Origin of the sequence: Roseococcus suduntuyensis (assembly GCF_014196305.1) — a bacterium.
In the GTDB taxonomy this organism is placed as follows: Bacteria; Pseudomonadota; Alphaproteobacteria; order Acetobacterales; family Acetobacteraceae; genus Roseococcus; species Roseococcus suduntuyensis.
Genome location: NZ_JACIDJ010000005.1, coordinates 217,519 through 308,539, shown reverse-complemented (window position 1 = coordinate 308,539; position 91,021 = coordinate 217,519). Strand labels below are relative to the sequence as shown.

Here is a 91,021-nt window from a genome sequence, read left to right as displayed (position 1 = left end):
CACACCCGCTACGACAAGCTCGCTCGGAACTTCGCCTCCGCCGTCGCCATCGCCGCCGTGATCATCTGCTGGTGCTGAATGAGTCCGGAGCCTAGGCCGGCACCAAAAGCACCTCGCCGCGCTCCGGGTCGGGAATGCGGCGCATGGCAATGCCATAAGCGCGCCGCACCGTCTCGGGCGTGAGCAGTTCCGTGGGCGGACCCTCGGCCACGCGCTGGCCAGAGGCCATCAGCAGCAGCGTCTCGCAATAGCGGGCCGCAAGGTTCAGGTCGTGAAGCACGGCCACCACCGTCGCCCCCGCCCGGGCGCGCGCCGCCGCCACCGCCATGATGGCGTGCTGGTGCGGCAGGTCGAGCGCGGAAGTGGGCTCATCGAGGAACAGCACGCTGTCGGCCGGCGGCACGCCATCCAACTGCGCCAGCACGCGGGCCAGTTGCACGCGCTGCTGCTCGCCGCCCGAGAGGGTGGCGTGGTTGCGGCCTTGCAGATGCGCCACGCCCGCCTCGCGCATCGCGGCGCGGACGCTGTCCTGCGGGCCGGCCCGCCCGGCATGGGGCAGTCGGCCGAGCGCCACCACCTCCTCCGCGCGCAGCGGAAAGCCCAGGGTGGAATGCTGCGGCAGCACGGCGCGGCGCCGCGCGAGATCGCCCGCGCGCCATTGGCCCAGCGGCCGCCCGTCCAACCAGGCCCGGCCGGAATCCGGCGCCATCTCGCCCGCCAGCACGCGCAGCAAGGTGGACTTGCCCGCGCCGTTGGGGCCCAGGATGCCGAAGACGCCGCCCGGCGCGATGGACAGGGCGGGCAGGTCCAGGATGCGCCGTCCGCCGCGCGTGACGATGAGGTTCTCGGCGCGGATCATCGCCCATCCAATGCGAAGCGCTGGCGCAGCAGCAGGGCCAGGAAGAAGGGCCCGCCCAGCAGCGCCGTCAGCAGGCCGATGGGCAGCTCGGCCGGCGCCACCAGCACGCGCGCCGCGGCATCGGCCAGCGGCAGCAGCGCGGCGCCGATCAGCGCCGAGGCCGGCAGCACCCAGCGATGATCCGCGCCCCGCATCAGCCGCGCCAGATGGGGTGCGACGATGCCCACGAAGCCGATCATGCCGCTCGCCGCCACCGCCGCGCCCACGGCCAGCGCCACCAGCAGCACCGCGCCCCATTTGAGGCGCTCGATGGGGATGCCAAGGGTCTGCGCCTCACGCTCGCCCAGGATCAGCGCGTTCAAGCCACGCACCAGGAAGGGGGCCGCGACCATGAGCGGCAGAGCGGCCAACAGTGTGGCCAGCAGCACGGCGGGCGTGGCGCCGGCCACCGAACCCATGGTCCAGAACAGGATATCCCGCAGCTGCATGTCATCGGCCGCGAAGATGAACGCGGAGGTGGCCGCCCCCGCCAGCGCGTTGAAGATGATGCCGGCCAGCAGCATGGAGGCGATCATCACCCGCCCCTCGTGCTGGGCCACGCGCATGACCAGCAGCGTGACCAGCAAGGCACCCAGGAAAGCCGCGCCCGCGGTCGCATAGGGTCGCAGCGGCACGGGCAGCAGCGTGAGCCCCACGACGATCATGAACACCGCCCCCAGCGCGCCGCCGGCCGAGACGCCGAGCAGCCCGGGGTCCGCCAGCGGATTGCGGAACAGCCCCTGCATGATGGCGCCCGCCAGCCCCAGCACGCCGCCCGCCAGCATGGCCAGCAGGGTGCGCGGCACTCGCAGCGTCCAGATGATGGCGCCCTCCGGCCCCGGCGCACTGGTCGCGAGGCCCAGCGGCGCCAGCAACTCGCGCAGCACGCCATCGGGCGGGATGCGGATGGCGCCGATGCCCAGCGCCACCAGCAGGCCGCACAGCGCGGCACCGCCCAGCAGCAGCAGCGCCACGCCATGGCCCATGGCCCGCGCGCGCGGCACGGAGAGCGCCGCCTCGCTCATGCCGCCCCGCGCAGCCAGGGACGGTCGGGCAGCGCCGCGAGGTCGGGCCGCGCGTGCAGGGCGACGGCGAGGTCGCGCGCCGCATGGGCCGTGCGCGGGCCGAAGCCCAGCATGTAGAGGCTGTCGAAGGTGACGAGCCGCCCCGCCCGCGCCGCCGGCAGCAAGGAAAGCTGCGGCTGGGCCAGGAAGGATGCGACGCCGCCGCTGGCGTCCACGGTATGCGAGGGCGCCACCACCCAATCGGGCGCCGCGGCCAGCGCCGCCTCCGCCGTCACGGCGCGATAGCCCTCATAGGACTGGATGGCCGAGCGCGCGCCGGCGAGGCGCAGCATCGCCTCGGCGGAAGTACCGCGGCCCGAGGCCATCGGCGCCCCCGACCCGGCCGCCAGCAGGAACAACGCGCTGGGGGGCGTGGCGGGGCGCGGCAGGCTGGCCGCGAGGGCCGCGAAATCCTCGGCCAGCGCCGCGTTCAGCGCCTGGCCGCGCGCCTCGCGGCTCAGCGCCTCGGCGACCACCGTCACGGCCTGCATCAGCGTCTCGGGCGATTCGATGCGCGGGGCGCGGATGATGTTCACCCCCGCCGCGCGCAGCTGCGCGATCGCGGGCGGCGGCCCCGCCTCATGCGCCAGCAGCAGCAGGCCGGGCTGGAGGGAGAGCACGCCCTCGGCCGAGAGCGCGCGCAGATAGCCGATCTGCGGGAGTTGCCGCAGATCGGTGGGAAACAGGCTGGTGCTGTCCGCGCCCACGATCGCACCCCGGGCACCCAGCGCGCAGACGATCTCGGCGATGCCGCCGCCGGCGACCACAAGGCGCGGCATGCCCTGGGCCAGCGCCGGCGTGGCGAGGCCCAGCGGCAGGGCGAGAAGGGCGCGGCGCCTCACGCGGCGATGCCTTCCGCCAGTTCGCGCCAGTGCATGTCCTCGGCCTGGCCGGGCTTGCGCTTGCCGAACACCATCAGCACCACCTCGCCATCGGCGTCGAAGCCCTCGATGGAGGTGACGACGCCATCCTCGGTCGGCTTGCGGACGAGCCAGGCCTCGGCGAGGCCCGTGGTCCGCAGGTGCAGGTTGAAGCTGGGGTCGAGCACGTTGAACCACTCACCCATCGGCACCAGCCGCTTCACCTCGCCGGTGTGGATCTGGATGCAGCCATGGTTGCCCACGAAGATCATGATGGGCAGCGCGCCGGCGCCGGCGGCGGACAGCGTGCGCTCGATGGCCGAGGATGGCAGGCGCCGCGCCCAGTGGGGGCCGGCCAGGCGCAGCGCCTGCTGCCGCGCCACGTCGAAGCGGCGCAGCATGGGGAAGAAGTCGTGCGTGTCGCGCAGCCCGGCCCAGGCGTCGCGCAGCCCGGCCGTGTCGATCTCGGCATCGGGGCGCGGGGTGGGGCGCGGCGCGCGCGGCACCGTGCGGATGGCCGCCGGCGCCTCGTCGCGCAGCGTGTCGGCCAGGCGGTCCAGCGCGCCTTCGGGCGTCGCTTCGGTGGCGAAGACCTTGTGCACCGCCTCGCCCGCCGCGTCGAAGATTTGCACGCTGCCGCGCGGGCTGCCCGGGTTGCCGCCGGGGACATGCAGCGCATGCACCCAGTTGCGGAGGAAGAGGCGAAGATCAATGTCCTCGCCCAGCACCAGCCCCATGGGACCGCTGACCGAGACCTGTTCGTAGCGGCCATGGCGCTCATGCACGCAATGGTCGTTGCGGGTCAGCGCCATCACCTCACCCGCTTCGTGCAGCGCCTCCAGCAGGGCCAGCCAGTCGGGGCGCAGGCGGGTGGCGCCGGGCAGGCTCGCCACCAGCTCGGCCTCGCTCACGTCGAGGCGCTGCGCCGCGTCGCGCACGCGCAGCCGGGGTTCCTCCTCGCGCAGCCTGGCCCAGCGTGTGGCGAGGTCGTGGTCGTGTTCGAGTGTCGCGGACATGAAGGCCTCTTTGGCTTAGAAGTTGGCGGAGAGGCGGAACTGCACGTTCCGGCCGACGTCGTAGTAGGAAGAACGCTCGCTGCTGCTGTCCCAGGCGAGGCGGCGGTGGCGCACGTCGAAGAGGTTCGACACGCCCACATCCAGGCGCAGCCCCGCGAGCGGACCTTCAGGCGGCGCGTAGGTCACGAAGAGGTCGGTCAGCGCGTAGGCGGGCGTCGCCTGCGGGCGGATGCCGGTCTGCTGGTCCACGGGCTTGCGGCCCTGCTCGGCCACCAGCTGCACGCGGCCGCCCAGCGTCACGCCCTGCTCCTGGAAGCGGCGGCCCAGCGACATGGAGAGCTTGTGCGCCGGGATGAGGGCGAGCGGCCCGCCATCCGTGCGGTTCTCGCCCCGGATGATGGAGGCGCCCAGGCCCGCGAACCAGGGCCCGCTCTCATACTGGCCTTCCAGCTCCAGCCCCTGGATGCGCGCGCGGGTCACGTTGCGCTGCTCGGTGGTGGTGGCGAAGACCAGCGTCTCGATGAAGTCGTCGAGGTCGTTGTGGAAGGCCGAGGCGCGGATGCGGATGCTGTCGCCCGCGGTGATGGTGTCGCGGAAGCGGAAGTTCACGCCCGCTTCGAGGTTGCGCGAGGTCTCGGGCCGCAGGTTCGGGTTCGGCACGAAGTTGTTGAAGCGCGGGAAGGGGAAGAAGCTGATGGGGAAGTGGACGCCCGAGTTGTAGAGCTGGCTCAGCCCCGGGGCGCGATAGGCCTCGGCATAGGAGATGTAGGGCTGCATCCAGTCCGTCACGCGGTAGGCGAAGGAGACGCGCGGCGAGAGGCGGTCATTGGAGGTGCCACGCTGGCCGTCCGCGGATTGCTCGTAGCGGTCATAGCGCAGCCCGCCGGTCAGCGTGGCGCGGCCGAGCGTGATCTCGTCCTGCACGAAGAAGCCGATCACGTCCTGGCTGGCATTCGGGTATTGCGCGCGGGCGGCGCCGTTGCGGCGACCCTCCTGCGTGTCGCGATAGCCGTCAAAGCCCAGCGTCAGCGCGTGGCGTTCCGCACCGAACACCGAGAAGCGCGAGGTGTTCTGCACCGACATGCCCCAGGTCTCGAGGTCCGTCAGGTCGCGTCGGTTGTCGGTCAGGCGCCGCTCGTTGATGTCCACCGTGTTGCGGTAGACCTGCGCGCGCAGGTCGATCCAGGGGTTGTCCGGCGGCGCCCAGTCGAAGTTCAGCGCGAATTGCTGCGCGCGCAGGCGGCGGTCCGTGATGTCGGCGGTGCCCAGCGTGTTCGCCGCCGAGGGGATGATCTGGTCCTCCTCGCGGTGCATGAAGCTCGCGCCGAAGCGCATGCCGGGGGCCGGGTTCCAGCCCAGGCGCGCGAGGAAGGTCTGCGTCGTCGGGTCGGTGTAGGGGATGGTCTGCCCCGCGCCGTCCACGATGTTGTTGCCGGCGTTGCGCGCATAGGCGACCAGGCCGTCCACCTGGCCGGTGCGGAAGGCCGCGGCGGCGGCGCTGCGCCAGCGGCCGCCATTCGTGTCGTAGCCCTGGCTGAGGAAGAAGCCCGTGGCGCGGCCGGGGCGGATGATGTCCTCCGCCTCGATGGTCCGCAGCGCGACGACGCCGCCGATGGCGCCCGAGCCATAGAGCATGGAGGCCGGGCCGCGCAGCACGTCCACCTGGCGCAGCAGCTCCGGCTCGAAGAAGAAGCGGCCGCGGTGGCCGGAGCTGAAGTTCTGCCGCACGCCGTCCAGCGTCGTGATCACGCGGTCACCGCCCAGGCCGCGGATCTGCGGCTGCTGCACGCCGGGGCGGGGAATGCCGTCGGCCTCCACACCCGGCAGGTCGCCCAGGATGTTCTGCAATTGCGTGGGCTGGCGGCGGCGCAGCTCCTCGCGGGGCACCACGCTGATGGGGGCGGCCACGTCACCCGCCACCTGCGGCGTGCGGGTGGCGGTGGTGGTCACCGCGTCCAGCGGCGTCAGCACGAGCGCAGGCGCGGGCGCGTCCTGGGCCATGGCGGGAAGAACCAGGAAGGCGGGGGTGGCCAGGAGCCACAGGCGAAACAGACCCGACACGATGCGTCCTCTCTCGATGCCCCGGCGTGCGGGGCGGATGTGAGGCGCTGGCTGGCTGGCTCGCTTGGCCCGGGGGCCCAGTGGCGTGCGCGCTGGCGCTGTAAAGTGGTTACTTGGTCAGGATGAGCTTGCCGGCGCGGGTGTGGCGCAGCCGGTAGACCTCCTGGCCATGGATGATTTCCACCTCCACCTGGCCGCGCAGCAGGCTCTGGCTGTCGATGCGCGGGGCGGGCGGGGGCGGGGATTGGCTGGGCATGGCGTGGCTATATCGCGACTGCGAATCGTTCGCAATATAGGGATGCGGGTGCCGGGGACGTTCGTTCATCGCAGGCTGAACCGGATGGGGGCGGCGAACATGGCTTCCTCCGCCGGCCAGCTGCCGGGCAAGGGTGGCAGGGGCGAGACGCGGGCGAGCAGCGCCACGGCCTCGTTGTCGAAGGCGCCAACCCCGCTGCTGCGCAGGATGCGGACGCCGCGCACCGCGCCGTCGCGCGCCACGCTGAACTGGACGATCACCTCGCCCTCCAGCCCGCGCTCGCGCGCCAGCATGGGGTAGCGCAGGTGGCGCCGCAGCGCGGCGGAGAGGCCGGCGCGATAATGGTCCGGCAGCAGGGCACCAGGGGCGGCGCGCGGCGTGGGGCTGGCGCCGCCCTGGGGGTTGGGGCTGCCGGGCGCGCCGAGCGCGGGGTCACCAGCGGGGGCCGCGGCCCTGGCCTGGCCGGTGGGTGCGGTCGCGGCAGCGGAACGCGCGGGCGTCGGGCGCGCCTCCGCCTGGCGGGGTGGGGCCGCACGGGTTGGCGTGGGACGCGGTGCAGCGACCGGCCGCGGCGGCGGCGGGGGTGCCACGGCCACCGGCGGGGGTGGTTCCGCAACGGGCTCGGCCTCCGGCACCGGCTCGGGCGGCGGTGCCTCGGCGAGGGTCGGCGCGGGTTCGGGAATGGCCTCAGGCTCCGGGACGGGCTCGGGCGGGGGCAATTCGGCCACCACCGGCGGCGGCTCCGCGACGGGGGGTTCCTCGGCCAGAACCGGCGGCGGGGGGGCCATCACGGGGGCCGTCTCGGGCTGCATCTCGGCCAGCAGCGGGGCGTCATCCTCCACGACGGGCGTGGCTTCGGCGGCCATGGCGGTGCCACCCACCTGCCCACCGCCCTGCCCCATCTCGGCGAAGACCACGCCGAAGCCCGGCGGCGCGCCGCCCAGCCTGGGCTGCGGCCAGAGCGCCATCAGCACCGCGCCATGCAGCGCGAGCGCGAAGCCCCAGGCGGCGGGGTGGGTGCCGGGGGCGGCGTGCGCGGCCATCAGCGGGGCATCTCGGCCAGGAGGGAGACGCGGCTGAACCCCGCGCGCGACAGGGCGCCCAGCACCGTCATCGCCTCGCCGTAGGAAAGGCTGCGGTCGGCGCGCAGCAGCACGGGACGGTCCGGCGCCTCGGCCGCAAGCGGCGCGAGGGTGGAGACCACCTCGCCCGCGCCCATCGCCTGTTCGCCCACGCGCACCACGCCATCGGCCGTCAGCGTCACCACCAGGGGCTCGCGCGGCTCCGCGAGGCGGGGCGCGTCGGTGCGCGGCAGGTTCACAGGCACGCCCGCCACCATCATGGGCGCGGCGACCATGAAGACGATCAGCAGCACGAGCATCACGTCCACGAAGGGGGTGACGTTGATCTCGGAGAGCGGGGCGAGCGCGTCCTCCTCGGGACCGCCGCCGGTGGGGGTCATGGCCATGGGCCTACTCCGCCGCCCGCGGCAGGCGGGACGCCTCCGCCCGCGGCGGGCGGGCGGCGAGGCGCGCGATGCCGGCATTGGCGCGCGCCCGCGTCTCGGCGGCGAGCGCCGCCAGGCGGTTATAGGCCAGCACGGCGGGAATGGCGGCAAAGAGGCCCAGCGCGGTGGCGAAGAGCGCCTCGGCAATGCCGGGGGCGACGGTGGCGAGGCTGCTTTCGCCGCTGCGGGCAATGGCGGTGAAGGCGTTCATGATGCCCCAGACCGTGCCGAACAACCCGATGAAGGGACCGGCCGAGGCCACGCTGGCCAGCAGCGGCAGGCCCGACTGGGCGGGGCGCATGGTGTCCGCGAGCGCGAGACGCATGGCGTCGGCCAGGCGCGCGCGACGGTCGGCCGCACTCTCGCCCGCCCATTCGGGGCTGGTGGCGGCGGCGCCCAGGATGGCGTCGGGCAGGCGCCCATAGGGCACGCGGCCGCCCTCGGCCGCGTGGCGGTCGAGCAGCGCGGCCTCATGAGCCAGGCGGCGCAGGCGCATCCAGCGGTCGATCGCCACGGCCCAAACGGCCAGTGACGCCACCAGGAGCAGGATCATGACGGAACGCACCACCCAGTCGGCCATGAGGAAAAGGCCGAGCGGGCTCAGGTCATGCAGGTTGTCCGGGCTGGGCATGTTGCAAACTAGTCGCAATTGCAGAACGCCCGCAAGGGGGTTGCGGCTGCGAATGAGTTGCAAATTGGTAGGGCTTGGTGATGCGAGGCTGTGGCCAGGAGCAGCGCCTGCGCCCGAGCCCGGGGCGCCAACCGCATGCCAGGCCCAGAAATGGCGAGAAACCCAACGGCGCACAGGCGATGTCGCGCGGCGTGGCCGTGACGCCGGGCGCCTTGCCCTTGATGATCACCCTCGCACGGGCGGGGAGCCAGGCGAGATGGCGAGAGGCGAAGGCGGTGGGCGAGGGAGGAATGGTAGTGGTGGGCGGACTTGAACCGCCGACCCCGGCATTATGAGTGCCGTGCTCTAACCAGCTGAGCTACACCACCACGCGTGCGGCGCGGTTTAGGGCGCGGGCGCCGCGGGGTCAACTCCACTCCGGATGAACCCACCCGCGATCACGCGTTCGCCGTCATACAGCACCGCCGCCTGGCCGGGGGCGGCGATGGCGGGGCTCTCGGGCGTCAGCGTCAGGGTCGCGCCATCCCATTCGGCGGTGACCGGCGCGGGCTGCTCGCGGCCGCGCAGCTTCGCGCGCGCCAGGAACAGACCTGTGGGTGGTTCGATCAGCCAATTCACCTCGCCCACCGCCACACGCGGCACAGGCACCTGACCGCGATGCGCCACCACCAGCCGCCGGCGCGGCGCGTCAATGCGGGCCACGAAGAGGCGTTCGGGCGCCGAGACGCCCAACCCCCTGCCCTGCCCCACCGTGTAGTGCGCGAGGCCACGATGCTGGCCCAGCACCTTGCCGTCCAGGTCCACGATCTCGCCCGGCTCCAGCGCCTCGGGGCGAAGCTTGCCCACGATGTCGGCATGGCTGCCCTCGGGCACGAAGCAGATGTCCTGGCTGTCCGGCTTTTCCGCCACCGGCACGCCCAGGCGCGCGGCATGGGCGCGGACCTCGGCCTTGGAGGGCATGTGGCCCAGCGGAAACAGCACGCGGTCGAGCTGCGCCTGGGTGGTATGCGCCAGGAAATAGCTCTGGTCGCGCACGGGGTCGGCGGCGCGGTGCAGCTCGGCGCCGCGCGGGCCGTCCAGGCGCTGCGCGTAATGGCCGGTGGCCAGCATGTCGCAGCCGAGGTCCTCGGCCAGCTCGGTCAGGTCCTGGAACTTCACCGTCTGGTTGCAGCGGATGCAGGGGATGGGCGTCTCGCCGCGCGCATAGGCGCCGGCGAAATCCTCGATCACGGCCTGGCGGAAGCGCTGCTCGCGGTCCAGCACATAGTGCGGGATGCCAAGGCGCTGCGCGACCTCGCGCGCGTCATGGATGTCCTGGCCGGCGCAGCAGGCGCCCTTCTTCTTCACCGCGGCGCCATGGTCGTAGAGCTGGAGCGTGGCACCCACCACCTCATGCCCCTGCTCATGCAGGAGCGCGGCCACGACGGAGGAATCCACGCCGCCGGACATGGCGACAAGCACTCTCACCCCTTGGCCCTCATCCCGCGTCGAGCCCCTGCTGCCAGAAGCGCTGTTCCAGCCGCGCGGCCTCGGCGAAATCGGCGGAGAGGCGGGCGAAGCGGGCCTCGCCGCCATGGCTCTCGCCCAGGGCATCGATGCGGGCGGCGGCGGCGCGGGCCATGGCCTGGTATCCCTCATCCGCATAGGTATCGATCCAGGACTGGTAGGCGTTGCCCTCCACCTTCCGGGCCGGGTCTGCCAGGATACGCAGCGCCACCTCGCCATATCCGACGGTGCAAGGCGCGAGCGCGATCTCCAGGTCCAGGATGTCGCCGGACAGGCCCCGGTCCAGCACCCAGCGGGTGTAGCTGACGGTCTCGGCCGTCTCGGGCACCTTGACGACCTCGGCCTCGGACAGGCCCCATTCGGCGCAATACTTCAGGTGCAGCTTGGTCTCGTCCAGGATGGCGAGCACGGCGGCCGCCTTCTCGCGCATGGCCGCGAGGCTCTCGCCCTTGACCACCGCCAGCGCCTTGGCGCGTGCGAAATGGATGAGGAAGAGGTAGTCCTGGATGAGGTAATGCCGGAAGGACAGCAGCGGCAGCGTGCCGTCCGAGACGCGCTGCACGAAGGGGTGCCACGTATAGCCCGTCCAGTCGCGGCCGGCGGCATCCCGCAGGCGTCGGAACAGCCCGCCCGGCGCGCCGAATTCCTGGTGGGCCTCGCTCATCTCAGCCGCCCGCGTTGCGGCTGCCGGAGGGCAGCTTCACCACCAACCCGTCCAGCGCCTCGGTCATGATGATCTGGCAGCCCAGGCGGCTCGTCTCCTGCAGGTCGAAGGCGAGGTCGAGCATGTCCTCCTCATCCTCGGTCGGCTTGTCGAGCTGGGTGAACCAGGTCCCATCCACGATGACGTGGCAGGTGGAGCAGGCGAGGCTGCCTTCGCAGGCGCCCTCGATGTCCACGCCATGGCGATGGGCGATTTCGAGCACGGACAGGCCCAGCGGGGCCTCGACCTCGCGTCGCGCACCGTCGCGCTCGATGAAGGTCATCTTGGGCATGGGTCGAGGCTACTCCGCGGCGGCTTCGTGTTGGGACAGGCTTTTCCAGGCCGCGCCGATCATCGCCGCCGCCTGTTGCATCTCTTGCGGCGAGGTAAAGCGCCCCAGCCCAATCCGCAAGGTGCGCGCCGCCTCCTCGGCCCCGATGCCCATAGCGGTCAGCACATGGGAGGGGCTGATCTCGGCCGAGGTACAGGCCGAACCCGTCGAGAGCATGAGGTCCGGCAGCGCCCCCAGCAGGGCGGCGGCGGTCACGCCGGGAAAGGTCAGGTTCAGGTTGCCGGCCACGCGGGGCGCGGCCTCGGCGTTCACGCGCAGGCCCGGGATGGCGGCGCGCAGCCCCTCCAGCAGGATGGCGCGCTGGCCCGCGATGCGCCCGGCATCGAGCAGCCCCTCGCCGCCGGCGATGCGCGCGGCCTCGCCCAGCCCCACCACCAGCGGCGCAGGCAGGGTGCCGGAACGCAGCCCCCGCTCCTGCCCGCCCCCGCTGAACAGGGGGGCGAGGCGGACGCGGGGCCGCCGCCGCACATAGAGCGCGCCGATGCCCTTGGGCCCGTAGATCTTGTGGCCGGAGAGGGAGAGCAGGTCCGCCCTCACCTCCTCCACATCGAGCCCGATACGCCCGGCCGCCTGCGCCGCATCGGTGTGGAAGAGCGCGCCATGTTCCTTCACCAGCGCGCCGATCTCGGCGAGCGGCTGGATCACACCCGTCTCGTTGTTCACCGCCATGACGGAGACCAGCAGGGTCGGCACGGCCAGCGCCTGGCGCAGCGCGTCGAGGTCCAGCACGCCATCGGCGCCCACCGGCAGGATGACCGGCTCGAACCCCTCCGCCGCCAGGTCGCGGACGGATTCCAGGACGCATTTGTGCTCGGTGGCGAGGGTGATGATGCGCCGCGGACCACCTTCTCCGCCCCTTGGGCCCGCCTGCCGGGCGGCGCCCTTGATGGCGAGGTTGTTCGCCTCGGTGGCGCCCGAGGTCAGGATGATCTCGCGCGGGTCCGCCCCCAGCAGTTCGGCGACCCGTTCGCGGGCCTCCTGCACCGCGGCCTCGGCGGCGCGGCCCATGGCGTGTTCGGCGCTGTGGGGGTTGGCGAAATTCTCCTCCCACCAGGGGCGCATGGCGGCGAGCACCCTGGGGTCCAGCGGCGTGGTGGCGTGATGGTCGAGGTAGATGGGGCGGGGAGCGGACATGGCCTAAAGAGTTGGGCCGTCACGGCCCCGCCCGCAAGCGTGTCGGGCAAGGTCACATTTCGAGACTGGACTTGCCGCCGGACGACAAGCGAAGGCAGGGGAATGACGCCCTCGCTGATCGGCCGACGCCACCTCGCCGCCCTCCCCCTCCTGCTGCCGGCCGGATGCGCCGTGGCGCAGGGCGGCGCCGCCGCCACGACCCCGGCGCAGATGCGCGGCCCCTTCTACCCCGTGGACTGGACCGGCGATGCCGATGCCGACCTGGTGCAGGTGACCGGCGAGGCGGCGCGGGCCGAGGGACAGGTGGCGCATCTGCGCGGCAGGCTGATGGCGGTGGACGGCACACCGCTTTCCGGCGCGCGGATCGAGATCTGGCAATGCGACGCGCGCGGCATCTACCGCCACCCCAATGACCGCACCGCCCAGCGCGACCGGGGCTTCCAGGGGCGCGGGCGGCTGCTGACCGGGGCCGATGGCGGCTTCGCCTTCCGCACCATCCGCCCCGTCGTCTATCCCGGCCGAACGCCGCACATCCATGTGCTGGTGGAGGCGCCGGGGCGCCCGCCGCTGATCACGCAGCTCTATGTCGAGGGCGAACCCGGCAATGCCCGCGACGGGCTGTTCAACCGCCTGTCGCCCACCGCGCGGGAGAGAGTGCTGCTGCGTCCCATCCCCGCCGACCGCATCGAGCCGGGCGCGCTGCTGGCGGAGCGCGACATCATCCTGGCCTGAGGCGGGGCCTCAGGCGGGCCAGGACGCCGCCATAGGCGGCGAGGAAGCGCGCCGGCGCGTCATCGGGCGCGTTCCAGGGCAGCGAGACGCGGATGCCGCAGCCGGCCAGCTCGCCGAAACCCATCGCCTCCAGCACATGCGACCGCGCGACCTTGCCCGAGGAACAGGCGGCACCCGCCGAGACGCGCACCCCCGCGAGGTCGAGCGCGATGACCTGCGTCTCCGCCGGCGCGCCGGGCAGGATGACGAGGCTGGTATTGGGCAGGCGGGGCGCGCCCTGGCCGACGATGATCGCCTCGGGCGCGATGTCGCGCAGCCCCGCCTCGATGGCATCGCGCAGCGCCGCGATACGCGCCGCGTCATAGGGGGCGGCGATGGCCGCGCCGAAGCCGGCGATGGCGGGCAGCGCCTCGGTGCCGCCGCGCCGCCCCCGCTCCTGCCCACCACCCGCGATCAAGGGGGACAGTTGCAGGCCAGGCGCCAGCACCAGCGCCCCCGCCCCCGGCGGCCCACCCAGCTTGTGGGCCGAGAGGGCCAGGCTGTCGGCGCGGGGGATGTTCTCCCGCGCGGCCTGCACCGCGTCCACATGCAGCAGCGCGCCATGTTCGGCGCAGAGGGCGCGGATGGCCTCCAGCGGGTGGCGCACCCCCGTCTCGTTGTTGGCGGCCATGGCGCAGACCAGGGCGGACGGGCCGTCGGCCAGCAGGGCGGCCAGCGCGTCGAGGTCGAGCGTCCCGTCATGCCTCACCGGAATGGTCTCGGCGGCCGGGGCGGCCGCGCGGATGGCCGCGTGCTCGGTGGCCCCCACGAGCAGGCGGCGCCCGGTGCCCAGGCCGTGCAACGCCAGCGCATTGGCCTCGGTGCCGCCCGAGGTGAAGACGACCTCCGCGGGGGTGGCACCCGCACGACGCGCCACCTCGGCCCGCGCGGCCTCGATCAGGGCGCGCGCCGCCCGCCCGCCGCCATGAACGGAGGAGGCATTGCCGCCCAGGTCCAGCGCGCGCAGCACCGCTGCCCGCGCCTCGGGGCGCAGGGGTTCGGTGGCATTGGCGTCGAGGTCGAGCGGCGTCATGGGGCGGCGATGTGCCGCGGGCTCAGGCGCCCGTCCAGGCCTTGGGCGCGGCCAGGGCGCAGCCGGGTTCCTGCGCGCGGCCGGTCACCTCGCCACGCACCACATCCTCCAGCGTCACGCCGGCCAGGAAGAGGCGAATCTGCTCGCCCAGCTCGGCCCAGAGGTCATGCGTCAGGCAACGCCTGCCTGCCAGGCAGCCAGGCGCGCCGTCTTCGCAGCGCGTGGCGCGGATGGGCTCGTCCACCGCATCCACGATGGCGGAGATGGCGATCTCGCGCGCCGGGCGGGCCAGGCGATATCCGCCGCCCGGGCCACGCGCGGAAGCCACCAGCCCCGCACGGCGGAGAGGCCCGAAGAGCTGTTCGAGGTAAGCGAGCGACAGCATCTGCGCCGCGGCGATTTCCGCGAGGCTGACGGGCGGGCTGGGCCGACCCGACGCGGCCGGTGGCATCGCATCCTGCCGCGCCGCGAGTTCCACCATCGCCATCACGGCGTAGCGGCCGCGTGTGGAAAGGCGCATCGCCTTGCCCCTCTAACTTGGGGCCGACCACCGAGGCGGCCAGCCCGAACCCGGGTTACGGTTGCTCCGTCACCATCGGGGCATCCCATTATGCGATATTGGGACGCCGCCGTGTTGCAAAACCTTGAACCACGATTGCCATGCGCCGCACGGACGTCAGCCATGCGCGGGAGATGGTGAATCCGTTATGAAACAAGGTTCGTGCTGCGTATAGTGCGCGACGCCGCGCCATCCGGTGGCACGGCGCCCGGATGATTTGAAACTTCGCCAATAGGTTCAAGCCGTTGAAAAACAGTCCTGGCTTGAGCATGTAGGGTGTTACGCTGCGGAAGTCTGGCCAGAACCGGACGCACCAGCCGTAGCCAAGCAATGTGTGCCCAGATCCCGGGCCGGCGCGGCGCAAGGCCGCCTGGCCGCCAGGACGGGCGTCGCTCGGTGTGGCGGTCTCCGTCGCGCCCAAAACAGAGATGGACGCAAGGACACGATGCCTGAAGTCATGTTCGCAGGGCCCGATGGCCGCCTCGAAGGTCGCTACCACCACGCGAAGCGGCCCAACGCGCCCGTCGCCCTCCTGCTCCACCCCCACCCGCTGCATGGCGGGACCATGAACAACCGCGTGGTGCACAGCCTCTATGGTCGGTTCCAGGCCATGGGTTTCTCTGTGCTGCGCTTCAACTTCCGTGGCGTGGGCAAGTCCCAGGGCCGCTACGATGGCGGCATCGGCGAGATCAGCGACGCGGCCGCGGCGCTGGACTTCCTGCAGGCCGTGAACCCCAACGCCTCCATGCTCTGGGTCGCGGGCTATTCCTTCGGCGCCTATGTCGGCATGCAGCTGCTGATGCGCCGGCCGGAAATGGGCGGCTTCGTCTCCATCAGCGCGCCGGCCAGCCACTACGACTTCGGCTTCCTCGCCCCCTGCCCCTGCTCGGGCATGATCATCCATGGCGAGGAAGATGAACTGGTTCCGCTGAACAGCGTGCAGAAGCTGGTGGACAAGCTGAACACCCAGAAGGGTGTCGCCATCGACTTCCGCACCATCGGCGACGCCGGCCACGTCTTCACGCCGCCGCAGGTGGAGACGCTGTCCGACATGGCCGAGGACCATGTCCTCTCGGTGCTGAACCGCAGCCGGATGGCCCTCGCCGCCGACTGAGGCCCACCCCAGACTCTCCTGAAAGGCCGCGTCCCGCCCGGGGCGCGGCCTTTTGCTTGTCCGCTTAACGGGCAGGTAAGCAGCCCTCCGCTACAGCCCCCGCACCACAGGCAGGGGAATGACGGAATCATGCGGAGCACGCTCGAAGGCCTTTCCATTCGCACCCTTCTCGGGGGCGTGCTCGGCCTTCTGGGGCTGCTGACCATCGGACTCGCCGCGGACCAGGCCTTGCGCGCCTGGGTCCGCCATGGCGAGGCCGGCCGCATCGTCCAGATGGCCGAGGCAGGTCGCGAGCTGTTCCGCGCCGCCGCCGCCATGCGGATCGAGCGTGGCGAGACGCTGACCTCTCTTTCCGGCCCCGCGCCCGACCCAGAGATGACCCGCATCCGCCCGCGCCGCGCCGAGACCGAAGCCGCGACGACCGCCGCCATCGCGGCCCTGCGCGCGTCGGGCCTGACCGAGGAGGCCACGCGGCTCGAACGCGGCGCCTCCGCCGTGGCCGGGCTTCGCACCGCCGCCGAGGCCGCGCTGCGCCTGCCGCGCGAGGGCCGCCCGCAGGACCTGCTGGGCCGCTGGGCGGAGGTGAGCATCGCCCTGGTCAACGACCTGCTGGCCATCACCGACGCCGTCGAGGACATGGCCATGCTGCGCGACCCGCGCGTGGACCAGCTGATCTCCATGCGGCGCGATGGCTGGCAGGTCCGCAGTTCCAGCGGCGATGTCACGCTCGCCATGTCCTCCGCCATGAATGCGGGGCGTGGCTGGACGCCCGAGGAAGCGCAGGCCGCCCTGCGTGCCGCGGGGCGCTCCGACGCCGCCTGGGCGCGGCTGCAGGCGGCGGTGGCCACCGCGCCCGCCGCCCTGCGCGACGCCATCAACACCGCGACCCCGATGGCCGCAGGCGCGTTGGCCGAGACGCGCGCGCGCATGATGGCGCCGATGCTGCGGGGCGAGCGGCCGGAGGGCGAACTGGCGGCCTTCCGCAACCCGCAGGTGGCGGCACTGGCCCAGCTGAACGGCGTTCCGGTCGCCGCCTTCGACGCCATGGTGGAACGCGCCCATGCCAACCGGGCCGCCGCCAGCCGGGCGCTGGCGATCTCGGTGGTGCTGATCCTCCTGGCCGGCCTGTTCGCGGTCGGCGGGCTGCTGGCCACGCAGCGCCTGGTGCTGCGCCCCATGGCCCGCGCCACCGCCGCGATGGACCGGCTGGCCGGACGTGACCTCACCGTCGAGATCCCCGACCAGGATCGCCGCAACGAGATCGGCGCCATCGCCCGCGCCGTGCAGAACTTCAAGCAGGGCCTGATCGAGGGCGAGCGCCTGGCCGCGGCCCAGCAGGCGGACCAGGCCACGCGACTCGCGCGGGCCGAGGCGCTCGGCGCCGCCACCTCGAGCTTCGAGGCGCGGGTGAGCGAGTTGATCTCCGCCCTCGCCGCCGCCGCGACGGAGCTGGAGGCCAATGCCGCCGCCATGTCCGGCACCGCGGAACAGGGAGAGGCCCAGGCCGGCTCCATCGCCCGTGCCGCGGAGAGCAGCCAGGCGGGCATCGATTCCGTGGCCGCCGGCGCCGAGGATCTGGCCGGCTCCATTGCCGAGATCGCCCGCCAGATCAGCCAGTCGCGTTCCGTGGTCGAGCAGGCGGTGGCCGAGAGCCGCCGCACCGATGGGGTGGTGCAGGACCTGGCCGCGGGTGCGGCGCGCATCACCGAGGTGGTGACGCTGATCCGCCAGATCGCCTCCCAGACCAACCTGCTGGCGCTGAACGCCACCATTGAGGCCGCCCGCGCCGGGGATGCCGGCAAGGGCTTCGCCGTGGTGGCGGGCGAGGTGAAGACGCTGGCCGAGCAGACCGCCCGCGCCACGGAGGAGATCAGCGCCCAGATCGGCCAGATCCAGGGCTCGACCCAGCACGCGGTGGGCGCCATCCGCGGCATCGCGGAGACGGTGGGCCAGGTGAACGAGATCACCGCCGCCATCGCTTCCTCGGTCGAGCGGCAGGAGCAGGCGACGCGCGCCATCAGCGGCAATGTGCAGGAGGTGGCGACGAGCACCCGCTCGGTCAGCGACAGCATTGCCACCATCAACGAGCTGGCGCGCGCCACGGGCCTCGCCGCAGAACAGGTGCACGAGGCGGCGGGCGAACTGGCGCGCCATGCCTCCTCGACCCGCGCCGAGGTGGGCCGATTCCTGACCGATGTGAAAGCGGCCTGAGGGCCGCGAGCCTCACTCCAGACGCACGACCGATTGAAAGGAATACTTCACCGTGCCGAGGTGCATCCAGCTTATACGGTTCCGTTGCGACATCTCGCGCCCGGGGCTGAGCAGCGACCGCCAGGGATCGATATAGACCGACGCATCGTTCCACTGATCGGGATCGGACGGGTTGGTGGTCCTGTCGCGATTGAGCACGCAAAATGCGTGGTCGCCATTGATGATGGTCATGAATTCCAAGGGTGTTGCCCGGTGCCGCATCAACCAGGCGAAGGCGAGTGAGGCCTGCTCCCCGCAATTCCCGCAACCGGCCTTCTCCGCCATGTCCGCCCGCGCGAGCAGACGACGAAGGGCGGTTGTTTCGGGCGCCCCTGTCGCGGCCAGCCACTCGCTGCGCAAGCTGTTCACGCACATGGTTACGACATTCTGGGTGGGGGAGTTGATGGGTCGGCCGTTTGCATCAACCCATCCCGATGGGTTCAGGATCTTGTTGCTGGCGCCGAGATGGATGCGGGCCTTCACATAATCATAGGCGCCCTGTGCCATGGTCATGGCCCGCGCCTTCGCCATCAGTGCCAAGTCGACGCCCTCCTTTGCTACCGCCAATACTGTTTCTCAGCTTGGCCACGAGCGGAGATGTCGTCTACTAAGGAAATCCATAGTTTGCGGCTTGCCCGCTAGTCAGCCAGGCGCACCAGGCAATGCGGTCCCAGCTCCGCCAGGCTGTTGACGCCGAGCAGCGCCATGTTCCGGTCCAGCTCGCCCTTCACCAGCGAGATGGCCCGGTCCACCCCGGCGCGGCCCGCGACCGCGGCCGCGTGCAGCATGGGCCGGCCGATCAGCACGAAGTCGGCGCCCAGGGCCAAGGCCTTCAGGATGTCGGTGCCGCGGCGGATGCCGCCATCCACGATCAGCGGGAAATCCCCCACCGCCGCGCGCATGGCCGGCAGAAGACGCAGCGGCGAGGTCGTGCCATCCAGCTGCCGCCCACCATGGTTGGAGACGATGACGCCATCGCACCCTTCCTCGCGCGCGCGCACCGCGTCATCGGGGTGGATCACGCCCTTGATCATCAGCCGGCCCGTCCAGCGGCGGCGGATCAGCGCCAGGTGTTCCCAATTCAGATGGTCGCGCGCGGTGAAGTCGCGCTCCACGTTGCGGGCCAGGATGGGTGCGCCGCGCTCGGCGAAGCTGTTCTCGAAATGCGGCATGCCGAACTTCGCCCATGTCCGCAGGAAGGTCATGAAGGACCATTCGGGATGCGTCATCCCGTCCCACAGCAGCCGCAGCGAAGGCTTGAGCGGCGTGGAAAAGCCGTTGCGGACATTGTTCTCGCGGTTGGGCAGCACGGCCGTGTCCACGGTCAGCATCAGCGTGCCGAAGCCCGCCCGCGCCACACGGTCCACCAGCGCCTCCACGCGCCGCGAATCGCCAGGCAGATAGGCCTGGAACCAGGCGTCGGGGTTGGCCGCGATCACCTCCTCCATCCGGATCAGCGAGGAGCCGGAGAGGATGGCGGGCACGTTCGCCGCCCGCGCCGCCTCGGTCAGCACGATGTCGCCGCGATAGGCGGCCAGCGCGCTCATGCCCATCGGCGCCAGGCCGAAGGGCGCGGCCCATTCGCGGCCGAACAGCGTGGCCTTCGGGCTGCGCTTGGACACATCCACCAGCACGCGCGGCTGGAAACCCCATTCGGAATAGGCGCGGGCATTGTCGTCCAGCGCGGCATTGCGCTCGGTCGCACCCGCCACATAGCCGAAGATGGGCCGCGGCAGGTGGCGGCGGGACATCACCTCGAAATCATCGAGGCACAGGGCGCGTTGCGCGCGGCGTTCGCTCATGGGGTGGATTTGTAGCGCAGGGGGCGGGATGCGCCAGATGGGCATGGGATCGGGCGGCTCAAGGCGCGTGCTCCCGGGTCCAGTGGCGTGCGATGTCGGCGCGGCGGCAGACCCAGATTTCGGGCCGCATGGCCACCCAGTCCAGCAGCCGCGCGAGGCCCGCGGCACGCCCGGCATGGCCGATGATGCGGTTATGCAGGCCCACGCTCAGCATGCGGCCGCCTGGTTCGGAGAGCATCATCTCCACCGCGCCCTTGATGTATTCGAAGAACTCCAGACCCGAGGTCATGCCCTGGCGCGCGAAGCGCACGTCATTGTGCGTCAGGTTGTAGGGCAGGACGAGGTGCGGCTTGCCACCCACGTCGCGCCAATAGGGCAGCTCATCGTCATAGGCGTCGCTGTCATAGAGATAGCCGTGTTCGATCAGCAGGCGCCGCGTGTTCTCCGACGGCGCATAGCGCGTGTACCAGCCGAGCGGTGGCGTGCCGATCTCGCGCGTGATGATGGCGGTGGCGTCGGCGATGCGCTGGCGTTCGGTCGCCTCGTCCATGCCGGCATGCATCTCCCATTTCCAGCCATGGGCCGCCACGTCCCAGCCAGCGGCCTTGATGGCGGCCACGCATTGCGGCGTGCGTTCCAGCGCGCGCGCCACGGCGAAGACGGTGCAGGGTAGGTTCCGCTCGGTGAAGAGGCGGTGCAGGCGCCAGAAGCCCACCCGGCTGCCGTATTGGAACATGCTCTCGGCCGCCAGGTCCCGGCCCTTCACGGCCGCCGTGCTGCCCTCGGTGAGGCCGGTCTCGGAACGCGGGTCGCCATCGGGGAAGCTCTCCTCGCCGCCCTCCTCGTGGTTGATGACGAAGTTCAGCGCCAGCCGCGCGCCGCCCGGCCAGCGCGGGTCGGGCGGGGTGGGGCCGTAATGCTCGAAGATGCGGGTCACGGGCATGGGTCAGAGCGCCTCCGATCCGGGAATGGTGCCGGCCGGCAACCCGGCCACGTAGTCCGCGAGTTCGCCGGGCCGCGTCACCCACAGCTGGTTGCGATGCGCCAGCACATGCCGCAGCGCCTGGCGCAAGGGCCGCAACCGGTGCGGCTGGCCCAGGATGAAGGGGTGCAGCACCACGCTCATCACCAGGGGGCGGCGGGCGGATTGCTCCAGCATCTCGTCGAACTGGTCGCGGATCATCTCCGCGAAGTCGCGCCCGGTCTGGTGCCGCATGATCAGGGCGGGGCTGTCGTTCAGCTCCACCGAATAGGGCACGGAGAGGATGGGGCCGGCGCGGGTCGTCATCCAGAAGGGCTGGTCGTCGGCGGGCCAGTCCATGACATAGGTGAAGCCGGCCTCGCGCAGCAGGTCGAGTGTGTTCGCGGATTGCGCGATATAGGGGCCGAGCCAGCCGCGCGGCGCCACACCCGCATGCTGCGCCAGCACGTCGCGGGATTCGTGGATGAGGCGGCGCTCATCCTCCTCCCACATCCCGTCCTGGCGTTCGGAATTGCTGCGGCCATGGCCCACGAACTCATCGCCGCGGGCGCGCAGCGCGGGCGCGATCTCGGGGCAGGCCTCAAGGGCCGCGCTGTTGATGTTGTGCGCGGCGGGGATGTCCAGCGCATCCAGCATGTCCAGCAGGTTCCACAGCCCCACGCGGTTGCCGTAGTCGCGCCAGGCATAGGCGCGCTGGTTCTGCACCGGGCTGCCGCCCGTCACGTCGGAACCGATGCCGGCGCGATACGCGAAATGCTCGATGTTGTTGACCACCAGCAGCGCGAGCCGCTTGCCGCCCGGCCATTCATAGCGGGGGCGTGTCGGGATGGCGCTGTGCGCGTAGCGGTTGTGGGCAGGGAGCTTCATGGGCGACCTCTTGTCCTGAACACTGTGTCGCGTCCCCCACGCCCTGTGAACCGCCCCCGTTGCGCGCGCGCGCCGTCGGTTCGATGCTGCCAACCAACCACAAGGGGAGACGGTTCATGGCGCAGGGTTGGGAATGGTGCGGGGCCGAGGGCGCCACCGCGCGCTGGCAGGCGCTGCTGGACGCCGATGCGACACTGGCGCACCGCCTGCCGGGCGCCGAGGCGCGCTTCGCCCTGGTCCAGCCCGGCCGTGCCATCACGCTGACGCTGGGCGGTGGGCGCATCGCCCTGGCGGAGGGCAGCGACGCCCCCACCCGCTTCACCGCCCCGGCCGCGGTCTGGGAGGAATTTCTCAAGCCCCTCCCCGACCGCCATCACCACAACCTCTTCGCGCTACGGATGCGCGTGCCCGAATTCACCGCCGAGGGCGACGACCTGGCCTGGGCGCAGCACGCGCACATCCTGCGCCGCGCGCTGGACATCGGGCGCTGGGCCGCCTGGGGCAAGGAAGGCCCGGCGCCGGCCTCGCTGCGGCCGCGCCTCGGCACGCCCACCCCCTGCCCGGATGCGAAGGGCCGCTACGTCACGGTCCATGCGCGCGGGCGGGACTACGTCCTCTATGGCGAGACCCATGGCATGGGCCGGCCCATCCTGGGCCTGCACACGGCGGGGTCGGATGCGCGGCAATTCCATCGGCTGGCGGCGGAGGCGCGGCTGCGCGCGGCAGGCTATGCCATCACCGCCTTCGACATGCCGGGCCATGGCCGTTCGCCCGCCCCCGGCCAGCCGGGGGAATGGGCGCTGGACACGGACCTCTACGCCGAACTCATCCTGGGCTTCCGCGAGGCCTGGGGCTTCACCGAGAACCCCGTCCTGCTCGGCGCCTCCATGTCGGGCGAGATCGCGCTGGAAATCGCGCTGCGCGCCCCCACCCGCTTCGCGCGCATCATCTCCTGCGAGGGGTCGGACCACATTCCCGGCCGCCGCACCCCCTTCGCCGACCACCCGCGCGTGAACGCCGCCATCTTCATCCCCGAATGGGTGGAGGGGTTGATGGCGCCCCATTCGCCCGCCGAATGCGCGGCCGAGGTCTGGTGGCACTACAGCCAGGGCGGCTGCGGCACCTTCCCAGGCGATATCCTGTTCTACTCCGGGGGGTGGGATGCGCGGGACCGGGTGCATCGGATTGATACGAAGCTCTGCCCGTTGGTGATGCTGACAGGGGAGTATGACTTCTCCTGCACCATGGAGCTTTCGGCCGCCACCGCCGCCCGCATCCCGGGCGCGCGCTTCGAGGGGATGTCCGCGATGGGCCATTTCCCCTTCGCCGAGAACCCTGCCCGCTTCCTCGATTTCCTGCTGCCGGCGCTGAAGGGATGATGGGTGCTTTACGCGGCGGAGGCTTCGCCATTATGGCGTCTGGGTCCCGTCCCATCCTGGCGGCCAAGGAGAGGCGCATGCGCGTGACCGTCCGGACTGCCCGTCTCGCGGGCGCCCTGCTGCTGGGCGCGGCCGGGCTTGCCGCCTGCGGGCGTGCCAACCCGCCGGCGCCGGCCGTGGTGGAGGAGGTGGGCGGCGGGCTGCTGCGCCTGGCCACCACGGGCCCCAGCGCCTCGGCCGCCGTCGAGGCCGGGCTGAACCAGGCCACCGTCTATTGCGCCACCCAGAACCGCATGATCGCGGTGGAGGGCACGCAGATCGAACCGCGCGGCTACCAGCTGCGCTTCCGCTGCCTGGAGACGGGCACGCCCGGGACCGTCACCGCCGCCGTGGCGCCGCCCGCCGCGCCCGTCGCCGTCTCGGCCGTGACGGGCGCGCCTTTGGTGGCCATGCCCGCAGCGGCGCCGGTTCTGGACACTGCGCCGGCGCGCACCGGCCCCGCGCTGCCTGGCGCCACGCGCGCCCTGCCGCCCATCGCGGCGACCACGCCCGCGGCGCCGCGGCCGGCGCCCGCCAGCGCCCAGCCGCCCTCAGGCTTCTGGCAGATCGGCCGGTAGCGAGGCGGGCTGGCCGGCCGCGAGCCGATCGAAGGCATCGGCCAGGTCCTGGGCCACCTGACGCGCGCGGGGAAGGCCTTCGCCCAGGCCGTCCACCACCTCGGGCAGGGCGTCAATCTGATGCTGCAAGGCGCGCAGCCCGGCGCCGAGTCCATCCGGCGCGGCGAGGCCCGCTGCGTGCAGCCGCAGCCTCAAGGCCTGGGCGCGCAGCAGTAGCGAGGGCCCCTCACGCTGCAGCAAGGCCACGGAATCCGCCAGCACCGCGCGGGTTTCGGTGGCCTGCACCCCGTCAGGATTCACCTGGGACAGGGGCTGGAGCACCGCCTCCAGCGCCTTCAGGCTGCCCCCGAAGGAACGCAATGCACGGGCGCAGCTTTCAGCCAGCGCCGGCAGGGACATGACCTGCGGTGATCCGCGCATTGGTTTGGAAGGAGGGCGCGGCGCCTGGCCGGCGGAATCCAGAAGGGCAAGGCTCATGAGGCAGGAACTCCTCTCCATCGCATGCGGCGGGGGCCGCGCGAGGGCGCCTCTTGCGCCCCCTCTCCTGCCTAAGGTTGCGATGGTTAACGAAAGCTGAGCGCCCCGGGGTGCCGCGGGCCACGGGCCTGGGGCATCATCCTCCGGCACATCAATGAGGGAGGGCGAAATGCTCGAAATCCAGAAGCCCGCGGACATGGCCGAGTGGGTCGGCAAGAAGCTGGGCACCAGCGAATGGATCAAGGTGGACCAGGCCACCATCAACCTCTTCGCCGAAGCAACGGGCGACCACCAGTGGATCCACCTCGACACCGAGCGCGCCGCGCGCGAGATGCCGGGCGGCAAGACCATCGCGCACGGCTTCCTGACGCTGTCGCTGCTGCCGCGCCTTTCGCCGATGGTCTACCGCATCGTGAACCGCAGCCGCTCGATCAACTACGGCAGCAACAAGGTGCGCTTCACCGCCCCGGTGCCGGCCGGCAGCCGGGTGCGCCTGCACCTGACGCTGAAGGCTTGTGAGCCCATCCAGGGCGGCGTGCGCCTGACCATGGAGAACGAGATGGAGGTCGAGGGCAGCTCGCGCCCCGCCCTGGTGGCAGAGACGCTGAGCCAGGTCTACGACTGAAGCCTCCGAAGGGGGCGCTGACGCCCCCTTCGGACAGTGTCAGCGGGCGGCCTTGGTGAGCTTCTCCGCGATCTCGAACATCTCCTCCGGCGCGTAGTCGGGGGTGAAGGCGGAGGGGACGCCCGTGAGCTGGTGGATCTTCCCGCCCTCCGGCATGCCCTCCACCACCATCAGCTCGCCCGGCGGGTCGCCCGGCAGGGCCTGTTCGCCATTGCCCCAGATGCCCGACATCTCGCGGTAATCGGCCGGGCTGAAGGTGTAGAGGCGGCGGTGCGAACCCTCGGCCAGGTATTTCTGGCATTCGGGGATGTTCGAGAGGTTGATGTTGGGCGTGGGCAGCATCTTCTCGATGTCCACGCCCGTGATCTGCTTGATGGCCAGCGCGTAGGCATGCGCGTGGACAGACCCGCGCACCAGCAGATAGCCGCAGACCTCGCGCCCCGTGGGGTCGGTCAGCGTCTCATAGACCCGCAGCTTGTGCAGCCGCGCGCCGCATTCCAGGTGGAAATTGTGCAGCAGGTCGGTGATCACGTTGCCCGTGGTCGTGATCATGTCCGCGTTCCAGGACATGGAGTTGCTGTTCACGGGCATGGCGCCGCCGGCATTCGAGAAGAAGGAGGCCGCGCTGCGGATATCCTTCATCGCCTCGAAGGGCGCGCCGGAGATGTCGCCGCCATCCTCCTCGTCGCCGTCATTGTCGGGGCCGTTGTTGAGCATGGCGACGCCATTGCTCACCAGCTCGACATGGCCCAGCTCCTCGGCGGTGATGCTGGCCACCATGCTGTAGAAGGGGCGCAGCTTGGATTTGCTGCGGAAGTTGAAGCTCTGGAACATGTAGTTCCCGAGCGTGGACATCTCCCCATACTTGCCACCCAGCAATTCCTGCAGGGCGGCACCGGCATTGGGATCAGCCTTCTTCGGCGCGGGAAGTTCGGTTTGCAGCTTGTCGACGCGGAGGAACATGGCGTGCGGCCTTTCGGTGGCGTTTCCGGGACGGCTGCATTCCCTGTCCCGCGCGCACCTTGAGGATGCATCGCGGGCAAGAAATACATGCGGGGTTGAAGGCCAGTTTTCTGGCCTTCACTTGCCCTTGTCCTGAAACGGCCCGCATCGCGTGCCGTTGCTTAAAGTGACCGTGAGGTCACATCTCAATATTCATCCGGCGGAGAACCGGGCCCCAGCGGTCGCTCTCCCGCGTCAGGAAATCGGCGAAGGCCTCGGGGGTGCTGGCCATCAGCGTCTGGCCCTCCGACTCCAGCCGCGATCCGAACCCCTCCTGACGCATGGCGGCGACGGCCGCCTGGCTGAGCCGCGTCACCATGGCGGCCGGCGTGCGCGCCGGCACCAGCAGCCCGAACCAGGTGATGGCGACCGCATCACGCGCGCGTTCGGAGACGGTGGGCACATCGGGCGTGATGGGCATGCGCGCATCGCCCGTCCAGCCCAGGATGCGGCCGCGCCCGTCGCGGTGCATGGGCAGGGCGGTGGAGCCGCCCACCACCAGCATGTCGAGGCGCCCGGCCAGGAAGTCGGCCACCTGCGCCGCATCACCGCGGTAGGAGACCTCCTGCATCCGGATGCCCAGCTGCTCCGTCACCAGCACCCAGGCGATGTTGTTGAAGCTGGAAGGCCCGTTGGTGCCATAGGTCACGCGGCCCGGATTGGCGCGGGCGCGTTCGATCAGGGCGTCCAGCGTGGGCGGGCCATCGGGGCGCACCACGATGGCGAGCGGCAGGGTGGAGATCAGACTGACCGGCGCGAAATCCTCCCGCTTGTAGGGGATGGTGCGTAGGATATGCGGGTTGATGGTCAGCGTGCTGCCCGAACTCACCAGCACCGTGTGCCCATCGGGCTGGCTGCGCGCCACATAATCGGCGCCGACCACGGTGGCCGCGCCCGGACGGTTTTCCACATTCACCGGCCCGCCCAGCAGGGGCGACATGCGCTCGGCCAGCAGCCGCGCCGTCACGTCGGTCGAGCCGCCGGGCGGAAAGGGCACGACGAGGGTGATGGGCCGGCTGGATTGCGCGGCGGCGGCGGCCGGCAGCAGGGCAGCGCCGGCCAAGGCGGCGCGGCGGGTGAACTGGCTCATGGATGTTTTCTCCCGTGGTTGTTGGCCACAGGCTGGCACGCGACGCCCGGTGCGCGCCAGACGCTTCAGCGCCGCAGCAAAGCCGCCGGATGTGGAGGTGCGAGGCGCGGGCCGGCGCCGAACAGCTTTTCTCGGTAGGTGCCGGGGCCATAGGCGGTCTTGTAGGCGCCGCGCGATTGCAGCTCCGGCACCAGCAGTTCCACGACATCTTCGAGGCAGGCGGGCGTCACCGTGCGGGAGAGGTTGAACCCGTCCACGCCCGTGGCCTCCGCATAGGCGATGAGCTCCTCGGCGATGCGCCCGGCGGCGCCAACCATGGGCCGCTGCCGGCTGCCCAGGATGAACTGGTCCATCAGGGTGCGCTTCGTGGCCAGGCCGCCACCCGCGCGCGCCAGTGCAAGCAGATTGGACTGGATGGCGTTGCTCTCTGCGGTGATGGGTTCGTCCAGCCCATACTTGCCGAAATCCACGCCGAGCGAGGCGGAGGCATGGGCGAGCGCGCCCTCCACGCTGGCATGGGCGCGCCAGTCGTCCAGCTTGGCCTGGGCCTCGGCCTCGGTGCGGCCGAGAACCAGGGTGGCGCCCACGAAGACGCGGATCGGGCGTGACGTGGCCGCGCGCAGGGCCGCGACCTGCTGCGCCACCGCGGGCGCCGGCCCGCCATTGAGGAACACGCATTCCGCATGCCGTGCCGCGAAGGCCTGGCCGCGCGCCGAGGCGCCGGCCTGGTAGAGCACGGGCGTGCGCTGCGGCGATGGCTCCACCAGGTGCAGCGCGTCCAGCCGGTGCTGCCGGCCCTCATGCCGGATGCGGCGCACGCGCGCGGGGTCGGCGTAGATTCCGGCCATGCGGTCGGCGCGCACCGCATCCTCGGCCCAGCTTTCCTCCCAGAGCCGATAGACCAGCTCCATGTATTCCTCGGCCGCGTCATATCGGTCGTCATGGGCGCCCTGGGCGGGCAGGCCCATGGCACGGGCCGCGCTGTCGAGATAGCCGGTGACGATGTTCCACCCCACGCGGCCGCCGGTGATGTGGTCCAGGCTGCTCATACGCCGGGCGAAGAGATAGGGCGCCTCGTAGGAGAGGTTGGCGGTGATGCCGAAGCCCAGTTGCGTGGTGACGGCCGCCATGGCCGGCACCAGCACCGCAGGGTCCAGCAGCGGCACCTGGGCCGCGCTGCGAAGGGCCGCGTCCGGGCTGCCATCCAGCACGTCGTAGACGCCCAGGACATCGGCCAGGAACAGCCCGTCGAAGAGACCACGTTCCAGCAGCCGGGCCATGTCCAGCCAGTGGTCGAGGCGCTTGTAGTTCACCGAACGATCGGCCGGGTGGGTCCACATCCCGTGCTGGAGGTGGCCCACACAGGCCATGTCGAAGGCGTTGAGGCGAATCTCTCGGGGCATGGGCGCCATGCTGCGCCCGGCCCCTCAGGCCCGCAACCGCCCCGGTTCCTGCCCCGTCGCCGGGCCATAGACCGCGCGCTCACCCGGCAGGGGAACCAGCGCGCGGGTGACGCCGATGGCGGTCTCCGCCGCCCCCAGGTAGAGCGCGGCATCAGGCGTCATCAGGGCCGCGATCTGCTCCAGCACCCGCGCCTTGGTGGGCACGTCAAAATAGATGAGGACGTTGCGGCAGAAGATGACGTCGAAGCGCCCCAGGCCGCGCAGATCACCCAGCAGGTTCAACTTCTCGAACCGGCAGATGGCGGAAAGCTCCGGCTTGATGCGCCAGCGCCCCTCCTCCTGGGTAAAGCGCTTCATCAGCGTGCGGATGGGCAGGCCGCGCTGCACCTCGAACTGGGTGAAGACGCCGGCCCGCGCGCGGTCGAGCACGGCTGTGGTGATGTCCGTACCGAAGATCTCGAAGGGCCTCGTCTTGAGGCCCGGGTCCGCCTCCGCCAGCTCCGCCAGCAGGATGGAGATGGAATAGGCCTCCTGCCCCGTGGAGCAGGCGGCGGACCAGATGCGGATCTTCTGCCCGGGCGGACGCGCCGCATGCAGCTTGGGGATCAGGCCGCGCAGGTGCTCGAAGGGCTTGCCGTCGCGGAAGAAGCTGCTTTCGTTCGTGGTCAGCAGCTCCGTCATGTCCTGGGCCAGCGCCTCGGTGCGCGGCTGCTTCAGCCGCTCGGCCAGGGCGTCAAGGCTGGGCAGGTTCTCGCGCTTGAGAAGCGGCGTCAGCCGCGTCTCCAGCATGTAGCCCTGGTCGGCGCCGATCACGCCGCCCGAACGCGCGCGGACGATGCCGGTGAGGAAGGTGAAGGTCGCGGGGGTCATGCGGTGCGTCCGATCAGCGTGGACAGCGCTTCGCCCAGCGCCTCCGGCGTTCCTTGTTCCATGGCGAGGCCCGCACGGGCGACGGCGCCCGGCATGCCCCAGACGACCGATGAGGCCTCGTCCTGCGCCCAGACCGTCCCGCCCGCCTCGCTGAGTGCGCGGCAGCCGGCCAGGCCGTCATGGCCCATGCCGGTCAGGATCACGGCGTGCACCCGGCTGCCAAAGGCGGCGATGAGGCTTCGCAACGTGGGGTCCACCGCGGGGCGGCAGAAATTCTCGGGCGGGCCGTCCGAGAGCTGCGCCAGGAAGCGGTCGCCCTCCGCGCGCAGCAGCAAATGGCGGTCACCGGGCGCCACCAGGATTTCCCCCGGCAGCAGCGGCTGGCCCTCCTTCGCTTCGGACACGCGCGGCCCACCCAGCCCGTCGAGGTGCTGCGCCAGCATGGCGGTGAAGCCGGCCGGCATGTGCTGCACGATGACGCAGGGAATGGCCAGCTTGCGCGGCAGACGGCGGATCAGGGCGGCCAGAGCCTGCGGCCCGCCCGTGGAGCTGCCGATGCACAATGCCCGCGCCCCTGGTCCCAGCTTGCCGCGCGGCGCGGCGCGGAGGGTTGGCGCGGGCCGCGGCGCGGCGGTGCTGACCGGCTTCTGGCGCAGCCTGCCCCAGCCCTTCACCTTCGCCAGCAATTCCGCGCGGAAGGCGGGGTCCTGCAGGCCGCCGCCAGCCGCACCCGGCTTGGGCACATAGTCCGAGGCGCCCGCCTTCAGCGCCGCCATGGTGGCCGTGGCGCCGCGCTGCGTCAGCGCCGAGGCGACAATGACGATGGGTCGCGGCTCACGCTGGAGCAGCAGCGGCAGCGCCGTCATCCCGTCCATCTGCGGCATTTCGAGGTCGAGCAGGATGACCTCGGCGCGCTCATGCGGGGGCGCCTTGTCGAGCGCCTCCAGCGCCTGGCGGCCATCTCCCACCCGGGCGACCACGCGCAGCCCGGGGTCGGTCTCCAGCACGCGGGCGAGCGCGCCGCGCGCGGTCGCGCTGTCGTCGCACAGCATCACGCGCACCGGCGCGCCGGTTGGGGCGGTGCTCATGCCGGCAGCAATCCTGCCTGGGTCAGCTTGTCCAGCAGGATCTCCTCGTCGAAAGGCTTCATCACATATTCCTGCGCGCCCGCTTCGATCCCTTCGATGATGCGTTCCGCCGCGGCCTCGGTCGTGCACATGACCACCACGGGATCATCGGGGCCGAACTCGGCGCGCAGGGCCTTGAGGAAGCCGATGCCATCCAGCACCGGCATGTTGCGGTCCAGCAGCACGGCGCGCGGCATCTCGGCGCGGCAGGCGTCCAACGCCTTCTGCCCGTCCTCGGCCTCGCGCACGGTGAAGCCGTGCTTCTCGAGGATGCGACGTGCGACCTTGCGGACGACCATGCTGTCATCCACCACGAGGCAGGTCCCGGCGCTCATGCGGAAAGCGCCAGCAGCTTGTCCACGTCGAAGATGACGAGGAGGCTACCGCCCTGGCGATGCACGCCGAGCGAGACGTCGCGCCACAGATTGTCGAGCGTGGGCGGGTTGGCCGCACGGTCCTCGGAGGAAAGCGAGAGCACCTCGCCCACCTCGTCGGCCAGCAGGGAGTAGAGCTCACCGCCCACCTCCACCACCACGCTCATGGCGCCCTTGCCCGTCTCCCGGGCCGGCAGGCCCAGGCGTGCGCGCAGGTCCACCGCCGTCACGATGCGTCCGCGCAGGTTCAGGCTGCCGGCGACCTCGCGCGGGGCCAGCGGGATGGGGGTGATGACCTGCACCCCCAGCACGTCGCGCACGGAGAGCACGGGCACCCCGCACTGCTGGCCCGCCACGGCGAGGGTGAGAACCATATGGGCGGCGTCCACGCCCAATGCGGCGCGCGAGGGCGGGCCGCCTGTGTTCAAGGTCTGGGGCTGCTGCATGTCTGTGTCCCTTCAGAATGGCGGATCACGACGCGACGGCGGGCTGCAGGCAGTCCTGCAGACTGGCCAGGAGGGCGTCGCGGTCATACTTGCCGATGTAGTCGCTGAACCCGGCGCCGCGGCCGCGGGCCACGTCCTCGGGCTCGCACCGGCCGGAGAGGGCGATCATGGGCAGATCCGCCCAGATGCCGCCTTCGCGCACGGCGCTGACCAGTCCAAAGCCGTCAAGCTCGGGCATCTCGATGTCGGAGACGATCACGTCGAACATCTCGTCCGCGTCGCGCAGCGCCAGCGCCTCGCGGCCATTGGACACCGTCGTTACCTCGTAGCCCCCGGCCGTGACGGCCGGCACCACCAGGTTCCGGAAGAAGGCGCTGTCCTCCACGATCAGCACGCGGGGGCGGACGATCTCGGCGCGGCGGTTGCCGAACCAGTCCTCCTTGGCCTGCTGCAGCCAATGCGCGGTGTCCAGGATTTCCGTCACGCGGCCATTGACCACGCAGGAGCCGAGGAAGCCCGGGCGTTGGCCGGCCTGGTCGATGTCCAGCACCGCGTCCACCACGTCGAGAATTTCGTCCACCATCAGGCCCAGCGCGCGGTCACCATCGCCGAAGACCAGCACGGGCTGGTCGCCACCGCCGGTGGGCGGCGCGCCATAGCCCGCGATGGGCAGCAGCGGCATCAGGCTGCCGCGGTACTGCACCACCATGCTGTCGCCCGCCTGCTCGACGCGTTCGGCCGGCAGGTGTTCCAGCCGCGCGACCAGGGCGAGCGGCACGGCCTTGGGCGCGCCCTCGCCGGCGCGGAAGAGCAGCAGCGCCGTCTGGCGTGGACCGCGCGCCACGGCCGAGGTCTGGGTGGCCCGCGTCGCCGAATCCCCCGCGATCTCGGAGCCGAGGCCCGTCGCCCGCGCGATCCCATTGGGGTCCAGGATCATGATGACGCTGCCATCGCCCAGGATGGTGTTGCCGGAGAACATGGTGATGTGGCGCAGGATGGGCGCCACCGGCTTCACCACGATCTCCTCCGTGTCGAAGACGCGGTCCACGACGATGCCGAAGAGCTGCGCGCCGACCTGCGTGACGACGACGAAGCTCTCGCCCGAATCGGCCGGAGGTGTGTCTTCGGAGAGGCTGAGGATGCGGCGCAGCGGCACCAGCGGCAGCAGCCGGTCGCGCAGGCGCAGCACCTGGGCGTCCTTGATGCGCTCCACCTTGGGGCCGTCGCCATCGCCGACGCGCACCAGCTCCAGCACGCCGTTCTGCGGGATGGCGAAGCGCTCGCCGCCCGCCTCCACGATGAGGGCGGCGACGATGGCCAGCGTCAGCGGGATCTTGATGATGAAGGTGCTGCCATGGCCCTCGCGCGAGCGCAGGTCCACCGCGCCGCCGATGCGCTCGATGTTGGTCTTCACCACATCCATGCCCACGCCGCGGCCCGAGACGGAGGTGACGGCAGCCGCCGTCGAGAAGCCCGCGCGGAAGATGAAGCGGTGGATCTCGCGCTCGTTCATGGTGGCGAGCTCGGCCTCGGTGGTCAGGCCCTGGGCCAGCACCTTGGCCTTGATGCGCTCGGTGTTCAGGCCGCGCCCGTCATCGCCGATCTCGAGCACGATATGCCCGCCCTCATGGAAGGCGTTGAGCATGATGCGGCCCGTCTCGCTCTTGCCGGCGGCGCGGCGCTGCTCGGGGCTTTCAAGGCCGTGGTCCGCGCTGTTGCGGACCATGTGCGTCAGCGGGTCCTTGATGAGTTCGAGCACCTGGCGATCGAGCTCGGTCTCGGCGCCGCGCATGTCGAGCACGATGCGCTTGCCCAGTTCCTGGCTGAGGTCGCGCACCAGGCGCGGCAGCTTCTGCCAGGCATTGCCGATGGGCTGCATGCGCGTCTTCATCACGCCGTCCTGCAGGTCGGAGGTGATCTGCGACAGGCGCTGAAGCGGCACGGAGAAGGCCGCGTTCTCCTCGGAGCGGGCGAGCTGGAGAAGCTGGTTGCGCGTCAGCACCAGCTCGCTCACCAGGACCATCAGATCCTCGAGCACATCCACCGCGACGCGGATGGTCTGGGGCGCGCTGCCGCCCACCACCTCCGCCACCGGCTCGGCGGGGGCGCGGATCTCGGGCACGGGGGGCGCGGCCTCGATGGCGGGGGCCGCCTCGGCCAGGGCGGCCTGGGGCGCCGGGGCCTCGGGGGCGCGGGGCGCGGGCTCGGTCGGCAGCTGCCCGGCGGCCACGGCGTCCAGCTCCGCCTTCAGCGCGGTGTCATCGCCGCTGGGCTCCTGGCCCGAGGCCTCCAGACCGGCCACGATCTGCTTGATGCGGTCCACCGCGTTCAGGATCAGGGAGATGCCGGCGGGTGTGACGGTCAGCGTGCCGTCGCGCCACAGGCCCAGCACGTTCTCCGCGGCATGCGCGACGGATTCGAGGCGCGACAGGCCCAGGAACCCGCAGGTGCCCTTGATGGTGTGGACGGTGCGGAACACCTCCGACAGCAGCGGGCCGTTCGCAGGTTCGCGTTCGAGCTGCAGCAGCGCGCCGTCGAGGTTTTGCAACCCCTCATTGGTTTCTGTCAGGAAGTCGGCGAGCAAGTCATCCATGGGCAGCCCTTCTCCTCCGGCATCACGGGGAATTGAGAGGGCAGAATGCGCGGGCCGACCGAAGAAAAGGTTAAGCGGAAGCGGGATGCCGACCCGGTGCGCGCGGGCCGGTGAACCCTTTACATCTCGGGTTGCAACAGCAGCATGGGCTCGCCCTCGCCGGCCGGCATGGCCAGGGACAGGGCGTGCCGTTCCCGTGCCGCCAGCAGGAAGACCCAGGGGGCGAGCAGCCGGCGCGGTCCTTCCTCCAGCGCCGCCTCCACGCTGCCGCCGGCCAGCAGGTCGAGCAGCGTGGGCGACCATTCGGTCTGCCGGCCCTCCAGGCGCAGCGCGAGTGCGCCGGCGCCGGATTCGGTCACATGGACCACGCCGCCACGCGGCAGCGCCTCCGCCGCCAGCAGCACGGCGGCGAGATAGAGGCGCGCGCGGCCCGGGGCGAAGGGGCCGCCCCGCAGCGGCAGGGCGAATCGCACCCGGTGGGCCATGGGCGCGCCGCGCACCAGCCCGTCCAGCTCGGGCCAGCCCAATTCATCGGCCAGGCCGAACATGGCGCCGAACAGGCGCATGCGCGCCCGCAATTCGCCCGCCGTCTCCGTCACCACAGCATGCGCCGCGGGGTCCGCGGCCTGGGGCATCAGGGCCGAGATGCTGGCCATGGGCGACCCCAGGTCATGGCAGATGCGCGCCGCCACCAGCTCCGCCAGGCGGATGGTGATACGGCCCTCGGAGGATTGGTCCAGCATGTTCGAGTTCCACTTCGCTGCAAGATGGGGCGCCGTGATCGCGGCGGCCCCATGGAATCCGCATGGCAGGGCAGCATGCCACCCCGCCAGTATCGGACGCGGAGCATCAACCTCCAACGATACGCGTCGAGAAGGCAGGCCATTCGTCGCGCGGGCCTGCGCGTGTGCCGCGGGGCAGTCATTGGCGGGAAGCATAGACGGGGGATGGTTGCCGCATCCTTTAGGCGGGATGGTGGAAAAAGCGGGGGCAAGCTGTGACGCGCCGCGCCGTGGAGCAAGAACGTCGAGCGAAGAAGAGGGGATGGGGTGAGCGAAATCGAGCCAGGCATGCGCGTGCGCCACCCCGAGCGTCCCGATTGGGGGGTGGGCCAGGTGCAATCGGTGGTGGGGGACCGCGTGACGGTGAATTTCGAACATGCGGGCAAGCTTCTGCTCAACCTCGCCCTGGTGCGGCTCGAACAGGTGCATGGGTGATGGAGCTGCTGCTGAACGAACTGGCGGCCTGGCAGACCTGGGCCGCCATCCTCGCCACCGCCATCGCGGGGCTCATGCGCGGCTATGCGGGCTTTGGCACGGCCATCATCCTCGCCCCCATCTATTCGGTGCTCTGGGGGCCGCTGGCCGGGGTGCCGGTGATGCTGCTGATGGAGCTGCTGGTCTCCCTGCAACTCCTGCCGCGCGCTTTCCGCGATGCGGACAAGAGGGTCATCATCCCCATCGGCGGCGCGGCCGCGCTGGCGACGCCGCTCGGCGCCTATGTGCTGCTGGCGGCGGACCCCGAGACGCTGCGCCGGGCCATCGGCGGGCTGGTGCTGGTCTTCGGCTTCCTGATGCTGTCGGGCTGGCGCTACCACGGGGCGCGGCCCTTCGGGCTGAACGTGGCGGTGGGCACGGCGGCCGGATTGCTGAAGGGCGCCACGGGCATGAGCGGCCCGCCCGTGATCCTTTATCTGCTGGCGGGGCCGGAGGAGGCGAAGCGCCACCGGGCCAACCTCATCCTCTTCTTCGGGCTGATCGCGGTGATCTCGGTGGTGGTGCCGCTCTTCGTGGGGTTGATCGACGGGCCGGTGCTGCTGCGCTTCCTCATCATGCTGCCGGTGCTGATGGTCTTCGTCCGGGTGGGGGCGGCGCTGTTCGGGGTGGTGCCGGTGCGCTTCTACAAGCCCTTCGCCCTGGCGCTGCTGACCACGGCGGGCAGCATCGCCCTCTTCGCCTAGCGTCTGATCGCCTTTGGTGGAATCACCAAAGGCGTGAATCAGCCGCGCGGCAGCGCCGCGGGGCGGCGGGGGTTGCACCGAGGCGGGCGGCGGCCCCAAATACCGGGGCCAGCCGCCCGACATCCGGAACACCCCGCCCGCCATGATCGACCCCTTCGGCCGCAGCATCAGCTACCTTCGCGTCTCCGTGACGGACCGGTGCGACCTGCGCTGCGTCTACTGCATGGCCGAGGACATGACCTTCCTGCCGAAGTCCGAGGTGCTGACGCTGGAGGAGCTGGACCGCCTTTGCGGCACCTTCATCGGCCTGGGCGTGCGCAAGCTCCGCCTGACGGGCGGCGAGCCGCTGGTGCGCCGCAACGTCATGAGCCTGGTGCGCAGCCTCGGCGCGCGCATCGGCGCGGGGGGCCTGGAGGAGCTGACGCTCACCACCAACGGCACGCAGTTGACGAAGCACGCCGAGGGTCTGGCCGCGGCCGGGGTTCGGCGCATCAACGTCTCGCTCGACACGCTGGACGCCGCCGCCTTCAAGGCCGCGACGCGCTGGGGTGAGCTGGACAAGGTGCTGGACGGCATCTTCGCCGCCAAGTCCGCAGGCCTGCACGTCAAGATCAACGCCGTGGCGCTGCGCGGCGTGAACGAGGACGAGTTCGACCGCATGCTCGCCTGGTGCGGGGAGCATGGCTTCGACCTCTGCCTGATCGAGACCATGCCGCTGGGCGAGATCAACGAAGACCGCACCGACCAGTTCCTGCCGCTCAGCCTCGTCCGCGCCCGGCTGCGCCAGCGCTGGACGCTGAACGAGACCGACTACAGCACGGGCGGGCCCGCCCGCTATTTCGACGTGGCGGAGACGGGCACGCGCCTCGGTTTCATCACGCCCATGACCCACAACTTCTGCGAGAGCTGCAACCGCGTGCGTCTGACCTGCACCGGCACCCTCTACATGTGCCTGGGCCAGGAGGATGCGGCCGACCTGCGCGCGCCCCTGCGCGACCCCGAACTCGGCGAGGAAGGGCTGCGCCAGGCCATCCGCGACGCCATCGCCCGCAAGCCCAAGGGACATGACTTCGTGATAGACCGCCGCCGCCGCGCGCCCGCCGTGGCCCGCCACATGAGCGTGACGGGGGGCTGATGCTGGAGGTCTGGGCGCAACGCCTCACCATTCCCGGCCTGCCCGAATGGAGCGGGCTGGCCGTGCTGCTGGTGCTCATCCTGTTGGTGCTGTGCGTGCTGGTCATGCCCTTCTCGGTGTTCGGGGTGAAGGGGCGGCTCGATTCCATCGAGGCGCAGCTCGATGACCTCCGCGCCGACATCCGGGCGCTGGCCGCGCGCGGCATTCCCCTGGCCACGCGGGACGAGGCGCCGCCGCCGAGTGTCGCGGCCGCCCCGCCCGAAACCCATGGGCGCCGGGCCGAGCCGCGGATCAATTGGCCGCAGGGGCGCTGAAAACTCGCCTGCCCTTTTGCGGCGCGGCCGCGACTGTGGCTTGATGCTGCCCATGCGCGTCTCCGTCCTCCAGATGAACCAGGGCTCCGACAAGCCCGCCAATATCGCCCAGGCCCGCCGCCTCATCGAAGGCGCGCTGGAGGCCGACCGTCCACAGATGGTCAGCCTGCCCGAGACCTGGACCAACCTGGGCGGCGGGCGTGAGGCCCGCGCGGCGGCGGCCGAGGTGCTGCCCGAGCCCGGCGGCGCCGGCGGCGCGGCCTATGAATTCCTGCGCGAGGTGGCGCGCGGCGCCGGCATCCATGTCCATGGCGGCTCCATCATCGAGCAGGGCGAGGGCCGCTTCTTCAACACCACGCTCGTCTTCGACCCCACGGGGCGTGAGATCGCGCGCTACCGCAAGATCCACCTCTTCGACATCACGGGGCCGGACGGCACGGGCTATCGCGAAAGCGCCCTTTATGGCGGCGGCGAGAGCCTGGTCACCTTCGAGGCCGGCGGCGTCACCTTCGGCTGCACCATCTGCTACGACATGCGCTTCCCCGAGCAATACCTGGCCCTGCGCCGACGCGGGGCCGAGGCTATCCTGGTGCCCTCCAACTTCACGCTGATGACCGGCAAGGACCATTGGGAGGTGCTGCTGCGGGCGCGGGCCATCGAGAGCCAGTGCTGGATCATCGCCGCCGCCTCCCATGGCAGCTATGAGGAGCGCGGCGCGATGCGCCAGGTCTATGGCCATTCGCTCGTGGCGGACCCCTGGGGCCATGTCGTCGCCAAATGCTCGGACGGCATCGGCTGGGCCACGGCGCGGCTGGACCGGGCCCTGACCGCCCGGGTGCGGCGCGACATGCCCGTGCTCGAACACCGGCGCCTCGCGTGAACATCGCCTTCCTCGCCGCGCAGACCGAGGCGGCGCAGGAAGCCCGGGAACGCCTGGTCGCGCGCTATGGCGACGCCCCGCCCGAGACGGCGGACTACATCGTGGCCCTCGGCGGCGATGGCATGATGCTGGAGACGCAGCACCGCTTCCTGGGCCGCAACCGGCCCATCTACGGCATGAACCGCGGCAGCGTGGGCTTCATGATGAACGCCTACACCGAGGAGGACGTGCCCGAGCGCCTCGCCGCCGCCCAGGCCGCCCTGCTGCACCCGCTCCGGATGCGGGCGCATGGCCCGGACCGCACCCATGCCTCGCTCGCCATCAACGAGGTCTCGCTGCTGCGGGAGACGCGCCAGGCGGCCAAGCTGCGGATCCTGGTGGATGGCAAGGAACGCCTGCCGGAGCTGATCTGCGACGGCATCCTGGTCAGCACGCCCGCGGGGTCCACCGCCTACAACCTCTCGGCCCATGGCCCCATCGTGCCGCTGGACGCCAATTTGCTGCCCATGACGCCCATCTCGGCCTTCCGGCCGCGGCGCTGGCGGGGCGCGCTGCTGCCCTCCACCGCGCGGGTGGTGTTCGAGGTGCTGGAAGCCGACAAGCGCCCCGTCTCCGCCACCGCCGACTACACCGAGGTGCGCGACGTGCGCCGGGTGGAGGTGCGCGAGGACCGGGGCGTGTCCATGACCATGCTCTTCGACCCGGCGCACAGCCTGAGCGAGCGCATCATCGCCGAACAGTTCACCGTCTGATGGCCGAGCGCGTCCCTCCGGCTATTGAAGAAATCGGCGGGCGCGGCGACATCAGCGGCGTGCACAGCCGGACCCGCCGCCCCCAGTTCTTCTACACGACGACCCCCCTGCCCTGCCCCTATCTGCCGGGCCGGACGGAGCGGAAGATCGTGACCGAACTCTCGGGCAATGAGAGCGAGGCGCTGCATGACCGCCTTTCCCGCGCGGGGTTCCGGCGCAGCCACAACATCGCCTATTCGCCCGTCTGCCCCGGCTGCGCGGCCTGCATCCCCATCCGCGTGCGCGCCCAGGATTTCGAGCCCAACCGCACCCAGCGCAAGCTCTGGGCGCGCAATGCCGACCTGGACGTGCGGGTGACGCCGGCCCGCGCCACGGCGGAGCAATTCGCGCTGTTCCAGGCCTACCAGCAGCAGCGCCACACCGGCGGCGACATGGCGGCCATGGGCTTCTACGACTACCGCGCCATGGTGGAGGACACGCCCATCACCACGGGCCTCGTGGAGTTCCGCGCGCAGGACGGCAGGCTGCTGGGCGCCTGCCTGACCGACTGGCTGAGCGACGGGCTTTCCGCCGTCTATTCCTTCTACGCCCCGGAGGAGGAGCGCCGCAGCCTGGGCGCCTATGCCGTCATGTGGCTGCTGGCCGAGGCGCGGCGCAGCGCCCTGCCCTACGTCTACCTGGGCTATTGGGTGCCGGAGAGCCGGAAAATGGCCTACAAATCCAGCTACCGTCCCGCCGAGGTGCTGCTGCGCGGGCAGTGGCGGCCGCTGGAGGATGACGGCAAGGGTTAACCCCCGAACCGGTTGTTCTTCGGGAACCCGTTGGGCGGCATCTTCCCCGCCCCCGCGCGGTTGCCGCGCCAGGGGGTGATGTCCGCCTCCACCCGCACCCGTTCGCCCAGGCGCCAGGTGAGGCCCTCGGCCAGGGTGAACAGCCGGGCGTCGGCCAGCTCGGCGTCCTTGTAGGATTGCAGCTGCACACCGCGGCCGCGCGTCATCACGGGGATCTGGTCGGCGGGGAAGATCAGCAGCTTCCGGTTGGTGCCGATGGCCGCCACCATGTCGCCTGCGGCCGGCTTGCACAGCAGGGCCTGCGCCTTGCCCTCCAGCACCATCACCTGCTTGCCGGTGCGCTTCTCGGCCAGGAGCTCGGCGCCCTCCACCAGGAAGCCCTTGCCGTCGGTGGCGGCCAGCAGGAAGCGCTGGCCCTCGGCGGCCACGAACATCGCGATGGGCTCATCCTCATTGGGCAGTTCCACGATGAGGCGCAGCGGCTGGCCATCGCCCCGCCCGCGCGGCAGGGTCTCGGCCTTGAGCGTGTAGGCCTTGCCATTGGTGGCGAAGACCACGATGCGGTCCGTGCTTTGCGCGTGCAGGCGGAAGCGCAGGGCGTCGCCTTCCTTGAAGCGCAGCTCGGTCTCCTCGGCCAGATGGCCCTTCAGCGCGCGGATCCAGCCCTTTTCGGAGAGGATGATGGTCAGCGCCTCGCGCTCGATGAAGGCGGTCTCATCCACCACCACGGCGGCCTGGGCGCCATCCACCCGGGTGCGGCGGGCGCCGAGGGCGTTCTGGCGTTCCGCCGCCTCGCGCCCCTTGCCCTCGGGGAGTTCGGTGGCGCCGAATTTTTTCCGCGTTTCCTCGATCTCGCGCGCGATGGCGGACCAGCGCTTGGCCTCGCTGCCCATCAGGGTCTGCAGGCCCTTCTGATCCTTGGACAGCTTGTCGTGCTCGCGGCGGATTTCCATCTCCTCCAGGCGGCGCAGGCTGCGCAGGCGCATGTTCAGGATGGCTTCGGCCTGCACCTCGCTCAGCCCGAAGGCGGCCATCAGCTTGGGCCGCGGCTCCTCCTCCGTGCGGATGATGCGGATGACCTCGTCCAGGTTCAGATAGACGATGAGGTAGCCGTCCAGCACCTCCAGCCGCCGCGCGATCTCCCCCAGGCGATGCGCGGTGCGGCGTTGCAGCACCACATGCCGATGGTCCAGCCAGGCGCGCAGCACGTCCCGCAGCCCCATCACGCGCGGCGTGCGGCTCGCGTCCAGCACGTTCATGTTCAGGCTGAAGCGGGATTCGAGCTGGGTGGCGCGGAACAGCGTCTCCATCAGCACCGCCGGGTCCACGCTGCGCGTCTTGGGCTCGATGACGATCCGCACCAGGTCGGTGCTTTCGTCGCGAATGTCGCCGAGCAGGGGAAGTTTCTTCTCGTCCAGCAGCAGCGCGATCTGCTCGATCAGTTTGGATTTCTGCACCTGGTAGGGAATTTCGGTGATGACCAGGTTCCAGGCGCCGGCCTTGCCGCGCTCCACCTCCCACTTGGCGCGCAGGCGGAAGCCGCCGCGGCCCGTCTCATAGGCGTCGAGGATGCTCTCGCGGCTTTCCACCAGCACGCCGCCCGTCGGGAAATCGGGGCCGGGCACATGGGCCATGAGTTCGGCCGTGGTCGCCTTGGGGTGTTCGATCAGGTGAAGCGCCGCCGAACACAGCTCGCCCGCATTGTGCGGCGGGATGGAGGTGGCCATGCCCACCGCGATGCCGCTCGCGCCATTGGCCAGCAAATTCGGGAAGGCGGCGGGCAACACCGCGGGCTCACGGTCCTCGCCATCATAGGTGGCGCGGAAATCGACGGTGTCCTCGTCGATCTGCGAGAGCAGCGCCTGCGCCACCTCGGTCAGCCGCGCCTCGGTGTAGCGCATGGCGGCCGCGTTATCGCCGTCGATATTGCCGAAATTCCCCTGGCCCTCGACCAGCGGGTAGCGGGCGGCGAATTCCTGCGCCTGGCGGACCAGCGCCTCGTAGATGGAGCTGTCACCGTGCGGGTGATACTTGCCCATCACATCGCCCACGATGCGCGCGCATTTCTTGAAGCCCGAGGCGGGGTCCAGCTTGAGCTGGTGCATGGCCCAGAGCAGGCGCCGGTGCACGGGCTTCAGCCCGTCCCGCACATCGGGCAGGGACCGCGCCATGATGGTGGACATGGCATAGGCGAGGTAACGCTCGCTCAGCGCCACCTGCAGGCTGGTTTCACGGATGGCGCCGCCCTCGGGCGTGATCACGTCATCGGGCATCTGGGGAACCTTGGTGCGTCGGGGGGTGTGTCACGGAAAGCTGGTCCGCCAGCCGCGACTCCAGCGCCTGGCGCGCGGGGGGCAGCGGCCGGTGCTGGAGGCCGAAGGCGTCGCGGGCGAGAAAAAACCCGGTCAGGCGGAGTCCCGCAAGCCAATCCCCCGCCGTGGAGGGGGCGTCGGGCTCGCGCAGGAAGGCGGGCAGGCGCAGCAGGCGGTCGGCATAGGGGGCGCCGGCCTCGGCGCTGACCGCCCGGCCGGAGCGGGGGGAGACCCATTCCAGCCCTTCCCGCGCGCCGGTGGCGGCGCAGCTTTCGAGGTCCAGCCCATAGCCGAGATCGGCCAACAGCAGCGCCTCCCACCGCACCAGCAGCGGGAGCGCGGTGTCCGTGCCGCGCGCCAGCCCCGCGATGACCGAGACCAGCCCATGGAACACGGCGGGATGAGCCTCGCGCTCCGGCAGGGCGCCCTCGGCCACGGCGCAAGCGCCGGCCAGCGTGGCGAGCGAGAGCGCATCCTCCATGGCGAGCGCCGCGGCGGCATGGACCATCTCGCCCGAGAGCGCGCCCAGCTGGTCCGCCAGCCGCGCCACCCATCGCGCCTCGATCAAATTGCCGGTCTGCCAGAGCGCCGCCTGCCCGCGCGAGGCACCGCCGCGCACCAGGCCAGGATGGCGCCCCTGCGCCTCGGTCAGCACGGTGGCCACCACGCCGCCCTCGCCATAGGGACGGGCGGACAGCACCACGGCGGGCGCTGCCCACTCCACGCTCATCCCTCATCCTCCAGGCCCAGCGCCCGGATGCGGCCGCGCTCCTCATCCCAACCCGGCCGGTCTTTCACGTTCAGGAACAGATGGATGGGCCGTTCCAGAAGCTGCGTCAGCTCCAGCCGCGCGCGCTTGCCGATCTCGCGGATGCGCGCACCTCCATCGCCGATGAGAATGGCCTTCTGCGTGGCGCGGGTGACGTAGATGGTGCACTCCACCCGCGCGCCGCCATCAGGGCGTTCGAGCCATTGCTCGGTCTCGACCGTGGCATGGTGGGGCACTTCCTCATGGGTCTGGCGCAGGATCTGCTCGCGCACCACCTCGGCGGCCAGCATGCGGTTGGGCAGGTCGCTGAGTTCGTCCTCGGGAAAGTGCCAGGGGCCCTCGGGCATGGCCTCGGCGAGCTTGGCCTTCAGCCGGTCCAGGCCCTGCGACTTCTCCGCGCTGATCATGAAGGTCTCGGCGAAGGGCAGCAGGGTGTGGAGTTCGGCGGAGAGCGGCAAAAGCTTCTCGCGCGGGATCAGGTCCACCTTGTTCAGCGCGAGCCACACCGGCCGCGACTGCTGCGCCAGCTTCTCCAGGATGGCGCGCACCGGTTCCGTCAGGCCGGATTTCGCATCCACCACCATCAGGGCGAAGTCGGCGTCCTTGGCCCCACCCCAGGCGGCGGAGACCATGGCGCGGTCCAGCCGTCGGCGGGGCGCGAAGATGCCCGGCGTGTCCACCAGCACGATCTGCGCCGGGCCTTCCATCACCACCGCGCGGATGCGGAAGCGCGTGGTCTGCGGCTTGGGCGAGACGATCGTGACCTTGGTGCCCGCCAGCGCGTTCACCAGGGTGGATTTTCCGGCGTTCGGCGCGCCGAGGATGGCGACGAAGCCGCAGCGGGTGGGGGCTTCGGTGGTCATGCCTTCACCACCCCGAGCCAGGCCTCGGCCGCCGCCTGTTCGGCCGCGCGCTTGTTGGGGCCTGTGCCCTCGGCCTCACGGCCCGCGGCCGCGACGCGCGCATGGAACATGGTGTTCTCGCCCTCGCCACCGATGGAGGTCGTCACATAATCCGGCAAGCCGAGCCCTCGCTTCAACGTCCATTCCTGCAGCCGCGTCTTGGGCGAACGCGGCGGCCGTGCCTGGCCCTGCACGGCTTCCGCCCATTCGCGCCGCACCAGATCCCGCGCCACGCCCAGCCCCGCTTCGAGGAAAAGGGCCGCCAGCAGCGCCTCCAGCGCATCGCCCAGCACCGTGGCGCTCTGCCGCAGCGGCGCGTGGCGGTGCGAGGCCGCGATCCGCAGCGCCGCCGGCACGCCCAGCCGCTCCGCGATGGGCGCCAGCGTGTCGCGCGCCACCAGCACGGCGATGCGCTTGCCCAAATCGCCCTCGCGCTCGGCGGGGTAGAGCTCGCACAGCCATTCGGCCATGCACAGGCCCAGCACGCGGTCGCCCAGGAATTCCAGGCGCTCGTTGCTGGGTGCCCCCCGGTTCTCGCCGGCGTGGGAGGAATGGGTCAGCGCGCGTTCCAGCAAGGCGCGGTCCTGGAACACATAGCCCAGGCGCGCCTCCAGCGCGGCGATGGCGTCCGTCATCGCACCGCGGAGAAAATACGGGCGTAGCGGATGGCGAAGGGCCAGCCCCACACCTGCCACCAGCGCGCGCTGCCATCCACCGAAAAGAAGATGAATTCCGCGCGGCCCACCAGGTTGTCGAGCGGGATCACCCCCACCGCGCCGGGCACCCGGCTGTCCAGGCTGTTGTCGCGGTTGTCGCCCATGGCGAAGACATGGCCCGCGGGGACCACGAATTCCGGGGTGTTGTCGAGCGGCCCGTCATCGGATTGCTCGACGATCAGGTGGTTGTTCCCGCCGGGCAGGAATTCGCGGAACAGGCGCACCGTCATGCGCGGGCCATCGCCCTCGGCCACGAAATCGCCCAGTGGCTCACGCCGCGCCGGCTCGCCATTCACGTGCAGCACGCCGCGGATCACCTGGATGCGGTCACCGGGCAGGCCCACGATGCGCTTGATGTAGTCCTGCCGCGTGTCGCGGGGCAGCTTGAACACCGCCACGTCGCCACGCTCGGGCATGCGGGCCCAGATGCGGCCTTCAAACAGGCTGGGACTGAAGGGGATGGAGTGCCGCGAATAGCCGTAGGAATACTTGGAGACGAAAAGGTAGTCGCCCACCAGCAGTGTCGGGATCATGGAGCCCGAGGGAATGTTGAACGGCTCGAAGGCCACGGTCCGGATGCCGATGGCAATCAGCGCCGCGTAGAGGATGGTCTTGATGCTCTCAAGCCAGCCGCCCGATTTCTTTTTCGCCATCGAGGATGCGCTTTTCACCATGGGTCCGTTCGTTCAGGGGCGGGCGTGCCACCCGCGGGATCAAGCCCGGCCTTCAGGGTGTGTCAAGCAATCTGCGGTGCGCCGGGCGGGATGGGCACGGCCGTGATGATGACCTGCGCCTGGGCGTAGGGGTATTCGTCGGTCATCGTCAGCGCGATCTCGGCGCGGTGGCCGGGGGGCGTGATGGCGGCCAGCCGCCGCGCGGCCCCCCCGGTCAGGCGCAGGGTGGGCTGGCCGGAGGGCAGGTTCACCACCCCCAGGTCCTTCATGAAGACGCCCTGGCTGAAGCCCGTGCCCAGCGCCTTGCTCGCCGCCTCCTTGGCCGCGAAGCGCTTGGCATAGGTGCCGGCGCGGATTCGCTCCGCCCGGCGCTCGGCCTTGGCGCGTTCGATGTCGGTGAAGACGCGGGCCAGGAATTTCTCGCCATGGCGCGCCAGGACGGTTTCGATGCGCCGGATGTCGCAGAGGTCCGAGCCCAGGCCGATGATCATGGCGCCACCCTGCCCGGTAGAGACACCTTCCGGCCGCGATGCGGCCGGCGCGCCCAAACCGACCGCTGGGCCGGGACGACCGCCGCGGCGCGGAAGCCCAGCGCGCAGAGCGCGCGCCCGGCGCCTGAGGGCGGAAAGCATCCAACCTCAGCCATCAACCGCGCGCCCGATCAACCCTAACCACCCCCTCGCAGGCCCGCAGCACGCCCATGACCTCGGCCAGGTGGCGGGTGTCGCGGACCTCCACGTCGAGGAAGAGGTCGCACTCATCATCCTCGCGTCGGCCGAGACGCATATTGGTCAGCCCCGCCTTCTGCCGGATCACGGAATTGGCCACGTTGGAGAGAAGCTGCGGCCCGTTGATGGCCGAGACGGTCAGCCGCGCCACATAGGCCGCCGCGCCCAGGCCCGATTGCTCCCACTCCACATCGAGCAGGCGTTCCGGGGTGGCCGCGAAGTTCTCCAGCATGTGGCAGTCATTGCGATGGACCGTGACACCCTTGCCGGTGGTCACGACGCCCACGATGCGGTCGCCCGGCACCGGGTGGCAGCAATGGGCGAAGTTCAGCTGCATGCCGGCCACGATGCCGGTGATGGGCGCCAGCGGCACGGCGACGCGACGCTTGTCCCCCGTCCCGGCCCGTCCGGGCGGCAGGCCCAGCCGCCCGCGCGGCGACACCAGCGCGATGGGCTCCACCGGGCGCGGGCCGCCGCCGCGCAATTCCGGATAGGCGGCATGGACCACGTCCCGCGCCGTCAGGCTGCCGGAAGCGACGGCGTGGAACATCTCCTCGATGCCCGACTGGCGCAGCGTCTTGGCCGCGGGCTCCAGCGCCTTCTCGGTGAACTCCAGCCCGTTGGCACGGAAGGCCTTCACGATGGCGGTGCGGCCTTCCTCGCGCGCGCGGGCCTTTTCCTCGGCCACGGCGTAGCGGCGGATGCGCGCCTGCGCCTTGCCCGACTTCACGAACTTCATCCAGGCCGGGTTGGGCTTGCCGCCCTTGGCCGTGATGATCTCGACCTGGTCGCCATTGTCGAGCTTGTGGTCGAGCTTGACGATGCGCCCGTTCACCTTGGCGCCCACGCAGGTGTCACCCACCTGGGAATGGACGTGGTAGGCGAAGTCCACCGGCGTGGCACCCTGCGGCAGCTCGATCAGGTCGCCCTTGGGCGAGAAGCAGAAGACCAGGTCGCGGTGGAGTTCGAGTTTCGTCGCCTCCATCGCGTCATTGGCCTCGGGCTCCGTCTCCAGGATGTCGATCAGGTGGCGGACCCAGGGGTAGCTGCGCGCGGGGGAGGCCGTCTCGCCCTGCTTGTACACCCAGTGCGCGGCGACACCGTATTCGGCGACGCGGTGCATCTCGCGCGTGCGGATCTGCACCTCGATCTTGGCCTCGGCGCGGCGGCCGGGCAGCAGCACGCCCGTGTGCAGCGACTGGTAGCCGTTGGTCTTGGGCGTGGAGATGTAATCCTTGAAGCGTCCCGCGATCACCTTGAAGGCGTCGTGGATGGCGCCCAGCGCCAGGTAGCAGTGCGCGCGCTCGGGCACGATGATGCGAAAGGCCATGACATCCGAGAGGCCCTCGAAGGTCACGTTCTTGGCCTGCATCTTGCGCCAGATGGAGTAGGAGGATTTCTCCCGGCCCGAGACCTCCTCGACAGGCACCTCGTGCATTTCCAGCACTTCGCGCAGTTCCTGCTCGATCTCGGTGATCATGTCGCCGGAGCGGCCGCGCAGCCAGGTCAGGCGCTGGGCAATGGTGGCCCAGCCATCGGGGTTCAGCTCGCGGAAGGCCAGCGTCTCCAGCTCGGTCTTGAGCTGCTCCATGCCGATGCGCTCGGCGAGCGGGGCATAGATGTCGAGCGTCTCGCGCGCCGTGCGCTGCCGCTTCTCGGGCTTGGGCACGAAGGCCAGCGTGCGCATGTTGTGCAGCCGGTCCGCGAGCTTGACCAGCAGGACGCGCAGATCCTCCGACAGCGCCAGCAGCAGCTTGCGGAGGTTCTCGGCCTGCTTGGTGCGCTCGCTCTGCACCTCGATGCGGGAGAGCTTGGTGACGCCATCCACAAGGCGCGCGATCTCGGGGCCGAATTGCCGCTCGATGTCGGCGAGACTGTGCTCGGTGTCCTCCACCACATCGTGCAGCAGGGCGGTGGCGATGGTGGCCGTGTCCATCCGGAAACCCGCGAGGATCTCCGCCACCGCGATGGGGTGGATGATGTAGGGCTCGCCATTCTTGCGCGCCTGGGAGGCATGGGCCTCGGCGGCGAGGCGGCCGGCGCGGCGCAGCAGTTCCGCGTCCAACCGGGGGTCGGCGGCGCTGGCGCGGGTGCAGAATTCGAGGACGGCGTCGAGGCCGGGAGGGGCGGCATCCCCGCGGGAGACGCCGTCAGGCGCGCGCGCCGCCTCGGACTGTCCCGGGGTGGCGCGCGAGGTCATGTCGGGGCGGGGGCCGGTGGCGGCTCAGTCCCGCCCGCCGCCCAGCTCGGCCGCGAGCTGGGCTTCGAGGTCGTCGGGGCTGAACTCCTCCACGCCCATGTCGGCGGGAAGTTCCTCGTTCACGTCCATGACGCCGAAGATGTTCTCGTTGGTGTCGATGAGATCCATCACCTCGTCCTCGACGGGCTCCGGCTCCGGCGCGCGGCTCAGGGACTTGATGAGGTCCTGCTCCAGCCCGTCCAGGGGCACGGTCTGCTCCGCGATTTCGCGCAGGGCCACGACCGGGTTCTTGTCATTGTCGCGGTCCACAGTCAGGGTTTCGCCCCGGCTGATGTTGCGCGCGCGCTGGGCCGCGAGGAGCACGAGCTCGAAGCGGTTCGGAACCTGGACGATGCAGTCTTCGACGGTAACGCGTGCCATGAAATACCTCGGCCAAGGGTGTGCGGGCGCAGACGTGCTGCACCACGGCGAAACCTTCAGATAAGCGAAGCGCCCCGCCGGTGCAAGCGATCAGGCCGCCATCGGCCGGATCTCCTGCGGGGGCAGGGTTGCGATCAGCGCCGCCACCCCCTCCCCCGTCACCGGATGGGTCCAGCCCGGCGCCACCTCCGCGAGCGGCAGCAGCACGAAGGCGCGGCCTGCCATGCGGGGGTGCGGCAGGGTCAGGCGGGGCGTGTCCAGCACGCGGCCGTCATGGTCCAGCAGGTCCAGGTCCAGCGTGCGCGGGGCGTTGGGAAAGGGGCGCTGCCGGCCGAAGCGGGCCTCGATGGCCTGGAGATGGCCCAGCAGCGCCTCGGGTTCCATCGCGCCCTCCAGCCGCCCCACCCCGTTCACGAACCAGGGTGCGCCGGGCATGGGGGGGACCGGGGCGCTCTCCCACCAGCGCGACAACGCCGCGAGGCGCAGCCCCGGCAACTCGCCCAGCAATTGGGCGGCCGCCTCGCAGGTGGCGCGGGGCGCGCCGCCATTGGGGGCCGGCAGGCTGGCCCCGAGACCGACCAGAATCACGCGGTGGCCGAGAGCTTCGTGTGGAGCAGGCGCAGCACCTCAGGCGCGTCGGGCGGGATATGGGAGGTGAAACCCGCCACATGCATCCCGTCCCGAGCAACCAGATACTTATGAAAATTCCAGCGCACCGGACCGGCGCGACGCGCGGCCCAGGCGAAGAAGGGGTGCGCCCCCGGCCCCCGCACATGGGTGAGGCCGGCCATGGGGAAGGTGATGCCGAACATGGTGTCGCAGAATTCCCGGACGCGGCGGGCGTCGCCGCTCTCCTGGTTGAAATCCTCGGAGGGGACGCCCACCACCACCAGGCCACGCTCGGTGTAGCGGTCATGCAGGCGCTGCAAGGCGGCGTATTGGGGGGTGAAGCCGCAGAAACTCGCGGTATTCACCACCAGCAGCACACGGCCGCGGAATTCCGACAGCGGCAGCGCGCCGCCCTCCAGCGCCTCGAAGCCGAAGTCGAAGGCGGTGGGGTCCGCCACGGCCGGCGCGGCGGCAAGGCTGCCCAGCAGGCCCCCCGCGACCATCCGCCGTCGTAACTCAGGCATAGCGCTCCTCCAGCCAGGGATCGGCGTTGTTGTGGTAGCCGCGCACCTCCCAGAAGCCGGGCCGGTCCTCGGCCAGGAGTTCGATGCGCGTCACCCATTTGGCGCTTTTCCAGAAATAGTAACGGGGGATGACGATGCGCGCGGGGCCGCCGTGCACGCGGTCCAGGGGGGCGCCGTTCCAGGTATGGGCGACCATCGCCTCCTCGGCGGCGAAGACCTCCAGCGGCACATTGGTCGTGTAGCCGTCATAGGAGTGGAAGACGACGAAACGCGCCTCGGGCTTCGGGCGGGCCAGCATCAGGATGTCGCGTGCCGCCACCCCCTTCCAGCGGTTGTCGTAGCGCGACCAGGCGGTGACGCAATGGATGTCGTTCACCCACTCCTGCTGCGGCAGGGATTGGAAGGCGTCCCAGTCCAGCGCCACCTTCTCCTCCACCAGGCCCTCCACGCGCAGGCGCCAGCGTTCCGGCTTCACCTCGGGCTGCACGCCGAGGTCCAGCACCGGGAAGTCCTGTACCAGGCGCTGGCCGGGCGGCAGGCGCTGGGCCTGGGGGGTGCTGGTCTCGCCCGTGAGAAGCCGTCCCTCGCGGGCCCATTGCTCCTTGGCGCGGACCAGTTTCTCGCGGAGCGCGCCGTGCAGCACGGCGTCATCGGTCATGGGGTGGTCGGCCATGGCAATTCCTTCGTGGGCGTCCTTCGCCCGCCCCTCGCAGGGACGGGCGGGGCGCAATCATGGGTAGCAGAAAACACCGCCGCCACAATTCATTCCGTGGCATGCCGTCTCATCTGGATGATGGGGAGGCCCGCGTGATCGCGCCAGCCCCCCAAAAACCGCAGGAAAATCGCGCTGGGTTGCAGCCAAAGCCGCCCATCCGCATTTCCTGTTCATGGGCACCAGAACCGAAGACCGCCTCCTCACCGGGGCGGAGCGTGACGCGGTGCGGCAGAGCCGCCACCCCGACATTCAATCCCTGGACCGGGACGCCGTCCTGGCCCTGGCCCGCCGGCTGCGGGAATACCGCGACAAGGCGCGCGACATCGCGCGGGATCGCAGGCGCAGCCAGCGCGGCAAGGCCGAGCCGCGCGGCGCCGGCCCCGCCCCGGCCGAGGATGGCGTCCTGTTGAAGAAGCAGGTCTTCGCCGCGGCCATGAAGCGGGTGAACAGCCGCATCGCCGCCCTGCAATCGGGCGACAAGCGCGCGCAGACCACGGAATTCCTGCGCGAGGCCCTGGCCCGCAAGAAGGCCGCCCCGCGCCACCACCCCAACCCCGGCGCCACCGCACGCGAAGGCATGAACCCGCTGGACGAGAAGCGCCAGATGACGGACGTGGACCCTCGACAGGTGGGCAGCGTCTCGCAACAGGTGAAGAACAACCAGGCCAGCCGCGACACGCGCTGAGACCTATAAGGGGGCGGGGGCTACTCCCCGCCCTTGTTGCGCATCAGCCGCGCCTTGTCGCGCTGCCAGTCGCGCTTGGCGATGTCGGCGCGCTTGTCGTGCAGCTTCTTGCCGGTGGCGAGGCCGATCAGCACCTTGGCCCGTCCCTTGTCGTTGAAGCGGATTTCCAGCGGCACGATGGTGGCGCCTTCGCGCGTCGTGGCGCCCGTCAGCTCCCGCACCTGCTTCTTGTGCAGCAGCAGCTTGCGCGGACGGACGGGGTCCATCTTCGCCATGAAGCTGCCGGCCTGCCATTCGCCGATGTGGCAGCCGAAGAGGAACATCTCCCCGTCACGCTCGCCGGCCCAGGCCTCGCTCAGGCTGGCACGGCCGGCGCGCAGGCTCTTCACCTCGGGCCCGAGCAGCACGAGGCCCGCCTCGATCACCTCGCCGATCTTGTAGTCGAAGCGCGCGCGACGGTTCAGCGCCGCGGTGCCGTGGCTGATCAGCGGTTTCTTGCGGGCCTCTACGGTGGCCATCAGTTCAGCAGCCCCGCGCCCCGCATGGCCGCCTCGACGCGCGTGGCCGTGCTCTCCGCGATGGGCGCCATGGGCAGCCGGCAATGGGCGGTGCCGCGGCCCAGCAGGCTAGCGGCATATTTCACCGGCCCGGGCGAGGTTTCGCAGAACAGCGCGTCATGCACCGGCAGCAGCCGGTCCTGGATGGCCATGGCCTCGCAGACCTTCCCCTCGCGCCAGGCCTTCTGCATCTCGGCGCAGAGGCGCGGCGCGATGTTGCTGGTGACGCTGATGCAGCCATGGCCGCCGGCGGCATTGAAGGACAGCGCCGTGTGGTCCTCGCCCGAGAGCTGGACGAAATCCGCCCCGCAGGTCGCGCGCTGGTGCAGCGGGCGCGCGAGGTTCGCCGTCGCGTCCTTCACGCCCACGATGTTGGGGTGCTTCGCCAGCCGCCCCATCGTCTCCGGCGTCATGTCCACCACCGAGCGACCGGGGATGTTGTAGATGAACAGCGGGATGTCCACCGCATCGGCGATGGTGGTGAAGTGCTGGAACATCCCCTCCTGCGTCGGCTTGTTGTAGTAGGGGGTGACCACGAGGATCGCGTCCGCGCCCGCGCCCTTGGCGTGCTGCGCGAAATCCAGCGCCTCGGCCGTGCTGTTGCTGCCCGCGCCCGCCATCACCGGCACGCGGCCACGCGCGGCCTCGATGCAGAGTTCCACCACGCGTTTGTGCTCGGCATGCGACAGGGTCGGGCTCTCGCCCGTGGTGCCCACGGGGACGAGTCCTTCCGTGCCCTCCGCGATCTGCCATTCGACGAGCTCGCCGAAGGCGCGCTCATCCAGGCTGCCATCGGCGTGCATGGGGGTGATCAGGGCGGTGAATGAACCGGTGAAGCGCATGTGGCGTTCCTCTCAGCCTCACACCTAATCCCGCGCGGCGCGCGTAACAAGGTTGGCCGCGGCCATCGGCGGTGGAAGCGGGGGGCACTTCGGGGGTAGAAAGGGCCATGCGAAGGAATTTCCTGCTTCTCGGCCTGCTTCTTCCCACCATTCCCGGCCCGCTCTCCGCGCAGACGCGCGCCGAGACCGGACGCCAGGCCATCGCCGCCGCCCAGGTGCAGCGCTGGGTGCAGGCCGAAGGCCTGGCAGCCCAGGCCGATCCGCTGGTGGCCAAGCTGGTGCGCTGGATGCGGCTGACCACGCGCGGCGCGCCGGCCAATTCGCGCGAGGTGGTGGAATTCATCGCGACCTCCCCCGACTGGCCCATGCCGCTGACCCTGCGCCGCCGCGCCGAGGAACTGCTCGCCACCGACCCCGATGACGCGCTGGCCCTGCGCCATTTCGAGAACAACCCCGCCCTGACGCTGGACGGCGCCACGCGCCACGTCACCGCCCTGCTCAACGCCGGCCGGCGCGACGCCGCCCTGGATGCCGCGACCCTGGCCTGGGCCGAGGACACCGATGGCGATGCGGCCGCCGAGCCCGCCTTCCTGGCCCGCGCCACCCCCCTGCTGGACGAACTCGCCCATGCGCGCCGCGCCGACCGGCTGGCCTTCGCGCGCGACTTCGCCGGGGTGCAGCGGCTGCTGCCCCTGCTCGATGCGCGGCACCGGGCGATCAACGAACTGCGCCTCGCCTATTCCAATGGCCGAGACGCCGACCCGGCGGCCGCCGCGCGCGACGGCGCCGCCACGCTGGAACGCGCGCGCATGCTGCGCCAGCGCGACGAGGATGCCGCCGCGGCACAGGCCTGGGCGGCGGGTGCCGCGGCCCAGCGCGGGCTGGACCCGGACGCGCAGCGCGCCAGCTGGAACGAGCGGCACATCCTGGTCCGCAAGCTGTTGCGGCTGGGCGAGCCGGCGCTGGCCTACCAGGTGGCCGCGCAGCATGGGCAGACCGAACCCGGCATCGCCCGGCAGGAGGCGGAGTTCATGGCGGGCTTCGCCGCGCTCCGCTTCCTGAACGACCCCGCGCGGGCCCTGCCCCATTTCCAGCGGCTGCGCGCGGGCAGCCAGAGCCCCATCACCCAGTCGCGCAGCCTCTACTGGGAGGGGCGGGCCGAGCGCGACCAGGGCCGGGCCCGCGCCCGCTTCGCCGAGGCCGCCGCCTTTCCCGTCACCTTCTACGGGCAGATGGCCTCGCTCGCCCTGGGCGAGACGCCGCAGCAGCTTTCGGCGCGGATCAACGGCGTCGCGGCGCCCCAGGCCAGCGCGGCGCAAACCCGCGCCTTCCAGGGCAATGAGCTGGTGCGGCTGATCTCGCTGCTGGGCGAGATGGGCGAAGGCCGCCGCACCCGCCCCTTCCTGCTGCGCCTGGTGGACCTGCAATCCAGCCCGGCAGAATACGCCCTGACCGCGCGGCTGGCCGTGGCGATCGGCCAGCCCGACCACGGCGTCTGGGTCACGCGCCGGGCCAGTTCCCAGGGTGCCATGCTGGTGCAGGAGGGCTGGCCCCGCCCCTTCCGCGCGCCGCCCAACCTGGCCGAACCGGCGCTGGTCTATGCCATCACCCGGCAGGAGAGCAATTTCGAGACGACCGCCGTCTCGCGCTCCAATGCACGCGGCCTCATGCAGCTTCTGCCGGCCACGGCGCGCGACGTGGCGCGGCGGCAGGGCATTCCGCACCAGCTCTCGCAACTCATCAACGACCCGGAGCACAATCTCCGCCTGGGCTCGGCCTATATCCAGGAGCGGCTGGAACGCTTCGGCGGCGTCATGGTCTACGCCGCGGCCGGCTACAATGCGGGCTCGGGCCGGGTGGACCAGTGGCTGGCCACCTATGGCGACCCCCGGCAGGGCGGCATCCGCATGCTGGACTGGATGGAGATGATCCCCTTCGCGGAGACCCGGAACTACGTGCAGCGCGTGGTGGAGAATGTCGCCGTCTATCGCGCCATGGACCCGGCCACCCGCGCCCTGCCCCACCCGATGGCCGAATGGCAGGCATGAACCCTTGGCCGAGGCACGTCGCGTCGCTGGGCGGCGTCGGCTTCCTGCGGCCCGGGCCCGGCACCTGGGGCTCGGCCGTGGTGCTGCCGCTGGTCCTGCTGCCGGGCTGGGTGGCGCTGGTCGCCTGCGCGGCCTTCACCGTGGCCGGCTTCTGGGCACTGGCGCGGCTGCCCGAGGCACGGGAAGACCCCTCCTGGGTGGTGGTGGACGAGGCGGCGGGCATGTCGCTCGCGCTGGTCTTCGCCGACGGGCTGCTGGGCGTGGTGCTGGCCTTCGCCCTGTTCCGCGCCTTCGACATCGGCAAGCCCGGCCCCGTGGGCTGGGCCGACCGCCAGCACGGCCCCTTCGGCGTGATGGCCGATGACCTGGTGGCCGGCGCCATGGCGGCCGTGATCCTCTTGCTTCTCAACCTTCTGGTGATGGGCTGATGCTGGACCAGGACACGCTGGACGATGCGGCGCGGCTGCTGTCGGAACTCCAGGCCCAGGGCCTGACGCTCGCAACGGCGGAAAGCTGCACGGGGGGGCTGATCGCGGCGGCGCTGACCTCGGTGGCGGGGTCCTCGGCCACGCTGCTCTGCGGCTTCGTCACCTATTCCAACGCGTCCAAGGCCGCGATGCTGGGCGTGGACCCGGGCGTGATCTCCACCGAGGGCGCGGTCAGCGAGAGTGTGGCCCGCGCCATGGCCGCCGGCGCGCAGTCACGCTCCGGCGCGGACATGGCCGTGGCCTGCACGGGTGTCGCGGGCCCGGGGGGCGGCAGCGCCACCAAGCCCGTGGGCCTCGTTCACCTCGCCGCCGCGCGGGCGGGGGGCCAGGTGCTGCATCGCCGCTGCATCTTTCCAGGCGACCGCCAAGAGGTGCGCGCGGCGACGGTGCGCGAGGCCTTCGCCCTTGTCCGGGCCTTGCGGGACTGAGGCCAATCCTTCGTATCCGTCCAGCCCGAGGCGTGAAGCGTATGGGCGTGGCGTCGCGGCTTTGCTAAGCTCGCGCGATGCAGTCGCACTCCAACGCCCGATGCCCCGATGCCGGACGATGACGATGAGTGGGAGGTGCCCGACGCCTTCCAGCCCGACCCTGCCGAATTCGCCTTCCCGCTGCAGGAACGCTTCGACAGCATCGTGACCGTCAAGGCCCAGGTGCCACCCGACGCCACCTCCGCCGCCGCGCTGGGCGTGGAGCGCGAGGGCTCGGGCGTCTGGATCGACCAGGGCGGGCTGGTGCTGACCATGGGCTACCTGGTCATGGAGGCCGAGACCATCTGGCTGACGGCCCATGATGGCCGCGTGGTCCAGGCCACCCCCATCGCCACCGATTTCGAGAGCGGCTTTGGCCTGGTGCAGGCGCTGGGCCGGCTGCCGGGGATGCCGGTGGCGCCACTGGGCGATTCCGACAGCCTGAAATTCGGCACGAGCTGCGTACTGGCCGCGGCCGGCGGACGCGAACATGCGGTGGCCTGCACCATCGCCGCGCGCCAGCCCTTCGCCGGCTATTGGGAATACATGCTGGACAACGCCATCTTCACCGCGCCGGCGCACCCGCATTGGGGCGGGGCGGGGCTGTTCGGGCCGGATGGGCGGCTGGCCGGCATCGGCAGCCTGATCCTCCAGCAGGGGCAGCCGGGGGGGAAGCGGCTCGACCTCAACATGGTCGTGCCCATCAACGAGTTGCTGCCCATCCTGGAGACGCTGCGCCGCACGGGCCATTCGGGCCGCCCGGCGCGCCCCTGGCTCGGCCTCTACGCCACCGAGGACGAGGAGACGGTGGGGGTGGGCAGCCTCGCCAAGGGCGGCCCGGCCGAGCGCGCGGGTCTCCGCCCGCGCGACCGCATCCTGGCCGTGGACGGGCAGGCGGTGAATGACCTGGTCTCGCTCTGGACCGCGGTGCGGGCGGCGGGGCCGGCAGGGGCCGCGGTGAAACTCACGGTGTCGCGCGGGCAGAAGCAGATGGACCTGTCCATCACCAGCAGCGACCGCGCCCGGCATCTGAAGGCGCCCCGCCTGCATTGACGAAGCCCGCCAGCCGGCGCGGAATGGCCCCCAACGGAAAAGGGGAAACGCCATGGCCCGCATCGCGCTGGTGGTGGAATTCACGCTCAAGCCCGGGGCGCATGCCGCCTTCGACGCCGTCATCCGCGACCACGCCGCCGGCACGCTGGCCGACGAGCCGGGCTGCGAACGCTTCGACGTGCTGCAGCCGCGCGGCGCGGACGGACAGCCCGACCTCTCCCGCGTGCTGCTGTACGAGGTCTATGCCGATAATGCGGCCTTCCAGGCGCACACGCAGAACCCGCGCCTGGCCCGCACCCGCGCCGCCTATGCCGAGCTGATCGAGGGGCGGCGCATCCAGGTCTGCGCGCTGTGACGGCCCTTCCCCCGGGCGCGGTGGATGTGGACCTGCATCCCATGGTGCCGGGCCTCGCCGCGCTGGAACCCTTCCTGGACCCGCTCTGGCGCGACCAGATCGCACAGCGCGGGATGGAGGGGTTCGACACGCAATCGTACCCGCCCAACGCCCCCAAGACCGTCCGCGCCGACTGGCGCCCGGCGGATGGATCGAAGCCCGCCAGCACCATCGCGCAGCTTCGCGCGCAGGTGCTGGAGCCCTGGGGGATTTCGCGTGGCATCGTCACACCCCTCTACGGCGTGCAGCTCGTCTTCAACGAGGACATGGCGGCGGGCTTCACCCGCGCGCTGAACGACTGGACGCGGGCGCGATTCCTCGATGAGGACCAGCGCCTCGCCGCCTCCATCATCCTGCCCATGTTCAATGCCGAGCACGCGGTGGCCGAGATCGAGCGCCTGGCCCCCGACGGCCGCTTCGTGCAGGCCATGGTGCTGGTGATGGGCGAGACGCCGCTCGGCCGCCGGCACAACTGGCCCATCTTCGAGGCGCTGGTGAAGCATGACCTGCCGCTGGCGATCCATGCGGGGTCGTCCTGGCGCAACCCGGTGACGTCGCTCGGCTGGGCGTCCTGGTACATGGAGGACTATGCCGCCAACCAGCAGGCCTTCCAGTCCACGCTGGCCTCGCTCATCACCGAGGGCGTCTTCGCCAAGTTCCCCACGCTGAAGGTCGTGCTGCTGGAATCCGGCGTCTCCTGGCTGCCGGCCTTCCTCTGGCGCCTGTCCAAGACCTGGAAGGGCGTGCGCTTCGAGGTGCCCTGGGTGGATCGCTCACCCATCGAGATCGTGCGCGAGAATGTGCGGATGTCGGTGCAGCCCTTCGACGCACCGGAGGATGCGGAAACGGTGGACCGGCTGATGAACCACCTCGGCTCCGACGAAATGCTGCTATGGTCCAGCGACTGGCCGCATTGGCAGTTCGACGGGCCGCCTCGCCTGCCGCCCGGCATCGGGCCGGAGCTGATGCGGAAGATCTGCGTGGACAATGCCCGCGCCACCTACAAGCGCCTCGCCTGGGAGACCGTGCCATGAACGTGATCCGCCCCGAAGCCGCCCCTGGACGCCCCCTCGCCGCCACCCAGGGCCTGGTGGATGTGGACATCCACCCCCGCGTGCGCTCGCTGCACGACTACGACCCCTATCTCTCGGCCGAGATGCGCCACCGGCTGCACACTTATGGCATCCGCCCGCGCCATGGCTTCGTGAAGGGCACGCCCTATTTCAAGTCGCAGCCGCTGGCCTCGCGCCGCGATGCCTGGACGCCCGAGGGCGGCACCCCCGCCAGCGACCCGGCCTTCACCGCCGCGCAGCACCTGGATTTCCACGGGGTGGATGTGGGGGTGCTGAACCCGTTGCAGCCCTCGGGCCAGGGGGACATGAACAACCCGTTCTCCGTCGCCATGGCCCATGCGGTAAATGAGTGGCAGCTCGACCAATGGGTGGCCGTGGACGGGCGGCTGCGCGCCAGCGTGGTCGTGCCCTATGAGGACCCCGAAGCAAGTGCGGCGGAAATCCGCAAGCGAGCCGGCGACCCCCGCTTCTGCCAGGTGCTGCTGATGAGCCGCACCAGCCACCCGCTCGGCAACCCGAAATACTGGCCGATCTTCGAGGCGGCGCAGGAGGCGAACCTGCCCATCGGCATCCACGCCTTCGGCTACAGTGGCTGGCCCATGACCAATGGCGGCTGGCCCAGCTTCTACATCGAGGAGGTGAGCGAGCACGCCACCTCCTGCCAGTCGCTGGTCAACTCCTTGGTGATCGAGGGCGTGTTCGAGCGTTACCGCCAGCTGCGCGTGGTGCTGATCGAATGCGGCTTCGGCTGGCTGCCCTCCGTCGCCTGGCGGCTGGACAAGCTCTGGCCCACTCTGCGCGACGAGGTGCCGCACATGAAGCGCGCGCCGTCCGAGCAGATCCGCGAGCACATCTGGGTCAGCACCCAGCCGGTCGAGGAACCGCCCCGCCCCGAGCAATTGCTGGACTGCATGGGCTGGATCGGCTGGGACAAGATTCTCTACGCCTCCGACTACCCGCATTGGGACTTCGACGACCCGCGCCACGCCATCCCCTCCTACATCCCGGAGGCGCAGCGCGCCGCGATCTATGGCGGCAATGCCCGCCGGGTCTACGGCTTCTGATGCCGCGCCACATCGTGGGCCCGGTGGAGGACATCCCGCCCGGCGCCCGCAAGCTGGTCGAGGCGGAAGGCAAGCGCGTCGTCGTCTTCAACCTGGATGGCGAGTTCTTCGCGTTGAGTGACCGCTGCCCGCACCAGGGCGGCCCGCTGCACAAGGGCCCCGTCATGGGCCTGGTGGAAAGCCCCTGCCCCGGCGAATACCGCTATGGCCGCGCGGGCGAGATCGTGCGCTGCCCCTGGCATGCCTGGGAGTTCGACATCCGCACCGGGCGTTCCCGCTTCGACCCGCGGCGCATGAAGGTGCGCGCCTTCCCCGCCTGCGTGGAGGATGGCGCGACCCTCCAGGCCGAGACCTTCCCCGTGCGGGTCGAGCAGGCCTATGTGGTGGTGGACTTGTAGAGCGTGATCGCAGCAGGGCGTAACGCCCGGAGGCGTGAACCACGCGATACGGGGCCCCGCCTCAGGAATCCTGCGGCACGCCGGCCGCGAGATACATCCGCACCGCCTCCGGCAGGCTTCGCACGCCCAGCTTCTCCATCAAATGCGCGCGGTGCACCTCCACCGTGCGCGGGCTGATGCCAAGCTTGGCCGCCGTGCCCTTGTTCGACTGGCCGGAGACGAGGGCCGCCAGCACCTCGCCCTCGCGCGGGGTGAGTGTGGCGATGCGCGCCTGGGCCTCGGCCGCGCGCGCCTTCTCGTCCACCGCGGCGCGGGCGGCCTCCAGCGCCTCCTCCACCGCGCCCAGGATGCGCTCCTCCGGATAGGGCTTCTCGATGAAGTCGTGCGCGCCGGCGCGCATGGCGCGCACCGCCAGCGGTATGTCGCCATGGCCGGTCACGATGATGACCGGCAGGGCGAGCGGGCGGCGGGCCAGCAATTCCATCACGGCCAGCCCGTCACGTCCGGGCATGCGCACGTCGAGGATGATGCAGCCCGGCTGCAGCCCCGCATCGGCGGCTTCGAGCAGCGCATCTCCGCTTTCGTGCAGCACCACCTCATGCCCCGCCGCCTGGAGCAGCAGCGCAAGCGAACGGCGGATGGCCGCGTGGTCATCCACCACATGCACCACCTGCCTCATGCAAGGGCCATGTGCAGCGGCAGGTCCAGCACGAACTCGGTGCCACCCCCGGGCCGGGCCCGCGCGGTGATGCGCCCGCCATGGGATTCGATGATGGTGCGCGCGATGGACAGGCCGATGCCCATGCCCTCGGCACGGGTGGAGACGAAGGGTTCGAACATGCGTTCCGTCACCTCCTCCGGCAGGCCGGGGCCGCGATCGGCCAGGATGACCCGCGCCATGCCGCCCTCTGCCTTCAGCGAGACGGCGAGGCCGCGCTCCGTCTGACCTTCCGTCGCCTCGATGGCGTTGCGCAGCAGGTTCACGAAGACCTGCTGCAGCTGCACCCGGTCCCCCATCACGGCATGGCCGCCCTCGGGGACGTCCAGCTCCACGGGCAGCTTCTCCTCCGCGCGGGCGGCGCGGAACAGGGCCATCGTGTCGGCCAGCAGGGGGCCGAGCTCGACCGTGGTGCGCTCGGTCTGGCCACGATCAATGAAGTCGCGCATTTGGCGCAGGATGGCGGCGGCGCGGAGCGTCTCGGCCGAGGCCTCCTCGATCGCGGAACGGGCCGCGGCCAGGCGCCCGGGGTCGGAGGCCGCCTGGTCGAGCCAGCGCAGCGATGCCCGCTGGAAGTTGGAGGCCGCGGTCAGCGGCTGGTTCAGCTCATGCGCGATGCCGAGGCTCATCACCGTCAGGCTGTCCGCGCGGGCGATGCGGCGCATGGCGGCCTCGGCCGCGCGCAGGCGTTCCTCCGCCGCGCGGCGGCGCGTCACGTCGCGCGCCACGCCCACCACGCCCAGCACGCGGCCCGCGCTGTCGCGCCAGGGCGCCTTGATGGTGCGGTAGCAGCGCGTGACGCCGCGTTCCAGCACGATCTGGTCCTCGAATTCCATGGTGCGGCCGGCCGCCAGCACGGTGCGGTCCTGGGTGTCGAAGCGTTCTACCACGTCGGGCCGCGTCATCTCGGCGGCGGTGCGGCCGATGCAGTCGCGTTCATTCCAGCCCATGGAGCGCGCGGCGGCGTCGTTGATGAGCACATAGCGCAGGTCCCGGTCCTTCACGAAGATGGGTTCGGGTACCGAGCGCACGACGGATTCCAGCAGCAGCCGGTCGTCCTCGGCGGTTCGGGCGAGATGGGTGGTGCGGGCGGCCGCGCGCTCGGCCCGCGCGGCTTCCTGCCGCAGGGCGCCCTCGGTGGCCGCGATGGTCGCGCCCAGCGCCTCGAATTCCGCGACACGCAGCCCCCCAGGGCGGGGGGCCCGGATGGCCGCCAGCGCCGCCAGCAGGCGGCGGGCGAACTGGCCGGCCAGCAGCAGCCCCAGCGCGATCATGGCCAGCCCTCCACCCCATTGCAGCAAGGCGGGGCCGGTCCAGCCGGCGGAGAAGCGGGATTCCGCCTGCCCCGCCACCACGACCCAGCCCGCCAGCGGCAATGGCGCGGCGAAAAGCACGGCCGAGACGCCCTCCGGCCCTGGCGCGCGCAGGGTGGTCGCGCCGCCAGGCGCGCGCAGAGTGGCAGCGCCGCCAGGCGCGCGTTGGGTGGCAGCGCCCCCTGCCGCCAGCGCCGCGCGCAGGGAGGGCGGTGCCGTCCAGTCGGCGTCATCGGGCGCCAAGCCGTGCGCGGCCACCACGGCGCCGTCCGGGTCCAGGAGCATCAGGAAGGCCCCGGGCGGCCGGGTGGCGCGGGACAGCGCCTCCAGCAGCACCGTCTGCGTGACCGGGCTGGCAAGCGCACCCAGCACCACCCGGTCGCGCAGCACAGGCACGACCAGGAGGAGCTGATCCCGCCGCCCCGCTCCCTCTTCGCCATGGCGGTCCACCACCGCCACGCCATCACGCATCACCTGTGCGAGCGCGGCCGCGGGCAAGGGGGGCGGCCCCTCGGCCTCGCCCCGGGTGTGGAGCGGGGGGCGGTCCGGCGCGGCGGTGGAGACCAGCGTGATCCAGGGTCCGCGGCCGCCCAGGGCACGGCGCGCCTGCTGGCGGAAATCCTCCTCCGCCGCCGGCCCCGCATCGATCAGCGGCGAGGCGGCCAGCGCCTCCAGCAGCACGGCGCGCGTCTCCACCTGGTCAGCGACGGCCAGCGCCCCCGCGGCGGCGGCGGCGGCGAAGCTGGCTTCCATGCCCGCGCGCAGCCGCGAGGCCAGGTTGAAGGAGGTGATGAGGCCAAGCGCCAGCGCCGGCATCAGCAGCAGCAGCGCGAGCAGGGTGATGTGCCGGGCCAGGCCCGGGGCGGGTTGCGCGTGCCCGCCCGCCTCCGCGGGCAGGTCCCCCGGCTGGAGCGAAGCGGCTGCCGTGCTGTGGCCCAACATGCCGGCAGAATGCCCGAAACCATGGCAGGGAACCAGGGCGCAGAGGGCCATGTTCCGGCCCGTGGCGGCGGCATGCTACCCTTCCCCCTCAGGGCTGAGCACAACCTTCGCGGACCCTACCGCATGCGGCCGGAGGCCAGAGCATTTTGGAAGCACGGATGAAGACGGCGCTGATCACCGGCATCACGGGGCAGGATGGCGCCTACCTGGCGCGCTTCCTGCTGGGCCGAGGCTACCGGGTGTATGGGCTGCTGCGGCGCTCGGCCTCGGCCGACGTCATCGGTGAGCGGCTGCGCTGGCTCGGCATCGAGCGCGAGGTCGAGATGGTGGATGCGGACCTCGTGGACCTCTCCTCCATCCTCCGCGCCGTGCAGGCGACGCAGCCGGACGAGGTCTACAACCTCGCTGCCCAGTCCTTCGTGAAGACCAGCTGGACCCAGCCGCTGCTGACAGGGCAAGTGACGGGTATCGGGGCGGTGAACATGCTGGAGGCGGTGCGGCTCGCGGCACCACAGGCGCGCTTCTACCAGGCTAGCAGCAGCGAGATGTACGGGCTGATCCAGGCGCCCATCCAGAACGAGACCACGCCCTTCTACCCGCGCAGCCCCTATGCCGCCGCCAAGCTCTACGCCCACTGGATGACGGTGAACTACCGCGAGAGCTTCGGCATGCACGCCAGCAGCGGCATCCTGTTCAACCACGAGAGCCCGCTGCGCGGCATCGAGTTCGTCACGCGCAAGATCACGGACGGGGTGGCGCGCATCAAGCTCGGCCTCACGCAAACGCTGTCCCTGGGGAACCTGGATGCCCGGCGCGACTGGGGCCATGCGGCCGACTATGTGCGCGCCATGTGGCTGATGATGCAGCAGGAGACGCCGACTGATTATGTGGTGGCGACCGGCCGCACCACCAGCGTGCGCGAGTTCTGCCGCCTGGCCTTCGCCCATGCCGGCCTGGACTGGGAGGCGCATGTGACGGTGGACCCCGCCTTCCTGCGCCCGGCCGAGGTGGATGTGCTGCAGGGCGACGCCAGCCGCGCGCGGGAGCGCCTGGGCTGGGAGCCCGAGATCACGCTGGAGCGGATGGTGGCGGAGATGGTGGACGCCGACCTGGAGCGGCTGCGGCGTCGAGGGAACTGAGGGAGAAGGAACTGGGGCGACCAACGGGACTCGAACCCGCGACATCCAAGACCACAACCTGGCGCTCTACCACCTGAGCTATGGCCGCCGCAGTGGGGCGCTGCATAGGCCGCGCCCGGCCCGCCCGTCAACCCGGGCGGGGAGTGTTCAGGCGCTGGCGCGGGCCGTCCCCGCCCCGCGCGCCGCGACCCAGGCGCCGAGCCGGGCCAACGCCTCCTCCAGCACCGCCGCGTTCTTGCAGAAGGCGAAGCGGGCATAGTGGCTGGGCGGGTTGGGTCCCGCATAGAAGGCGGTGACGGGAATGGCCGTGACCTTCGCCTCCTCGGTGATGGCGCGGCAGAAGGCCACGTCGTCGCCGGTGAAGCCGATGGAGCGGATGTCGGCCGTCACGAAATAGCTGCCCATGACGGGCAGGGTCTCGAAGCCCAGCGCCTGCAGGCCGCGCGTCAGCAGGTCCCGCCGCTCGGCCAGTTCGCCCGAGAGGCCGTCGAAATAGGCGTCGTCCTTGGCGAGACCCACGGCGACCGCGCGCTGCAGGTTGGGCGGCGTGGTGAAGGTCAGGTTCTGGTGCGCCTTGGCGACATTGGGCTGGAGTGCCGCATCGCAGGTGACATAGCCCACCTTCCAGCCCGTCAGGCTGAAGGTCTTGCCCGCGCTGCCGATCCGCATGCAGCGGCCGCGCATGCCGGGCAGCGTCATCAGCGGGATGTGCTTCCAGCCATCATAGGTCAGGTGTTCATAGACCTCGTCGCAGATGGCGTAGCAGTCGTGGCGCTCGATCAGGTCGGCGAGGAAAGCCAGTTCGGCGGCGGTGAAGACCTTGCCCGTGGGGTTCATGGGCGTGTTGAACAGCACGGCCTTGGTCTTGGGGCCGAAGGCGGCGGCCAGCTCGGCGCGCGGCAGCTCCCACTTGGGCGGGGAGAGGCGCACCAGCTTGGGCACCGCGCCCAGCAGCTTCACCACCGGCAGGTAGGTGTCATAAAGCGGCTCGATCAGCACGCACTCGTCGCCGGGATTCAGCACGGCCATGAGGCAGGCGGTGATGGCCTCGGTGGCGCCCGAGGTGACGACCACCTCGCGGTCCGGGTCCACCTCCAGGCCGTAGAAGCGGCGGTTGGCCTCGGCGACCGCGCGACGCAGTTCCGGCACGCCGGTCATGGGGGGGTATTGGTTGCGGCCATCCTTGAGTGCGGCGGCGGCGGCCTCGATCACGTCCTCCGGCCCGTCATAGTCGGGGAAGCCCTGGCCCAGGTTGATGGCCCCGTGCTGCACGGCCAGGGCCGACATCACCGTGAAGATCGTGGTGCCGGTGGCGGAGAGGAGGTGGTTCATCGGCTGCATGGGCATGTCCTGGCGCGGAGGCGGAACGGTAAGCCTCCCAGAATGGCCCCGGCCTGCCGGATGTGCAATGCGGGCGCCGCCACGGTTTGCCTGCCTGCTGTGCATCCTGCCTCCGATGCAGGCTGCGGAGCGGCCGCAAGGGGGGCCAAACCGCCCCTTCGCCCGATTGCGCCGTGGCATGGCGCGTGCAAAACACGGCGTGCCTGGATCGAGCGCGGCGCGTATCGCGCCTTCGACGGGCGCCGGGGAAACGCCGTGGGCCGCCCATCCAGCCCGCGCCATGCGACGACGGATGCGATGAAAAAGATCGAGGCGATCATCAAGCCCTTCAAGCTCGACGAGGTGAAGGACGCGCTGCACGAGATCGGCCTGCAGGGCCTGACGGTGGTGGAAGCCAAGGGCTTCGGCCGCCAGAAGGGCCATACCGAGCTGTACCGTGGCGCCGAATACGTCGTGGACTTCCTGCCCAAGGTGAAGATCGAGGTGATCTGCGCCGATGACATGCTGGACCGCGCCGTGGAGGCCATCCAGGCCGCCGCCCGCACCGGCCGCATCGGCGACGGCAAGATCTTCATCTCGGACATCCAGGAGGTGATCCGCATCCGCACCGGCGAACGGGGCGAGGAAGCGGTGTGAGTTTCCCGCCGCCCGGCGCATCCGGGCGGCGGGCAAGGCTTATCGCAGCACGCCGGCCCTGGGCGCGTCCCTGGTCGGTGGTGTGGCGGCTGCGGGGGCGGAACACCCCCCCGCGGGAACGTGAACAGGGACGCAGGAACAGGACAGAGACGACATGTCGATGAATTCCCCCGAGGCCGTCTCCAAGGTCATGGAAATGATCAAGGAGAACAGCGTGGAGTATGTGGACTTCCGGTTCACCGACCCCCGCGGCAAGTGGCAGCACACCGCCCAGCACGTCTCCACCGTCGAGCCGGACACCTTCGAGGACGGCATCATGTTCGACGGCTCGTCCATCGCCGGCTGGAAGGCGATCAACGAGTCCGACATGATCCTGATGCCGGACGCGGCCAGCGCCTGCATGGACCCCTTCTCGGCCAAGCCGCAGCTGATCCTGTTCTGCGACATCTATGAGCCCTCGACCGGCCAGCGCTACACGCGCGACCCGCGCTCGACCGCCAAGAAGGCCGAAGAGTACCTGAAGTCCACGGGCCTGGGCGACACCGCCTTCTTCGGCCCCGAGGCCGAGTTCTTCATCTTCGACAATGTGAAGTTCGGCACGGGCGGCAACTACGGCATCTACCAGCTCGACAGCATCGAGGGCCCGCAGGCCAGCCTGAAGGACTTCCCCGAGGGCAACATGGGCCACCGCCCGGGCGTGAAGGGCGGCTACTTCCCCGTTCCCCCCGTGGACAGCGAGCAGGACCTGCGCGCCGAGATGCTCTCGACCATGATCGAGATGGGCGTCGAGGGCGAGAAGCACCACCACGAGGTGGCGCAGTCCCAGCATGAGCTCGGCACCAAGTTCGGCACGCTGGTGAAGCAGGCCGACATGATGCAGATCTACAAGTACTGCATCCACAACGTCGCCCACAGCTACGGCAAGTCGGCCACGTTCATGCCGAAGCCGATCTATGGCGACAACGGCTCGGGCATGCACGTCCACCAGTCCATCTGGAAGGATGGCAAGCCGATGTTCGCGGGTAATGGCTACGCGGACCTGAGCGAGATGGCGCTGTACTACATCGGCGGCATCATCAAGCACGCCAAGGCGCTGAACGCCTTCACCAACCCAAGCACGAACAGCTACAAGCGGCTGATCCCGGGCTTCGAGGCCCCCGTGCTGCTGGCCTATTCGGCCCGCAACCGCTCGGCCTCCTGCCGCATCCCCTACGCGACGAGCCCCAAGGCCAAGCGCGTGGAAGTGCGCTTCCCCGACCCGACGGCGAACCCCTACCTCGCCTTCGCCGCCATGATGATGGCGGGCCTGGACGGCATCAAGAACAAGATCCACCCCGGCGACGCCATGGACAAGGATCTGTACGACCTGCCGCCCGAGGAGCTGAAGGGCATCCCGACCGTCTGCGGCTCGCTGCGCGAAGCCCTGGGCGCGCTCGCCGCCGACCATGAGTTCCTGCTGGCGGGCGACGTGTTCTCGAAGGACCAGATCGAGAGCTACATCGAGCTGAAGTGGGGCGAGGTGTACCGCTTCGAGCACACCCCGCACCCGGTCGAGTTCGAGATGTACTACTCGGTCTGACAGCCGGAGACGGCCGTCTGAAATGGCCCGTCGCCCGAAAGGGCGGCGGGTTTTTCTTTGTCTGCGCCTCAGCGCCCGGACAGCATCCGCCGCAGCACCGCGCCCATGGCCAGCATCCGTTCCCGCTCGGCAAGGCCCGGCTCCGAGGCCAGCCTCGCATGGAAGCCATCCGCCATCAGGCCCACCACCACCGCCAGCACCGCGGGGTCCAGCGCCGGGTCCACCTGGCCCTGGCGCTGCGCGGCCGCCAGCACCTTGCCGAGCCGCGCTTCCAGCCGGCCATGGAAGCGGGTCAGGATGGCGGCGATGCGCGGGTTGTGGCTGGCCTCGGCGGCGATCTCGGCGCGCAGCGCGCCGCCCAGCCCCCCGCTCGTCGCGTGGTCGCGCGTCTCCACGCCGAAGGTGATCAGCGCGTCGAGGACATCGGGCGCGGCCGCCGCGCGCTCCACCTCGGCCAGGCGCCGGGCGAGGTCATCCTCGGCGATGGCCTCGATGATGGCCTCCTTGCCCGCGAAGTAGTGGTAGAGGTGGCCGGGGCTCATCCGGGCCGCCTGGCAGATGTCGGCCATGCTGGCGCCGCGGAACCCCTCCCTGCGGAAGCATTCCAACGCGGCATCCAGCACCTGGCGCCGCCGCTCCTCCCGCAGGGCCTCGTCGAGCGGCCGGCGCGTCATGTGGCGACGGCCGGTGCTCGCCCAGGCGCAGGCGCGGCGAAGAGGATCGCGTAGAGCGCCGGCACGGCGAACAGCGTCAGCAGGGAGGCGAAGGCGAGCCCCGCCATGATGGTCACCGCCATGCTGGCGAAGAAGGCGTCGCCCAGCAGCGGCACCATGCCCAGGATGGTCGTCGCCGCCGCCAGGAAGACCGGCCGGAGGCGGCTGACCGCGCCGTCCGTGATGGCGTCCGACAGCGCCTCCCCCTCCGCGATGCGCGTGTCGATCTCGTCCACCAGCACGATCGCGTTCTTCATCAGCATCCCCGACAGGCTGAGCAGCCCCAGCAGCGCCGTGAAGGTGAAGGGCATGCCGGTGGCGAGCAAGCCCAGCGCCACGCCGCAGATGGCCATGGGCACCACCGCCCAGACGATCAGCGGCTGGCGCAGCCGGCCAAACAACAGGATGGAGATGACCAGCATCGGGATGAAGCTGAAGGGCAGCTGCGCGCCCAGCGCCTCCTGCGCGCGCTGGGAGTTCTCGAACTCGCCGCCCCATTCCAGCATGTAGCCGGGCGGCAGCGGGATGTCCTCGATGCCGCCCCGTATGCGCGCGAAGGCATCGGCCGCCGTCTCACCCGGGCCCGGGTTGGCCTGCACCGTCAGTGTCCGCACGCGGTTCCGCCGCTGGATCAGCGTGTCCTCCTGCACCGTCTCCAGCCGGGTCATGAGCTGGGAGAGCGGCACATGCGCCTGTTCGGCCTGGCTCCAGACCAGGCGGTCCTGCAGCCGGCCCATGTCGCCGCGCTCGGCCTCCGGCGCGCGGGTCAGGATGGGGATGATGGTGTCGCCCTCGCGGTATTCACCCGCCCGCACGCCCGAGGTGGCGAAGAGCAGTGTCTGCGCGATGTCGGTGCGGGCCACACCCGCCACGCGCATGCGTTCCTCCTCCAGGCGGGGCACGGCCACCAGCTCCCGCGCGTGCCAGTCGTGTCGCAGGTCGGTGATGCGGTCATCGGCCTCCAGCCGCGCGATGGCCTCGGCGGCCAGGGCGCGCAGCACATCGGCGTCGGGGCCCGAGAAGCGCGCGGCGATGCGCGCCTCCGCGCCAGGCCCGAAGACCAGACGCTGCACCCGCACCTGCGCGTCGGGGTGGGTGGCGGCGATGCGGCGCGCGAGGTCGCTTTCCATGCGCGTGATGGCCTCCAGGCTCTCGGCCCGGATGATGAACTGCCCATAGCCCGGATTCGCGCGCTCGCCCTGGTAGGTCAGCATGAAGCGTGAGGCCCCCTGCCCCACGAAGCGCGCGACCGAGACCACGCCCTCCGTCTCCAGGATCATGCGGTCGAGGGGCGCCATGGCCGCGTCGGTGGCCCGGATGTCGGTGCCCTGGGGCAGCTGGAAATCCACCAGGAAGATGGGCGTGTTGGAATCCGGAAAAAAGCCCTGGCGCACCATGCCGAAGGCCCAGAGCGAGGCGCCGGTCAGCGCCACCAGCAACAACATGGTCAGCCAGCGCAGGCGCAGCGTCGTGACCAGCAGGCCGCGATAGGCACGGTAGGTCCGGCCGGCATAGGGATCGGTCGCGTCCTCCTTCCCTGCCTTCAGCAGGTAATGGCCGAAGAGCGGCGTCACGGTCACGGCCAGCAGCCAGCTCAGCAGCAGCGACATGGCGATGACGGCAAACAGGGAGAACAGGAACTCCCCCGTCTGGTCCGGCGAGAGCCCGATGCCGGCGAAGGCCAGGATGCCGATGACGGTGGCGCCCAGCAGCGGCATCTGCGTGCGCCCTGCCGCGTCGGCCGCCGCGTCACGCGCGGTGCGGCCGCGCTGCATGTTGATCAGCATGCCCTCGGCCACCACCACCGCATTGTCCACCAGCATGCCCATGGCGATGATCAGCGCGCCCAGCGAGATGCGCTCCATCTCCAGGCCCATGATCCGCATGCCGAAGACCGTCCCCGCCACGGTCAGGAACAGCGTGCCCCCCACCACCAGCCCGACCCGCCAGCCCATGAACAAGCACAGCACGCCCACCACGATGGCGACCGAGACGGCGAGGTTGAGGATGAAGTCGTTGATGGCCTCGTCCACCACCTCATGCTGCTGGTAGATCGGGTGCAGCTCGACGCCCAGCGGGATGTAGGGCGCCATGGCCTCCAGCCGCGCGGCCACCGCCTGCCCCACATCCACGATATTCGTGTCCGCAATGGCCGAGACGCCCAAGGTGAAGGCGGGCTGGCCATTGAAGGCCACGATGCGGGGCGGGTGGCGCACCGGCTGGCGCGAGACGGTGGCGAGGTCGAGCAGCGCGATCTGCTCCGTGGTGCCGGCGCGGCCGATGCGGATGCGCTGCAAGGCCGCCACCGTGTCCAGGCTGGGGCGCAGCGCGAGGCGCAGGTCACGCTCGCCCACCTGGGTCCGGCCCGCGGAGGCGACGGCATTCTCGTTCTGGATGGCCTGCACCACGGCATCCAGCGGAATGCCGAGCCGCGCCAGGCGCTCCTGCGTCACCTCGACCAGGATTTCCTCGGCCACCAGCCCGGCCACCTCGACATCGGCGACGCCGGGCACGGTCAGCAATTCGCGCCGCATGAGGCGGGCGATCTCGCGCTGCTCGCGCTCATCGAAGCCAGGCGCGGTGACGGCGTAGTAGACGCCGAAGACATCCCCGAAGTCATCATTCACCGAAGGCCGCCCCGCGCCGGAAGGCAGCTGGGGTTGGGCGTCGGCCACACGGCTGCGCAACTCGTTCCACGCCTGGGCGATGGCGGTGGAGGGCAGCGTCGTACGCAGCTCCACATCAATCTCCGACACGCCCGGGCGCGAGCGGGAGCGGACGATGTCGAGCTGGGGCATCTGCTGGATGGCGGATTCCAGCACCTCCGTCACCTCGCGCTCCACCTCCTCGGCGGTGGCGCCGGGGTACTGCGTGGCCACGACGGCGATGCGGATGGTGAAGGCGGGGTCCTCCAGCCGACCGATGGTGGAAATCCCCCACCATCCGCCCAACAGGCAGGCCAGCACCAGCAACCAGGTGTGGATGGGGGTGTCGATGGCGCGGCGCGCGATGTCCATGCGCATGGGCTATTGCGCGTCCATGGGGCGCACGCGCATGCCCTCGCGCAGCCGCGCGGCGCCGGCGGCGACGATCACCTGGCCGGGCTGGAGCCCCTCGGCCACCACCACGCGCTCGCCGGTCACCGCCCCCAAGGCCACTTCCTGGCGGCGCACCGTTCCGCCCCCTGGACCGCTCTCCGGCTCCAGCAGCCAGACATGCGGCGGCGTGCCGGTGACGATGGCGGCGATGGGCACCGTCAATTCGGTGGCCGGCGCGGCGCGGCCCGTGTAGCGGGCCCGGACGGCGACGGTCATGCCCGGCAGCACGGCCACACCCTCCGGGTGCGGCATGCCGAAGCTCACCTGGTAGGTCTGCGCCACGGCGTCGGGCTGGGTGCGGTGTTCGCGATAGGTCAGCGGAAAGCGCAGGTCGGGGCGCGAGGGCAGGATGGCCTCCACCTCCAGCAGATCCTCCTGGCCGACCACGGCCACGAGGTCCTCTGGCACCGAGATGGCCACCCGCAGCTCGGTCACGTCCTGCACGCGCAGCACCGCCGTCCCGGCCGCCACCACGGTGTAGGGGTCCACCAGCCGCTGCGTCACCAGCGCGTCGAAGGGCGCGTGCAGGGTGGCGTGTTCCAGGTTGCGCCGCGCCTGGCGCAGGGCCACGTCGCGCAGGTTGAACTGCGCCTCGGCCTCGTCGATCACCGCACGCGCCACGGTGCCGGGCGAGAGGCCGCGGTTGCGCTGCCAGGTGCGCTCGGCGAGGCTGCGCTGCACCTCGGCCTCCTGCACCGCGAGGCGCAGATCCTCGGGGTCGAGCGCGGCCAGCAGGCTGCCCTGCGGCAGGCGCTCACCCTCACGCACCGGCATCTCCGTGATGCGACCGCCCACCTGGAAGGCCACCTCCACCGTCCGCACCGCGCCCACGCGGCCCACGAATGTGCGGGTGCGGATGCCCGCGGCGGGTTCCAGCCTTTCGAGCTTCACGGTCCGCACAGGCTCGGGCGCGGGCGCCGCCTCCTCGGCGTCGTCGCAGGCCGCCAGCGGCAGCAGCGCGCCGCCCAGCAGAAGGCCCCGCCGGGGCAGGGAAAAGCGCCGGCTCATGCGCCTTCTCCCGGCACGGCGGCGCCCAGCGCCTTGTGCAGCCCGACCACGGCCAGGGCCTCGGCCTCGCGCGCGGCGGTGAGTTCGATGCGGACCTGCAGCAGGTCCTGCTCGGCCTGGAGCCGGTCCAGGAAGCCCACCAGCCCCTGTGCGTAGAGCCGCTCGGCCCCACGCAGGGCGCGCAGAGCGGCCGCCTCCGCCGCCTCCAGCCTTTCGCTGCGGGCGCGCTGGGCGGTGAGGTTGGTGAGCGTGCCCTCCACTTCCTCCACCGCGCCGAGCACGGATTGTCGGTAGGCCAGGGTGGCCTCGGCCAGGGCGGCGCCGCGCGCCTCGATGTTCGCGCGCCGCACGCCCCAGTCGAAGAGCGGCATGGAGAGCGAAGGCCCGCCCGCCAGGAAGGTTAGCGGCCCTGCGGGGTTGAGGAAGGAGGCGCCGACCGCGGTGGCCGTCACCTGCAACCCCCCGGTCAGCGTCAGGCGCGGCCACATCTCGGAGCGCGCCACGCCGAGTTCGGCGGCGGCGCGCAGCACGGCCAGCTCGGCGGCGCGCACATCGGGGCGCGCGCGCAGCAAATCCGCCGGCACGCCGGCCTCGACCAGGCCGCGCGCGGCGGGCTGGCGGGGCTCGGCGGTGCCGGGGTCCAGCGCCGGGTCGGGCAAGGGATCGGCCGCGAGCGTGGCCAGGCGCCGCGCGGCGCGCGTGGCCGCCGCCCGCGCCTGCGGGATTTGCGCCTCCACCTGCCGCAGGGAGCTGGTGGAGCGGTCCACGTCGAGGTCGCTGGCCAGGCCAGCCCCCCGGCGCTCGGTCGTCAGCCGCACCAGGCTGCGCTGGGCGCGGGCGGAGGCCTCCAGCAGCCAGGCGCGGCGCTGGGCGGCGCGGAGTTCGAGATAGGTCTGCGCCACCTCAGCCGCGAGGGAGAGGCGGGCCGCCTCGGCCTGCCGCTCGGCGATGGCGGCGGCGGCACGGGCCGCCTGGGTGGTGGCGGTCGCCCGGCCGAAGAGGCTGACCTCCCAGCTCGCATCCAGCCCGCCGCCCCAGGTGACGGTGCCGCGCGGCTGGGACAAGCCCGCGCCCAGGTCACCGCCGAGGCTGGGCAGTTCGCCCGCGATGCGCCGCTCGCCCCGAACCTGCGCGCCAAGGCCGAGGCCAGGAAGGAACTGGGCCTCGGCGGGCACCAGCTGCGCGCGCGCCTGGGCCACGCGCTGCGCCGCCTGGGCGAGGTCCAGATTGTCAGAAAGCGCGCGCGCCACCGCGCGGTCCAGCAAGGGGTCGTCGAAGCGCGCCCACCAGGCGGCGGGGTCCACGCGGGGGCCGGGGCGGGTGGCCTCGACCTCGCCCACCCATTGCGCGGGCAGGGGCCGGGCGGGGGCCAGGGTGGGAAGCTGTGGCATGGCGCAGGCGCCAACGGAAAGCCCGAGGCAGGCCGCCGCGAGCCGCGCGGGGCGCGAGCGGGCGGGGCCGCGCGGCCAGGTCAGGGAGGGGTGCAACATGCGGGCCTTCGCTGTGCGCGCCCCCAGGGGATACCGGGGCGACAGAAATTAGAATGATCATTCTAATTAACGACCGGGCACCAAAACAGCAAGGCCCGCCACCGGAACGGTGACGGGCCTGCAAGGTTGCCGGAATTGCTAAGCTTCAGTTGGCCGGCGAGGTGCCCGGCATCTCACCCAGGTCGAACCACATCCCCGCGAAGGCGATCAGCCCCTCGCGCGCCGGGCCGGGGAGCAAATGCTCATCCGGCCCATGCTGCTGGCAGCCGCCATAGCTGTGCGGCACCCAGGCCAGCGGCACGCCCAGGTGGTCCACGAAGACATCGCCCGGCAGCCCGCCCGAGGAGTTGGGGATGATCTGCACGCGCTTGCCCAGCGAACGCTCCATGCTCTCCGCCGCCCAGCGTACCCAGGGGTGGTTCGGTGGCGTGCGGGAGGCGCGCATGCCCACCCCGGCGTTCTCGATCCGCACCTCGGGAAAGCCTTGGGCGTCGAGGTGGCGGCGAATGGCAGCCTCGAATGTGTGCGGGTCCGTGTCCACGGTGTAGCGGATGTGCAGAGCCGCGCGGGCATCGGGGGCCACGGCGTTGACCGGATTTTCCGGCCGGCCGCTGACCATCGCCAGCACGATCAGGCTGTTCCAGCCATAGATCTTCTCGGCCGCCGTCAGGCCCGGCTCGCCCCAGTTCGCGTCGATGGTGGCGGCATCGCCGCCGGCCTCCACCTCGCAGCCATCTAGCACGCCGCGCACCTCGGCCGGCACGCCGTTGAGCGGCAGCAGGTCGCGCACCAGGATCTTGCCGTTGCGGTCCACCATGCTGCCGATGGCATGGGCCAGCACCACGGCGGGGTCGGTGGTCAGCCCGCCCCAATGGCCCGAATGCACGCCCCCCGCGCGCAGCTTCAAGGCGAGGTCGAAGCGGAAGATGCCGCGCGTGCCGGTCGCGATGGTGGGCACGGCGGGCGCCACGCGCGGGCCGTCGCTCGCGATCAGCGCGTCGGCCTTCAGTTCCGCGGCGTGCGCCGCCACGAATTCCCGCAGGCCGGCCGAGCCGCGTTCCTCGGCCATCTCCAGCACCAGCTTCACGTTGAAGCCGAGGCGGCCGGCGCGCGCCGCCAGAACCGCCTCCAGCGCCAGCAGGTTGATGAGGTGCTGGCCCTTGTTGTCGGCGGTGCCGCGGCCATACCAGCGGCCCTCGCGCTCGGTCAGGCGCCAGGGGGCCAGGCCCTCGCTCCATTGCTCGTCGAGGCCGCGCACCGTGTCGCCATGGCCGTAGAGCAGGATGGTGGGCCGCGCCGCATCCTCGATGCGGGTCGCGATCATGATGGGGCCGAAGCCTTCCATCGGGTTGGGATGGATGGCGCAGGTGAAGCCCATCCCCTCCAGCCAGGGCTGGATGCCCTGTTCGAGGTAGCGCGTCAGATGCGCCTCGAAGCCCGGCTCCTGCGCGGTGGAGGGGATTTCCACCAGGGCGCCGAGGCGCGCCTTCAGCGTCCCGTCGTCGAACAGGGCGGCGGCGCGGGCCAGAGCCTCGCGGCGGCGATCGGGGGCGGTGTCCATGCTGTGGTCCTCGTGTTCAGCGGGGGGCTTCGGCGCGCCACCGCAGGAAGGGGGTGATGTCCGGCCGGCGGTCCGGCACACGGCTTTGCCCCAGGATGTCGAGCCCCGCGGCCGGTGCCCCGTCGGGGACGGGCAGTTCCAGCCGCAGCGCCAGCCCATCTTCGGCCAGGCCGAAATGCCCGCCAACCCCCAGATGGAGGCCGGCATCCCCGCGCAGCTCCCCATCCGTGATCCAGGCCGTGCCCTGGTCCACCCGCATCCGCAGCAAGCCGCGCTCGACCGGGGTGGAGCCGCCGCCCAGCGCCCGGCGCAGCGCGGCCTCGGCGGCGGCGACATCCTCCCAGCCCAAGGCCGCCACCGCGACAGGGGCGTCGAAGCCGCCCACCACACCGTCGCGCAACGTGATCTCAGCCGAACCACCCAGGCTGCGAAGGGCCGAGGCCGCATCCATGCCTTCGGCGGTCAGGCGGAAGCTCCCGGCCATGCGCCCGGCGGTGACGTCCAGCGGCCGTCCGAAGACGGGGCCGCCCAGCGACACGCCTTCGAACCCGCCATCGAGCCGCAGGCGGCGGGTGTCCCCGGCGGGCTCGATGCGGGCTTCGAGCTGCGCCTCGCCGGCCAGCAAAGTCGCGCGGCCATCGCTCAGACGCAGCCCGGCCACATCGCCGCGCAGCGCGGCGGAGGCGGCGGTCAGCGCGGGCAGCCCCGGCACTGCAACCTGCTCGGCCGTCAGGTCCAGCGCGAGGTCGAGCGCCCCCGCCGCGCCGAAGCGCCAACGCTCCGGCGCCGGCAGCGGCAGGCGCTCGAAGGCCAGGCGGCCCGTGGCGGCGGGGCGGCCTTCCCGACCGGGGGCGATGCCAAGCTGCCCGCGCGCCCGCGCCGCGCCCGCCACGAATTCCAGGTTCTCGACATTCCATTGCCCGGGCCGGTGGGCCAGGGCGGCAACAACCGACAGCGACCCCTCGCCCAGCCAATCCAGCGCGGCGCCCTCGGTGAAACGCCCCAGCAGCCGCGCGGCGCCGGGGTGGCGCAAGGTGAAGCTGCCCTGGCCGGTGCGGGCGCCGAAGTCGAGGGTGGTCTGCCATTCCAGCCGGGCCTCGGCCAGCTCCGCCTCGGCGCGCAGGGCCAGCGCCTCCAGCGGCCCGGCCCCGGAGGCGCGCAGCCGCAGGGGTTCCCCCGAAAGCCGGGGGTGGTCGAGCCCCAGCAGCCCCAGCACAGGGCCGGCCGCGCCCTCGGCTTCGAGCGACATCTCGTGAAGCCGGGCATCGTCCAGCGCGCCCGTCAGGGTGAAGTCGAGGCCCAGATGCCGCGCCGTCAGCCGCCGGAGCAGAAGACGCCCGCCTTCGGCCGCGCCATCCAGCGCCAGGCGCTCGAACACCACATCGCCCAGCGCCAGCCGCCCGAAGCCCAGGCGCAGCTGCACATCGGTGCCGCGACCTGCGGCGCGCATGGCTTCCATCACCGCCGGCAGGGCGGGGCCGGATTCCAGCGCGTCGAAGTCGAGGCCGAGAGCGAGGCGCGGCCGCGCGCCGGCACGCCAGACGAAGCCGCCCGTGACCGTGGCCGCCCCCCAGCGCGCCTGCAGTTCCGAGACGGAATATTGCGGCCCTTCCACCGCCAGGCGGAACCTTCCCTCGGCGCTGCCCGGCCCGGGGTGGAGCGCGGAAGGCCAGCCGATGGCGCCCGCCAGCGCGGCCGGCTGTTCCGAACGGAAGGACAAGGCGAGGTCCAGCATCGGCCCCTGCCCCGTCCCGGCCAGACGCACCTCCGTCCCGCCCGGCAATTCGGCCGCGACGTCGGAGAGCGCGAGCCGCTCCCCTTCCAGCCGCGCGGAGGCGCGCAACCTCCGCAGCGGCAGCGGGCCCAGGCGCGACTGCTCGGCCGCGATGTCCAGCACGACGGGGATGGCCGGGGGCGTGGTGCCGCGCAGCGCGGCGAGCCAGGGCTCGACATCGAGGCTGGGCGCCGCCAGCGCGGCCCGGAATTCCGAACCGGGCCCGAGGGTGAGGGTGGCGGAACCGCGCACCCGCTGCTCCCCGAATTGCAGCGACATGTTGCGCGCGACGATGCGCTCGACCCCCGCCTCCAGCTCGGCCGTGGCGCGGAAGGCGCCGGGGGGCGCGGGCAGGAGGGCGGCGAGGCGCGGCCCCTCGGCCTCCAGCCGTCCCTCGAAGCCGCCCTCGGCCAGCAGGGCACCACGGGCGCGCAGGCTGGCCCCCTGCACCTCGCCCAGAAAGTCGAGTGCCGCCACCCCGTCATCGGAGGCCGGGCGCAGCAGGGCCTGGAAGCGCATGGGCCGGCCGCGCCAGGCGAGGCTGCCCTCGGCCGTCATCGCCTCATGGGGCGCGCCGGCACGCAGCCGGGCGGTGACGCCCTCGACCACGGCGCCGCCCAGGATGACCTGGCTGTCCTCGATCTCGGCGTCGAAGCCGGCGGGAAAGGCGGGCTGGAAGACCCCCGGCAACGAGGTCAGTGGCCAGGGCAGATGGATGACGGCACCCAGCAGCGCCATCTCCCGCACCTCGATGCGGCCGAGCAGCAGGGCCGGCAGCGCGAGGCGCAGGCGGATGCCCCGTGCCGTCATGCGGATGTCGTCCTCATCCCAGCCGATCAGCAGCCCCTGCGCCTCCATCCGCGGCTGGGGCAGCAGCTCGACCGAGATGGGCCCGGTGATGGCGACGGCGCGGCCCAGCCGTTCGGAGGCGATGGCGGCCAGCGTGCCGCGGTGGCGGTCCCAGTCCAGCGTGCGCGGGACGGCATAGATGGCGACCGCGCCCAGCGCGGCCGCGAAGGCGAGGATCAGCGCGAGGAGGCGCGCGCCCCTCACCTGCCCCAGCCGCCGCCGCCCGGCGTCTCCAGCACCAGCACATCATCCACGCCGAGATCGGCCTTGCCGGCATTGCCGGGAATGGGCGTGGTGGTGCCGTCCGCGCGCTCCACCCATTGCCGGCCGGGCGCGCCATCGGCGCCGCCATGCAGGCCATGGGGTGCGATATTGCGGCGCGAGGCGACGACCACCGCCTGCATGGGGCGCAGGAAGCGGATGCGCCGGCGCGATCCGTCACCGCCCTGCCATTGCCCCGCCCCGCCCGAACCGCGGCGGATGGAGAACTCCTCCAGCCGCACCGGGTAGCGCATCTCCAGGATCTCGGGGTCGGTCATGCGGGTGTTGGTCATGTGGGTCTGCACTGCGCTGGCGCCGTCGAACCCCGGCCCCGCGCCCACCCCGCCGCAGACCGTCTCGTAATACTGGTACTGCGCGTCCCCGAAGAGGAGGTTGTTCATGGTGGCCTGGGCGCTGGCGCAGGCGTCGAGGGCCGCCAGCAGCGCGTTGCAGGTCATCTGGCTGACCTCGGTGTTGCCGGCCACGACGGCGCGGCCCGGCTCGGGGCTGAGGAAGCTGGCCGGCGGCACGATGATTTCCAGCGGCTTCAGGCAGCCATCGTTCAGCGGGATGTCCTCGCCCACCAGGGTGCGAAAGCAGTAGAGCACCACGGCACGGCACACGGCGGGCGGCGCGTTGAAATTGTCCGGCCGCTGCGGGCCCGTGCCGGTGAAGTCGATGATGGCGCGGCGGTTCCGCTGGTCCACGCGGACTTCCACCACCAGCGGCGTGCCGTCATCGGTGCGCGTCTCGAAGCGGCCATCCTTCAGCTTCGCCAGCACGCGGCGGACGCTTTCCTCGGCGTTGTCCATGACGTGGCGCATGTAGGCGCGCACCGTCTCCAGCCCGAAGGAGGTCACGGCGGCGCGAAGTTCCTGCACGCCGGTCTCGTTCGCCGCCACCTGTGCCTTGATGTCGGCGATGTTCACGTCCGGCGCGCGGGCGGGGTAGCGGGCGCCTTCCAGCAGGGCGCGGAACTCGGCCTCGCGGAAGCGGCCCTGTTCCACCAGCAGGAAGTCGTCAATGACGACGCCCTCCTCCTCCAGCGTGGCGGATCCGGGGGGGGTGGAGCCCGGCGTCAGGCCGCCGATATCGGCGTGGTGACCACGGCTGCCCACGAAGAACAGGATCTCCGTGCCGGCGTCGTCGAAGACGGGCGTGATGACCGTCACATCCGGCAGGTGCGTGCCGCCATTGTAGGGGTTGTTCAGCGCGACCACGTCGCCCGGGCGCAGGGTGGCGCCACGGCTGTTGATGACGGTCCGCACGCTTTCGCCCATGGCGCCCAGATGCACCGGCACATGCGGCGCATTGGCCACGAGCGCGCCCGTCGCGTCGAAGATGGCGCAGGAGAAGTCCAGCCTCTCCTTGATGTTCACGCTCTGGCTCGTGTTCTGCAGCACCGTGCCGGTCTGCTCGGCGATGGCCATGAAGAGGTTGTTGAACAGCTCCAGCATCACAGGGTCGGGGCGCGAGGCATCGGCCTCCCGCGCCGCCGCCCGCGCCTCGACGCGGTGCAGGACGAGGTGGTTGAGCGGCGTGACGCGCGCCTCCCAGCCGGGTTCGACCACCGTGGTCGCGATGGCCTCGCGGATCAGCACGGGGCCGCGGATGGCATCGCCCGCGCGCAGGGCGTCGCGGTCATGCACCGGTGCGTCGTGATGGGCACCCGCCATGAAGACCCGCACGCGATCGAGAAGCGGAATGGCCTCGCCTGCGGGGCGGGACGCGAGCGGCGTCTCGGCCACCGCCTCGCCGGGCAGGGTCACCTCCACCACGGCGGCCTCGATGACCACGGGGCGTTCGGGGGTGGCGAAGCCGAAGCGGGCGCGGTGGGCGGCGGTGAAGCGTTCCAGCAGTTCACGCGCCTCGCCCATGGGGACGGGCAGGAAACTGTCGGTGCCGGCATAGCGCAGATGCACACGGTGCTGGGCCGTGAGGGCCGTGGCGTCAGCCCCCTGGCGCGCCAGTTCCTCGCGGCCTGCTTCCTCCAGCGCGGCCAGCCGCTCGCGCAGGGGGGCGATGGCGGCGGCGTCCAGCGGGGCCTCGATGGCGGCCTCGCGGATCACGGACTGGTCGGCCAGCCCCATCCCATAGGCGCTGAGCACGCCGGCGAAGGGGTGCAGGAACACCGTCTCCATGCCCAGCTCATCGGCCACCAGGCAGGCATGCTGCCCGCCCGCGCCGCCGAAGCAGGCGAGCGTGTAGCGCGTCACGTCATGGCCGCGCTGCAGCGACACCTGCCGGATGGCATGCGCCATGTTGGCCACCGCGATGCGGAGAAAACCCTCCGCCACCTCTTCCGGCGACTGGCCGATGCGGGCCGCGAGTTCGGTGAACTTCGCGCGCACCGTCTCGGAATCCAGGGGCTGGTCGCCATCGGGCCCGAAGATGGCCGGGAAGTGCGCGGGCTGGATCTTGCCCGTCATGACGTTCGCATCGGTCACGGTCAGCGGCCCGCCACGGCGATAGGCGGCGGGGCCTGGCACGGCGCCCGCGCTGTCCGGCCCCACGCGGAAGCGCGCGCCGTCATAGTGCAGGATGGAGCCGCCGCCGGCCGCCACCGTGTTGATGGCCATCATCGGCGCGCGCATCCGCACGCCGGCCACCACGGTTTCGAAGGCGCGCTCATACTGGCCGGCATAGAGCGCCACATCGGTGCTGGTGCCGCCCATGTCGAAGCCGATGATGCGCTCGAACCCCGCCATGGCGGCGGTGCGCGCCGCGCCCACGATGCCGCCCGCGGGGCCGGAGAGGATGGCGTCCTTGCCCTGGAAGGCTCCGGCTTCCGCGAGCCCGCCGGAGGATTGCATGAAGAAGAGCCTGGGGGGATTGCTTCCGGCCGATTCACGCCCGGCTTCGCCGGACGATCGGACGGGGTTCCCCAACTCATCGGCCACCTGCGCCACATAGCGCCGCAGGATGGGCGAGAGATAGGCATCCACCACCGCCGTATCCCCGCGCGGCACGATGCGCGGCAGCGGGCTCGCTTCATGCGAGAGGCTGATCTGGGTGAAGCCCTCCTCCGCCGCGATCTCGCCCAGGCGGATTTCATGCGCCGGATGCGCCCAGGCGTGCATCAACACGATGGCGACCGCGCGGATGCCCTCCGCATGGGCCTCGCGCAGGGCGACGCGGGCGACGCCCTCGTCCAGCTTCGTGATCTCGGTGCCGTCCACCGCCACGCGGCCAGGGATTTCGGCCACACGCGCGTGCAGCAGCTCGGGCAGCTTCACATGCAGGTCGAAAAGCCGCGGCCGCGCCTGGTTGCCGATGCGCGCCATGTCGGCGAAGCCCTGGTTCACCAGAAGCAGGACGGGCTCGCCCTTGCGCTCCAGCAGGGCGTTGGTGGCCACCGTGGTGCCCATCTTCACCGCCTCGACGGCGCCTTCGGGCAGCGGCGCACCGACGGGCAGGCCCAGCATCTGGCGGATGCCGGCCACCGCGGCATCGCGATAGCGTTCAGGATTTTCGGACAGCAGCTTGGCGGTGGAGAGTGTGCCATCCGGGTGCCGGGCCACGATGTCGGTGAAGGTGCCGCCCCGATCCACCCAGAATTGCCAGCGCCCCGCCACCATTCGCCAACCCCCTGCCTGCCCGCCCGGTTTGAAGCGAGCGGGCGCGGCGCGCAAGGGGGAAGCGCGCCGCGATCACATCCGGTTCAGCTGCTCATGCGGATGCCGGTGAGTTCGGCCATCTCGCGCCAGCGCTGCACCTCGCTCTGGTGGAAGGCGGTGAACTCCAGCGGCGTCAGCGGGGCGCTGTTCAGCCCGGCGCGGACCGCGCGCTCGGCCACCGCCGGTTCGCCCAGGGCGGCGATGAAGGCGGCGCCCAGTTGCGCCACGCGCGCCTCCGCCGTGCCGCGCGGCGCGAAGAGGCCGAACCAGGCGTCCACCGCCATGAAGGGCACGCCGGCTTCCTCGGTGGTGGGGATGTTCGGGAATTCCGGCAGGCGCATGGGCGCGCCGACCGAGAGTGCCCGCACCCGCCCGTCGCGCACGAAGGTCACGATCTGCGGCCAGGTCGAGACGAAGAAATCCACCACACCGGCGATGGTGTCCGTCGCCGCCGGCGCGCCGCCGCGATAGGGGACATGCGTCGCCTCCATCTGCATCCGGCGCACGAAGGTCTCGGCGATGACGTGGCTCGCACTGCCCGCCTGGGAGGAGGCGTAGTTCACCCGCCCGCCATTGCGCCCCATGGCCACCAGCCCCGCCATGTCCTGCGCGCGGGAATTGGCGGGCACGACGGTGGCGTGGTGGACGGTGGCGAGCCGCGCGACGGGCACGAAGCTTTCCACGACGTGATAGGGCAGGCTGGGCGCCATCCATTGGTTGGAGGCATGGGTCTGGTTGTGGCCCAGCACCAGCGTGTTGCCATCGGGTGCGGCGCGGGCCGCCGCCTCGGTGCCGATGATGCCGCCCGCGCCGCCTCGGTTGTCCACCACGACGGGCTGGTTGAGCAGTTGCCCCGCGCGCTCGCCCACCACACGGGCCAGGATGTCGGTGGAGCCGCCGGCCGGGGCGGGCACGATGAGGCGCAGCGGCGCCCCCTGGGCGCGCGCGACGCCCGGGGCGGCCAATGGGGCGGCCGCCAGGGCGGCCATGGTGGCGCCAAGGCTGGCGCGACGGGTCAGCATGGAAAAACCTCCCTCGGGGTGCGGCCGGGTTCAGCCCGGCAGGGTGTTGATGAAGTCGAGCAGCAATCGCGTCGTGGCCTCGGGCTGTTCCTGCTGCACCCAGTGGCCCGCGCCGTCCACCAGGTGGACGCCGCGCATGTCGGTGCAGGCGGTGCCGTTCATCCGCGCCAGCGCGCCAGGCGACTGGTGGATGCCCCAGTCCGAGGCGCCGGCGATGAACAGGCTGGGAACATCAATGGTCCGGCCGGTGAAGGCCTCCATATCCGCGTCGAAGCGCCTGGAGGTGCGGATGCGATACCAGTTCAGCCCGCCCTGGAAGCCGGTGCGGGCGTATTCGCCGGCGTAGAAGCCCACATCCTCCTCGGTCAGCCAGGGGCTGTATTGCGGGGGGGTGTGGGGGGCCACGGTCTGCGCCATGTCCTCGTGCAGGTTCATGACATAGTAGGTGGGCAGCTTCGCCAGTTCCGCGGCACTCCAGGCCGTCAGGGGAACGGGCCTGTTCTCCGCCCAGTCGGCGCTCTTGTGGTGGTAGTAGCCGCGAATGAACGCGGGCAGGCCCTGCGGCGCGCCGGTCATGTCCGTATCCGCCTCGGGCGTCGAGTAATACCAGTGGTAGTGCTTGCGCCCGATGGCCGCGAGTTCCGCCACGATGTCCTGCGCGGGCGGGGGCGTGCCGTCGCGCAGCGCGGGCGGGCCGCTGAAGGGCGCGCTCATCAATGCCACGGCCGGGAAGATGTCGGGGCGCACCAGCGTGGCGTGCGCCGCCACGGGCGAGCCGAAATCATGTCCCACCACCGCATGCACGCGCTTGTGGCCCAGCGCGTGGACCAGCCCCACCACGTCGCGCGTCAGGTTCATCTGGCGGAACTGCGCGAGGTCCCCGTCATAGCGCGTGTCGGCCCCCGTGGTGCGGCCATAGCCGCGCAGGTCGGGGGCCACGACATGGAAGCCCGAGGCCGCCAGCGGCCGCATCACATGGCGCCAGGAATAGGCCAGCTCCGGAAAACCGTGCAGCAGCAGCAGCAGCGGGCGGCCCGGTGTCTCGTGGCCCGCTTCCAGAACATGCATGGTCAGGCCGTTCACATGCGGCACCATGCGGCTCTGGATGCCGTGCGGCAGGGGGATGGGCGAAAGGCTCATGGTCGGCGCTCCAGCAGGACGAGGCCATCCACCTTCGGCGTTCCCCCCCAGTCGAAAACTTCATGCGCGATGCAGGGCATGTCCAGACGGTCGGCCACATGCCGCACCACGTCCACGCTGCCGAAATTCCGCCAGCGGTCGTTCTGCTGGTAGAAGCCACCCGGGTTCTGCATGTTGTTCGAGACGTGCAGCAAGGCGAGGCCGCCCGGCACCAGCACGCGGTGCATCTCGCGGATATAGTCGAAGACGTCCAGCAGCTCGAAATGCACCATGGCGTCGTAGCAGTAGAGCGAGGTGTGGGCGCCCGTGTCGCAGTCCGCCAAATCGTGGCCGTTGTTGACCACGTAGCGCACGCGCGCATCGCCCGCGAAGCGCTGGCGGCAATGGGCGATGTTGCTCTCGTTCACGTCCACCAGCGTGATCTCGCCCACGCGGTCCAGGCATTGCGCGGCGTGGCGGCCATGACCGCAAGCCAGCTCGATGGTGCGCGAGAGATCCAGCCGCTTGAAGTATTTCAGCACCGGCTTCTCGGGTGACCAGAAGAAGCCCAGCCAGGCCTCGGCCTGGGCGTAATAGGGCGCACCATCCCAGTCGCGGTTGATGCGGGCGCGGATGCTGTCCTGGCGGTTCACGCTGCCTCCAGGGATTCGCTGAGTTCCAGCCACTCCTCCTCCAGCGCGGCCACCTCCTTGGCGATGGCGGCGCGGCGGGCAGTGGCGCGGGCGATCAGGTCGGGCTTGTTGCGGTCATAGAGGCGCGGGTCGGCCAAGGCATCGTCAATCACGCGCGCCTCGGCGTTCAGCTTTTCCATGGCGGCCTCCACCTCGCGCAGGCGCTGGCGCAGGGGGGCCAGGTTCTGGCGCTGCTCGGCGCGGCCGCGGCGTTCGTCGCGGCGGACGGGGGGCGCCTCGCTGGCCTTGGCGCCGCCGCGGGCGCGCTGCGCCAGATGCGCGCGGTAATCGTCCAGGTCGCCCTCGAAGGGGGTGACGGCGCCATCGGCCACCAGCCAGAGACGGTCCGCCACCAGCTCCACCAGATGCGGGTCGTGGCTGATAAGCAGCACGGCGCCCTGGTAGTCGGCCAGGGCCCGCACCAGCGCCTCGCGCGCGTCGATGTCGAGGTGGTTGGTGGGCTCGTCCAGGATGAGCATGTGCGGCGCCTCGCGCGTCGTGAGCGCCAGCAGCAGCCGGGCCTTCTCGCCGCCCGAAAGGGCCGTGACACGCGTCTCCGCCCGATCCGCGTCCAGCCCGAAGCGCGCGAGTTGCGACCGGCATTGCGCGGGGGTGGCGCGCGGCAGGGCCTCCTGCATATGGGACAGCGGCGTGCCGTCCGGGTTCAGCTCATCGGCCTGGTGCTGCGCGAAATAACCCACGCGGATGCGCCGGTCGCGGTGGATGTCCCCGCCCATCAGGCCCAGCCGCCCGGCCAGCAGCTTGGCCAGCGTGGACTTGCCATTGCCGTTCGCGCCCAGCAGGGCGATCCGGTCCTCCTGGTCAATGCGCATGTCGAGGCCGCGCAGCACCGCGCGCTCGCCATAGCCCACCACGCCGCGCGCCACGCTGAGGATGGGCGGCGAAAGCTGCTCCGGCTCGGGGAAGGCGAAATGGGTTTCGCTGTCCTCCACGATGGCCTCGATGGGCGGCAGGCGTTCCAGCGCCTTGAGGCGGGATTGCGCCTGGCGCGCCTTGGTGGCCTGGGCGCGGAAGCGGTCTACGAAGGCCTGCATATGCGCCCGTTGCGCGGTAATGCGGGCGTTCTGCGCCGCCTGCTGGGCCGCGCGCTCGGTGCGGATGCGCACGAAGCTCTCGAAATTGCCGGGGTAGAGGGTGATCTTGCGCTGATCCAGGTGCGCGATGGAATCCACGCAGCGGTCCAGCATGCCCCGGTCATGGCTGATGACGATGGCCGCCCCCGAGAAGCGCTGCAGCCACCCCTCCAGCCAGAGCGCCGCCTCCAGGTCCAGGTGGTTGGTGGGCTCGTCCAGCAGCAGCAGGTCGGGCTCCAGGAAGAGGGCGCGCGCCAGGCTCACGCGCATGCGCCAGCCGCCCGAGAATTCCGAGGAGGGCCGCGCCTGCGCCGCCGCGTCGAAGCCGAGGCCCGCGAGGATGGTGGCGGCGCGCGACGGCGCGCTGTCCGCCTGGATGGCGATGAGGCGTTCCTGGATTTCCGCCGCGCGGGCGGGTTCGGGGCCGGCCTCGGCTTCGGCCAGCAGGGCGGCGCGCTCGGTGTCGGCGGAGAGGACGATGTCCAGCAGGCTCTCGGACCCCGCCGGCGCCTCCTGCGCCACATGCCCCATGCGGGCGCGGGCGGCGAGGCGGATGTCCCCGCCATCCAGCCCCACCTCGCCCAGGATGGCGCGGATCAAGGTGGACTTTCCGGCGCCGTTGCGGCCCACCAGGCCGATCTTGCGGCCCGTGTCCACCTGCAGCGAGGCGCCCTCCAGCAGCGGGCGGCCGGCCATGCGCAGGGTCAGGTCGCGGAGGGTCAGGACGGTCATGCGCGGGGTTATAGCGCGGGGTGCCCCCCGCCGTCAGCGCGTCCGCGCGGGGAATAAAGGGCTGAGGGCTTGCGCGCGGGGCGGCCTGCCCCTATCCGCCCGGCCAGCGCCACATCCCAACGGCAGGAATAACCCCATGGCCATTGAACGTACCTTCAGCATCCTCAAGCCCGACGCCACGCGCCGGAACCTCACCGGCAAGATCAACGCCGTGTTCGAGGAGAACGGCCTGCGCATCGTGGCGCAGAAGCGCATCCACATGACGGAGACGCAGGCCAAGAAGTTCTACGAAGTCCACGCCGCCCGCCCCTTCTATGGCGAGCTGGTGTCCTTCATGACCTCGGGCCCCGTCGTCGTGCAGGTGCTGGAAGGCGAGAACGCCGTGGCCAAGAACCGCGAGCTGATGGGCGCCACCAACCCGGCCAACGCCGACGCCGGCACCATCCGCAAGATGTTCGCCGAGAGCATCGAGGCCAACAGCGTCCATGGCAGCGACAGCGCCGAGAACGCGGCCATCGAGATCGCCTACTTCTTCGCCGGCAGCGAAATCGTCGGCTGAATGTGTTGGGGGGCGGGCGACCGCCCCCCTTACGCTTCGGGGCTCAGCCCCAGATCAGGTAGATCAGCACCAGGATCGCCACGGTCGCGCCCACGGCCCAGGGGATGGACGCCATGAAGGCGTCATAGAGGCCCTGGCGCTCGGACATGATGTCCTCGGCCTTCACTTCGACGAACTCGATCTCATGGTGCTGCTGGGCCATCTCAGGGCTCTCCTCAATCCTTGGCGCGATGTGTAGGAAGCGGCGCGTATCCGGGCAAGGGGTTGATCAAGGCGCCCGTCGCGGCCGGCAGCGTTCCCACCACGCGCCCTTCCTCCAGCCGCACCCGTCCTGAGGCCAGCCAGGCCAGCGCCGCCGGGTAGAGCCGATGTTCCTCGGCCAGGACCCGGGCGGCCAGTTCCGCTTCGGTATCCTCGGGCAGCACCGGCACGGCGGCCTGGGCGATAATGGGCCCCTCATCCACCCCGGGCGTCACCAGGTGAACGGTGCACCCATGCAGCCGCACGCCCGCGGCGAGCGCGCGCGCATGGGTGTCCAGTCCCGGAAAGGACGGCAGCAGCGAGGGATGGATGTTCACCATCCGCCCCTCCCAGGCGCGGACGAAGCCTTCGGTCAGCACCCGCATGAAGCCCGCCAGCGCGACCAGCTCGATGTCATGGGCGGCCAGTTCGGCCTGGAGGGCGGCCTCGAAGGCCTCGCGCGGCCGGCCGCGGCTTTCGACGACGGCGGTGGGCACGCCGCGCCCGGCCGCATGGGCCAGGCCGGCCGCATCGGCGCGGTTGGACAGGACGAGGGCGATCTCGGCCGGATAATCAGGCGCGGCCGCCGCCTCCAGCAGCGCCGCCATGTTCGACCCGCGGCCCGAAATCAGGACCGCGACCCTGGGCCCCTCGCCCTTGGGCCGCGTCATGGAAACAGGCGGCCCCGCATCACCACCTCGGCCTCCTCGCCGCCGCCGGCCTCGATGGTGCCGATGCGCTGGGCCGTCTCGCCCGCGGCGTTGAGCTGCGCCACGGCCGCTTCAGCATGCTCGGCCGCGACCACGACCACCATGCCGAGGCCGCAATTGAAGACGCGCAGCATCTCGGCCTCGGCCACGCCGCCGGCGCGGGCCAGCCAGGGGAAGACGGGCGGCGGCGTCCAGGCGCCGGCATCCACCACGGCCCGCACGCCCTCGGGCAGCACGCGGGGCAGGTTGCCCGGCAGGCCCCCGCCCGTGATGTGGGCGGCGGCCTTGAGCATCCCCGCCCGGTGCAGCGCCAGCAGCGGCTTCACATAGATGCGGGTGGGGGCCAGCAGCGCCTCGGCCAGGGTCTTGCCGGGGGCGAAGGGCGCCTCGGCGTCCAGCCGCGCGCCGCTCGCCTCCAGGATGCGCCGCACCAGGGAGAAGCCGTTGGAATGCACGCCCGAGCTCAACAGGCCAACCAGCACATCGCCCGGGCCCACCTCGCGCGGCAGCAGCGCGCCGCGCTCGGCGGCACCGACGGCGAAGCCGGCCAGGTCATAGTCGCCGCCGTGATACATGCCCGGCATCTCGGCCGTCTCGCCGCCCACCAGGGCACAGCCGGCCTGGCGGCAGCCCTCGGCGATGCCCGCGACCACCTCGGCCGCGTGCGCCACCTCCAGCTTGCCGGTGGCAAAATAATCCAGAAAGAACAGCGGCTCCGCGCCCTGCACCACCAGGTCGTTCACGCACATGGCGACGAGGTCCACCCCCACCTCGCCATGCCGCCCCGCCTCGATGGCCAGGCGCAGCTTGGTGCCCACCCCATCGGTGGCGCTGACCAGCACGGGGTCGGTGAAGCCCGCGGCCTTCAGGTCGAACAGGGCGCCGAAGCCGCCCAGGCCACCCATGGTTCCTGCACGATCCGTGGAACGCGCGAGGGGTTTGATGCGTTCCACCAGCGCGTCGCCGGCTTCGATATCCACGCCGGCCTGCGCATAGGTCAGCCCATTGGGGGTCGGGTCTTTGTCGTGCGAACTGTTCAGGGTCGCCTCCGATGGGCTAAGTCAAACGGTGCGATGCACCCCGGTCAGGAGGACAGCCGCCTTGGATGCAGGATACAGGACGATCGCGCGGGCCGCGACCATGCCCGCCCGGATGAGGGCAGCGCTGCGGCGCGGCCTGCTCGGCCTCATGCTCACGGGCGTCTTTTGCCTCCCCCTGGCGGCGCAGGACAACCCCCTGGTGCAACGCGGCGTGCCGGCCGAGGCCACGGCGGCCAATGCGGTGGCGGCGCGGGAGCTGGCGCAGGCCTCCGCCGCGCGCATCGCCTTCCAGCGCATGGCCGAAGCGCTGGGCGAATCGCGCTCGGCGCCCCCGGCCTCCCAGCTGGACTCCATGGTGGCCGCGATCATCATCGAGGAGGAGCGCACCACCGCCACCCGCTATATCGGGCGCGTGACGGTGCAGTTCTCGCCAGGTGCCGTCAGCGCGGCGCTGGGCAGGTCCGTGGGCGGCGGCATGGCGGGAGGCCCCGCGCCTGGCACCGGCGGCCTCGCCCTCAACATTCCGATGGCGGCGACCTCCACCATCGAGGCCGAGGCGGTGCTGGGCTCCCTGCCCGCCTGGCTCGAACTGCGGCGGCGCATGATGCAGTCGGGCAGCGTGGTCAGTGTCGAGGTGCTGGCCATGAACATGGACACGGCGAGGGTGCGCCTCGGGCTGCGCAGCCTGCCCGTCGAGGCCGCTTCCAGCCTCTCGGCCATGGGCCTCTTCGTGGACAGCGGCGGGCCGGTCTGGCAGGTGGGCCTTGGCGGCAGGTGAGCCTGACCCCGGCTCGACCCCACCCGGCGCGCCCGCGCCGGGCCCCACGCATGACCTGCTGACGCTTCCCAACATCATCACCTTCGTGCGGCTGCTGGCCGTGCCGGCCACCATCTGGCTGATCCTGCAGAAACGGCTCGACCTCGCCTTCCTCGTTTTCGTGGCGGCGGGGCTGTCGGATGCGCTGGATGGCTGGCTCGCGCGGGTGCTGAACGCGCGTTCGCAGATCGGCGCGCTGCTCGACCCCATGGCGGACAAGGCGCTGCTGGTCTCGGTCTATGTGACGCTGGCCGCCATCCAGGTGCTGCCCGACTGGCTGGCCATCCTGGTGGTGTTCCGCGACGTGCTGATCGTGGGCGGGCTGCTGCTGCTCTGGATGGTGGGGCAACGGCCCGTGATACAGCCTATCCTGGTCTCCAAGGTGAACACCGCGCTGCAGATCGGCCTCGCGGCGCTGGCGCTGTTCACCGCGGGCTTCGGCCCCCCGATGCCGGTGGCGCTTGAAGCGCTGATCTGGCTGGTCGCGGCCACGACGCTGGCCTCCGGCATCGCCTACGTGATCGGCGCCGCGCGGCGCCTGAAGGGCCTCGGCTGATGCCGCCCGACATGGTGACGCGCGTGCCGCCCCTTCCCGCCCCGCCCCCCGGACGGGGCCGCGTGCCGCCCACGGGCCCGAGCCGCCGCCAGCGCCTGGCGCTGCTGGCGGGGGTGGGCCTCGCGCTACTGCTGGGGCTGTGGATGTTCTCGGCCATCCTCACGCCCTTCGTGCTGGCCGCCTGCATCGCCTATTTCCTCGACCCGCTGGCCAGCCGCATGGCGCGGCTCGGCTCGCCGCGCTGGCTTTCGGCCATCCTGCTGGTCACGTTGCTGCTGCTGCTGGGGCTGCTGGCGGTGCTGCTGCTCTACCCCCTCATCCTGGCGCAGATCGGCGTGCTGCTGACGCGCCTGCCCGGCTACATCGCCACCATCAACGCCGCCCTGCGCGACTTCCTGCTGACGCTGGAAGAGGCCGCCGGGCCCGAGATGGTGGATGCGCGGCTGCGCGAACTCATCATCGGGCAGGCGGGGACCATGGTGGGCTGGCTCGGCACCTCGGCCACGCGGCTGCTGGGCCAGGGCATGGCACTGTTCCACGTCTTTACCCTGGCGGTGGTGACGCCGGTGGTCAGCTTCTATCTGCTGCGCGACTGGCCGGGCATCATGGGGCGGCTGGAACGCTGGCTGCCCCGGCGCTCCGCCCCCACCGTGCTGCAACTGGCGCGCGACGTGGACCGGGTGCTGTCCGCCTGGCTGCGCGGCCAGCTTCTGTGCTGCCTGGCGCTGGGGGCCTTCTACGCCATCACCCTCTCGGCCGTGGGGCTGGAGCTGGGGCTGATGGTGGGCCTCGTCTCCGGCCTTCTGTCCTTCATTCCCTATGTGGGGTCGCTCACCGGCTTCGCCCTTTCCGTGCTGCTGGCCATCGGCCAATGGGGCGACTGGAACGGCGTGATCCTGGTGGTGGGCATCTTCGTGCTGGGCCAGGTGCTGGAAGGCTATGTCATCTACCCGCGCCTGCTGGGCGACAGGGTGGAGCTGCACGCCGTCTGGGTCATCTTCGCCCTGTTCGCAGGCGGCGTCGCCTTCGGCTTCCTGGGCGTGCTGCTGGCCGTGCCCATCGCCGCCGCGGTGGGCGTGCTGGCCCGCTACTGGCTGCGCCGCTACCTCGACAGCCCGGTCTATCTCGACCCGCCGCGGCCGGGGGACGGGCCGTGATCCAGCTCGCCCTTCCGCTGGAACTCGCCCCCTCCTTCGCCGCCGCCGACTTCATCGCCGATGCCAGCAACGAGGAGGCGCTGCGCTGGCTGTCCGAGCCCGATCGCTGGCCGCATGGGCGCCTGCTGCTGGCCGGCCCGCCCGGCACCGGCAAGACCCACCTGCTGCACATGATGGCGGCCGCCCATGGCTGGGAGCTGCGCGAGGGTCCCGCCCTGCGCGGCCTGCCCGAGGCGCCCACCCGCGGCATCGCGCTGGACATGGCCGATGCCCCAGGCGAGGAGGCGTCCCTGTTCCACCTGATCAATGCCTGCGCCGAGGCCCGCCTGCCCCTGCTGATGGCCGGCCGCGCCGCGCCCTCGCGCTGGGGGGTGGCCCTGCCCGATTTGCGCTCCCGCCTCGCCG

Annotated in this window: 89 protein-coding genes and 2 tRNA genes (1 of these 91 cut by a window edge); 30 read left to right on the top strand and 61 right to left on the bottom strand. The window is 71.2% G+C overall.

Translation table 11 applies throughout. The annotated features are described in order from the left end of the window. Positions 1-91: 91 nt before the first annotated feature. The 14 genes from GGQ83_RS15315 to GGQ83_RS15250 form a co-directional block, all read right to left on the bottom strand. Positions 92-859 carry a heme ABC transporter ATP-binding protein gene (locus tag GGQ83_RS15315; RefSeq protein ID WP_184385523.1) on the bottom strand — a complete coding sequence of 256 codons (768 nt, stop codon included), beginning with the start codon at positions 857-859 and terminating at the stop codon, positions 92-94. Next, positions 856-1,923, bottom strand: a complete 1,068-nt coding sequence (locus GGQ83_RS15310) for a FecCD family ABC transporter permease (RefSeq protein ID WP_184385520.1) — start codon at positions 1,921-1,923, stop codon at positions 856-858. The genes GGQ83_RS15315 and GGQ83_RS15310 overlap by 4 nt, the downstream gene beginning before the upstream one ends. Continuing rightward, complete coding sequence (locus GGQ83_RS15305) at positions 1,920-2,804, bottom strand: heme/hemin ABC transporter substrate-binding protein (protein ID WP_184385518.1); 885 nt, start codon at positions 2,802-2,804, stop codon at positions 1,920-1,922. The genes GGQ83_RS15310 and GGQ83_RS15305 overlap by 4 nt, the downstream gene beginning before the upstream one ends. Beyond that, positions 2,801-3,838 carry a hemin-degrading factor gene (locus GGQ83_RS15300; RefSeq protein WP_184385516.1) on the bottom strand — a complete coding sequence of 346 codons (1,038 nt, stop codon included), beginning with the start codon at positions 3,836-3,838 and terminating at the stop codon, positions 2,801-2,803. Before GGQ83_RS15300 ends, GGQ83_RS15305 begins: the two co-directional genes overlap by 4 nt. 15 nt (positions 3,839-3,853) lie before the next feature. Next, on the bottom strand, positions 3,854-5,899 hold the full coding sequence (locus GGQ83_RS15295) for a TonB-dependent hemoglobin/transferrin/lactoferrin family receptor (RefSeq protein ID WP_184385514.1): 2,046 nt from the start codon (positions 5,897-5,899) through the stop codon (positions 3,854-3,856). Between the two features lie 109 nt (positions 5,900-6,008). Continuing rightward, on the bottom strand, positions 6,009-6,155 hold the full coding sequence (gene hemP, locus GGQ83_RS15290; RefSeq protein ID WP_184385512.1) for a hemin uptake protein HemP: 147 nt from the start codon (positions 6,153-6,155) through the stop codon (positions 6,009-6,011). A 65-nt stretch (positions 6,156-6,220) separates the two neighbouring features. Then, entirely contained in the window at positions 6,221-7,198 is a 978-nt protein-coding gene (locus GGQ83_RS20335) for an energy transducer TonB (RefSeq protein WP_184385510.1), read from the bottom strand. Continuing rightward, positions 7,198-7,623, bottom strand: a complete 426-nt coding sequence (locus GGQ83_RS15280; protein WP_184385508.1) for an ExbD/TolR family protein — start codon at positions 7,621-7,623, stop codon at positions 7,198-7,200. Before GGQ83_RS15280 ends, GGQ83_RS20335 begins: the two co-directional genes overlap by 1 nt. Before the next feature lie 4 nt (positions 7,624-7,627). Beyond that, complete coding sequence (locus GGQ83_RS15275; protein ID WP_184385506.1) at positions 7,628-8,293, bottom strand: MotA/TolQ/ExbB proton channel family protein; 666 nt, start codon at positions 8,291-8,293, stop codon at positions 7,628-7,630. 291 nt (positions 8,294-8,584) lie between these two features. Then, a tRNA-Met gene (locus GGQ83_RS15270) sits at positions 8,585-8,661 on the bottom strand. A 16-nt stretch (positions 8,662-8,677) separates the two neighbouring features. Then, complete coding sequence (gene mnmA, locus GGQ83_RS15265; RefSeq protein WP_184385504.1) at positions 8,678-9,760, bottom strand: tRNA 2-thiouridine(34) synthase MnmA; 1,083 nt, start codon at positions 9,758-9,760, stop codon at positions 8,678-8,680. A gap of 10 nt (positions 9,761-9,770) precedes the next feature. After that, a complete protein-coding gene (gene tenA, locus GGQ83_RS15260; protein ID WP_184385502.1) occupies positions 9,771-10,463 on the bottom strand; it encodes a thiaminase II in 693 nt (230 codons plus the stop codon). Between the two features lies 1 nt (position 10,464). Then, positions 10,465-10,794 carry a ferredoxin family 2Fe-2S iron-sulfur cluster binding protein gene (locus GGQ83_RS15255; protein WP_184385500.1) on the bottom strand — a complete coding sequence of 110 codons (330 nt, stop codon included), beginning with the start codon at positions 10,792-10,794 and terminating at the stop codon, positions 10,465-10,467. Positions 10,795-10,803: 9 nt separating this feature from the next. Further along, on the bottom strand, positions 10,804-11,988 hold the full coding sequence (locus tag GGQ83_RS15250) for a cysteine desulfurase family protein (RefSeq protein ID WP_184385498.1): 1,185 nt from the start codon (positions 11,986-11,988) through the stop codon (positions 10,804-10,806). Between the two features lie 102 nt (positions 11,989-12,090). Between GGQ83_RS15250 and GGQ83_RS15245 the strand changes: the two genes are divergently transcribed. Further along, positions 12,091-12,720: a dioxygenase family protein gene (locus GGQ83_RS15245; protein ID WP_184385496.1), complete on the top strand. Its 630-nt coding sequence runs from the start codon at positions 12,091-12,093 to the stop codon at positions 12,718-12,720. Here GGQ83_RS15245 and GGQ83_RS15240 read toward each other — a convergent pair. Together GGQ83_RS15240 and GGQ83_RS15235 are read right to left on the bottom strand one after the other, a co-directional pair. Further along, a complete protein-coding gene (locus GGQ83_RS15240; protein ID WP_184385495.1) occupies positions 12,707-13,792 on the bottom strand; it encodes a cysteine desulfurase family protein in 1,086 nt (361 codons plus the stop codon). The genes GGQ83_RS15245 and GGQ83_RS15240 overlap by 14 nt on opposite strands. 22 nt (positions 13,793-13,814) lie before the next feature. Then, positions 13,815-14,312, bottom strand: a complete 498-nt coding sequence (locus tag GGQ83_RS15235; protein WP_184385493.1) for an Rrf2 family transcriptional regulator — start codon at positions 14,310-14,312, stop codon at positions 13,815-13,817. Positions 14,313-14,796: 484 nt separating this feature from the next. On the opposite strand from GGQ83_RS15235, the gene GGQ83_RS15230 reads away from it, so the two are divergent. Both GGQ83_RS15230 and GGQ83_RS15225 read left to right on the top strand, forming a co-directional pair. Next, positions 14,797-15,465: an alpha/beta hydrolase gene (locus tag GGQ83_RS15230; RefSeq protein ID WP_184385491.1), complete on the top strand. Its 669-nt coding sequence runs from the start codon at positions 14,797-14,799 to the stop codon at positions 15,463-15,465. A 129-nt stretch (positions 15,466-15,594) separates the two neighbouring features. Then, positions 15,595-17,676: a methyl-accepting chemotaxis protein gene (locus GGQ83_RS15225; protein WP_184385490.1), complete on the top strand. Its 2,082-nt coding sequence runs from the start codon at positions 15,595-15,597 to the stop codon at positions 17,674-17,676. Between the two features lie 12 nt (positions 17,677-17,688). Here the strand turns inward: GGQ83_RS15225 and GGQ83_RS15220 are convergent, their stop codons facing one another. From GGQ83_RS15220 to GGQ83_RS15205, 4 genes are all read right to left on the bottom strand, one after another. Further along, positions 17,689-18,255 (bottom strand): hypothetical protein, encoded by a 567-nt coding sequence (locus GGQ83_RS15220; RefSeq protein ID WP_184385488.1) that lies wholly within the window; start codon positions 18,253-18,255, stop codon positions 17,689-17,691. A gap of 98 nt (positions 18,256-18,353) precedes the next feature. After that, positions 18,354-19,517 carry an alpha-hydroxy acid oxidase gene (locus GGQ83_RS15215; RefSeq protein ID WP_184385486.1) on the bottom strand — a complete coding sequence of 388 codons (1,164 nt, stop codon included), beginning with the start codon at positions 19,515-19,517 and terminating at the stop codon, positions 18,354-18,356. 58 nt (positions 19,518-19,575) lie between these two features. Next, positions 19,576-20,460 (bottom strand): polysaccharide deacetylase family protein, encoded by an 885-nt coding sequence (locus GGQ83_RS15210; RefSeq protein ID WP_184385484.1) that lies wholly within the window; start codon positions 20,458-20,460, stop codon positions 19,576-19,578. 3 nt (positions 20,461-20,463) lie between these two features. Beyond that, on the bottom strand, positions 20,464-21,366 hold the full coding sequence (locus GGQ83_RS15205; RefSeq protein WP_184385482.1) for a polysaccharide deacetylase family protein: 903 nt from the start codon (positions 21,364-21,366) through the stop codon (positions 20,464-20,466). 116 nt (positions 21,367-21,482) lie between these two features. Between GGQ83_RS15205 and GGQ83_RS15200 the strand changes: the two genes are divergently transcribed. Together GGQ83_RS15200 and GGQ83_RS15195 are read left to right on the top strand one after the other, a co-directional pair. After that, positions 21,483-22,745, top strand: coding sequence for an alpha/beta fold hydrolase (locus GGQ83_RS15200; RefSeq protein WP_184385480.1), 1,263 nt, complete (start codon positions 21,483-21,485; stop codon positions 22,743-22,745). A 77-nt stretch (positions 22,746-22,822) separates the two neighbouring features. Beyond that, a complete protein-coding gene (locus GGQ83_RS15195; protein ID WP_184385478.1) occupies positions 22,823-23,362 on the top strand; it encodes a hypothetical protein in 540 nt (179 codons plus the stop codon). Here GGQ83_RS15195 and GGQ83_RS15190 read toward each other — a convergent pair. Then, complete coding sequence (locus tag GGQ83_RS15190) at positions 23,336-23,761, bottom strand: hypothetical protein (RefSeq protein ID WP_184385476.1); 426 nt, start codon at positions 23,759-23,761, stop codon at positions 23,336-23,338. The genes GGQ83_RS15195 and GGQ83_RS15190 overlap by 27 nt on opposite strands. Before the next feature lie 247 nt (positions 23,762-24,008). Here GGQ83_RS15190 and GGQ83_RS15185 point away from each other — a divergent pair, with 247 nt between their 5' ends. Next, a complete protein-coding gene (locus tag GGQ83_RS15185) occupies positions 24,009-24,464 on the top strand; it encodes a MaoC family dehydratase (protein WP_184385474.1) in 456 nt (151 codons plus the stop codon). Positions 24,465-24,503: 39 nt separating this feature from the next. On the opposite strand, the gene GGQ83_RS15180 is transcribed toward GGQ83_RS15185, so the two are convergent. The 9 genes from GGQ83_RS15180 to GGQ83_RS15140 form a co-directional block, all read right to left on the bottom strand. Continuing rightward, complete coding sequence (locus tag GGQ83_RS15180) at positions 24,504-25,427, bottom strand: manganese catalase family protein (RefSeq protein WP_184385472.1); 924 nt, start codon at positions 25,425-25,427, stop codon at positions 24,504-24,506. A gap of 178 nt (positions 25,428-25,605) precedes the next feature. Next, positions 25,606-26,556, bottom strand: coding sequence for a tripartite tricarboxylate transporter substrate binding protein (locus GGQ83_RS15175; protein WP_184385470.1), 951 nt, complete (start codon positions 26,554-26,556; stop codon positions 25,606-25,608). 65 nt (positions 26,557-26,621) lie between these two features. After that, entirely contained in the window at positions 26,622-27,959 is a 1,338-nt protein-coding gene (locus GGQ83_RS15170; protein WP_184385468.1) for an LLM class flavin-dependent oxidoreductase, read from the bottom strand. 24 nt (positions 27,960-27,983) lie between these two features. Beyond that, positions 27,984-28,829, bottom strand: a complete 846-nt coding sequence (locus tag GGQ83_RS15165) for a CheR family methyltransferase (protein WP_184385466.1) — start codon at positions 28,827-28,829, stop codon at positions 27,984-27,986. Next, positions 28,826-29,917, bottom strand: coding sequence for a protein-glutamate methylesterase/protein-glutamine glutaminase (locus tag GGQ83_RS15160; protein WP_242535118.1), 1,092 nt, complete (start codon positions 29,915-29,917; stop codon positions 28,826-28,828). Before GGQ83_RS15160 ends, GGQ83_RS15165 begins: the two co-directional genes overlap by 4 nt. After that, the gene (locus tag GGQ83_RS15155) at positions 29,914-30,291 is read right to left on the bottom strand and encodes a response regulator (RefSeq protein ID WP_184385464.1); all 378 of its coding nucleotides are present in this window, start codon (positions 30,289-30,291) and stop codon (positions 29,914-29,916) included. The genes GGQ83_RS15160 and GGQ83_RS15155 overlap by 4 nt, the downstream gene beginning before the upstream one ends. Then, complete coding sequence (locus GGQ83_RS15150) at positions 30,288-30,776, bottom strand: chemotaxis protein CheW (RefSeq protein ID WP_184385462.1); 489 nt, start codon at positions 30,774-30,776, stop codon at positions 30,288-30,290. Before GGQ83_RS15150 ends, GGQ83_RS15155 begins: the two co-directional genes overlap by 4 nt. A gap of 25 nt (positions 30,777-30,801) precedes the next feature. Continuing rightward, positions 30,802-33,369: a hybrid sensor histidine kinase/response regulator gene (locus tag GGQ83_RS15145; RefSeq protein ID WP_184385460.1), complete on the bottom strand. Its 2,568-nt coding sequence runs from the start codon at positions 33,367-33,369 to the stop codon at positions 30,802-30,804. 119 nt (positions 33,370-33,488) lie between these two features. Further along, positions 33,489-34,112 carry a histidine phosphotransferase family protein gene (locus GGQ83_RS15140; protein ID WP_184385458.1) on the bottom strand — a complete coding sequence of 208 codons (624 nt, stop codon included), beginning with the start codon at positions 34,110-34,112 and terminating at the stop codon, positions 33,489-33,491. Between the two features lie 306 nt (positions 34,113-34,418). Here GGQ83_RS15140 and GGQ83_RS15135 point away from each other — a divergent pair, with 306 nt between their 5' ends. From GGQ83_RS15135 to GGQ83_RS15105, 7 genes are all read left to right on the top strand, one after another. Next, positions 34,419-34,586, top strand: a complete 168-nt coding sequence (locus GGQ83_RS15135) for a DUF3553 domain-containing protein (protein WP_223880677.1) — start codon at positions 34,419-34,421, stop codon at positions 34,584-34,586. Beyond that, a complete protein-coding gene (locus GGQ83_RS15130; protein WP_184385456.1) occupies positions 34,586-35,329 on the top strand; it encodes a sulfite exporter TauE/SafE family protein in 744 nt (247 codons plus the stop codon). The genes GGQ83_RS15135 and GGQ83_RS15130 overlap by 1 nt, the downstream gene beginning before the upstream one ends. A 142-nt stretch (positions 35,330-35,471) precedes the next feature. Next, positions 35,472-36,464 carry a GTP 3',8-cyclase MoaA gene (gene moaA / locus GGQ83_RS15125; protein ID WP_184385454.1) on the top strand — a complete coding sequence of 331 codons (993 nt, stop codon included), beginning with the start codon at positions 35,472-35,474 and terminating at the stop codon, positions 36,462-36,464. Further along, positions 36,464-36,778 (top strand): hypothetical protein, encoded by a 315-nt coding sequence (locus GGQ83_RS15120; RefSeq protein WP_184385452.1) that lies wholly within the window; start codon positions 36,464-36,466, stop codon positions 36,776-36,778. Before moaA ends, GGQ83_RS15120 begins: the two co-directional genes overlap by 1 nt. Before the next feature lie 52 nt (positions 36,779-36,830). Next, positions 36,831-37,658 carry a carbon-nitrogen hydrolase family protein gene (locus tag GGQ83_RS15115; RefSeq protein ID WP_184385450.1) on the top strand — a complete coding sequence of 276 codons (828 nt, stop codon included), beginning with the start codon at positions 36,831-36,833 and terminating at the stop codon, positions 37,656-37,658. Then, positions 37,655-38,410 (top strand): NAD kinase, encoded by a 756-nt coding sequence (locus GGQ83_RS15110; protein ID WP_311728335.1) that lies wholly within the window; start codon positions 37,655-37,657, stop codon positions 38,408-38,410. Before GGQ83_RS15115 ends, GGQ83_RS15110 begins: the two co-directional genes overlap by 4 nt. Before the next feature lie 50 nt (positions 38,411-38,460). Beyond that, positions 38,461-39,201 (top strand): arginyltransferase, encoded by a 741-nt coding sequence (locus tag GGQ83_RS15105; protein WP_375781533.1) that lies wholly within the window; start codon positions 38,461-38,463, stop codon positions 39,199-39,201. On the opposite strand, the gene parC is transcribed toward GGQ83_RS15105, so the two are convergent. The 11 genes from parC to GGQ83_RS15050 form a co-directional block, all read right to left on the bottom strand. Next, positions 39,198-41,474, bottom strand: coding sequence for a DNA topoisomerase IV subunit A (gene parC, locus GGQ83_RS15100; protein WP_184385444.1), 2,277 nt, complete (start codon positions 41,472-41,474; stop codon positions 39,198-39,200). The two genes, GGQ83_RS15105 and parC, sit on opposite strands and share 4 nt — an antisense overlap. Beyond that, complete coding sequence (gene recO, locus GGQ83_RS15095; protein WP_184385574.1) at positions 41,464-42,237, bottom strand: DNA repair protein RecO; 774 nt, start codon at positions 42,235-42,237, stop codon at positions 41,464-41,466. The genes parC and recO overlap by 11 nt, the downstream gene beginning before the upstream one ends. 2 nt (positions 42,238-42,239) lie before the next feature. Then, positions 42,240-43,145 (bottom strand): GTPase Era, encoded by a 906-nt coding sequence (era, locus tag GGQ83_RS15090; RefSeq protein ID WP_184385442.1) that lies wholly within the window; start codon positions 43,143-43,145, stop codon positions 42,240-42,242. Beyond that, on the bottom strand, positions 43,142-43,819 hold the full coding sequence (rnc, locus tag GGQ83_RS15085; protein WP_184385440.1) for a ribonuclease III: 678 nt from the start codon (positions 43,817-43,819) through the stop codon (positions 43,142-43,144). Before rnc ends, era begins: the two co-directional genes overlap by 4 nt. Continuing rightward, positions 43,816-44,553, bottom strand: a complete 738-nt coding sequence (lepB, locus tag GGQ83_RS15080) for a signal peptidase I (RefSeq protein WP_184385438.1) — start codon at positions 44,551-44,553, stop codon at positions 43,816-43,818. The genes rnc and lepB overlap by 4 nt, the downstream gene beginning before the upstream one ends. Before the next feature lie 83 nt (positions 44,554-44,636). Then, the gene (gene acpS, locus GGQ83_RS15075) at positions 44,637-45,065 is read right to left on the bottom strand and encodes a holo-ACP synthase (protein ID WP_184385436.1); all 429 of its coding nucleotides are present in this window, start codon (positions 45,063-45,065) and stop codon (positions 44,637-44,639) included. 154 nt (positions 45,066-45,219) lie between these two features. Further along, complete coding sequence (locus tag GGQ83_RS15070; RefSeq protein WP_184385434.1) at positions 45,220-47,502, bottom strand: RelA/SpoT family protein; 2,283 nt, start codon at positions 47,500-47,502, stop codon at positions 45,220-45,222. 24 nt (positions 47,503-47,526) lie between these two features. Further along, positions 47,527-47,922 carry a DNA-directed RNA polymerase subunit omega gene (rpoZ, locus tag GGQ83_RS15065; RefSeq protein WP_184385432.1) on the bottom strand — a complete coding sequence of 132 codons (396 nt, stop codon included), beginning with the start codon at positions 47,920-47,922 and terminating at the stop codon, positions 47,527-47,529. A gap of 90 nt (positions 47,923-48,012) precedes the next feature. Continuing rightward, entirely contained in the window at positions 48,013-48,510 is a 498-nt protein-coding gene (folK, locus tag GGQ83_RS15060; protein WP_184385430.1) for a 2-amino-4-hydroxy-6-hydroxymethyldihydropteridine diphosphokinase, read from the bottom strand. Then, the gene (locus tag GGQ83_RS15055) at positions 48,507-49,055 is read right to left on the bottom strand and encodes a glutathione peroxidase (protein WP_184385428.1); all 549 of its coding nucleotides are present in this window, start codon (positions 49,053-49,055) and stop codon (positions 48,507-48,509) included. The genes folK and GGQ83_RS15055 overlap by 4 nt, the downstream gene beginning before the upstream one ends. After that, entirely contained in the window at positions 49,048-49,728 is a 681-nt protein-coding gene (locus tag GGQ83_RS15050; protein ID WP_242535117.1) for a sulfite oxidase-like oxidoreductase, read from the bottom strand. The genes GGQ83_RS15055 and GGQ83_RS15050 overlap by 8 nt, the downstream gene beginning before the upstream one ends. A gap of 214 nt (positions 49,729-49,942) precedes the next feature. On the opposite strand from GGQ83_RS15050, the gene GGQ83_RS15045 reads away from it, so the two are divergent. Next, positions 49,943-50,455 carry a hypothetical protein gene (locus tag GGQ83_RS15045; protein WP_184385425.1) on the top strand — a complete coding sequence of 171 codons (513 nt, stop codon included), beginning with the start codon at positions 49,943-49,945 and terminating at the stop codon, positions 50,453-50,455. Positions 50,456-50,475: 20 nt separating this feature from the next. Here GGQ83_RS15045 and smpB read toward each other — a convergent pair whose 3' ends face one another. Next, positions 50,476-50,973 (bottom strand): SsrA-binding protein SmpB, encoded by a 498-nt coding sequence (gene smpB, locus GGQ83_RS15040; protein WP_184385424.1) that lies wholly within the window; start codon positions 50,971-50,973, stop codon positions 50,476-50,478. Further along, complete coding sequence (dapA, locus tag GGQ83_RS15035; RefSeq protein WP_184385422.1) at positions 50,973-51,854, bottom strand: 4-hydroxy-tetrahydrodipicolinate synthase; 882 nt, start codon at positions 51,852-51,854, stop codon at positions 50,973-50,975. Before dapA ends, smpB begins: the two co-directional genes overlap by 1 nt. 107 nt (positions 51,855-51,961) lie before the next feature. Between dapA and GGQ83_RS15030 the strand changes: the two genes are divergently transcribed. From GGQ83_RS15030 to GGQ83_RS14995, 8 genes are all read left to right on the top strand, one after another. Continuing rightward, positions 51,962-53,902 carry a lytic transglycosylase domain-containing protein gene (locus tag GGQ83_RS15030; RefSeq protein WP_184385420.1) on the top strand — a complete coding sequence of 647 codons (1,941 nt, stop codon included), beginning with the start codon at positions 51,962-51,964 and terminating at the stop codon, positions 53,900-53,902. Then, on the top strand, positions 53,899-54,330 hold the full coding sequence (locus GGQ83_RS15025) for a phosphatidylglycerophosphatase A family protein (protein ID WP_207018186.1): 432 nt from the start codon (positions 53,899-53,901) through the stop codon (positions 54,328-54,330). The genes GGQ83_RS15030 and GGQ83_RS15025 overlap by 4 nt, the downstream gene beginning before the upstream one ends. Then, positions 54,330-54,818, top strand: coding sequence for a CinA family protein (locus tag GGQ83_RS15020; protein WP_184385417.1), 489 nt, complete (start codon positions 54,330-54,332; stop codon positions 54,816-54,818). The genes GGQ83_RS15025 and GGQ83_RS15020 overlap by 1 nt, the downstream gene beginning before the upstream one ends. Positions 54,819-54,926: 108 nt before the next feature. Then, entirely contained in the window at positions 54,927-55,910 is a 984-nt protein-coding gene (locus GGQ83_RS15015) for a S1C family serine protease (RefSeq protein ID WP_184385415.1), read from the top strand. A 52-nt stretch (positions 55,911-55,962) separates the two neighbouring features. Then, the gene (locus tag GGQ83_RS15010) at positions 55,963-56,265 is read left to right on the top strand and encodes a putative quinol monooxygenase (protein ID WP_184385413.1); all 303 of its coding nucleotides are present in this window, start codon (positions 55,963-55,965) and stop codon (positions 56,263-56,265) included. Then, positions 56,262-57,338: an amidohydrolase family protein gene (locus GGQ83_RS15005; RefSeq protein WP_184385411.1), complete on the top strand. Its 1,077-nt coding sequence runs from the start codon at positions 56,262-56,264 to the stop codon at positions 57,336-57,338. The genes GGQ83_RS15010 and GGQ83_RS15005 overlap by 4 nt, the downstream gene beginning before the upstream one ends. Further along, positions 57,335-58,441 carry an amidohydrolase family protein gene (locus GGQ83_RS15000; protein WP_184385409.1) on the top strand — a complete coding sequence of 369 codons (1,107 nt, stop codon included), beginning with the start codon at positions 57,335-57,337 and terminating at the stop codon, positions 58,439-58,441. The genes GGQ83_RS15005 and GGQ83_RS15000 overlap by 4 nt, the downstream gene beginning before the upstream one ends. Next, complete coding sequence (locus tag GGQ83_RS14995; protein WP_184385407.1) at positions 58,441-58,839, top strand: Rieske (2Fe-2S) protein; 399 nt, start codon at positions 58,441-58,443, stop codon at positions 58,837-58,839. Before GGQ83_RS15000 ends, GGQ83_RS14995 begins: the two co-directional genes overlap by 1 nt. Positions 58,840-58,900: 61 nt before the next feature. On the opposite strand, the gene GGQ83_RS14990 is transcribed toward GGQ83_RS14995, so the two are convergent. Both GGQ83_RS14990 and GGQ83_RS14985 read right to left on the bottom strand, forming a co-directional pair. Next, positions 58,901-59,518: a response regulator transcription factor gene (locus GGQ83_RS14990; RefSeq protein ID WP_184385405.1), complete on the bottom strand. Its 618-nt coding sequence runs from the start codon at positions 59,516-59,518 to the stop codon at positions 58,901-58,903. Then, complete coding sequence (locus tag GGQ83_RS14985) at positions 59,515-61,812, bottom strand: PAS domain-containing protein (protein ID WP_184385403.1); 2,298 nt, start codon at positions 61,810-61,812, stop codon at positions 59,515-59,517. The genes GGQ83_RS14990 and GGQ83_RS14985 overlap by 4 nt, the downstream gene beginning before the upstream one ends. Before the next feature lie 158 nt (positions 61,813-61,970). Between GGQ83_RS14985 and gmd the strand changes: the two genes are divergently transcribed. Then, positions 61,971-62,951: a GDP-mannose 4,6-dehydratase gene (gmd, locus tag GGQ83_RS14980; protein ID WP_184385401.1), complete on the top strand. Its 981-nt coding sequence runs from the start codon at positions 61,971-61,973 to the stop codon at positions 62,949-62,951. 12 nt (positions 62,952-62,963) lie between these two features. On the opposite strand, the gene GGQ83_RS14975 is transcribed toward gmd, so the two are convergent. After that, positions 62,964-63,039 (bottom strand) — tRNA-His (locus GGQ83_RS14975). Positions 63,040-63,098: 59 nt separating this feature from the next. Next, the gene (locus GGQ83_RS14970; RefSeq protein WP_184385399.1) at positions 63,099-64,292 is read right to left on the bottom strand and encodes an aminotransferase; all 1,194 of its coding nucleotides are present in this window, start codon (positions 64,290-64,292) and stop codon (positions 63,099-63,101) included. Between the two features lie 297 nt (positions 64,293-64,589). Here GGQ83_RS14970 and GGQ83_RS14965 point away from each other — a divergent pair, with 297 nt between their 5' ends. Both GGQ83_RS14965 and glnA read left to right on the top strand, forming a co-directional pair. Beyond that, positions 64,590-64,928, top strand: a complete 339-nt coding sequence (locus GGQ83_RS14965) for a P-II family nitrogen regulator (protein ID WP_184385397.1) — start codon at positions 64,590-64,592, stop codon at positions 64,926-64,928. Between the two features lie 154 nt (positions 64,929-65,082). Next, complete coding sequence (gene glnA / locus GGQ83_RS14960; RefSeq protein ID WP_184385395.1) at positions 65,083-66,507, top strand: type I glutamate--ammonia ligase; 1,425 nt, start codon at positions 65,083-65,085, stop codon at positions 66,505-66,507. A 68-nt stretch (positions 66,508-66,575) separates the two neighbouring features. On the opposite strand, the gene GGQ83_RS14955 is transcribed toward glnA, so the two are convergent. The 11 genes from GGQ83_RS14955 to GGQ83_RS14905 form a co-directional block, all read right to left on the bottom strand. Further along, positions 66,576-67,181, bottom strand: a complete 606-nt coding sequence (locus GGQ83_RS14955; RefSeq protein ID WP_184385393.1) for a TetR/AcrR family transcriptional regulator — start codon at positions 67,179-67,181, stop codon at positions 66,576-66,578. Beyond that, complete coding sequence (locus GGQ83_RS14950) at positions 67,178-70,243, bottom strand: efflux RND transporter permease subunit (protein ID WP_207018184.1); 3,066 nt, start codon at positions 70,241-70,243, stop codon at positions 67,178-67,180. The genes GGQ83_RS14955 and GGQ83_RS14950 overlap by 4 nt, the downstream gene beginning before the upstream one ends. 3 nt (positions 70,244-70,246) lie before the next feature. Continuing rightward, positions 70,247-71,326, bottom strand: coding sequence for an efflux RND transporter periplasmic adaptor subunit (locus tag GGQ83_RS14945; RefSeq protein WP_184385392.1), 1,080 nt, complete (start codon positions 71,324-71,326; stop codon positions 70,247-70,249). Next, positions 71,323-72,816, bottom strand: coding sequence for an efflux transporter outer membrane subunit (locus tag GGQ83_RS14940; protein WP_184385390.1), 1,494 nt, complete (start codon positions 72,814-72,816; stop codon positions 71,323-71,325). Before GGQ83_RS14940 ends, GGQ83_RS14945 begins: the two co-directional genes overlap by 4 nt. 145 nt (positions 72,817-72,961) lie before the next feature. Next, positions 72,962-74,377, bottom strand: coding sequence for a M20/M25/M40 family metallo-hydrolase (locus GGQ83_RS14935; RefSeq protein WP_184385388.1), 1,416 nt, complete (start codon positions 74,375-74,377; stop codon positions 72,962-72,964). Positions 74,378-74,393: 16 nt separating this feature from the next. After that, a complete protein-coding gene (locus GGQ83_RS20330) occupies positions 74,394-77,204 on the bottom strand; it encodes an AsmA family protein (protein WP_184385386.1) in 2,811 nt (936 codons plus the stop codon). Then, positions 77,201-80,839 carry a hydantoinase B/oxoprolinase family protein gene (locus GGQ83_RS14925; protein WP_184385384.1) on the bottom strand — a complete coding sequence of 1,213 codons (3,639 nt, stop codon included), beginning with the start codon at positions 80,837-80,839 and terminating at the stop codon, positions 77,201-77,203. Before GGQ83_RS14925 ends, GGQ83_RS20330 begins: the two co-directional genes overlap by 4 nt. 83 nt (positions 80,840-80,922) lie before the next feature. Beyond that, complete coding sequence (locus GGQ83_RS14920) at positions 80,923-81,900, bottom strand: Bug family tripartite tricarboxylate transporter substrate binding protein (RefSeq protein ID WP_184385382.1); 978 nt, start codon at positions 81,898-81,900, stop codon at positions 80,923-80,925. Between the two features lie 30 nt (positions 81,901-81,930). Further along, the gene (locus GGQ83_RS14915; RefSeq protein ID WP_184385380.1) at positions 81,931-83,040 is read right to left on the bottom strand and encodes an alpha/beta hydrolase; all 1,110 of its coding nucleotides are present in this window, start codon (positions 83,038-83,040) and stop codon (positions 81,931-81,933) included. Next, a complete protein-coding gene (locus tag GGQ83_RS14910; RefSeq protein WP_184385378.1) occupies positions 83,037-83,672 on the bottom strand; it encodes a class I SAM-dependent methyltransferase in 636 nt (211 codons plus the stop codon). Before GGQ83_RS14910 ends, GGQ83_RS14915 begins: the two co-directional genes overlap by 4 nt. Further along, entirely contained in the window at positions 83,669-85,537 is a 1,869-nt protein-coding gene (locus tag GGQ83_RS14905) for an ABC-F family ATP-binding cassette domain-containing protein (RefSeq protein ID WP_184385376.1), read from the bottom strand. Before GGQ83_RS14905 ends, GGQ83_RS14910 begins: the two co-directional genes overlap by 4 nt. Before the next feature lie 136 nt (positions 85,538-85,673). On the opposite strand from GGQ83_RS14905, the gene ndk reads away from it, so the two are divergent. Next, complete coding sequence (gene ndk, locus GGQ83_RS14900) at positions 85,674-86,096, top strand: nucleoside-diphosphate kinase (RefSeq protein ID WP_184385374.1); 423 nt, start codon at positions 85,674-85,676, stop codon at positions 86,094-86,096. A gap of 43 nt (positions 86,097-86,139) precedes the next feature. Here the strand turns inward: ndk and GGQ83_RS14895 are convergent, their stop codons facing one another. Genes GGQ83_RS14895 through purM form a run of 3 tightly spaced genes read right to left on the bottom strand, consistent with a single transcriptional unit; the run spans position 86,140 to position 88,086 of the window. Further along, positions 86,140-86,298: a preprotein translocase subunit SecE gene (locus GGQ83_RS14895; protein ID WP_184385372.1), complete on the bottom strand. Its 159-nt coding sequence runs from the start codon at positions 86,296-86,298 to the stop codon at positions 86,140-86,142. A gap of 13 nt (positions 86,299-86,311) precedes the next feature. Continuing rightward, entirely contained in the window at positions 86,312-87,007 is a 696-nt protein-coding gene (gene purN / locus GGQ83_RS14890) for a phosphoribosylglycinamide formyltransferase (protein ID WP_184385370.1), read from the bottom strand. Beyond that, positions 87,004-88,086, bottom strand: coding sequence for a phosphoribosylformylglycinamidine cyclo-ligase (gene purM / locus GGQ83_RS14885; protein WP_277988678.1), 1,083 nt, complete (start codon positions 88,084-88,086; stop codon positions 87,004-87,006). Before purM ends, purN begins: the two co-directional genes overlap by 4 nt. A gap of 112 nt (positions 88,087-88,198) precedes the next feature. Between purM and GGQ83_RS14880 the strand changes: the two genes are divergently transcribed. The 4 genes in view from GGQ83_RS14880 to GGQ83_RS14865 are tightly spaced (each overlapping or abutting the next) and all read left to right on the top strand, a layout consistent with a single transcriptional unit that may run on beyond the window. After that, the gene (locus tag GGQ83_RS14880) at positions 88,199-88,864 is read left to right on the top strand and encodes a hypothetical protein (RefSeq protein ID WP_184385368.1); all 666 of its coding nucleotides are present in this window, start codon (positions 88,199-88,201) and stop codon (positions 88,862-88,864) included. Beyond that, a complete protein-coding gene (locus GGQ83_RS14875) occupies positions 88,851-89,459 on the top strand; it encodes a CDP-alcohol phosphatidyltransferase family protein (protein ID WP_242535116.1) in 609 nt (202 codons plus the stop codon). Before GGQ83_RS14880 ends, GGQ83_RS14875 begins: the two co-directional genes overlap by 14 nt. Next, on the top strand, positions 89,459-90,616 hold the full coding sequence (locus GGQ83_RS14870) for an AI-2E family transporter (RefSeq protein WP_242535115.1): 1,158 nt from the start codon (positions 89,459-89,461) through the stop codon (positions 90,614-90,616). Before GGQ83_RS14875 ends, GGQ83_RS14870 begins: the two co-directional genes overlap by 1 nt. Continuing rightward, on the top strand, positions 90,613-91,021 hold the 5' portion of the coding sequence (locus tag GGQ83_RS14865) for a P-loop NTPase family protein (protein ID WP_184385367.1). 302 nt of this gene lie beyond the right edge of the window; 409 of the gene's 711 nt are visible here — the first part of the coding sequence; the start codon lies at positions 90,613-90,615; its stop codon lies off the right edge, out of view. The genes GGQ83_RS14870 and GGQ83_RS14865 overlap by 4 nt, the downstream gene beginning before the upstream one ends.

Coding starts and splice junctions, on each gene's coding strand:
- era (WP_184385442.1), bottom strand. CDS start 43,145: ATGACCACCGAAGCCCCCACCCGCTGCGGCTTCGTCGCCATCCTCGGC.
- GGQ83_RS15120 (WP_184385452.1), top strand. CDS start 36,464: ATGCTGGAGGTCTGGGCGCAACGCCTCACCATTCCCGGCCTGCCCGAA.
- GGQ83_RS14995 (WP_184385407.1), top strand. CDS start 58,441: ATGCCGCGCCACATCGTGGGCCCGGTGGAGGACATCCCGCCCGGCGCC.
- GGQ83_RS15165 (WP_184385466.1), bottom strand. CDS start 28,829: ATGACCCCCGCGACCTTCACCTTCCTCACCGGCATCGTCCGCGCGCGT.
- GGQ83_RS15195 (WP_184385478.1), top strand. CDS start 22,823: ATGCGCGTGACCGTCCGGACTGCCCGTCTCGCGGGCGCCCTGCTGCTG.
- GGQ83_RS15200 (WP_184385480.1), top strand. CDS start 21,483: ATGGCGCAGGGTTGGGAATGGTGCGGGGCCGAGGGCGCCACCGCGCGC.
- GGQ83_RS14935 (WP_184385388.1), bottom strand. CDS start 74,377: ATGGACACCGCCCCCGATCGCCGCCGCGAGGCTCTGGCCCGCGCCGCC.
- rpoZ (WP_184385432.1), bottom strand. CDS start 47,922: ATGGCACGCGTTACCGTCGAAGACTGCATCGTCCAGGTTCCGAACCGC.
- GGQ83_RS15070 (WP_184385434.1), bottom strand. CDS start 47,502: ATGACCTCGCGCGCCACCCCGGGACAGTCCGAGGCGGCGCGCGCGCCT.
- GGQ83_RS15240 (WP_184385495.1), bottom strand. CDS start 13,792: ATGACGCCGCTCGACCTCGACGCCAATGCCACCGAACCCCTGCGCCCC.
- GGQ83_RS14940 (WP_184385390.1), bottom strand. CDS start 72,816: ATGTTGCACCCCTCCCTGACCTGGCCGCGCGGCCCCGCCCGCTCGCGC.
- GGQ83_RS15130 (WP_184385456.1), top strand. CDS start 34,586: ATGGAGCTGCTGCTGAACGAACTGGCGGCCTGGCAGACCTGGGCCGCC.
- GGQ83_RS14915 (WP_184385380.1), bottom strand. CDS start 83,040: ATGAGCCTTTCGCCCATCCCCCTGCCGCACGGCATCCAGAGCCGCATG.
- GGQ83_RS15155 (WP_184385464.1), bottom strand. CDS start 30,291: ATGAGCGCCGGGACCTGCCTCGTGGTGGATGACAGCATGGTCGTCCGC.
- GGQ83_RS15020 (WP_184385417.1), top strand. CDS start 54,330: ATGCTGGACCAGGACACGCTGGACGATGCGGCGCGGCTGCTGTCGGAA.
- GGQ83_RS15170 (WP_184385468.1), bottom strand. CDS start 27,959: ATGCCCCGAGAGATTCGCCTCAACGCCTTCGACATGGCCTGTGTGGGC.
- parC (WP_184385444.1), bottom strand. CDS start 41,474: ATGCCCGATGACGTGATCACGCCCGAGGGCGGCGCCATCCGTGAAACC.
- GGQ83_RS15190 (WP_184385476.1), bottom strand. CDS start 23,761: ATGTCCCTGCCGGCGCTGGCTGAAAGCTGCGCCCGTGCATTGCGTTCC.
- GGQ83_RS15140 (WP_184385458.1), bottom strand. CDS start 34,112: ATGCTGGACCAATCCTCCGAGGGCCGTATCACCATCCGCCTGGCGGAG.
- GGQ83_RS14950 (WP_207018184.1), bottom strand. CDS start 70,243: ATGCGCATGGACATCGCGCGCCGCGCCATCGACACCCCCATCCACACC.
- GGQ83_RS15275 (WP_184385506.1), bottom strand. CDS start 8,293: ATGCCCAGCCCGGACAACCTGCATGACCTGAGCCCGCTCGGCCTTTTC.
- GGQ83_RS14970 (WP_184385399.1), bottom strand. CDS start 64,292: ATGCAGCCGATGAACCACCTCCTCTCCGCCACCGGCACCACGATCTTC.
- smpB (WP_184385424.1), bottom strand. CDS start 50,973: ATGGCCACCGTAGAGGCCCGCAAGAAACCGCTGATCAGCCACGGCACC.
- GGQ83_RS15235 (WP_184385493.1), bottom strand. CDS start 14,312: ATGCGCCTTTCCACACGCGGCCGCTACGCCGTGATGGCGATGGTGGAA.
- GGQ83_RS14990 (WP_184385405.1), bottom strand. CDS start 59,518: ATGAGGCAGGTGGTGCATGTGGTGGATGACCACGCGGCCATCCGCCGT.
- GGQ83_RS15255 (WP_184385500.1), bottom strand. CDS start 10,794: ATGCCCAAGATGACCTTCATCGAGCGCGACGGTGCGCGACGCGAGGTC.
- glnA (WP_184385395.1), top strand. CDS start 65,083: ATGTCGATGAATTCCCCCGAGGCCGTCTCCAAGGTCATGGAAATGATC.
- GGQ83_RS14905 (WP_184385376.1), bottom strand. CDS start 85,537: ATGACCGTCCTGACCCTCCGCGACCTGACCCTGCGCATGGCCGGCCGC.
- GGQ83_RS15310 (WP_184385520.1), bottom strand. CDS start 1,923: ATGAGCGAGGCGGCGCTCTCCGTGCCGCGCGCGCGGGCCATGGGCCAT.
- GGQ83_RS15180 (WP_184385472.1), bottom strand. CDS start 25,427: ATGTTCCTCCGCGTCGACAAGCTGCAAACCGAACTTCCCGCGCCGAAG.
- GGQ83_RS15055 (WP_184385428.1), bottom strand. CDS start 49,055: ATGCCTGAGTTACGACGGCGGATGGTCGCGGGGGGCCTGCTGGGCAGC.
- GGQ83_RS14965 (WP_184385397.1), top strand. CDS start 64,590: ATGAAAAAGATCGAGGCGATCATCAAGCCCTTCAAGCTCGACGAGGTG.
- GGQ83_RS15205 (WP_184385482.1), bottom strand. CDS start 21,366: ATGAAGCTCCCTGCCCACAACCGCTACGCGCACAGCGCCATCCCGACA.
- GGQ83_RS14985 (WP_184385403.1), bottom strand. CDS start 61,812: ATGTTGGGCCACAGCACGGCAGCCGCTTCGCTCCAGCCGGGGGACCTG.
- purN (WP_184385370.1), bottom strand. CDS start 87,007: ATGACGCGGCCCAAGGGCGAGGGGCCCAGGGTCGCGGTCCTGATTTCG.
- GGQ83_RS20335 (WP_184385510.1), bottom strand. CDS start 7,198: ATGGCCGCGCACGCCGCCCCCGGCACCCACCCCGCCGCCTGGGGCTTC.
- tenA (WP_184385502.1), bottom strand. CDS start 10,463: ATGAGCGAGGCCCACCAGGAATTCGGCGCGCCGGGCGGGCTGTTCCGA.
- rnc (WP_184385440.1), bottom strand. CDS start 43,819: ATGACGGACGCCATCGCCGCGCTGGAGGCGCGCCTGGGCTATGTGTTC.
- GGQ83_RS15145 (WP_184385460.1), bottom strand. CDS start 33,369: ATGGATGACTTGCTCGCCGACTTCCTGACAGAAACCAATGAGGGGTTG.
- GGQ83_RS15250 (WP_184385498.1), bottom strand. CDS start 11,988: ATGTCCGCTCCCCGCCCCATCTACCTCGACCATCACGCCACCACGCCG.
- GGQ83_RS15230 (WP_184385491.1), top strand. CDS start 14,797: ATGCCTGAAGTCATGTTCGCAGGGCCCGATGGCCGCCTCGAAGGTCGC.
- GGQ83_RS15150 (WP_184385462.1), bottom strand. CDS start 30,776: ATGCAGCAGCCCCAGACCTTGAACACAGGCGGCCCGCCCTCGCGCGCC.
- moaA (WP_184385454.1), top strand. CDS start 35,472: ATGATCGACCCCTTCGGCCGCAGCATCAGCTACCTTCGCGTCTCCGTG.
- GGQ83_RS15025 (WP_207018186.1), top strand. CDS start 53,899: ATGAACCCTTGGCCGAGGCACGTCGCGTCGCTGGGCGGCGTCGGCTTC.
- GGQ83_RS15115 (WP_184385450.1), top strand. CDS start 36,831: ATGCGCGTCTCCGTCCTCCAGATGAACCAGGGCTCCGACAAGCCCGCC.
- gmd (WP_184385401.1), top strand. CDS start 61,971: ATGAAGACGGCGCTGATCACCGGCATCACGGGGCAGGATGGCGCCTAC.
- GGQ83_RS15185 (WP_184385474.1), top strand. CDS start 24,009: ATGCTCGAAATCCAGAAGCCCGCGGACATGGCCGAGTGGGTCGGCAAG.
- GGQ83_RS14925 (WP_184385384.1), bottom strand. CDS start 80,839: ATGGTGGCGGGGCGCTGGCAATTCTGGGTGGATCGGGGCGGCACCTTC.
- lepB (WP_184385438.1), bottom strand. CDS start 44,553: ATGGCGAAAAAGAAATCGGGCGGCTGGCTTGAGAGCATCAAGACCATC.
- GGQ83_RS15315 (WP_184385523.1), bottom strand. CDS start 859: ATGATCCGCGCCGAGAACCTCATCGTCACGCGCGGCGGACGGCGCATC.
- GGQ83_RS15210 (WP_184385484.1), bottom strand. CDS start 20,460: ATGCCCGTGACCCGCATCTTCGAGCATTACGGCCCCACCCCGCCCGAC.
- GGQ83_RS15300 (WP_184385516.1), bottom strand. CDS start 3,838: ATGTCCGCGACACTCGAACACGACCACGACCTCGCCACACGCTGGGCC.
- GGQ83_RS15045 (WP_184385425.1), top strand. CDS start 49,943: ATGGGCACCAGAACCGAAGACCGCCTCCTCACCGGGGCGGAGCGTGAC.
- GGQ83_RS15000 (WP_184385409.1), top strand. CDS start 57,335: ATGAACGTGATCCGCCCCGAAGCCGCCCCTGGACGCCCCCTCGCCGCC.
- GGQ83_RS15160 (WP_242535118.1), bottom strand. CDS start 29,917: ATGAGCACCGCCCCAACCGGCGCGCCGGTGCGCGTGATGCTGTGCGAC.
- GGQ83_RS15015 (WP_184385415.1), top strand. CDS start 54,927: ATGCCGGACGATGACGATGAGTGGGAGGTGCCCGACGCCTTCCAGCCC.
- GGQ83_RS15245 (WP_184385496.1), top strand. CDS start 12,091: ATGACGCCCTCGCTGATCGGCCGACGCCACCTCGCCGCCCTCCCCCTC.
- GGQ83_RS14880 (WP_184385368.1), top strand. CDS start 88,199: ATGAGGGCAGCGCTGCGGCGCGGCCTGCTCGGCCTCATGCTCACGGGC.
- GGQ83_RS15010 (WP_184385413.1), top strand. CDS start 55,963: ATGGCCCGCATCGCGCTGGTGGTGGAATTCACGCTCAAGCCCGGGGCG.
- GGQ83_RS15225 (WP_184385490.1), top strand. CDS start 15,595: ATGCGGAGCACGCTCGAAGGCCTTTCCATTCGCACCCTTCTCGGGGGC.
- GGQ83_RS14895 (WP_184385372.1), bottom strand. CDS start 86,298: ATGGCCCAGCAGCACCATGAGATCGAGTTCGTCGAAGTGAAGGCCGAG.
- GGQ83_RS15280 (WP_184385508.1), bottom strand. CDS start 7,623: ATGGCCATGACCCCCACCGGCGGCGGTCCCGAGGAGGACGCGCTCGCC.
- ndk (WP_184385374.1), top strand. CDS start 85,674: ATGGCCATTGAACGTACCTTCAGCATCCTCAAGCCCGACGCCACGCGC.
- GGQ83_RS15175 (WP_184385470.1), bottom strand. CDS start 26,556: ATGAGCCAGTTCACCCGCCGCGCCGCCTTGGCCGGCGCTGCCCTGCTG.
- GGQ83_RS14955 (WP_184385393.1), bottom strand. CDS start 67,181: ATGACGCGCCGGCCGCTCGACGAGGCCCTGCGGGAGGAGCGGCGGCGC.
- dapA (WP_184385422.1), bottom strand. CDS start 51,854: ATGCGCTTCACCGGTTCATTCACCGCCCTGATCACCCCCATGCACGCC.
- acpS (WP_184385436.1), bottom strand. CDS start 45,065: ATGATCATCGGCCTGGGCTCGGACCTCTGCGACATCCGGCGCATCGAA.
- GGQ83_RS14870 (WP_242535115.1), top strand. CDS start 89,459: ATGCCGCCCGACATGGTGACGCGCGTGCCGCCCCTTCCCGCCCCGCCC.
- GGQ83_RS14920 (WP_184385382.1), bottom strand. CDS start 81,900: ATGCTGACCCGTCGCGCCAGCCTTGGCGCCACCATGGCCGCCCTGGCG.
- GGQ83_RS15030 (WP_184385420.1), top strand. CDS start 51,962: ATGCGAAGGAATTTCCTGCTTCTCGGCCTGCTTCTTCCCACCATTCCC.
- hemP (WP_184385512.1), bottom strand. CDS start 6,155: ATGCCCAGCCAATCCCCGCCCCCGCCCGCCCCGCGCATCGACAGCCAG.
- GGQ83_RS15215 (WP_184385486.1), bottom strand. CDS start 19,517: ATGAGCGAACGCCGCGCGCAACGCGCCCTGTGCCTCGATGATTTCGAG.
- GGQ83_RS14945 (WP_184385392.1), bottom strand. CDS start 71,326: ATGAGCCGGCGCTTTTCCCTGCCCCGGCGGGGCCTTCTGCTGGGCGGC.
- GGQ83_RS15050 (WP_242535117.1), bottom strand. CDS start 49,728: ATGGCCGACCACCCCATGACCGATGACGCCGTGCTGCACGGCGCGCTC.